Origin of the sequence: Dysgonomonas sp. 216, from assembly GCF_010501065.1 — a bacterium.
Lineage (GTDB): Bacteria > Bacteroidota > Bacteroidia > Bacteroidales > Dysgonomonadaceae > QVMM01.
The window spans coordinates 1-115,343 of the sequence record NZ_QVMM01000005.1 but is presented as its reverse complement, the minus strand read 5'-3'; the positions used below and the strand labels follow the sequence as shown (position 1 = coordinate 115,343).

General features: G+C 37.9%; 96 protein-coding genes (1 of these 96 running past the window's edge). 49 read left to right on the top strand and 47 right to left on the bottom strand.

Features of this window, described 5'->3' with window-relative positions; translation table 11 throughout:
- The 6 genes in view from ilvD to ilvC are tightly spaced (at most 41 nt apart) and all read left to right on the top strand, a layout consistent with a single transcriptional unit that may run on beyond the window.
- A protein-coding gene (gene ilvD / locus D0T53_RS04720; protein ID WP_163265642.1) for a dihydroxy-acid dehydratase crosses the window boundary here: on the top strand, nucleotides 1–321 show its end. The gene continues 1,509 nt to the left of window position 1, outside the view; only the last 321 of its 1,830 coding nucleotides appear in the window; its start codon lies off the left edge, out of view; it ends in the stop codon at nucleotides 319–321.
- Between the two features lie 11 nt (nucleotides 322–332).
- Nucleotides 333–1,301 carry a glycosyltransferase family 8 protein gene (locus D0T53_RS04715; protein ID WP_163265589.1) on the top strand — a complete coding sequence of 323 codons (969 nt, stop codon included), beginning with the start codon at nucleotides 333–335 and terminating at the stop codon, nucleotides 1,299–1,301.
- Between the two features lie 28 nt (nucleotides 1,302–1,329).
- Complete coding sequence (gene ilvB / locus D0T53_RS04710) at nucleotides 1,330–3,030, top strand: biosynthetic-type acetolactate synthase large subunit (RefSeq protein ID WP_163265587.1); 1,701 nt, start codon at nucleotides 1,330–1,332, stop codon at nucleotides 3,028–3,030.
- Nucleotides 3,031–3,043: 13 nt separating this feature from the next.
- Nucleotides 3,044–3,598: an acetolactate synthase small subunit gene (ilvN, locus tag D0T53_RS04705; protein WP_163265585.1), complete on the top strand. Its 555-nt coding sequence runs from the start codon at nucleotides 3,044–3,046 to the stop codon at nucleotides 3,596–3,598.
- A gap of 25 nt (nucleotides 3,599–3,623) precedes the next feature.
- On the top strand, nucleotides 3,624–4,361 hold the full coding sequence (locus D0T53_RS04700; protein WP_163265584.1) for an acyl-[acyl-carrier-protein] thioesterase: 738 nt from the start codon (nucleotides 3,624–3,626) through the stop codon (nucleotides 4,359–4,361).
- A gap of 41 nt (nucleotides 4,362–4,402) precedes the next feature.
- Nucleotides 4,403–5,449: a ketol-acid reductoisomerase gene (gene ilvC / locus D0T53_RS04695; protein ID WP_163265582.1), complete on the top strand. Its 1,047-nt coding sequence runs from the start codon at nucleotides 4,403–4,405 to the stop codon at nucleotides 5,447–5,449.
- Between the two features lie 233 nt (nucleotides 5,450–5,682).
- On the opposite strand, the gene D0T53_RS04690 is transcribed toward ilvC, so the two are convergent.
- The 8 genes from D0T53_RS04690 to D0T53_RS04655 form a co-directional block, all read right to left on the bottom strand.
- A complete protein-coding gene (locus D0T53_RS04690) occupies nucleotides 5,683–8,154 on the bottom strand; it encodes a bifunctional UDP-N-acetylmuramoyl-tripeptide:D-alanyl-D-alanine ligase/alanine racemase (protein ID WP_163265580.1) in 2,472 nt (823 codons plus the stop codon).
- The gene (locus tag D0T53_RS04685; protein ID WP_163265578.1) at nucleotides 8,151–9,143 is read right to left on the bottom strand and encodes a GSCFA domain-containing protein; all 993 of its coding nucleotides are present in this window, start codon (nucleotides 9,141–9,143) and stop codon (nucleotides 8,151–8,153) included. Before D0T53_RS04685 ends, D0T53_RS04690 begins: the two co-directional genes overlap by 4 nt.
- 93 nt (nucleotides 9,144–9,236) lie before the next feature.
- Entirely contained in the window at nucleotides 9,237–10,007 is a 771-nt protein-coding gene (locus D0T53_RS04680) for an META domain-containing protein (protein WP_163265576.1), read from the bottom strand.
- Between the two features lie 28 nt (nucleotides 10,008–10,035).
- Nucleotides 10,036–10,833, bottom strand: coding sequence for an META domain-containing protein (locus D0T53_RS04675; RefSeq protein ID WP_163265574.1), 798 nt, complete (start codon nucleotides 10,831–10,833; stop codon nucleotides 10,036–10,038).
- Between the two features lie 22 nt (nucleotides 10,834–10,855).
- Entirely contained in the window at nucleotides 10,856–11,632 is a 777-nt protein-coding gene (locus tag D0T53_RS04670; protein WP_163265572.1) for an amidohydrolase, read from the bottom strand.
- A 3-nt stretch (nucleotides 11,633–11,635) separates the two neighbouring features.
- Nucleotides 11,636–12,187, bottom strand: coding sequence for a 1-acyl-sn-glycerol-3-phosphate acyltransferase (locus D0T53_RS04665; protein ID WP_163265570.1), 552 nt, complete (start codon nucleotides 12,185–12,187; stop codon nucleotides 11,636–11,638).
- A gap of 318 nt (nucleotides 12,188–12,505) precedes the next feature.
- Nucleotides 12,506–12,874 carry a DMT family protein gene (locus tag D0T53_RS04660; RefSeq protein ID WP_163265568.1) on the bottom strand — a complete coding sequence of 123 codons (369 nt, stop codon included), beginning with the start codon at nucleotides 12,872–12,874 and terminating at the stop codon, nucleotides 12,506–12,508.
- Between the two features lie 94 nt (nucleotides 12,875–12,968).
- On the bottom strand, nucleotides 12,969–14,015 hold the full coding sequence (locus D0T53_RS04655) for an outer membrane beta-barrel protein (protein ID WP_163265567.1): 1,047 nt from the start codon (nucleotides 14,013–14,015) through the stop codon (nucleotides 12,969–12,971).
- 223 nt (nucleotides 14,016–14,238) lie between these two features.
- Between D0T53_RS04655 and D0T53_RS04650 the strand changes: the two genes are divergently transcribed.
- A complete protein-coding gene (locus D0T53_RS04650) occupies nucleotides 14,239–15,198 on the top strand; it encodes a DUF2156 domain-containing protein (RefSeq protein WP_163265565.1) in 960 nt (319 codons plus the stop codon).
- A gap of 252 nt (nucleotides 15,199–15,450) precedes the next feature.
- Here D0T53_RS04650 and D0T53_RS04645 read toward each other — a convergent pair whose 3' ends face one another.
- Complete coding sequence (locus D0T53_RS04645; protein WP_163265563.1) at nucleotides 15,451–16,332, bottom strand: AraC family transcriptional regulator; 882 nt, start codon at nucleotides 16,330–16,332, stop codon at nucleotides 15,451–15,453.
- A 201-nt stretch (nucleotides 16,333–16,533) separates the two neighbouring features.
- Here D0T53_RS04645 and D0T53_RS04640 point away from each other — a divergent pair, with 201 nt between their 5' ends.
- A complete protein-coding gene (locus D0T53_RS04640) occupies nucleotides 16,534–17,367 on the top strand; it encodes a phosphatidate cytidylyltransferase (RefSeq protein ID WP_163265640.1) in 834 nt (277 codons plus the stop codon).
- Here the strand turns inward: D0T53_RS04640 and D0T53_RS04635 are convergent.
- The 4 genes from D0T53_RS04635 to D0T53_RS04620 all read right to left on the bottom strand — a co-directional run bounded on the left by D0T53_RS04635 (nucleotide 17,364) and on the right by D0T53_RS04620 (nucleotide 22,064).
- Nucleotides 17,364–18,245, bottom strand: coding sequence for an AraC family transcriptional regulator (locus tag D0T53_RS04635; protein WP_163265561.1), 882 nt, complete (start codon nucleotides 18,243–18,245; stop codon nucleotides 17,364–17,366). The two genes, D0T53_RS04640 and D0T53_RS04635, sit on opposite strands and share 4 nt — an antisense overlap.
- Before the next feature lie 46 nt (nucleotides 18,246–18,291).
- Nucleotides 18,292–19,770: a cysteine--tRNA ligase gene (cysS, locus tag D0T53_RS04630; RefSeq protein WP_163265559.1), complete on the bottom strand. Its 1,479-nt coding sequence runs from the start codon at nucleotides 19,768–19,770 to the stop codon at nucleotides 18,292–18,294.
- 133 nt (nucleotides 19,771–19,903) lie between these two features.
- Nucleotides 19,904–21,478 carry an Rne/Rng family ribonuclease gene (locus D0T53_RS04625; protein ID WP_163265557.1) on the bottom strand — a complete coding sequence of 525 codons (1,575 nt, stop codon included), beginning with the start codon at nucleotides 21,476–21,478 and terminating at the stop codon, nucleotides 19,904–19,906.
- Between the two features lie 310 nt (nucleotides 21,479–21,788).
- Nucleotides 21,789–22,064, bottom strand: a complete 276-nt coding sequence (locus D0T53_RS04620) for an HU family DNA-binding protein (RefSeq protein ID WP_163265555.1) — start codon at nucleotides 22,062–22,064, stop codon at nucleotides 21,789–21,791.
- Nucleotides 22,065–22,311: 247 nt separating this feature from the next.
- Here D0T53_RS04620 and mutY point away from each other — a divergent pair, with 247 nt between their 5' ends.
- The 6 genes from mutY (at nucleotide 22,312) to trxA (ending at nucleotide 30,078) form a co-directional block, all read left to right on the top strand.
- Nucleotides 22,312–23,361, top strand: a complete 1,050-nt coding sequence (gene mutY, locus D0T53_RS04615; RefSeq protein ID WP_163265553.1) for an A/G-specific adenine glycosylase — start codon at nucleotides 22,312–22,314, stop codon at nucleotides 23,359–23,361.
- A gap of 44 nt (nucleotides 23,362–23,405) precedes the next feature.
- Complete coding sequence (locus D0T53_RS04610; RefSeq protein WP_163265552.1) at nucleotides 23,406–23,885, top strand: low molecular weight protein-tyrosine-phosphatase; 480 nt, start codon at nucleotides 23,406–23,408, stop codon at nucleotides 23,883–23,885.
- 20 nt (nucleotides 23,886–23,905) lie between these two features.
- A complete protein-coding gene (locus D0T53_RS04605) occupies nucleotides 23,906–24,853 on the top strand; it encodes a nitronate monooxygenase family protein (RefSeq protein WP_185152971.1) in 948 nt (315 codons plus the stop codon).
- Complete coding sequence (locus D0T53_RS04600; RefSeq protein WP_163265550.1) at nucleotides 24,853–25,683, top strand: MBL fold metallo-hydrolase; 831 nt, start codon at nucleotides 24,853–24,855, stop codon at nucleotides 25,681–25,683. Before D0T53_RS04605 ends, D0T53_RS04600 begins: the two co-directional genes overlap by 1 nt.
- A 174-nt stretch (nucleotides 25,684–25,857) precedes the next feature.
- Nucleotides 25,858–29,598 carry a DNA polymerase III subunit alpha gene (dnaE, locus tag D0T53_RS04595; RefSeq protein WP_163265548.1) on the top strand — a complete coding sequence of 1,247 codons (3,741 nt, stop codon included), beginning with the start codon at nucleotides 25,858–25,860 and terminating at the stop codon, nucleotides 29,596–29,598.
- A gap of 162 nt (nucleotides 29,599–29,760) precedes the next feature.
- The gene (gene trxA / locus D0T53_RS04590) at nucleotides 29,761–30,078 is read left to right on the top strand and encodes a thioredoxin (RefSeq protein WP_163265546.1); all 318 of its coding nucleotides are present in this window, start codon (nucleotides 29,761–29,763) and stop codon (nucleotides 30,076–30,078) included.
- Nucleotides 30,079–30,154: 76 nt separating this feature from the next.
- On the opposite strand, the gene D0T53_RS04585 is transcribed toward trxA, so the two are convergent.
- A complete protein-coding gene (locus D0T53_RS04585) occupies nucleotides 30,155–30,754 on the bottom strand; it encodes an outer membrane beta-barrel protein (protein ID WP_163265544.1) in 600 nt (199 codons plus the stop codon).
- A 174-nt stretch (nucleotides 30,755–30,928) separates the two neighbouring features.
- Nucleotides 30,929–32,170 carry a pitrilysin family protein gene (locus D0T53_RS04580; RefSeq protein ID WP_255489390.1) on the bottom strand — a complete coding sequence of 414 codons (1,242 nt, stop codon included), beginning with the start codon at nucleotides 32,168–32,170 and terminating at the stop codon, nucleotides 30,929–30,931.
- 256 nt (nucleotides 32,171–32,426) lie between these two features.
- On the opposite strand from D0T53_RS04580, the gene D0T53_RS04575 reads away from it, so the two are divergent.
- The 14 genes from D0T53_RS04575 to D0T53_RS04510 all read left to right on the top strand — a co-directional run bounded on the left by D0T53_RS04575 (nucleotide 32,427) and on the right by D0T53_RS04510 (nucleotide 50,233).
- A complete protein-coding gene (locus D0T53_RS04575) occupies nucleotides 32,427–33,410 on the top strand; it encodes a WG repeat-containing protein (protein ID WP_163265542.1) in 984 nt (327 codons plus the stop codon).
- 39 nt (nucleotides 33,411–33,449) lie between these two features.
- Nucleotides 33,450–33,821, top strand: coding sequence for an arsenate reductase family protein (locus D0T53_RS04570; protein WP_163265540.1), 372 nt, complete (start codon nucleotides 33,450–33,452; stop codon nucleotides 33,819–33,821).
- Between the two features lie 80 nt (nucleotides 33,822–33,901).
- Complete coding sequence (locus tag D0T53_RS04565) at nucleotides 33,902–38,326, top strand: translocation/assembly module TamB domain-containing protein (RefSeq protein ID WP_163265538.1); 4,425 nt, start codon at nucleotides 33,902–33,904, stop codon at nucleotides 38,324–38,326.
- 4 nt (nucleotides 38,327–38,330) lie between these two features.
- Complete coding sequence (locus tag D0T53_RS04560) at nucleotides 38,331–39,017, top strand: ABC transporter ATP-binding protein (RefSeq protein ID WP_163265536.1); 687 nt, start codon at nucleotides 38,331–38,333, stop codon at nucleotides 39,015–39,017.
- Complete coding sequence (gene pdxB / locus D0T53_RS04555; protein ID WP_163265534.1) at nucleotides 39,014–40,141, top strand: 4-phosphoerythronate dehydrogenase PdxB; 1,128 nt, start codon at nucleotides 39,014–39,016, stop codon at nucleotides 40,139–40,141. The genes D0T53_RS04560 and pdxB overlap by 4 nt, the downstream gene beginning before the upstream one ends.
- A complete protein-coding gene (locus D0T53_RS04550) occupies nucleotides 40,138–42,399 on the top strand; it encodes a BamA/TamA family outer membrane protein (RefSeq protein WP_163265532.1) in 2,262 nt (753 codons plus the stop codon). Before pdxB ends, D0T53_RS04550 begins: the two co-directional genes overlap by 4 nt.
- 26 nt (nucleotides 42,400–42,425) lie before the next feature.
- Entirely contained in the window at nucleotides 42,426–43,283 is an 858-nt protein-coding gene (locus D0T53_RS04545) for a patatin family protein (RefSeq protein WP_163265530.1), read from the top strand.
- A gap of 58 nt (nucleotides 43,284–43,341) precedes the next feature.
- Nucleotides 43,342–43,794, top strand: a complete 453-nt coding sequence (locus D0T53_RS04540) for a hypothetical protein (protein ID WP_163265528.1) — start codon at nucleotides 43,342–43,344, stop codon at nucleotides 43,792–43,794.
- A gap of 85 nt (nucleotides 43,795–43,879) precedes the next feature.
- Nucleotides 43,880–46,084 (top strand): TonB-dependent receptor, encoded by a 2,205-nt coding sequence (locus D0T53_RS04535; protein ID WP_163265526.1) that lies wholly within the window; start codon nucleotides 43,880–43,882, stop codon nucleotides 46,082–46,084.
- An 8-nt stretch (nucleotides 46,085–46,092) separates the two neighbouring features.
- Nucleotides 46,093–46,632, top strand: a complete 540-nt coding sequence (locus tag D0T53_RS04530) for an STM3941 family protein (RefSeq protein ID WP_163265524.1) — start codon at nucleotides 46,093–46,095, stop codon at nucleotides 46,630–46,632.
- Nucleotides 46,633–46,751: 119 nt separating this feature from the next.
- On the top strand, nucleotides 46,752–47,084 hold the full coding sequence (locus D0T53_RS04525) for a heavy-metal-associated domain-containing protein (protein ID WP_163265522.1): 333 nt from the start codon (nucleotides 46,752–46,754) through the stop codon (nucleotides 47,082–47,084).
- A gap of 189 nt (nucleotides 47,085–47,273) precedes the next feature.
- Nucleotides 47,274–48,335: a glycosyltransferase family 10 domain-containing protein gene (locus D0T53_RS04520; protein ID WP_163265520.1), complete on the top strand. Its 1,062-nt coding sequence runs from the start codon at nucleotides 47,274–47,276 to the stop codon at nucleotides 48,333–48,335.
- Nucleotides 48,336–48,339: 4 nt separating this feature from the next.
- Entirely contained in the window at nucleotides 48,340–49,137 is a 798-nt protein-coding gene (locus D0T53_RS04515; RefSeq protein ID WP_163265518.1) for a lipopolysaccharide kinase InaA family protein, read from the top strand.
- 31 nt (nucleotides 49,138–49,168) lie between these two features.
- Nucleotides 49,169–50,233 (top strand): glycosyltransferase family 9 protein, encoded by a 1,065-nt coding sequence (locus D0T53_RS04510; protein ID WP_163265516.1) that lies wholly within the window; start codon nucleotides 49,169–49,171, stop codon nucleotides 50,231–50,233.
- On the opposite strand, the gene D0T53_RS04505 is transcribed toward D0T53_RS04510, so the two are convergent.
- The 6 genes from D0T53_RS04505 to D0T53_RS04480 form a co-directional block, all read right to left on the bottom strand.
- On the bottom strand, nucleotides 50,219–51,271 hold the full coding sequence (locus tag D0T53_RS04505) for a CDP-glycerol glycerophosphotransferase family protein (protein ID WP_163265514.1): 1,053 nt from the start codon (nucleotides 51,269–51,271) through the stop codon (nucleotides 50,219–50,221). The genes D0T53_RS04510 and D0T53_RS04505 overlap by 15 nt on opposite strands.
- A 12-nt stretch (nucleotides 51,272–51,283) precedes the next feature.
- On the bottom strand, nucleotides 51,284–53,404 hold the full coding sequence (locus D0T53_RS04500; protein WP_163265512.1) for a cation:proton antiporter: 2,121 nt from the start codon (nucleotides 53,402–53,404) through the stop codon (nucleotides 51,284–51,286).
- Between the two features lie 110 nt (nucleotides 53,405–53,514).
- Complete coding sequence (locus D0T53_RS04495; RefSeq protein ID WP_370457786.1) at nucleotides 53,515–55,032, bottom strand: DUF4301 family protein; 1,518 nt, start codon at nucleotides 55,030–55,032, stop codon at nucleotides 53,515–53,517.
- A gap of 139 nt (nucleotides 55,033–55,171) precedes the next feature.
- Nucleotides 55,172–55,483, bottom strand: coding sequence for a hypothetical protein (locus D0T53_RS04490; RefSeq protein WP_163265508.1), 312 nt, complete (start codon nucleotides 55,481–55,483; stop codon nucleotides 55,172–55,174).
- 91 nt (nucleotides 55,484–55,574) lie between these two features.
- On the bottom strand, nucleotides 55,575–56,153 hold the full coding sequence (locus tag D0T53_RS04485; RefSeq protein ID WP_163265506.1) for a hypothetical protein: 579 nt from the start codon (nucleotides 56,151–56,153) through the stop codon (nucleotides 55,575–55,577).
- Nucleotides 56,154–56,335: 182 nt separating this feature from the next.
- A complete protein-coding gene (locus tag D0T53_RS04480; RefSeq protein WP_163265504.1) occupies nucleotides 56,336–59,296 on the bottom strand; it encodes a PEP/pyruvate-binding domain-containing protein in 2,961 nt (986 codons plus the stop codon).
- A gap of 295 nt (nucleotides 59,297–59,591) precedes the next feature.
- Between D0T53_RS04480 and D0T53_RS04475 the strand changes: the two genes are divergently transcribed.
- Both D0T53_RS04475 and prmC read left to right on the top strand, forming a co-directional pair.
- Nucleotides 59,592–60,254 carry a DUF2461 domain-containing protein gene (locus tag D0T53_RS04475; RefSeq protein WP_163265502.1) on the top strand — a complete coding sequence of 221 codons (663 nt, stop codon included), beginning with the start codon at nucleotides 59,592–59,594 and terminating at the stop codon, nucleotides 60,252–60,254.
- 21 nt (nucleotides 60,255–60,275) lie between these two features.
- On the top strand, nucleotides 60,276–61,118 hold the full coding sequence (gene prmC / locus D0T53_RS04470; RefSeq protein WP_163265500.1) for a peptide chain release factor N(5)-glutamine methyltransferase: 843 nt from the start codon (nucleotides 60,276–60,278) through the stop codon (nucleotides 61,116–61,118).
- A 70-nt stretch (nucleotides 61,119–61,188) separates the two neighbouring features.
- On the opposite strand, the gene D0T53_RS04465 is transcribed toward prmC, so the two are convergent.
- Together D0T53_RS04465 and D0T53_RS04460 are read right to left on the bottom strand one after the other, a co-directional pair.
- Nucleotides 61,189–61,743 carry an outer membrane beta-barrel protein gene (locus D0T53_RS04465; RefSeq protein WP_163265499.1) on the bottom strand — a complete coding sequence of 185 codons (555 nt, stop codon included), beginning with the start codon at nucleotides 61,741–61,743 and terminating at the stop codon, nucleotides 61,189–61,191.
- Nucleotides 61,744–62,059: 316 nt separating this feature from the next.
- Entirely contained in the window at nucleotides 62,060–63,520 is a 1,461-nt protein-coding gene (locus D0T53_RS04460; RefSeq protein WP_163265498.1) for a tryptophanase, read from the bottom strand.
- 280 nt (nucleotides 63,521–63,800) lie between these two features.
- Here D0T53_RS04460 and D0T53_RS04455 point away from each other — a divergent pair, with 280 nt between their 5' ends.
- From D0T53_RS04455 to D0T53_RS04430, 6 genes are all read left to right on the top strand, one after another.
- On the top strand, nucleotides 63,801–64,427 hold the full coding sequence (locus D0T53_RS04455; protein ID WP_163265496.1) for a TetR/AcrR family transcriptional regulator: 627 nt from the start codon (nucleotides 63,801–63,803) through the stop codon (nucleotides 64,425–64,427).
- Nucleotides 64,428–64,519: 92 nt separating this feature from the next.
- Nucleotides 64,520–64,822: a hypothetical protein gene (locus tag D0T53_RS04450; RefSeq protein WP_163265494.1), complete on the top strand. Its 303-nt coding sequence runs from the start codon at nucleotides 64,520–64,522 to the stop codon at nucleotides 64,820–64,822.
- Between the two features lie 345 nt (nucleotides 64,823–65,167).
- Nucleotides 65,168–66,553, top strand: a complete 1,386-nt coding sequence (locus D0T53_RS04445; protein ID WP_163265492.1) for a TolC family protein — start codon at nucleotides 65,168–65,170, stop codon at nucleotides 66,551–66,553.
- Nucleotides 66,554–66,600: 47 nt separating this feature from the next.
- Nucleotides 66,601–67,587, top strand: a complete 987-nt coding sequence (locus D0T53_RS04440) for an HlyD family secretion protein (protein ID WP_163265490.1) — start codon at nucleotides 66,601–66,603, stop codon at nucleotides 67,585–67,587.
- Nucleotides 67,588–67,597: 10 nt separating this feature from the next.
- Nucleotides 67,598–68,764 carry an ABC transporter permease gene (locus tag D0T53_RS04435; RefSeq protein ID WP_163265488.1) on the top strand — a complete coding sequence of 389 codons (1,167 nt, stop codon included), beginning with the start codon at nucleotides 67,598–67,600 and terminating at the stop codon, nucleotides 68,762–68,764.
- Nucleotides 68,761–69,972: an ABC transporter permease gene (locus D0T53_RS04430; RefSeq protein WP_163265486.1), complete on the top strand. Its 1,212-nt coding sequence runs from the start codon at nucleotides 68,761–68,763 to the stop codon at nucleotides 69,970–69,972. Before D0T53_RS04435 ends, D0T53_RS04430 begins: the two co-directional genes overlap by 4 nt.
- Before the next feature lie 114 nt (nucleotides 69,973–70,086).
- On the opposite strand, the gene D0T53_RS04425 is transcribed toward D0T53_RS04430, so the two are convergent.
- The 14 genes from D0T53_RS04425 to D0T53_RS04360 are packed head-to-tail and all read right to left on the bottom strand — an operon-like array spanning nucleotide 70,087 to nucleotide 85,926.
- Nucleotides 70,087–70,536, bottom strand: coding sequence for a GatB/YqeY domain-containing protein (locus D0T53_RS04425; RefSeq protein ID WP_163265484.1), 450 nt, complete (start codon nucleotides 70,534–70,536; stop codon nucleotides 70,087–70,089).
- 27 nt (nucleotides 70,537–70,563) lie between these two features.
- Nucleotides 70,564–71,865, bottom strand: a complete 1,302-nt coding sequence (gene ftsZ, locus D0T53_RS04420; RefSeq protein ID WP_163265482.1) for a cell division protein FtsZ — start codon at nucleotides 71,863–71,865, stop codon at nucleotides 70,564–70,566.
- Nucleotides 71,866–71,894: 29 nt separating this feature from the next.
- Nucleotides 71,895–73,292, bottom strand: coding sequence for a cell division protein FtsA (ftsA, locus tag D0T53_RS04415; protein WP_163265481.1), 1,398 nt, complete (start codon nucleotides 73,290–73,292; stop codon nucleotides 71,895–71,897).
- 43 nt (nucleotides 73,293–73,335) lie between these two features.
- Nucleotides 73,336–74,067: a cell division protein FtsQ/DivIB gene (locus D0T53_RS04410; protein WP_163265479.1), complete on the bottom strand. Its 732-nt coding sequence runs from the start codon at nucleotides 74,065–74,067 to the stop codon at nucleotides 73,336–73,338.
- The gene (murC, locus tag D0T53_RS04405; RefSeq protein WP_163265477.1) at nucleotides 74,064–75,440 is read right to left on the bottom strand and encodes a UDP-N-acetylmuramate--L-alanine ligase; all 1,377 of its coding nucleotides are present in this window, start codon (nucleotides 75,438–75,440) and stop codon (nucleotides 74,064–74,066) included. The genes D0T53_RS04410 and murC overlap by 4 nt, the downstream gene beginning before the upstream one ends.
- A 6-nt stretch (nucleotides 75,441–75,446) precedes the next feature.
- Nucleotides 75,447–76,565, bottom strand: coding sequence for an undecaprenyldiphospho-muramoylpentapeptide beta-N-acetylglucosaminyltransferase (gene murG, locus D0T53_RS04400; RefSeq protein WP_163265475.1), 1,119 nt, complete (start codon nucleotides 76,563–76,565; stop codon nucleotides 75,447–75,449).
- A gap of 16 nt (nucleotides 76,566–76,581) precedes the next feature.
- Nucleotides 76,582–77,805, bottom strand: coding sequence for an FtsW/RodA/SpoVE family cell cycle protein (locus D0T53_RS04395; protein WP_163265473.1), 1,224 nt, complete (start codon nucleotides 77,803–77,805; stop codon nucleotides 76,582–76,584).
- Between the two features lie 15 nt (nucleotides 77,806–77,820).
- Entirely contained in the window at nucleotides 77,821–79,152 is a 1,332-nt protein-coding gene (gene murD / locus D0T53_RS04390) for a UDP-N-acetylmuramoyl-L-alanine--D-glutamate ligase (RefSeq protein ID WP_163265471.1), read from the bottom strand.
- Nucleotides 79,153–79,165: 13 nt separating this feature from the next.
- A complete protein-coding gene (gene mraY / locus D0T53_RS04385; protein WP_163265469.1) occupies nucleotides 79,166–80,428 on the bottom strand; it encodes a phospho-N-acetylmuramoyl-pentapeptide-transferase in 1,263 nt (420 codons plus the stop codon).
- A 12-nt stretch (nucleotides 80,429–80,440) separates the two neighbouring features.
- Entirely contained in the window at nucleotides 80,441–81,895 is a 1,455-nt protein-coding gene (locus tag D0T53_RS04380) for a UDP-N-acetylmuramoyl-L-alanyl-D-glutamate--2,6-diaminopimelate ligase (protein ID WP_163265467.1), read from the bottom strand.
- Nucleotides 81,896–81,918: 23 nt separating this feature from the next.
- Nucleotides 81,919–84,201, bottom strand: coding sequence for a penicillin-binding protein (locus D0T53_RS04375; protein WP_163265465.1), 2,283 nt, complete (start codon nucleotides 84,199–84,201; stop codon nucleotides 81,919–81,921).
- 12 nt (nucleotides 84,202–84,213) lie between these two features.
- Nucleotides 84,214–84,546: an FtsL-like putative cell division protein gene (locus D0T53_RS04370; RefSeq protein WP_163265463.1), complete on the bottom strand. Its 333-nt coding sequence runs from the start codon at nucleotides 84,544–84,546 to the stop codon at nucleotides 84,214–84,216.
- A 10-nt stretch (nucleotides 84,547–84,556) separates the two neighbouring features.
- Nucleotides 84,557–85,480, bottom strand: a complete 924-nt coding sequence (gene rsmH, locus D0T53_RS04365) for a 16S rRNA (cytosine(1402)-N(4))-methyltransferase RsmH (protein ID WP_163265461.1) — start codon at nucleotides 85,478–85,480, stop codon at nucleotides 84,557–84,559.
- Nucleotides 85,477–85,926: a division/cell wall cluster transcriptional repressor MraZ gene (locus D0T53_RS04360; protein WP_185152974.1), complete on the bottom strand. Its 450-nt coding sequence runs from the start codon at nucleotides 85,924–85,926 to the stop codon at nucleotides 85,477–85,479. The genes rsmH and D0T53_RS04360 overlap by 4 nt, the downstream gene beginning before the upstream one ends.
- Before the next feature lie 907 nt (nucleotides 85,927–86,833).
- Between D0T53_RS04360 and D0T53_RS04355 the strand changes: the two genes are divergently transcribed.
- The 3 genes from D0T53_RS04355 (at nucleotide 86,834) to D0T53_RS04345 (ending at nucleotide 90,063) form a co-directional block, all read left to right on the top strand.
- A complete protein-coding gene (locus tag D0T53_RS04355) occupies nucleotides 86,834–88,009 on the top strand; it encodes a hypothetical protein (RefSeq protein ID WP_163265457.1) in 1,176 nt (391 codons plus the stop codon).
- Between the two features lie 149 nt (nucleotides 88,010–88,158).
- The gene (locus tag D0T53_RS04350; RefSeq protein WP_163265455.1) at nucleotides 88,159–88,983 is read left to right on the top strand and encodes a 1-acyl-sn-glycerol-3-phosphate acyltransferase; all 825 of its coding nucleotides are present in this window, start codon (nucleotides 88,159–88,161) and stop codon (nucleotides 88,981–88,983) included.
- Nucleotides 88,984–89,049: 66 nt separating this feature from the next.
- Nucleotides 89,050–90,063 (top strand): GNAT family N-acetyltransferase, encoded by a 1,014-nt coding sequence (locus D0T53_RS04345; RefSeq protein WP_163265453.1) that lies wholly within the window; start codon nucleotides 89,050–89,052, stop codon nucleotides 90,061–90,063.
- 81 nt (nucleotides 90,064–90,144) lie between these two features.
- Here D0T53_RS04345 and D0T53_RS04340 read toward each other — a convergent pair whose 3' ends face one another.
- The 4 genes from D0T53_RS04340 to surE form a co-directional block, all read right to left on the bottom strand.
- Nucleotides 90,145–91,410: a 3-deoxy-D-manno-octulosonic acid transferase gene (locus D0T53_RS04340; RefSeq protein WP_163265451.1), complete on the bottom strand. Its 1,266-nt coding sequence runs from the start codon at nucleotides 91,408–91,410 to the stop codon at nucleotides 90,145–90,147.
- 6 nt (nucleotides 91,411–91,416) lie between these two features.
- Entirely contained in the window at nucleotides 91,417–92,934 is a 1,518-nt protein-coding gene (gene gltX, locus D0T53_RS04335) for a glutamate--tRNA ligase (RefSeq protein ID WP_163265449.1), read from the bottom strand.
- A 169-nt stretch (nucleotides 92,935–93,103) separates the two neighbouring features.
- Nucleotides 93,104–94,243 carry a lipid-A-disaccharide synthase gene (gene lpxB / locus D0T53_RS04330; protein WP_163265447.1) on the bottom strand — a complete coding sequence of 380 codons (1,140 nt, stop codon included), beginning with the start codon at nucleotides 94,241–94,243 and terminating at the stop codon, nucleotides 93,104–93,106.
- A gap of 4 nt (nucleotides 94,244–94,247) precedes the next feature.
- Nucleotides 94,248–95,018 carry a 5'/3'-nucleotidase SurE gene (surE, locus tag D0T53_RS04325; RefSeq protein ID WP_163265445.1) on the bottom strand — a complete coding sequence of 257 codons (771 nt, stop codon included), beginning with the start codon at nucleotides 95,016–95,018 and terminating at the stop codon, nucleotides 94,248–94,250.
- A gap of 203 nt (nucleotides 95,019–95,221) precedes the next feature.
- Here surE and D0T53_RS04320 point away from each other — a divergent pair, with 203 nt between their 5' ends.
- The 7 genes from D0T53_RS04320 (at nucleotide 95,222) to D0T53_RS04290 (ending at nucleotide 106,305) form a co-directional block, all read left to right on the top strand.
- Nucleotides 95,222–96,880 (top strand): alkaline phosphatase, encoded by a 1,659-nt coding sequence (locus tag D0T53_RS04320; RefSeq protein ID WP_163265634.1) that lies wholly within the window; start codon nucleotides 95,222–95,224, stop codon nucleotides 96,878–96,880.
- A gap of 85 nt (nucleotides 96,881–96,965) precedes the next feature.
- A protein-coding gene (prfB, locus tag D0T53_RS04315) for a peptide chain release factor 2 (RefSeq protein WP_163265443.1) occupies nucleotides 96,966–98,079 on the top strand; the annotation gives its coding sequence in 2 pieces (ribosomal slippage) (nucleotides 96,966–97,028 and nucleotides 97,030–98,079; 1,113 coding nt in all).
- 86 nt (nucleotides 98,080–98,165) lie between these two features.
- Nucleotides 98,166–99,848: a glycogen/starch synthase gene (locus tag D0T53_RS04310; protein ID WP_163265441.1), complete on the top strand. Its 1,683-nt coding sequence runs from the start codon at nucleotides 98,166–98,168 to the stop codon at nucleotides 99,846–99,848.
- A 60-nt stretch (nucleotides 99,849–99,908) separates the two neighbouring features.
- The gene (gene glgP / locus D0T53_RS04305; RefSeq protein ID WP_163265439.1) at nucleotides 99,909–102,479 is read left to right on the top strand and encodes an alpha-glucan family phosphorylase; all 2,571 of its coding nucleotides are present in this window, start codon (nucleotides 99,909–99,911) and stop codon (nucleotides 102,477–102,479) included.
- Nucleotides 102,480–102,831: 352 nt separating this feature from the next.
- Nucleotides 102,832–104,631: a histidine kinase gene (locus D0T53_RS04300; protein ID WP_221411493.1), complete on the top strand. Its 1,800-nt coding sequence runs from the start codon at nucleotides 102,832–102,834 to the stop codon at nucleotides 104,629–104,631.
- A gap of 2 nt (nucleotides 104,632–104,633) precedes the next feature.
- A complete protein-coding gene (locus tag D0T53_RS04295; protein WP_221411492.1) occupies nucleotides 104,634–105,383 on the top strand; it encodes a LytTR family DNA-binding domain-containing protein in 750 nt (249 codons plus the stop codon).
- 37 nt (nucleotides 105,384–105,420) lie between these two features.
- Complete coding sequence (locus D0T53_RS04290; protein WP_163265437.1) at nucleotides 105,421–106,305, top strand: DMT family transporter; 885 nt, start codon at nucleotides 105,421–105,423, stop codon at nucleotides 106,303–106,305.
- Here the strand turns inward: D0T53_RS04290 and folK are convergent.
- From folK to D0T53_RS04260, 6 genes are read right to left on the bottom strand one after another with little or no spacing between them, the layout of a single operon-like run.
- Complete coding sequence (gene folK / locus D0T53_RS04285; protein WP_163265435.1) at nucleotides 106,302–106,799, bottom strand: 2-amino-4-hydroxy-6-hydroxymethyldihydropteridine diphosphokinase; 498 nt, start codon at nucleotides 106,797–106,799, stop codon at nucleotides 106,302–106,304. The two genes, D0T53_RS04290 and folK, sit on opposite strands and share 4 nt — an antisense overlap.
- Before the next feature lie 3 nt (nucleotides 106,800–106,802).
- Entirely contained in the window at nucleotides 106,803–107,852 is a 1,050-nt protein-coding gene (gene queA / locus D0T53_RS04280) for a tRNA preQ1(34) S-adenosylmethionine ribosyltransferase-isomerase QueA (RefSeq protein WP_163265433.1), read from the bottom strand.
- Between the two features lie 23 nt (nucleotides 107,853–107,875).
- Nucleotides 107,876–108,571, bottom strand: coding sequence for a tRNA pseudouridine(55) synthase TruB (gene truB / locus D0T53_RS04275; RefSeq protein ID WP_163265431.1), 696 nt, complete (start codon nucleotides 108,569–108,571; stop codon nucleotides 107,876–107,878).
- A gap of 43 nt (nucleotides 108,572–108,614) precedes the next feature.
- Nucleotides 108,615–109,409 (bottom strand): undecaprenyl-diphosphate phosphatase, encoded by a 795-nt coding sequence (locus tag D0T53_RS04270; protein WP_163265429.1) that lies wholly within the window; start codon nucleotides 109,407–109,409, stop codon nucleotides 108,615–108,617.
- Between the two features lie 3 nt (nucleotides 109,410–109,412).
- The gene (locus tag D0T53_RS04265) at nucleotides 109,413–109,670 is read right to left on the bottom strand and encodes a DUF3098 domain-containing protein (protein WP_163265428.1); all 258 of its coding nucleotides are present in this window, start codon (nucleotides 109,668–109,670) and stop codon (nucleotides 109,413–109,415) included.
- 2 nt (nucleotides 109,671–109,672) lie between these two features.
- Nucleotides 109,673–110,551 (bottom strand): ABC transporter permease, encoded by an 879-nt coding sequence (locus D0T53_RS04260; protein ID WP_163265426.1) that lies wholly within the window; start codon nucleotides 110,549–110,551, stop codon nucleotides 109,673–109,675.
- A 283-nt stretch (nucleotides 110,552–110,834) separates the two neighbouring features.
- Between D0T53_RS04260 and D0T53_RS04255 the strand changes: the two genes are divergently transcribed.
- The 3 genes from D0T53_RS04255 (at nucleotide 110,835) to ahcY (ending at nucleotide 115,204) form a co-directional block, all read left to right on the top strand.
- Nucleotides 110,835–112,826 (top strand): Ig-like domain-containing protein, encoded by a 1,992-nt coding sequence (locus D0T53_RS04255; RefSeq protein WP_163265424.1) that lies wholly within the window; start codon nucleotides 110,835–110,837, stop codon nucleotides 112,824–112,826.
- A 27-nt stretch (nucleotides 112,827–112,853) separates the two neighbouring features.
- Nucleotides 112,854–113,699: a DUF3108 domain-containing protein gene (locus D0T53_RS04250; RefSeq protein WP_163265422.1), complete on the top strand. Its 846-nt coding sequence runs from the start codon at nucleotides 112,854–112,856 to the stop codon at nucleotides 113,697–113,699.
- A gap of 86 nt (nucleotides 113,700–113,785) precedes the next feature.
- Nucleotides 113,786–115,204, top strand: a complete 1,419-nt coding sequence (gene ahcY, locus D0T53_RS04245) for an adenosylhomocysteinase (RefSeq protein ID WP_163265420.1) — start codon at nucleotides 113,786–113,788, stop codon at nucleotides 115,202–115,204.
- Nucleotides 115,205–115,343 lie beyond the last annotated feature (139 nt).

Below are 115,343 nucleotides of genomic sequence, written 5' to 3'. Positions count from 1 at the left end.
AAAGAATGTGCGTTAATAACCGATGGACGTTTCTCGGGAGGTACGTCGGGGTTATCAATCGGTCATATATCGCCCGAAGCTGCGGCCGGAGGTGCAATTGGTTTGGTGCACGATGGTGATGTTATCGAAATAGATATACCCAATCGCTCTATTAATGTAAAACTATCGGACGCAGAACTTGCAGATAGACGAAAGGACGAATTGTCAAAAGGTAAATCTGCGTTTACACCGGATAGAGACCGCACTGTATCTAAAGCATTGAAAGCTTATGCAAGTATGGTTAGTTCGGCAGATAAAGGTGGTGTAAGAATAATCGAATAAAAAATAGATATATGAATATAGCCCTTTGTACAGACAATAATTATGTTATGCCTTGTGGCATAACTATAATATCGCTGTTGGAGAATAACCGAGATAATAAGATCGTTCTTCACATTGTAGGTATGGGGTTAAGCGATTATTCGAAGGGCAAGCTTTCAGATATTATTGCTCAATATAAAAATGCTTCAGTGTTTTTTTACGAAATGGATGAGGATTTCCTTAAGCCTTATGGCTTTCTGTTAGGGAATTCTAAATATTTAAGTTTTGCAACTTATATCAGGCTTTTTTTAGGGGATTTACTTCCGGCTGATGTCAAAAAGGTATTATATCTTGATAGTGATATTATTATTGCTAAAAATTTAATAGAATTATGGAATACCGATATAACAGGGTATTCAGTAGCAGGTATACCTGATTTAGGAGCTTTTGATCCTCACGTATTCGAAACGCTTGGTTATCCCTCTAAATTTGAGTATGTCAATGCAGGCGTATTACTTATAAACCTAAGTTATTGGCGTGAAAAAAATCTGATAAAAGTGTTTTTGGAGTTTTATAAAAATAAATATAGTAAACTGACGATGAACGATCAGGATATAATAAACGGAACTCTGTATGATTCGAAATTACTTTTACCTATAAAATTTAATGTGATAGATTTCTACTATTTGACGAAAAAAAGGAATGTATATCAATATCAGGATGATATTAATGAAGCAATAGAGGACCCTGTTATTATTCATTTTAATTCAATCAATAAACCTTGGCTTCGTTTGTCTCTGCATCCTTTGACAAACGAATTTCTCAAATATAAAAAAATGTCTCCTTGGGCGAAGGTTCCATTGGCTTGGACTAATATAACACGAAAACAAAAAATACGTTACTATAAAAGAAAGTTGTTATACGCTTTAAAACTGAAGGAGCATAAATTTATACATCTACAGAAAGATGCAGAAAGTCAGAAATATATTATTATCAAATAAATAGTGCTCTGTAAAAAACATAAGAACAATGAATAAAGATATTACCGGAAGTGAAGCTTTAATAAGATCATTGATAAACGAAGGCGTTGATACAATCTTCGGGTATCCCGGCGGAGCTATAATGCCCGTATTCGACAGTTTGTACGATTTTAAAGATGAAATGAATCATGTTCTTGTTCGTCACGAACAAGGGGCTACCCATGCCGCTCAGGGATATGCTCGTGTGTCGGGAAAAGTGGGTGTTGCGCTCGTTACGTCAGGTCCGGGAGCGACAAATACCATAACAGGTATTGCCGATGCAATGATTGATAGTACACCAATAGTTGTTATTACAGGGCAAGTGGCATCTTCATTGTTAGGTAGCGATGCCTTTCAGGAAGCTGATGTTGTAGGAATATCTCAGCCTGTAACCAAATGGGCTTACCAAATACGTCGTCCCGAAGATATTGCTTGGGCTGTATCAAGAGCTTTTTACATTGCTTCAACAGGGCGTCCGGGACCGGTGGTTTTGGATATAACTAAGGATGCACAATTTGGGAAGGTTACTAATTTTATATATCAAAAAACCAATTATATACGGAGTTATCAGCCTAAGCCCGAGGTGAAAAGAGAGGAGTTAGAGGGAGCGGCTCAGTTGATAAACGAGGCAAAGAAGCCATTTGCTCTTGTCGGGCAAGGTGTTATATTGAGCGGAGCCGAGACCGAATTAATGAGTTTCTTAGAAAAAGCTGATATTCCGGCTGCATCTACAGTGTTAGGGTTGTCGGCTATGCCTTCAGATTATCCGTTAAATAAAGGGCTTTTAGGCATGCACGGAAATATAGGACCTAACATGAAAACCAATGAGTGCGACGTGCTTATAGCTATTGGTATGCGTTTTGACGATCGTGTAACGGGCGATTTGAGTACTTATGCAAAACAAGCAAAGATTATTCATTTCGATATTGATGCTTCTGAAATAAACAAGAATGTACCCGTTACAGTGAAAGTACTTGGCGATGCAAAAGAAACCTTAACAGAGGTAACAAAACTTCTGAAGCCACAAAAGCATACCGAATGGATTGAGAGCTTTAAGCCGCATGAAGAAAAAGAGTATAGCATTGTTGTTAAGAAAGAACTTTATCCTCAATCGGGTAGCTTAAAGATGGGGGAAGTTATAAACAAAGTATCGGAAGCAACAGGACACGATGCTATTATGGTAACCGATGTAGGGCAGAACCAGATGATGAGTGTACGCTATTGTCAATATAAACAAAGCCGTAGTATGGTAACTTCCGGAGGGCTTGGTACAATGGGTTTTGGACTTCCTGCTGCTATTGGAGCAAAATTCGGAATGCCCGATCGCACAGTTTGCCTTTTTACCGGAGATGGAGGTATTCAGATGACAATACAGGAACTGGGAACGATTATGCAGTATGGCACAGATGTAAAAATCATTATACTGAATAACCACTATCTTGGAAATGTGCGTCAGTGGCAAGATATGTTTTTCAATAAACGTTATTCTGAAACAAAACTGATTAACCCTGATTTTGGGAAGATAGCAGAGGCTTATGGATTGAAGTCGAGGAAAGTAATCGAACGTGGCGATTTAGATGCTGCTATTGACGAAATGCTATCGTATAAAGGAACTTATATTTTGGACGTTGAAATAGAACACGAAGGTATGGTATATCCGATGGTGCCTGCAGGTGCTCCGATAACTAATATTTTATTAGGAAACGAATAAAAGAGAAAAATTTATGGAAGGTAAAACATTATATACGGTAACTATTTTCTCCGAAAATACGGTTGGTTTGCTAGGGCAGGTAACCACAGTTTTTATCCGTCGCCAGATAAATATCGAAACATTATCGGTATCACCATCAGCTCTTAAGGGAATCCACAAATTTACGATTACTGTTTGGAGCGATAGGGAGACTATCGAGAAGGTAGTAAAACAAATAGATAAACGTGTGGATGTTCTTAAGTCGTACTTCAATGTCGATGACGAACTTATTCATCAGGAAATAGCATTGTATAAATTGTCGACTCCGGAGTTCCTGAAAATGGGATCGGTAGAAGCACTTATCCGTAAACATAATGCACAGATTCTTGATATTAACGAAAGTTGGGTCGTGATTCAAAAAACAGGGCATTATGCCGAAACGCAAACGCTTTTTGACGAGTTGAGCAAATCTATCGGTGTGTTGCAATTTATAAGGTCGGGACGTATCGCTATAAATAAATCGAAGATAGAAAGGTTAAGTGATATGCTTAAAAGTTTGGAAGGTAAGCGAAAATCGGTAGATTTGTAACCTAAAACCTTATAAAGTATACATTATGTTACAAAAAGTAGGGACATATAATTTTTTTATCGATGCATATCTGAGCGATTTCAGGGGAAAAGCTACTTTGCCGATGATTGGCGGTTTTATGCTTCAAGCAGCAACAAAACATGCCGAAGAACGTGGTTTCGGTTATTCGGCTATGGCGAGCCGGAGCCGTGTATGGGTACTTTCGCGTATGGCTATCGAGATATTTGAATACCCTAAAAACGATACTGTTTTGGTGCTTAATACATGGGTTGCCGATGTTAACAAACTATTTACGGAGCGTTGTTTTTCGTTTGAGGACGAAAGCGGGAAGGAGATTGGCTTTGCCCGTTCAATATGGGCCTCGATAGACATGGAAACCCGTCGTCCTACAAATGTATTGGAGTTGAAAGGCCTAATCGATTATGTGAATAAAGAGAAAGTATGTCCTATCGAAGGGCTGAAAAAGATACTTCCGGTGAAAGATATAGACCCTATCGATACCTTTATTGTAAAATATAGCGATGTTGACATAAACAAGCATCTTAACAGCATGAAATATATCGAGCATTTTGTCGATTTGTTTGATATAGATATGTTCAAAGAGAAAGAAATACAGCGGTTTGAGATAAACTATGTATCGGAAGCACTTTACGGATCGTCTATCGATTTAATAAAGAGGGCAGATCAGGATGATAGTGTATTTACGTTGGAAATGAAATTTGGTGAAACAGTAGTAAGCTCATCAAGAGTTACTTGGAAATAAATATTGATTACGAATATAAATTCTTAAAAATTCAGATTAAAATGGCAGAAATGAACTTTGGCGGTGTAGTAGAAAACGTTGTTACCCGTGAAGAATTTCCATTGGAAAAAGCAAGAGAAGTATTAAAGAACGAAACTATTGCTGTAATAGGTTACGGAGTACAAGGTCCCGGACAAGCTCTTAACCTACGCGATAACGGTTTTAATGTTATTGTAGGACAAAGAAAAGGTGGTAAAACATGGGAAAAAGCTATCGCTGACGGATGGGTACCGGGCGAAACTTTGTTCGATATAGAAGAAGCTGCAGAAAAAGGTACTATCATTCAATATCTTTTGTCTGATGCTGCTCAAATTGAAGTATGGCCACGCCTTAAACCTTATTTAACAGCAGGTAAAGCTCTGTATTTCTCTCACGGATTTGGCATCACTTATAAAGAGCGCACAGGAATTGTTCCTCCTGCCGATGTTGATGTTATTCTTGTTGCACCTAAAGGTTCGGGAACAAGCCTTCGCCGTATGTTCCTTGAAGGACGTGGTTTGAACTCAAGCTACGCTATTTTCCAAGATGCTACAGGTAAAGCAAAAGAACGTGTTGTTGCTTTAGGTATTGGTGTTGGTTCAGGATATTTGTTCGAAACCAATTTCAAACGTGAGGTTTACTCAGACCTTACAGGCGAGCGTGGTACACTTATGGGTGCTATTCAAGGTATTCTTTTGGCTCAGTACGAGGTGTTGCGCGAAAACGGACACTCGCCATCGGAAGCTTTTAACGAAACAGTTGAAGAGCTTACCCAGTCGTTGATGCCTTTATTCGCAGAAAACGGTATGGATTGGATGTATGCAAACTGTTCGACTACAGCTCAACGCGGAGCTTTAGACTGGATGGGGCCATTCCACGACGCAACTAAACCTGTATTCGCAAAATTGTATGCAGAAGTTGCTTCAGGTAACGAGGCTCAACGTTCTATCGATACTAACTCAAAACCTGACTATCGCGAAAAACTTGAAGAAGAACTTAAAGCCCTTCGCGAAAGTGAAATGTGGCGTGCAGGTGCAGTTGTTCGTAAACTTCGTCCGGAAAACAACTAATAATATTTTATTTCATAAGATAGGGGGAATTTGCTTTGCAGGTTTCCCTTATTTTTTTGCTGTGTACTAATTCTATTTATGTAGAATTAATATGCTTCTTTGAGTGGCTGAGGTGAAGAATATTTCAAAACCTGACATACCTGACAAAAAACAATATTTTCTGACAGTCAGAAGTTATTTGCTATTTACTTACCCCGATCTATCTTATATATAGATAAAAATATTTAATACTTTTACTCTTTATAATAAATGCGTTTTACCCGAGAAGATACCGATGTCAGAATTTCGTAAGGTATAGTGCCGGCTGCTTTTGCCAGATCGAGTAACGATGGTTCTTCTCCGAAGATTATAACAGAATCTCCTTCCTTTGCATCTATACCTGTTACATCTATCATGCTCAAGTCCATGCATACATTCCCTATAATTGGGGCCAATTTTCCATTAATCAATACCTGCCCCACTTTATTTCCAAATTGGCGGCTCAATCCATCAGCATATCCGATACGGATAGTTGCTATTCGGGCATCGTGGTCGAGTGTTCCTTTACGTCCGTAACCAACTGTTTCGCCTAGCGGAACATCTTTAATTTGTAGTATCGCGGCTTTTAATGTACATACATTTTGTAATCCTTTCAAACCGCTGGCACTAACACCATATAAGCTTATACCCAAGCGCACAATATCCATTTGCTCTTCAGGGAAACGCTCTATCCCTGCCGAATTCAAAATGTGATGATATAACGGATATCCGCAACCTGCCTCCAGCTGTTTTGCTATTTCTTTAAAGGTACTTATCTGTTCATGAGTAAATTCGTCAAAATCCCAACTTTCGCTAGCTGCCAGATGCGAAAAAACCGACTGCGCACGCAATCCTCGTTGCGAATTTAAAATACTTGTCAGTTTTTCTATATCTTTTCCGGCAAAGCCTAAACGATGCATTCCCGTATCAATTTTCAAATGAATCGGGTAATCAGTGATTCCGCGCCTTTGAGATTCCCTGATAAATGCGTCCAATATTCTGAAATTATAAACTTCGGGTTCGAGTTTATAATCGAATAGTTCGTCAAACCCATTAACTTCAGGATTCAGTACAATTATCGGAAGCTTTATTCCTTCCTTACGCAAAACAACGCCTTCCTCGGCTATTGCCACAGCTAAATAATCGCATTTGTGATGCTGTAAGGTTTTTGCGATTTCTGATGCGCCCGAACCATATCCATCTGCTTTAACCATGCAAATCATTTTAGTTTCGGGCTTTAATCTCGACCGGTAAAAATTAAAATTATGGACTATCGCATCCAAATTAATTTCGAGTACTGTTTCGTGTGTTTTCTGTTCGAGCAAAGTATTTATACGTTCGAATTCGAACCAACGCGAACCTTTCAGTAAAACTATTTCGTTATGAAACTGATATAACTCTCCCGAATTAATAAACTCGTCCGTCGATAAATAGAATTTACTTTCGATATTTTTAAAAGCCTCTCCGCACATAGAAATATCAGGACCAATGCCAATAATACGGTTTACCTCTTTTTGCTGCACCATATCTGCAACCTTTGCATATAAAGCTTTGGTTTGTGAACCCGATTGCAGAATATCGGAAAGTATAAGGGTTTTCTTCAATCCCGAAGCTGCCGAACGCTGAACAAGAAAGTCAAGCGCGATCTTCAACGAATTTATATCCGAGTTGTACGAATCGTTTATTATTACTGTATTATATTTACCTTGCCTCACATCTAAGCGCATAGCAACAGGTTCTAATGTCAGCATTCGCTCCTTAACTATCTCGATAGGAGCATGCAGATACAGGGCTACTGCCATAGCTGCTGTCGCATTTTCGATAGAGGCTTCATCCGAATATGGGATTTCTATCGAAAAATCAATACTCAGAAAAGAATATCTTATCGTACTCGAATTTCCCGTTTTCTTCACATCTATAATCTGTAAGGGGCTTGTTTCGGACGGAGTACGCGACCATGTGAATTTTTTATGCGATAAGCATGCTTCTTCCACACATTCGTCTATCAGACGGTCGTTCTCCTTACAGATAAGTATATCGCTATTCCTGAATAATTCAAGCTTTTCGAGGCACTTTTGTTTCAGGTTTTTGAAGTTTTCCTGATGGGCATCCCCAATATTTGTAATCACTCCGATAGTGGGGCTGATAATCGGCTCAAGATTCGACATCTCGTTAGGCATTGAGATTCCGGCCTCAAATAGTCCGATCTCTGTATCGGAATCGAGCTGCCAGACCGACAATGGAACGCCAATCTGCGAATTATAACTTCGGGGCGATCTCACAACATTAAATACAGAATGAATCATCTGATAAATCCATTCTTTCACTATTGTCTTTCCGTTGCTTCCGGTTATGCCTATTACGGGTATATCGAAACGTTTTCGGTGATATATAGCCAACTTTTGCAATGCCGATAAAGTATCCTTTACCACAATAAAATTAGCATCGGTATATGTGTCCCACTGTGGCAATTTTTTTTGCACAACAAAATTACGCACTTGCAGTTTATAAAGCTCAGCTACAAATTTATGCCCGTCGTTATTCTTTGTTTGAATTGCAAAAAACAACGTTTCTTTAGGATAAAATAAGTTACGGCTATCTGTTAGCAGGTGAGCTATCTTATAATTTGAAAGGATCTCGGATTTACAGCCCAGAACCTTAGCTATTTCGGTTATTGTATAAGTCATTTCTCAGTGTATAGTTGTTTCAATAGGCTTTCTTTTTCCAATTCACAACTAAAGTAAGAATATTTCTGCTGAAATGTATCGAGCTTTAACAAAGTTTGCCTTAAAAATTCCTTATGTTCTTTGCTCTCTGCATTTATTGGTCTGTGCTCTAAAGCTTGTTTTATAATATTCCACTGTTTCATAACATCCTCGGTATGAGCATCGAAAAAGGATTGACGGAAAGCTCCCCAAATATAAGTTACTGCTGTATTATTAGGATGTGTCATATCTTCGGCATAAAAACGATAGTCGCGTAAGTCGTCCAGCATCAATTCGTAAGAAGGGAAATAGAAAATGTCGTCAAATTTTTCCTGAAGTTCGTCTATAGCCAATAACAAAACAGACTTACTTAACTGATTATCGTGCGCACCATCCTTCCAGTGGCGGATAGGGCTAACAGTAAACAAAAAACGCAGAGAAGGATTCTGTTTTCTCAAGTTATCTATTAATGCAGACCACTCTTTTACTATATCTTCGACTCTTGCCCTGTATCGGTCGAAATTACGGGCAGGCAATTTATGACAGTTCGAAACAACTTCGCCCGAAGCTACTTCCCGAAACACATACGAAGTACCGAAAGTAATTATCAGCAAATCACTTTTCAGCACATCATCGGCAGCTTTCTGTAAGGACGCATTAATAAGCCGTAAACTATCTTCAGCTTTGGGTTTTGAGTAGTTGCCATGATGCAAGAAGCTGTGGTATAGCTCATTGTGATTGAATAAGTTCGAATGTTCAAACTCTTTATCCTCCAGTAAACGGCTTATAGCCTTGGCTATTGATAATGGATTATAAAGTATCCCGAAGGGATTCACATTGACATCGAATTTATTTAATGTGAGTAAGGTTCCAATGTTTTCGGCAAAACACGACCCGAATAACATCATTTTTGTATTATAACTTATCCGCAACAAGGATGGCGATATATCTATTTTTGTCCTGAATTCCATAAATATCAAAGTTATAATTTTATATCTGTATATAAAATAAAAATGCGCAAACATAATGTTCGCGCATTTTCCATATCAGATTTTACTCCGTTGTTATTCTTTTATAAATCTTAGAAGCTCGGCTCCATCGTTTCTGAGTGTTAGCATGTTATCTTCAACCTCGATACTTGCCGGTGTTGCTATTAATTTCAGAAATTTAGCTTCGCCTTCCATATTAGGACAAGCCATACGTGTAGAAACGGGTACCGACACAGTCAGCATTCCATCCTTAAGAGTGAATGGCGCATTATAACGGTTACAACCTGCTGTCCCGAATACTTTGCTATCTAAAGCATCGAATTCTATTGTTGGAAGTTTGTCTCCAAAGGCAATATTAGATGATGCTCCCTGCATCGACATTAATTTCCATACACCGGCTAAATCGGCAACAGTAAGAGGTTTTGCTTTTGTAAACACCATTACTTGTTTTCCGTTCTGAGTAAATATAAGCTTATCTCCATTTAACGATAATTCGGATTTTGCTCCTAAAAACTTATGGAATTGCGACTCCTGATTTGCTTGTATACACATCATCATTGTAGATGCCAGATTAGGAGCTGTAAATACATTTCCATCAAGGCTATACATTCCACTGTACCCATTACAACCACCATTTCCGTTAATGCGTTTTCCGGCGGTATCGAAAATTATTGTTGGATTTTTTCCGGCAAAAACACTTTTTACTGCTTGTCCGTCAAATGTTTCCAACATCCATTTACCTTCAAGATTATCTGCTTGCATTGTTTTTTTTGTTTTACAGCTTTGTGCTCCAAATGCTATGCCCAACACGATGAACAACAGCATCGATTTTTTTACTAGTTTCATATTCGTTATATATTTGTATAATAAATTATTAATTTACTTTTTCGAATTCCAATACCGCTGCGCCTTTTTTCATTAAAAGCAAAGTGTTATTGTCCGGCATCGACAATTCCGATGTGTCGGCTATATTTTTCAAATATTTATATTCGCCCTCCATATCGGGACAGGCCATTTGTGTTGCAAAAACAGGCTCGACTATCAGCAAATTATCTGACACTCTGAATTTAGACCCATATCTGTTGCATCCTGCATTTCCCCCAATAATACTATCGGAAGGTTCTATCATAAGTGTAGGGATTTTTGGCTCACTGCTACTAAATATTGCTGAGGCCTGAACTCCTTCCATTGTTTTCAGCATCCAGTTTCCGGCTAATTGCTCAACAGAAACCGGGCCTTTTTTAGCAACGGGCGATTTTCCTTTTTCAAAAATCAGCGATACTGCTTCGTTTTCGATATTAGTTATCGCCAAAACACTATCTTCAACAGATACTATTCCTGATTTAATCCTCTCAAAAAAATCCTGTTCCGGAATATCTCCAAAACAAAGCATTCGGGTACTGACAATATTAGGTGCCGAAATTATATTTTTATCCAGAGTAAACACTCCTGAATAAGAGTTGCAACCTCCTGTTCCCGATATATTCATTTCTTTAAAATCGAACAGCACTGTAGGTAATGCTCCGGTAAATACAATTTTAGCATCGTTGCCATCTATCGATTTAAGCACCCAAAAACCCTCAATTTGTGAAGGGTCAACAGTCTTCGACGATTGCTGGCAACCTTGCAGCCCTATAAGTATTACAAAAACAATAAACAATATCTTCTTCATAAGAAAGTATTTATATTATTACTCAATATTTTATATCGAACGAGTCAGCATCTTTCCATACCGGAAATTTTGCTCTGAAATCGTCAAGTTTTTCTTTCGATATCTCAACTATTTCTACAGCCTCAATACCATTACTTACGTTTGTTATGGGTTTTCCCTTTGCATCTATAACTGCCGAACGGCCATCGTAAACCAAGTTAAGCCCATCTTTTCCTACACGATTTACTCCGCATACATATGCCATATTTTCTATAGCCCGTGCTACAAGTAACGAACTCCATACCGCCGCTCTCGACGCAGGCCAGTTAGCCACATATATTAACAGATCGTATTCGTTATTCACATTACGTGCCCACACAGGGAAACGCAAATCGTAACATACAAGTAAACAAATTTTGAACCCTTTATGTTCGACAATCAACCGTTTCTTTCCATTAGAAAAATATTTAGGTTCGTCTCCCATTCTAAACAGATGTCGTTTATTATAAAAACGTTGCGTATTTGCTGTTATAAAAAATCCCCGGTTGTAAAAATTGCCGTTCTCGGTAGCTATAAAACTACCACATATAGCTACATCAAAACGTTTAGCCCAATCTGATACGTGTTGCATTGTGTTGCCCGAGTTTTCTTCGGACAATTTGGCACTGTTCATCGAAAATCCGGTAGTGAACATTTCGGGCAGAACAACCAAATCGGCTTGTCCTGCAATGTTTGAGATAAAAGTCTCAACTTTATCGAGATTTGCTTTTTTATCTTCCCAAACAATATCGAACTGAACAATTGCAACCCTAAGATTCATAACTTAATTATTGTCGCCCATCGTAAACTTTTCGGGGTGTTTTCCTTCCACGTCCTTGTAATAAGCCTGTATATGGGCAATATCTGCATCTGCATCGCCTGTAGGCGCAAAAACAGCCCGAAAATCGACAGTCTTTTTACCGTAATCAAGAATTACGATAACAATAGGTACATTTGCCGCCAAAGCTATGTAATAGAACCCCTTCTTCCATTCGCTATTTTTTTTTCGCGTCCCCTCTGGTGTTATCGCTAATTGAAAACAATTACGATTAGCGAATTGTTCAACCATTTGGTCTGTTAATGCTGTTTTTCTGTTTCTGTCGACAGGTATTCCGCCCAATGCATTAAATATTATGTTCATCGGGAAGAAAAACCAACTTTTTTTTATCAAAAAACAGGCTTTACGCCCCATTGCCGAATAAACAAGTTTACCTAAAAACAAATCCCAGTTACTGGTATGAGGGGCGACACATATTACACATTTATCGGGAAAATCTGTAATACCTTCTATTTTCCAACCGATTTTTCTTAGTATGAACGACGATATTTTTTTCACTTATTTCTTTTTATGAAAAAGAACCTTCTTTTTGTAAACAAAATAAGGTTCTTCCGGTAAATAATCGACCGCAAAGATAACTTTTTTATTCGGGTAGAATTGTTTAAAATACTCAAGAAAACACAAAGCAGTTAAGTTGTCAAAAAAGGTCTGCTAAACAAACAGACGGAAGATGTGGCGTAGAGATTACGGGGAGGGTAGATTTTAAAATGTTTTTTCTGTTTCTGCTAATATTCACTTTTCGGAAAAATACGGAATAACGCTTAATCGAATATCTATATTCAGGAAACAGCTGAGATTTTAAATAAACCTGTTATATTACTTTCTGAATACCAGATAAACAGCTGCAATTAAAAACATAAAAGCCAATATGTGATTCCATTTAAAAGCTTCATTTTTGAATACAAGTGTGCTGAATATGACAAAAACAACAAGTGTTATAACTTCTTGTATTATTTTCAGCTGAACAAGCGAGAAAGGTCCTCCGTTTCCTGCATATCCTAAACGGTTTGCCGGTACCTGAAAACAATATTCGAAAAAAGCAATTGCCCAACTAAAAACAATAACGCCAATGAGTGGAAGCGACGCAAACCATGAGAAATCTTTCATTTTCAGATGGCCATACCAAGCTATTGTCATAAAAACATTTGATGCTATCAGCAACAAAATAGTATAAAGGCTCGACATATATTTATTAGTGATTAAAGTTGCGCAAAAGTATAACAAATTATTAGAGCCTGTTTATATTTTACTCACTAAATAAATGAAAAGACTTTAAGGCTCATTTGATATAATATCGCATTCCTATTCCTAATTGAATTCGACCGAGACCTTCCTTGTTGTCCTTGTCCAGATCTATTGTTTTTTTGTGCCCATTGTCATTTACATTTAGGGTAGATAAAATGCCGGAATGAGAAGACAGACTAATTCCTATTCCCCAGTTTTCGGCTAATTTGTGTTCTACTCCGACCCTCGATTCGAAACCAACCGTGCTTCCGGTTACTTTAAGGAAATCGCGATCGAGTTTCGACTCGGAAGAATAACCAAGATAACCTATTCCTAAACTAATATTGAAAATCCATTTCTGATTCTGCGAAAACCTCATCAAAAAAGCCGGCCCTATGTAGGTAATTCTGTCGTTAAACTTTATAGTTCCGGAGTTGCCGCTGTCGTTGTGTTCTCCATAAGCGCTGGTCGACGACGAATAGTTTGAGTTAGATATTCCTAAGCCGAAATTATCGTTAATGTAATAATTTGCCGAAATATCCCATACAAACCCCGATTTTAGATCGTCAACAATCTGTTTCTCATCTCTACCCAAGCCATCAGCCGTTTTTGCCGTTCTCCATCCGTATCCGACGTTAGCCGACAAATTAAATTTTGGAAGTAGTCTTTCGTTTTTGGTTTTGTATAAAGAATCTATAATTGCATTTTCGCTCATATATCTTCTTTCGTTTGCAGCAATGTCTTTATCCGAAAAATCGGAAACATTCAGTACCGTAGCAGTCATTTGGTGGCACGAACTCCCCCAAATAGACGGTTTGGTGTGTTTTGTTACTATTATAGTGTTGCCTCCTGCTTTGCGGGCTTCGTCCTTGATTTTGTTTATTACCGTCAGCGAATCGCAATTAGTCGACACTCCGCTATCCGATATACGCACTTGTCCTATTTCTTCAGCTTTAGCAGGTATTCTCTGAGCAAAAAGTACTTCAATTGGAGCGTCGGGTTGTAACGACGGATAAGGTTTAATAATGGTTGTAGTTATCTTGGGTGCACAACTAGCAAACAAGCATAAGATGGGTATTAACACTAATGTCAGTTTTTTCATAGTATAGGTGTTGGTTTTGTATGTTAATTTTTTGCAAATATACCATTATTATAAATTTGTGCTACTAAATCGACAGCTATTTTTACCTACAACTTACTGCAAATACAATCAAATTAACGATATTTTTTTTAATATTAACCTGTGTTTATCGAACAAAACAATCTGTTTCCGAGTTTATTCAGTAATAGGTAAGTAAAAGCCGGAACAATCAAACAAGAATAAAATGAAATACAATAATACATCTGAAACAAACGATTGCGGATGTTTAACTGCTGAAGAAGATCTCTGTTTCAGAAGTGTCTCTCTTTCTGCGTTAGAAGATATACGCACATATTTTAATCAACAAAATTATCGGACTTGCGACTTTTCGATAGGAGGGCTATATATGTGGGCTCGCTATTTTAAATATGAATATGCGATTTTCGAAAACACACTGTTTATAAAAGGGGTGTCTGAGATAAACCCCGACGAAATAGCCTTTTCGATGCCTATCGGGCAACTTCGTGTACAAAAGTCGATGTGTTTATTGAAAAATTATTGCGATCGGCACAATCTGGATCTTATACTGTCGGCTGTACCCGAAAACGCAATAAAGGATCTGCCTCGCGATATTAGATTTACCTCTGTGAAATTAGAAAACTGGTCGGATTATTTGTATGGTATACAAGACTTATCTACACTGAGAGGAAAAAAGTACAACAAGAAAAGAAATCATGTCAATAAATTTTCACAACTATATCCCGGATACATTTATTCCCGAATAGAAGAATCGGATATAGAAGATATTCTTTCTTTCTTAGAGAAATATAATGAAGAGAATGAAAACAATAATCCTCTTTTTATAAATGAGACTCAGATGACCGAATATGTATTAAGGAATTATGACAAATTCGATTTTATAGGATCTTTCATTGTTATTGATAATAAAATTGCAGGATTTACTGTCGGGGAGATTATAAACGACACATTGTATGTTCATATCGAAAAAGCCGATAAAAGTATAAATGGAGTATACGAAATGTTGAATATGAGATTTACTGCCGATGTAATCGAAAAATATCCGGATATTATTTATGTAAACAGAGAGGAAGATGTGGGCGATAAAGGGCTACGCAAATCTAAATTGTCATATCATCCTAAATTCATACTTAACAAATATAACCTAATATTTGAAGCTGTATAATAAAGTGTGTTTCTGGAAAAATAAGAATAAATATATACCTAAAAAAATAAGGAAAGTCCCGCGCATCACTGCGCAGACATTCCTCCCTTAACACAAACTTTACAAAACTAGAATTGGTATATATTGGTTTTCGCAAGTTGCGAAAATAACAATATTCTTTTATTTGAACCTCATTTAACATAAATGTGATTCTTTATGTATGCAAAGTTAGCACTTTTTCTTAAAATCAAATTATAAAAAACGACCAAATAATTACACATTCTTTCCTTTATGCGCATTTCTTGTGTCTTCCTTCTTTTTTCTTATCTTTCCGGGGGTAAGCCCATATTGCTTTTTGCAAAACTCGATAAAATGAGGAATAGACGAGAAATGATACTCATCCGTTATTTCCTTGAACGTTTTTTCGGTCGAATGCAATTCTGTCAAAACCCTATCTGCTTTGTATTGGCTCAGCCATCGGTAAGGAGACTCGTTAAAGCTACGAGTAAACTTTTTGATAAATCCGGAAGTGCTGTAATTTACTATTTGAGCCAGCTCGGCTACATTTTTAACCTTTAGGCAATTTTCGAGTACTAACTTTTTAAAATAAACATCTTCTTTACCCAAAATAGGATATAAAAACCGGGCTAATAATTCTTTCGAATAATATGCCCTGAATATATAAAACAATTCTTCTCTTTTTATTTCGTAAAGATGAGCACAATTAACCCCATCCTTAATATAGGCCTCTAATAATTCGACGAATAACTTCATCTGATTATTAAAAGTCAGGGCGCACATGTTTTTATCGGAAGGTTCGTCGTAAAACGGATATAATTGTGTCATCGAAAAACTGGCGCACATCTGAACCTGCACACCCAGTCTGAGTGTCAGAAAACGGGAATTTGTTTTTGCTTTAGCCTTAAAAATGCAGTTTATAGGTATAAGAATAATCTTTTGTCCGGAGAGTGATTCATTTTCGAATCCATCAAACGATACAGATATTTCTCCTTCTATTAAAAACAGGAATACGCTCTCCCCAAAAACTTCCCGTTCAAAAGCTTCTCCTTTTTCTAACTGATGATTAAGAATTGGAGGACGATTTTTTTGATAATGAATGCACGACAGGTGCTCTTCTTTATATAATAAGCTCATAGTTTCTGAAGATATATACCTTCTACAAAGGTAATAAATATAAGGCTCTCATGGCGACTAATATGATTTTAGTTTGCCAACTGCTAAAAATGCGAAGTAAATTTAGCAAAAAAAGAGCAGAATTGCATATTTTCATTACATTTGCCAATAATTAAATATTGAACTTTGTTCTGTATTTTATCTTCGAATCCAAAAAAAACTATTGTGAAGAATCTGATAACGCGCATACTGACAGGCATAGTTTTTGTCGCAGTTCTTTTAGGGAGCATATTATATAACCAATACACATTTGCTATTGTGTTAGGTACAATCCAGATACTTGCTTTAATAGAGTTTTACGGGCTATTAAGCAATAATGCAGGAGTAAAAACAAGCAAATACCTAAACATAGTCGGTGGTTTTCTGCTCTTTGCCGGAGCTTTTCTTTATTTTTCGGGAGTAGAATCTTCGCTGATAGTTGTTGTTCCCTACATTCTTTACCTGTTGATATTATTTGCCTCCGAACTGTATTTAAAACGTGCTAACCCGTTAGAATCGCTGGCGTATTCACTTTTGGGACAAATATATGTAGCTTTGCCCTATGCGCTACTCAGTTATATGGCTTTCGGGTACGAGTCCGGTGTTTATCACTCTGTTTACATTTTAGGGCTGTTTTTGTTTATCTGGGTAAACGACTCATTTGCATATCTGTTTGGTGTAACATTGGGTAAGCATCGAATGTTTGAACGTATATCGCCCAAAAAGTCGTGGGAAGGTTTTATAGGTGGAGCCGTTTCTGCCATTATTGCCTCTGTTATATTTGGGCACTACTTTACGGGCTTAAGCTTATGCCAGTGGATAGGATATGCCTCTGTTGTTGTTGCAGCCGGAACTTTAGGCGACCTCATAGAGTCGTTGTTTAAAAGGACTATTAAAGTAAAAGATTCGGGTAAAATGTTACCGGGACATGGCGGAGTGCTCGACCGCTTCGACAGTATGATATTCGCAATACCGGCCTTATTTGTTTATTTAGAAGCAGTAAAATTCTTCTCTTAACTATTCTTATAGGCTAAAGGTGTAATCCCTATATGCTTTTTAAAGAAACGCCCAAAAAACGAGGGATTAGGGAAATTCAACTCTTCCGAGACTTGCAGAATAGTCAAATTAGTAGTCTTTAGCATGTATTTTGCCGATGCCATAAGGGCCTCGTTTATCCAAGCAAAAGCTGTGCGTCCTGTCACTTCTTTCAACACAGTTGATAAATACTTGGGAGTTATGCACATTTTATCGGCATAAAACTGTAAGCTTTTCTCCTGCTTATTATGATGAAGCAGCAACTTAAAAAAGCTTGACACCAATTCTTGCTGTCTTGATTCAATCGACGGTTTTTTATCTTCAAATTCGTCTTTCATCCGGCTATAGTACAACCCGCCTATTTCCGACAATAGCGCATATAACAATGCCTTTGCCATATCCTGCCTGTATGGATGATCGTTACGATTGTAATGTTTCACAACAAAGGAAAAGAATTCCGATAGATTTTCGCTTTCGGTTTCAGTGAGTTTTAAGCACGGCTGCCTTACCATGCTTCTGGATAGGTCTAAATTTGGGCGGGCGAAGTAATCGCCAAGAAAATCGACAGAAAAAAGCAGAAAATCGAGCTCCATGTCATCGCTGCAACTTAATAGTTCTGTCACAAAGTGTGGAAGAATAACGATAATAGTATTTTCATCCACATCGTATTCCATAAAATTCACTTTTGTTCGTCCTTTCCCTTTTCGGCAAAATATAAAAGCGATTCCATCAAAAACAATAGGATGCTCAATTGAAAGTAACGGCACGGTTATTGGCTCGTCCGAAATAACAAAGTTCCGCATAGCAAAAGGAGAAAATTCTTTTGACAAGTCTCCAACCTGTATCTTTTTCAGCTCCATAACTTTACGAAATATTTTTTATAAAACCAGTTTCTCTAACTTAGGCCTACTTTGTTAAACGCCATTCGGTTCCGCTCTTTCCGTCTTTAATTTCGAAGCCTATTTTAGCTAATTCATCTCTTATCTTGTCAGATGTAGCCCAGTCCTTGTTGGCTTTAGCCTGCGCGCGAAAATCCAGTAGCATATCAACGGCTTTTGAAAAAGCTTCGTAAGCATTGTTGTTTCCGCTAACACTTTCGTCCTTCATTCCTAATATGTCGTACAGGAATGTGTTAAACAACTTTTTCAGTTCTGTTATATCATCTGCTGTCAACAATAGCTTTCCGTCAAGTGCCGAATTTATAATTGTTGCTGCTTCAAATAAATGAGATATAACAACAGCAGTATTCAAATCGTCGTTCATGGCTTCGTAGCATCTTTGGTGCAGACTTTTTACATCTGCCAACGACGAATTGCCCAAGACTATCTTGTCGATTTTCGAATAAGCTTCAAGCAAACGGCTAAAGCCTTTTTCCGAAGCCTGCAAAGCTTCGTTGCTAAAATCTACAGTACTGCGGTAATGTGCCTGTAATATAAAGAAACGAATAGTCATTGGCGAATAGGCCTGCGTTAACGACGGATGGTTTCCTGTAAAAAACTCCTCGAGCGTAATAAAATTACCGAGAGATTTTCCCATCTTTTGCCCGTTTACGGTAATCATATTGTTATGCATCCAGTATTTTACAGCCTGATGCTTTTGAGATGCTGTATTTTGTGCTATTTCGCATTCGTGATGCGGAAACATTAAGTCCAGACCTCCACCATGTATATCAAACTCCGATCCTAAATATTTTATACTCATGGATGAACATTCGATATGCCAACCCGGAAATCCATCGCTCCAAGGCGACGGCCATCTCATTATGTGTTCGGGGGAAGCTTTTTTCCATAAAGCAAAATCAAGACTGCAATGCTTTTCGTTCTGTCCGTCAAGTTCGCGTGTGGTATTCAGTAAATCTTCGATATTGCGATGCGACAAAATTCCATAGTTGTAATCTTTGTTGTATTTACGCACATCGAAATATACCGATCCTTGGCTTTCGTAAGCATATCCGTTGTTCAATATTTCTTTTATTGTAGCAACCTGTTCGATAATATGCCCCGAAGCCGAAGGCTCTATCGATGGTGGCAAAACATTTAGTGCCTCCATTGCCTTACGATAACGCACTGTGTAATATTGTACAACTTCCATTGGTTCAAGCTGTTCGAGCCTTGCTTTCTTCGATACTTTATCTTCTCCTTCATCAGCATCATTCTCCAAATGGCCTACATCTGTTATGTTGCGCACATAACGCACTTTATAACCCAGATGAGATAGGTAACGGAATAGTAAATCGAAAGTTATTGCCGGACGTGTGTGTCCCAAATGTGGGTCGCCATAAACGGTAGGTCCACAAACATACATTCCTACACGTGGTGCATGCAACGGTTCGAACAATTCTTTCTGACGGGTTAGAGTATTGTAAATAAAAAGCTTCTGATCCATTTTTCTTATGCTTTATTCTTTCATTAACAGAATTGCAAAAATAAGAATAAATAAAATGTATCGGTACTAAATACTCTATAAAAAAGGAGAAGGAACCTTATACGGGTTCCTTCCTCAATGCGTTTGCTTAAATTTATTTAAGCTCAATTTCCTGCTTCAGGTCAATTTCTTCTTTGTTCTGATCGTAAAAATGATATTCTAAAAAAGCGAGGCTCTGATTGGGTATTATTTTCATACTCATTGTGTAGCGCCACTTCCATTTCCATTTCAACGAAAGAAATCCCTGATTAATAAATGCTGCAATATAAGGATGTACATGCAGGGTGAATTTCTTCACATTCAGTTTGTTTACTAGGTAGCTAATTTTATGTTGTAAGCTATCGGTGAATAAAATCGACGGCTTAATTTCTCCCTTGCCAAAACAGGTAGGGCAAGTTTCGGTTGTGTTAATTTCCATTTCGGGCCTTACCCGTTGTCTGGTTATTTGCATTAGCCCGAATTTGCTCAATGGCAGAATGTTATGTTTGGCTCTGTCGTTGGCCATCAATTCCTGCATTTTTGCAACTAATTTGCTTCGGTGCTCGCCATCGGTCATGTCAATGAAATCGATAACAATAATTCCACCCATATCCCTAAGCCTTAGCTGGCGGGCTATTTCTTCGGCCGCAGCAGAGTTTACTTCCCATGCATTATTCTCCTGTCCTTGCTGCTGAGCTTTTGTTCGGTTGCCGCTATTCACATCGACAACATGCAGAGCCTCTGTGTGCTCTATGATAAGATAGGCTCCATTCCGAAAAGTCACGGTTTTGCCAAAAAGTGCCTTAATTTGCTTCGTTACAGCAAAATTATCGAAAATAGGCAGCTCTCCCGAATACATTTTCACAATGTCTTTTTTATCAGGAGCTATAAGTGTTATGTAATCTTTTACTTGGTTGTAAATGTCTTTGTCATTTACATGTATTTCCTGAAAAGAAGGATTAAATACATCGCGTAAAAGAGCTACTATACGTGCCGTCTCTTCGTATACCAATACAGGCAACTTGTTCTTTTGTATTTTTGGCAGGTTGTCTTCCCAGCGTTTCACAAGCACTTTTAGTTCCGAATCTAGTTCGGCAACTTTCTTCCCTTCGGCAACAGTTCTCACTATAACGCCAAAGTTTTTAGGTTTTATGCTCTGGATCAACTGCCTCAAACGTGCACGCTCTTCTTTTGAGGTTATTTTTTGAGAAACCGACACCTTGTTATTAAATGGTATCAGTACCAAAAAACGTCCGGCAAAAGATAGTTCGGAGGTTAATCGGGGGCCTTTAGTCGATATTGGTTCTTTTGCTACCTGAACCAAAATTTCCTGTCCCACCTTCAATACATCTGTAATGCTTCCATCTTTGTCGATGTCGGCATCCATTTGTGTTTTAGATATTTGAGGAAACTTTTTTTTGTCGGCTAAAGCCTGTTTATAAAATTTATCTACCGAGTTAAACTGAGGACCTAAGTCCAAATAGTGAAGAAAAGCGTCCTTCTTGTACCCTATATCAATAAAAGCAGCATTCAGGCCAGGCATAAGCTTTTTTACTTTGCCGGCATAAATACTACCAACTGTAAAAGAGACATCTCTTGCTTCCTTTTGCAGCTCTACGAGTTTTTTATCCTCCAGAACAGCAATCGAAACCTCTTTAGGTTGGGCATCAATAATTAGTTCGCTAGTCATAATTTACTATCATTCAATCTTTCTCTTCACAATTAAAACCCTTTGGTGATGGGTTTGTTCAAATAAACAAAAGAACAAACCTAAAATCTGCAAGATATATTTAAGTTTGTTCTTCAATCTCTTCATAATTATAAGATTAAGAATGTCCGTTTAGAAGCCTTTTGACAGACTCCTAAACTTCTGCCTTAAAACTTATTTTTTCTTTTTATGACGATTCTTTCTAAGTCTTTTTTTTCTCTTGTGAGTTGACATTTTATGTCTTTTCCTTTTTTTACCGCTTGGCATAATATAATGTTTTACAGTTAATAATTTATTTTTTTACCTGGTTTACAAATGTTTTAGCAGGCTTGAAAGCCGGGATGTTGTGTTCCGGTATGATTATAGTTGTATTTTTTGATATATTGCGAGCTGTTTTTTGTGCTCTTTTTTTAACAATAAAGCTACCGAAACCTCTTAAGTATACATTCTCTTCGTTGCTCAACGACGTTTTAACAACTTCCATAAAAGATTCTACTGCGTTAAGTACTGTAGCTTTGTCGATACCGGTATTCTTCGCGATCTCGTTTACAATATCTGCCTTTGTCATTTCTCTATTTTATTTAAATTGGTTGATTATTACTAATTTTTTGGACTGCAAATATATAGCTTTTTTATTTACCTTTGAAAAATAAATTGTCATTTTTGCTGAAAATCCTGCTTTTTTTCAAAAAGCGCACTAAAACAGTCATTAAACAGTTAATATACTTAATAAAAAGGCTTTAGATTCTTTTTTTTTGAGGGTGATAATTTTTGTTGTTATCTTCGAAATTACATTTTAATACAGCATTGCAACAATGAAAAATTCCATTATAAGCTCAAATCTTATAAAATGGTACAACAATAACAAGCGTCTTTTGCCTTGGCGGGAAGCGACGCAGCCATACTCTATCTGGATATCAGAGGTTATACTGCAGCAAACAAGGGTAGATCAAGGGCTCGGCTATTACAACAGGTTTATAAAACGTTTCCCCGATATTCAAACATTGGCCGAAAGTAGCGAAGATGAAGTATTAAAACTGTGGCAGGGGTTAGGTTATTATAGCAGAGCCCGCAATTTGCATTATGCGGCAAAAGATGTAATGAGCCGCTTTGACGGGATATTTCCCAAGCAATATAAGGATGTGTTGTCGCTTAAAGGTATTGGCGAATATACTGCATCTGCTATCATGTCTATATCATACAATCAGCCTTATGCCGTGGTAGACGGAAATGTATTCAGAGTGCTATCCCGATTATTTGCAGTAGACACTCCCATAGATACAACAAAGGGAAAAAAGCTTTTCTCGGAATTGGCTCAAGAGCTTATCGATCGCAAAGATCCGGGTACATATAATCAGGCAATAATGGAACTGGGCGCATTGCAATGTGTGCCAATGAATCCGGATTGTAATAAATGCCCGTTAGCAGAACAGTGTTTGGCATTCGCTTCGGGCAATACCAAAGCATTTCCCGTAAAGCAAGGAAAAACAAAAGTAAGTAATCGTTATTTTAATTATTTCGACGTTTCCGACAAACAATACACTTATATAAGGCAGCGAAAAGGTGACGATATATGGAAGAATCTGTACGAACTACCTCTTATTGAAACTTCAACCGAGTGTAATATTGAAGAACTATTGTTAAGTAACCAATTAATAAAGCTATTAGGTAGTAGTATTCAATTAAAATTTGTTAGACAAATAAAACATGTGCTATCGCATCGTATTATATATGCTAATTTTTATAAAGCGGAAGCTCCCGATAACAGTCTGTCAGAGAACGGGTATACTAAAATACTACTGCCCGAACTGCAAAATTATGCTATTTCGCGCCTGACGCATAAGTATATTGAGGATTGTAAATAACATTCGGATTTTGTACTTTTAAGCTTTCAAAAAACAATTTCATTATGGATAAATATAAAATTCTCTTTGTCTGTCTGGGAAACATATGCCGTTCGCCTGCCGCCGAAGGAATTATGAAAGAGTTTGTTTATAAAGAGAAACTGCAAAATAAAATAGAAGTAGATTCGGCTGGAACATCGGGTTGGCACAATGGAGAACTACCCGATAAAAGAATGCGCGCTCACGGAGCTAAAAGAGGATATAATTTTAACAGCCTGTCGCGAAAGTTTACCCAAAACGATTTCGATAAATTCGATATCATTCTGGCAATGGACGACAGTAATTATGGCAATATAATGCGATTAAGCCTCGATTTGGAATCGCAAGGTAAGGTTTTTCGCATGGTCGATTTTTTACAGAAACTGAAACACGACCATATCCCCGATCCTTATTATTCAGGAGCAGAGGGCTTCGAACTTGTTCTCGACTTATTAGAGGATGCTTGTGAGGGTCTTCTCGAACATATTAAAAGTAGAATCAAATAAATAGCATAAAAAAAACAGTAATGGAAAATAGAATAACATCTTTGTTCGGCATAAAATACCCGATTATTTCGGGCGGAATGGTTTGGTGTAGTGGCTGGCGGCTGGCTTCTGCTGTTAGCAATGCCGGAGGTTTAGGGCTGCTTGGCGCAGGCTCTATGTACCCCGAAGTTCTGCGCGAACACATCCGTAAGTGTAAAGAGGCTACAAACAAGCCGTTTGGAGTAAATGTGCCACTTATGTATCCGAATGTTGAAGAAATAATGGATATTATTATATCGGAAGGCGTAAAAGTTGTTTTCACTTCGGCCGGAAATCCAAAAACATGGACGAAAAAACTTCAGGAAAACGGTATAATTGTAGCACATGTAGTTTCTAGTTCGAAATTTGCCCTAAAATGTCAGGAAGCCGGAGTGAACGCTGTTGTTGCCGAAGGATTTGAAGCCGGAGGTCATAACGGACGGGAGGAAACCTCTACGATGGTGCTTATCCCTCAAGTAAAACAAAGCCTCGAAATTCCATTGATTGCCGCCGGAGGTATCGCCACCGGAGGTGCCATGCTTGCCGCTTTTGCGTTAGGTGCCGAAGGTGTTCAGGTTGGGTCGCGCTTTGCTCTGACACAGGAGAGTTCTGCATCAAAAGAATTTAAAGAAATATGCATCGAGCTTAAAGAAGGCGACACCGTTCTTTCGCTAAAAAAAGTTAGCCCCACACGGTTGGTTAAAAACCAGTTCTATCAACAAGTGCAAGAGGCCGAAGATCGTGGCGCTACAGGCGACGAATTACGTGAGATACTAGGTCGGGGGCGTTCGAAGAAGGGGATATTTGAAGGAAACCTTGTTGACGGAGAATTGGAAATAGGACAAGTATCGTCTTTAATAACAACAATACCGACTGTATCAGAAGTGATAGAAGACATGATTGAGGATTTTAATAAAGGAGTAGAAAAGATAAGCAAGCTGTCTTTCTGATGCAATACGAACTGTTTCCGATGGAGAAACCCAAATACAAATTACTGAGTTTGTCGAGTGGTAGCAATGGCAATTGCTACTACCTCGGTACCTCGGAATACGGAATACTTATCGATGCCGGAATTGGTAGCCGCACAATAAGAAAATACCTTCGGGAATATGGTATTGCGCTGGAAACCATTGTTGCAGTATTAATCACACATGACCATGCCGACCACATGAAGTCGGTAAGTTACTTTGGCACCAAAATGAGCATTCCCGTTTATGCAACCTCTTCGGTTCACGACGGGATAGCACGTAGTCGTTACTGCGAAGAAAGATTATATGGGTCGAGGCGGGAAATAGAAAAAGACATACCCTTCAGCATCAAAGATATTCGGATTACCGCGTTTGATGTGCCTCACGATAGCATCGAGAACGTAGGTTATCACATAGAAATAAACGGACAAACAATTGTTTTGGCTACCGATGTGGGACGAATCACTGAAAAAATAACTCACTACGCAAGCAAAGCAAACCATCTGATTATTGAAGCCAATTACGACGAAGCGATGCTTCAGGCAGGAAGTTATCCCTATTATCTTAAGCAACGAATAGTATCGGGGTCGGGACACTTAAGCAACCGCCTGACCGGCGAGTTTCTTGCCGATATTTTCTGTAACAATCTTAACGAGATATGGCTCTGCCACCTCAGTAAAGATAATAATCTGCCCGAAATTGCTTTCAAAACTGTAGAAGAGAAGCTTTGCGACAAAGGTATAATAGTGGGCGAACACGTAGTTCTCAGGACATTGCAACGCGGAAAACCTTCGGGAGTTAAAGAGTTTTGAATGTAGCTAAAACAAACGCCCCTTTCGGTTTTTCATACAAATCAACCAATCGGTCTTTTCACACACATTTCTGTCTGTGTTGAAAACTTTAATATCTTTTTATCTGTTCAACTATTTAATTATAGTTATCTTTAAAATCCCTAATAAAACGACAGAGAGAAAGGTTTATATCATATGCAACCATTTGTTCATTTACATGTCCACTCGCAGTATTCGCTGCTCGATGGGCAAGCCAGCATACCGAAAATAGTAGACAAGGCAAAGGCCGATGGCATGAGAGCTGTTGCTTTAACCGACCATGGTTCTATGTTCGGCATAAAAGAATTCGTTAACTACATAAATAAAAAAAACGCACCTGTAAACGCCGATATTAAGGATATAAAAAAAGCAATATCCGAAGCGCAAAAAAACGGCGATCAAGCTCAGACAGAAGAATTATCGAAAACCTTACAAGAAAAAGAATCTAAAATATTTAAGCCTATAATTGGCTGCGAATGTTATGTCGCCCGCCGTACCCGTCAGTCAAAAGAAGGGAAACAGGATATGAGCGGATACCATCTTCTGGTTCTTGCAAAAAACAAACAAGGATATAAAAACCTTATTAAGATGGTTTCGCAATCGTGGACAGAAGGCTTTTATATGCGTCCCCGTATAGATAAAGAGCTGCTGGAAAAATATCACGAAGGGCTGATTGTTGCTTCGGCATGTTTAGGAGGAGAAATACCTAAAAGAATAACAGCCGGAGAAACGGAGGAAGCCGAAAAGGCGGTAATGTGGTTTAAAGATTTGTTCGGAGATGATTTTTACCTCGAAATGCAGCGTCACAAGGCCTCTCGCCCCGATGCAAACACCGAAGCTTACCCCTTGCAGGAACGTGTAAATAAAGAACTTGTCAGGTTGAGCGAAAAATTCGGGGTAAAGCTAATAGCCACAAACGATGTTCACTTTGTTGATGAATCTGACGCCGATGCTCACGACAGGCTTATCTGTTTAAGTACAGGCAAGGACTTCGACGATCCGAAAAGGATGATGTATACAAAGCAAGAATGGCTAAAAACTACAGCCGAGATGAATCAGCTTTTTAGCGATATGCCTCAAGCTCTTGCTACAACAAATGAAATAGCTGATAAAATTGAGATATATTCTATCGACTCAGGTCCTTTAATGCCATTTTTCGATATTGATCCATCGTTTGGGACGGAAGAGCAATATAAAGCAAAATACAGCGAAGCTGATCTTATCGAAGAATTTACCGAAGATACTTATAAGCGTTTAGGAGGCTACAATAAAGTTATCCGTATTAAACTCGAAGCCGACTATCTCGAACACCTCACAATGATTGGTGCGGTAAAACGCTACGGAGAAGACATGAACGCAGATACTAAAGAACGCCTTAGTTTTGAACTCGATACAATGAAAAAGATGGGATTTCCCGGTTATTTTCTCATTGTTCAGGATTTTATTACTGCTGCACGTGGTATGGGTGTTGCCGTAGGTCCCGGAAGGGGGTCGGCTGCCGGGTCGGCTGTGGCTTACTGTCTTGGAATCACTGATATAGACCCTATAAAGTACGATTTGCTGTTCGAGCGTTTTCTTAACCCCGATCGTATATCGATGCCTGATATCGATGTGGACTTTGATGATGACGGACGAGGAGAAGTGCTGCGCTGGGTTACCGAAAAATATGGACAGGAACGAGTTGCCCATATAATAACCTATGGTACAATGGCAACAAAATCGGCAATCAAAGATGTTGCCCGTGTTCAGAAATTGCCACTTGCCGAATCGAACAGGTTGGCCAAACTTGTGCCGGATAAAATACCCGACAAAAAGAAAGTTACACTGAGGGATGCTATCGAATATGTTCCTGAGTTGAAAGAGGCAATGAACAGCCACGACAAGGTTATGACCGATACCTTGAAGTATGCCCAAATGCTTGAAGGAAACGTTCGTAACACCGGAGTGCATGCTTGTGGTGTGATTATCGGGCAGCAAGCAATATCCGACATCGTGCCTGTAAGTACGGCAGAAGATAAGGAGTCGGGAGAGACTATACTTGTAACGCAATACGAAGGTTCGGTTATCGAAGAAACGGGGTTGATAAAAATGGACTTCTTAGGCTTGAAAACCCTATCGATTATCAAAGAAGCCCTTGAGAATATTTATCATACTACCGGCGAACGAATAAATATTGACACAATTTCGCTCGAAGACGAAAAAACCTACGAATTATATAGCTTAGGAAAAACTACCGGAACATTCCAGTTCGAGTCTGCCGGTATGCAAAAATACCTGAAGGAACTTCAACCTACCAAGTTTGAAGACCTTATTGCCATGAATGCCCTTTACCGTCCGGGGCCAATGGATTATATTCCATCGTTTATTGCCCGCAAACATGGCAGGGAAGAGATTGTTTACGATATCCCCATTATGGAACGGTATCTGGACGATACTTATGGCATTACAGTGTATCAGGAACAGGTCATGCTTTTATCGAGACTATTAGCCGATTTTACCCGCGGACAATCCGACGAGTTACGTAAAGCTATGGGTAAAAAGCTCATCGACAAGATGAATGCCCTAAAAGAAAAATTCTTATCGGGGGGGAAAGCGAACGGACACGATGAAAAAATACTAAATAAAATTTGGGGCGACTGGGAAAAGTTCGCATCGTATGCTTTTAATAAATCGCATGCAACATGTTATTCGTGGGTTGCTTATCAAACAGCGTGGCTAAAAGCCAATTACCCTTCGGAATACATGGCTGCAGTACTGTCGCGAAACTTGTCGAATATTACCGAAATCACAAAATTCATGGACGAGTGTAAAGCCATGGAGATTAACGTGTTGGGGCCCGATGTAAACGAGTCGTTCCTCAAATTCTCGGTAAATAAGGCGGGCGATATACGCTTTGGACTTGCTGCAATCAAAGGCGTGGGCGAAGGCGCCGTAAACAATATTGTAGAAGAACGAAATGCAAACGGACCCTTCAAGGATATATTTGACTTTGTCGAACGTATAAATCTAACATCGTGCAATAAGAAAAATATAGAAGGTCTGGCTTTGGCCGGAGCATTTGACAACTTCGTGGAAATTAGTCGCGAACAGTTTTTTGCTATAAGTGTAAAAGGCGAAACCTTTATTGATATGCTTATTCGTTACGGCAATAAATATCAGGCCGATAAATCGCAGGCTACGAACTCGCTATTTGGGGACGACACATTTTTCGATATTGCCCGCCCTGATATTCCTCAGGCCGAAAAGTGGTCTGATCTGGAACGCCTAGGTAAAGAACGCGAACTTATAGGTATATACCTGTCTGCTCATCCTCTTGACGAATATACAATTATACTAAAATATGTATGTAATATTTCGGTTACCGAGCTGGAGGATAAAGAAGCGCATCAGAACAAGGAAATAAATTTTGGCGGACTAGTATCGGATATAAGGGAAGGAATTACCAAAAGAGGGCATCCTTACATGATAATAAAGGTTGAAGACTTTAATGGCAGCGGAGAGGTTGCATTGTTTGGCGACGATTATATTAACTTCGGACGTTATGGACGCAAAGGGCTATATATATATGTAAAAGGAAGAATACAACCACGAAAATTCGACCAAACCCAATTCGAATTAAAAATAAATTCGATAAGTCTTTTACCCGACGTAAAAGATCAATTGGTTGAAAAAATAACCATTGCATTACCTTTGCACGATTTAAATGCCCAAATGATAGACGAGTTGTCTACCTTATTGAAAGGTACGGAAGGTAATACCCTTCTCTATTTTGATGTTGTAGACGGAGAACGAAATATGAAGATCGAGTTATTTGCCCGAAGCTTGAAAATAAATGTACATAAAGATTTGATCGACTATCTGGAAGGTAACGATAGTATAGTATTTAAAGTTAATTAGCGTTGTCGAACTTTATAAACAACACAATTGTTATATTTTAGCAAAGGTAATGACCGGCTAAAACTATTGTTGTTTTGCATATCAAATTGTTTGATTATTTTTGCGTACAAATTTAGAACTGAAGAATAATTATATATAAAGAAATAGAGAGGAAATTACATTATGGCACTTGAAATTACAGATGCAACTTTTGAAGAACTATTGAAATCGGACAAGCCTGTTGTTATTGATTTTTGGGCAGAATGGTGTGGTCCATGCCGTATGATAGGCCCTATCATCGAAGAATTGGCTAACGAATATGCCGACAAAGTTACAATTGGGAAAGTAGATGTTGATAATAATGACGACATTACTTCGAAGTATGGTATACGCAATATACCTACAATTTTATTTATCAAAAACGGAGAAGTGGTAGATAAACAAGTTGGGGCAGCCCAAAAATCGGCATTAGTAGAAAAAATTAATAATTTATTGAAGTAAGTTATTAATCAGATAGTATCAAATAAAAAAGGTGTACTTACTGTACACCTTTTTGTTTGTATAATAGCATTATGCCTTAAAAAACGAAGCTTGCTCCAAAAAGACAGTTGTTAAGATCGAAGTCAAAACCAAATTCATTGATTTTAAGATCATTGCCTACTTTTGGTGATAGCTTTGTATTTTGGTATCCTAAGAAACCAAATTTGGCAGTTAAAACAACTTTGTCCGAAACATTCAAAGCTATACCTGGTCTAAATCCAACATCAAATATCGTAGCCTTCAAATCTGTATCTTTATTTTTTGCTTGAGAAAACCCAACACCTCCGTCAACAAAGATACCACCAATACTTCCTTTTAAAACAGAATAACGTACAAATGGATTAATAACAAACCCTTGCACTTTACCTTGGATTTCTTCACTAGCTAAGAGGTCTTCTATATCTACTTCTGTTTGTTGGAAGCCAACAACTATACCAACTCCAATTTTATCATTAACCACGTAACCAAATTCTGGTAAAATTTTATAGTTCAGATAATCTTCATCAAATTCACCAACTTTTACACTTGTAGAAGAAAGACCTACTGAACCACCAACCCACATTTTACCTGGTTCTAATGCCGAAGCTGTAGTAACAACACCTAGAGATAGTGCTAGAGCGAATAAAATTTTTTTCATAAGTTTAAAATTTAATTAATAATTAAGTAATTAATCGGGGGTAAAAATAATAAGTATTATTATAATATCAATGGCTACTAGCAAGAAAATAAGGCGTTTGCGATACAAGTGAACGATAGTTCATTGTGTCGCAATGTTTTGCGGAAAGGTTAAAATTACCTAATGCTCGTTTTTTTACTTATAGATTAAATAAAATAATCGATCTTCATCCAATATCTCATTGGCAACTTCCTGTAGATCGGCTGCCGATATCGACTCTATTTTTCTTCCAGTTTCAGCTAAGCTGTCAAAATGATTGTAGTGCATAAAGCTTTTGCCCAAAACCAACGATAAATTTTCATGATTATCCGTCGAAATCCCTATTTGCCCTATCAATTGTCTTTTTGCCGCAACAAGTTGGGACGTACTTAGTTTACTATCCCTCAACTTCTTCAACTCGCTATATACAAGTTTTAGACATTTATCGACATTCTGTTTGTCAGAGCCAAAATAGATAGACATAAAACCCGTATCGGTATACGATGTTACGCTCGACTCTACATTATAAACATAACCCCGTTTTTCCCTAAGCGATATATTAAGGCGGCTATTCATACCCGGACCACCTAATATATTATTGAGCAGAGATAACGTTTTCCTCTTTTTATCGTGCAGATTATACGACCGACTACCAATAAGCACATGCGCCTGTGTTGTATCTTTTTCTACAATCTGTTTCACTATAGGAGCATTGATCGGTATAACCCTATTACTGGTGTGCTCTGAGGTATGTAAATGCGACAAATATTTTTCGGCAAGCCTTACTATCTTCTTAAAATTGGTTTGCCCCAACGAGAAAAACACAATATTATCGAACTTATAATTTTGCGCAACAAAACGTTTTGCTTTATTCGAATCGAAAGTATTCAGAGAAGCCGCATCTCCCAATATATTATGCCCTAATTGAGAGCCGTTAAAAATAAGATTTTCAAAATCATCAAAAATCAATTCCGAGGGGCTGTCTTCATACGAATTTATTTCGTCCAGAATAACATCAATTTCTTTTTCTATTTCACTTTCGGGAAACTCCGAATTAAAAGTAAGATCGGTAAGCAATTCGAAAGCACGTTCGAAATGCGGCTCAAGAAAAACCGAATAAATAGCAGTTTCTTCTTTGTTGGTGTAAGCATTCAATTCTCCGCCAACAGCTTCCATCCTGTTTATAATATGGTACGAACGCCGTTTTTTTGTGCCTTTAAAAAGCATATGTTCAACAAAATGAGCCATACCGTGCTCACTCGGTAGTTCGTCTCTTGTGCCTGTATTGATAAAAAATCCACAGTACGAAACATTTGTCAATAACGGTTTATGAATAATTCGCAAACCGTTTTTTAGTGTATATGATTGATAATCGGACATTCGTATAACTATTTGCATGAAAAACGAGGTTCCCCTTTGCCGGTAAATACAAAACAGTGAAATTGCAGCTGTAGGTATTCATTGCAACAAACCTCATTTGGAACACAAAGATAAACAAAGAATTGGCTTAATGCCGCTCTAAATCAAATGCAACACTTTGTTTCCTACATAACAAGAATTTTTAACTTCATTGAACCACAAAAAACTATTAACTTTGAATCTTTAAAACAGACATCATATTATAGACTTAACATAAAGCTTCTTGCAAAAATCAATGAAAAGAAACATTATTCTTGTTATAACATCTCTTTTAGTATTATCGTTACACGCTCAGACGACTGTTGTATTTGAAAAAAACGAAAAATTCGGGCTCAAAGTTAACGATAAGGTAGTACTAAAACCATCGTTCGATTATATGCATCCGTTAAAAGACGGCTTTTTTCTTGCTGAAAAAGATAAGAAAATAGGAGTGGTTTCGAAAAACGGAAAAACTATTCTACCTATCGAGTACGAAGACATACAGCTATTTGGCGACGATCATTTCAAGGTTATGAAAAACGGCTTATGGGGGGTTGTTAATGTCTTTAACGGTGTCCTTCTTCCGGCCGAACACAGTTCATTAAAGCAATTAACTTCCTTTTTGTGGGAAACTGTTGGTATAAACGGAAAAAGAGGGCTTTTCTCGAAATTCGGGCAAACGGTTTCTTCGGTATCCGATTGCGATGAGATTATCCCCATAACAGATAATCTTCTGCTAGTGAGATCGGGACGTAAAATGGGAGTTATCGACGACATGGGAAACACTCTTATACCTGCCTACTTCGAAAAACTGGAGCAGCTGCCTTTCGATAATCTGTATAAAGTTGTGAGAGAGGGTAAAATAGGGGTTATGGATATTTCGGGGCACACCATTGCAGAACCATTGTATGACGAATTAGACTGTTCGAATAAGCGATATATGGTTTTGAAAAGAGCCGGAAAATTAGGTTTCATAATAAATAATAAATGTATACCTGCCGACTATGATAAAATAGTTTTCGCTCAGGACGATCTGGGGGTTATTGCTGTGAAAAAAGGAAACCTAAATGGTTTTGTCACTATATACGGTTTAGTTATTCCTCCTATCTACGATAATATCAGTCGGTTCTCGCCTCGTGGGCATGCGTTTGTTGAGAAAAGGGGAAAACTTATGTTTGTCGACCTAAATGGCAAAGAACATACTTTACAGGAAGTTGGAGGAAACGGAGCTCGCCGCTAAATTGCAGATAATAAGAAATTATTCAAAATAACTAAAAAGATGGAAAATATCTTATTCTTACAATACCCCAAATGCGGAACATGCCAAAAAGCAGCCAAATGGTTATCGAATAATAATGTGAATGTTGTTGTGCGCGATATAACCACCAAAAACCCAACCGTTGCCGAGTTAACCGATTGGATAACAAGAAGCGGCAAACCCATAAATAAATTTTTCAATACATCGGGCAGAATATATAAAGAACAAAATTTAAAAGATGTTGTGAAAACAGCATCACCCGAAGAGCTGATTAAACTATTATCTACCAATGGCATGTTGGTAAAACGCCCCATAGTGGTTAGCGATAAGTTTGTTCTGGTTGGTTTCGATGAATCCGAATGGGCTGAAAGTTTGTCTCAATCTCGTTTTTAATAACTTTTGGGTAAACTTTTCTTAACTTGCAATTGTTATGTAAAAAGTTACTAAAACGGCGAAGAACAAACGTTCTGTACATGGAAGAAGAAAAAGGTATACAGAAACCGGAAAAGCGAAGTGAAAAAAGATATTATAAGACGATATTAAAAGTATTGTCTTTTATCGTTTTAGGTGTCATTGGGCTGTTCTTTTTATTGTATATATTACTACTCATTCCGCCAGTACAACACAAAGTTATAGATTTTGCCATATCGCAGCTAAAACCCATTGTTAATACCGAGGTATCTGTCGACAAAGCCCGCCTCAAATTATTCAACACCGTTAGCTTGCAGGGTGTCTATATCGAAGATCAGCGAAAAGATACGCTGGCTTACATCGGGAGTTTGGATGTAAATATCAATGTATTAAAGTTGCTAGGTAATAAACTGCAAATAAATTCGATCGATCTGGATAACGCTGTTGTAAACGTTTATCAGGATTCGGTTAACGCACCGTTCAGTTTTCAGTTTTTAATTGATGCTTTTGCCAGTAGCGACACTACGGCTCAGGATTCGGACAATCCGATGAAGATATCAATAGAAAACATCGAGCTAAAAAACGTTAGGTTAAACTATGATATCCTTTCCGAACCCGAAACACCTCATGTATTTAATTCTTCTCATATTTCTGTCAGAGATTTTAACACGCAATTGAGCCTGAGTTCTATCGATCCGCTAAATCTTGATGTAACTATAAAATTCTTATCGCTAGCTGAAAAATCGGGTGCTAAGATCGACAATTTAGAAGGAGTTGTTCTGTCGAAAAACGGAATGTTTTGGAGTAAAAAATTCACACTTACTCTTCCCGAATCAACACTTGATATTACCAACTTCGAATTCAACATATTCAAACAATCATTTCAAGCCGATATAAATTCCGAAATATCAAAAAACGACGTTGTTTATTTTGTTCCCAATCTGAAATACCTCAGAAACAAATTAGAACTGAAATCTTCTGTTTCGGGTAAATTACCTGCGATTTCGTTGGATAATTTAGAAATGAAATATGGAGAAGAAACATCCGTTCAGCTAAAAGCGTCTATTGCCGATTATTCCAACTACGGAGAAAACCAAATGAGTCTTGATATTGACAAATTCAAGATCACATCTGTCGCTATAACCGATTTTGCCCGTATTGGCGACTCAACTTTTGTCGCCCCCGAAGCATTAGATGCAGCTCAAGACGTTCGGCTAAAGGGAAATTTAAACGGGAAATTAAGCCGAATGAACATTGATGCCGAAGCATGGACAAATATCGGATCGGTACAATTAGCTGCTACAGCTTCGACTGACACAACATTTGAAGACATAAAAGGCGAAGCGCATATACAAACCCATAATTTTAATCTGGAGCCTATTGTAGGTACAGAAGCGGGATTGAAGCAATTAAGCATGCACTCAAATATAATACTCTTATCCTCTAAAAATTTAGGAGTAAAGGTTCAGGGTGTAATAGAAAATTTGCAATATAAACAGGATGAACTCCGGAACATCAGGTTTAACGCCGAATATTCGCCCTCGAAAACAGGCGGATGGGTAAACGCAAACCTGCCTATGGGTAAAATAGACGGAAAAGCGTGGATGATTCAGGGTAGAAACAAGGATATAGAATTCGACATAAATATCAGAGATTTGCTTGTCGATTATTTTTACAACAACCCAATGTGGGAAAACCCTAAACTGAACGTATCGTTAAAAGGAAATTTCAAAGGAGCCGACATCAGCCATCTTTCGGGTACTGCTTTAGTCGACAGCTTATGGCTGAGGGGCGATAACTTGAACTTTGTTCCGGGCCAGTTTCGCCTGCAATCGGGAAATAACGATACGGGTAAACGGTTTATAAACTTATCATCATCTTTTCTCGATGCAAGTATTCTGGGCGATTATTATCTGGAAGAGCTTCCTGCCGAGTTAACCAATATAATGAGCACTTATCTTCCTTCATTTTTCGCAGAAAATAAACGGCTAAAAAAATATAAGAATAAATTTGATATTGCAGTAACAATAAAGAACACCGAAAACTTAAGCAAAATATTCGATCTGCCGGCAACAATTATTACTCCGGCAACAATAACCTCAACTGTAAACACAGTTGATAAACGCATAAACCTAAGTGCCGATATTCCTCTTATCAGGTTTAACAATATGGAAGTACAGAATACCCGCATAGGCTTATATAATACCGACACAAATTTAGGGTTCGACGCATCGCTCAGGTTGCCGCAAGACACATCGGCTATGGATTTAGCTCTGGATATTGATGTGAAGTCCGATACTATAAAAACCCTGATGTCGGCTGTCAATAAGGGTTCGGAAGTGTCTTTGGATGGCAAATTTAATGCGCATGCTCATTTCAGGGAAGAAGGTAATGAGTTAGTTTCTTATTTGAAAATTTTGCCCACAAACGTAAATGTCGGTAAATTTCCGTTGGCCATACTACCTGCCGAAATAGAAAACAAAGGAAACCGAACCCAAATATCGGGGGTAGGACTGGCATTAAACAACAAGAAGTATTTCGCCATAGACGGGGTTGTCTCAGATAATAAGGAAGATACTGTAGGCATATATTTCGATCATTCTCAAATAGGCGACATTCTTACAGCTTTTAATATAAACAATATAAGTGCCGAATTAAATGGGGAAGTATTTCTCACTAATGTTCTCGGACCCCCCGAACTATATACAAAAGATTTGGCTCTTGCCGATATGATAATTTTTGGCGACACACTGGGAACTTTAAATCTCGAAAGCAATTGGAATAATACACAGCAAGCAATAAACTTCGATGCACAGCTTGTCAACAAATTATCCAACAGCCGTATAAACGGACATGTATGCACGGTAAAAGATTCGATAAATATGAATGTTGATATAGACAGGTTCTCGCTCAATTGGATTGAACCTTTTATGGCCGGAGTGCTTAACGACTTGTCGGGTAGCATAAGTAGTAAAATGAATATAAACGGAAGTATTGCGGCTCCTAAAGCTTCGGGATGGCTGGGTTTTAACGACACACATATCGGTATCGACTACACAAATGTAAACTACCACATATCGGATACAATAGCAGTGAACCCCACCCAAATAGGATTTGATAACCTGACTTTGTTCGACGAGAATAACAATAAAGCAACTGTACAGGCTGTAATTTCTCACAATAACTTTAAGGATATAAATTATACCCTGAATATGAAAATAAAGAATTTGCTGTTGCTTAATACTCCCAACCGCACCGACAGCTTGTTCTATGGCAGATTGTCGGCTAGTGGCGATGTAGAAGTAAAAGGAAATGCTGATAATATAGATGTAAAACTAAAAAACATAACAAACGGCAGAAATTCAAAAATGAATATTGTAATTCCTCAGGTTTCGTCTGCCTCAACATATCAGAGTATTGTTTATATAAATACTCCGGCCGAAGATTCATCGGCTATTATAACAATGCCAGCTAAAATGGAAACGTCCTTACCTTTAAAATTAGATATGGATGTAAAAGTAACTCCGGGACTTTCGTTAAGTGTGCTTCTCGACCCCATAACAGGCGATGCCTTACAAATGGAAGGTAGGGGGCAAATAAATTTCTCTTACGATTTACAAGCCGACAAGATGCAGGCTTTTGGCGATTATATAATTGAGGAGGGAACCGTAAAACTACGATTACAGAATATCAAAACACTAAATTTTAATATACGCGAAGGCAGTAAAGTCACAATGGCGGGCGACCCGATGCGATCGACTTTCAATATCACGGCATACCAAAGGGTAAGAGCAAGCCTGAATACACTGGATCCCAGTTTCGAGAACAACCGCATATACGTCGATTGTGAGTTGGGCATTAGAGGTAATATGCAGAAAATGGAATTAACCTACAATGTTACATTACCCGATTCGAACGACGATATACGGCAGAAAGTAAATAGTATAATAAACACCGATCAGGAAAGAATAAAACAATTTGCATACCTTTTAGCCACCGGATCTTTTTATCCGACGAACAATTCGGGAGGAAATGGCAACATGGTTACAGGCCTTTGGACAAGTGTTGCTTCCGGAGCATTATCGAAAGGGCTCGATTCATTGTTAGGAGGCATATTAGGTCGGCAGTTTCAGGTAGGGACAGAAATATCGTCGGAAGACGGATCGTTCTCGAATGTCGATATGCGGGTAAATGTTTCGACTCGTCTGTTTGACGATAAATTGAAATTAAATACTAATTTAGGGTATCGTACCGATCAGACAACAACCGACGAAAATCAGTTTGTGGGCGACTTCGATGTTGAGTACGAATTGACTCGAACCGTGCAATTGAAGGCTTTTAATCGTACAAACGACCGTATATACAAACAGGCGGAAACCACACAGGGCATAGGTATTGTATATACGAAAGAAGCTAAAAAATTGAAAGACCTATTTAGGTCTACCAAAAGAAAAAGAAACAAAGATCAGACTAAACAAAAAGATTAAGGCTTTGATTAAAGTTAAAAACATATCGAAAAAATACGGACAGATACAAGCTATCGAAAATATAAGCTTCGATCTGGGTGACGGGGAAATTGTAGGCTTGCTCGGGCCAAATGGAGCAGGAAAATCTACTACAATGAAAATCGTCACGGGTGTATTATCCCCCGACTCGGGAAGCGTAAACGTATTAGGCTTTGATATAAGCCAAAACCCGATAAAGGCAAAACAACGGTTAGGCTACTTATCGGAAGACAATCCGCTACCTTCCGAAATGTACGTACGCGAATATTTGGAGTATGTTGCAGGTGTATATAAAACCCCGAATATAAAAGACAAAGTTAGTAGCTGTATTGAACAGTTTGGATTAAAAAACGAATATAAAAAGAAAATACAGGCACTATCGAAAGGGAACAGGCAAAAGCTTGGTTTGGCGCAAAGCCTTATCCACAATCCCGATTTTCTTGTACTGGACGAACCCACAAGTGCACTCGATCCGGGTCAGCAGGAAGAGATTCAGGAAATAATAAAAAATCTGGCAAAATCGAAAACGGTATTGCTGTCAACACATCTGTTGCACGAAATACGAAACATAGCCTCTCGTATTCTGATAATAAATAACGGACAATTAGTTGCCGACGAAAAAACTGAAAATATAAACTCGGTAACAGATTTATACCATAGTGTAGTAAAATGAAAATAGTTGCAGATAAAAATATTCCTTATTTGAAAGGCATTGCCGAAATTTTCGGCGATGTAACATATATATCCGGCAGCGATATGTCGCAAAACACACTGAAAGAAGCCGACACGATTATTGTTCGTACTGTTACATATCTGGATAAAGATGTACTGGAAAATACAAACGTTAAACTTATATGTACAGCTACAATTGGTTTCGATCATATAGATACTGTTTATTGTGCCGAAAATGGAATCAGGTGGTATAATGCCCCCGGCTGTAATTCGGGATCGGTAATGCAATATATAGTATCGTCATTGTTTGTTATAGCCGAAAAAAAAGGGATAAACCTGAAAGAAAAAACAATTGGTATAGTGGGGGTCGGAAATGTAGGAAAAAAAGTAGCCCGCGCTTGTAGTCTGTTAGGTATGAGGGTTTTATTAAACGATCCCCCAAGACAAGAAACAGAGCAAAGCAATGAGTTTGTCGATATTGAAACAATAAAAAAAGAAGCCGATATTATAACATTTCACACTCCCCTGACAAAAGAAGGCAGATACAAAACCCTTCATCTTGCCGATGATGATTTTTTTAATACGCTAACTAAAAAACCGATAATAATTAATTCGGCAAGAGGAGGAATAATAGACACCAATGCTATAAAGCATGCCATAAAAGCAGAAAAAATATCGGGAGCCATAATTGATTGCTGGGAGAAAGAGCCCAATATAGATACGGAATATATGCATATGGTTGATATTGCGACACCCCATATTGCAGGTTATTCGGCCGATGGCAAAGCAAACGCAACCCGTATATCGCTCGAAAATCTGGCTCATTTCTGGAACTTACCCACTAAAGGTATTGATAAGGTAACTCCCCCCGAAATTGACAATTCATCTATAGATTTACGAGGAGTAGCTCCGGTAGAACAGGTTTCGTATGCAGCATTAAAAACATACAACCCGTTAGCCGACCAAACAAAATTATTAGCCAACCCGTCTGCTTTTTCGACATTGAGAGGAGAATATCCCATTCGGCGTGAGTACAACGCATATACGTTGGAAAATGCTGATAAAACATCGGAAAATGTATTATCCGAATTAGGATTTAAGAATGTCAGATTAAATAAGGAATGAAAAATGCCATATACATATTACTTGTAATTGTACTTGCATCGTGTAGTACATCAAAAAATATACCTGAAGGAAGATATCTTTTAGACAAGTATACTATAAAGTCTGACAATAAAAAAATTGATGTTGCCTATCTCGAAGATTATGTTCGCCAAACACCAAACTCTTCGCTGCCATTATTAGGGAAAGTGAGGTTGAAAATATATAATATGGCCGGACAGGACACAAGCAAATGGCTTACCCGCGTAGTAAGAAAATTAGGGAAAGAACCCGTGTTATATAGTGCAAGCCAAACTAATATTTCGGCAAACCAAATACAAAAAGAATTATCGAATCAGGGATATTTAAATGCACAAGTAGACACCCTGTTAAGGACTAAAGACAAAAAAATAGAAGTAACATATCAGATACAGAGTGGCACTCCTTACACCATACGAAAATACGAATACACAATAGACAATCAGGGGCTTGCCAGGATCCTGAACCGTACAAAGAGAATATCTCAGGTTAAAACAGGCGAGTTGTTCGATCAGGAATTACTCGAAACCGAAAGGGAACGCCAAAGCAATATACTGCGCAATGTGGGATATGAATCTTTCTCGAAAGAAAATCTATACTTCCGTGCCGACACAACGCTCAATTCGCATCAGGTAGATTTATTCCTTACCCTGCGCGAAACGCCTGATAGTTTGGCTTTCAGCCGTTTCAAATTCAGAAACATTACAATACTGAGTGGGTATGATGTGACGAACAACGAAAACGATAAATATTTTGCCAATCCCGATACTATAATAACAGACGGAATTACAATCGTAAGAGGCAGTAACAATTTCCTGCGGACTTCTACGTTATTACGCAACAATTATATCCGCCCCGACAAATACTATTCCGATTATGCGGGTTCACGTACGTTTAGTGCATTCAATGGCATTGGCATTATCAGGCAAACCAATATAAACTATACCGAAGTGCCAACTTCTGACAGTATTCAATTTATAGATGCCAGAATCACTTTGGCTCCGGGCAATATACACTGGTTTCAGGCAGGATTGGAAGGAACAAACTCGGCCGGAGATATAGGGGTAGCACCTAGTGTTGCATACCAGCACCGAAACCTGTTTAACGGAGCCGAAATATTTACAGTGAAGTTGAGAGGTGCTTACGAATTTATCACAGGAACGGATAACACCGACTTGTTAGGGCAAAATTATTATGAATATGGTATAGAAACAAGCCTGTCGTTTCCGCAGTTTCTTTTTCCATGGTTAAAGAAGTCGTGGCGGGAACAACCTTCGGCAAGTACGCAGTTTAGTGTAGGGTTAACAAACCAGCATCGTCCCGAATATACACGCCAGTTTTTTAACGGAAAAATTACGTACCGATGGTCTTCGAGTCGTAACCGGCTGAATCACACCATCAATCTAATAGATATAAACTATATCCGGATGCCTTGGACTTCTACGGCTTTCAATAATTACCTGACTACCGACATTTTGAAAGAAACTTATAAAGACCAGCTTATTGCACGCACAGGCTATAATATTACTTTTACTAAAAGCAGTGGATTCAGGTTTCCTAAAAACAGCTATACCATCCGTGCCTCTGTCGAAACTGCAGGGTGGTTGCCTTCACTTGTAGCAACAATGAATGGAGCTACTAAAAATAATGAAGGGCAAAAAGAAATTGTGGGGGTAGCTTATGCCGATTACATAAAGGGGACTTTCAGCTTTTCCCACACCCGAACCTTCGACCGTAAACAATCGTTTGCTTACAATGTAGCTTTGGGCGTTGCCAACCCGTATGGTAACTCTAATATATTACCTTACGAACAACGCTTTTTCTCGGGTGGAGCTAATAGCGTAAGAGGATGGAGCACACGCACTTTAGGCCCCGGAATATATAACGATACGGCAAGCTTTATAAATCAGGCGGGAGATATAAAACTGGATCTGAATATTGAATACCGTTATAAAATGACTTCCCTTTTCGAAATAGCAGGCTTTGTTGATGCAGGTAATATCTGGACAATAAAGAACTACGAAGGACAAAAAGGGGGGCTGTTTAAATTTAACGAATTCTATAAAGAAATCGCCGCATCGTATGGAGCAGGGCTGCGTGTCGATCTGGGATTTCTACTTTTGCGATTAGATACGGGCATGAAAGCTTACGATCCGGCAAGAGACGAAGGCGACAGGTTTATAATGTTCAAGCCGCGTTTACGAAATATGGCTTGGCATTTTGCAATAGGATATCCGTTCTAAGCAAAAGCTTTTTGCTATTTTTGTGTATGCAAGAATTAAAAACAAAATACGGCTTAGTTCTCGAGGGTGGAGGCATGCGGGGAGTGTTTACCTGCGGGGTACTCGATTTTCTTATGGATAACAATCTGTACTTTCCATATACTATTGGTGTTTCGGCCGGAGCTTGCAATGGCTTATCGTATATGTCGCGACAAAGAGGAAGAGCCAAGTTCAGTAATATCGATTTGCTGGAAAAACATCGTTATATAGGCTTGAAGCACTTTATTCGCAAGCGGAATATTATGGATTTCGATTTACTATTCCGTGAATTCCCCGAAAGCATCATCCCATACGATTACGATACCTACTTTTCGAATAACAACCGTTTCGAGATGGTTACAACCAATTGTCTCACGGGAGAAGCCGAATACTTTGAAGAAAAGACCGACAAAAACCGATTGCTGGATATAGTACGGGCATCGAGCAGTCTGCCTGTTATGTGCCCGATAGCTTATGTTGACAATGTACCGATGCTCGATGGCGGTATATGCGACTCGATACCCGTCGAGCGGGCTATAGATAACGGATACAAGCAAAATGTTGTTGTACTTACCCGTAACCGGGGGTACAGAAAGGAAAAGAAAGATATAAAAATTCCGTCATTCGTTTACCGAAAGTATCCTGCCATACGTGAAGCCCTCGGTAAAAGAAATGCCCTGTATAATGCTCAACTCGATTTGGTTGAACAGCTGGAAGACGAAGGCAAGGTTATAGTTATACGCCCCGTTGCACCCGTAACGGTAGACCGCATAGAAAAAGACATACAAAAGCTGAACAACCTATACCAGCACGGATATGAGTGTGCAAATAATCGTTTTAAAGAAATACAATCGGTATTGCAATAGGCTAAAAAAATATAAATTGAATATTTTTCGAATAAAAGAAAATATCTTTGTACTTGCAATGAAAAATTATGTAACAAAAATAATAGCCATATTCCTTGCCTCGGTTATATCCATAACCGGAGTGGAGGCTGTTGTTGCAAATTTTTGTTGCGATAATTGTATCACTCTTTATCACTTGGGCGAAACATGCCCCAAACACAATACAGAGATAAAGAAGCAACATTCATGCTGTAGCTCCCATAACGAGGATATCGAAACTACTGAGTGTATTGATAATCATGCCGACGACAATTGTTGCTCTATCGAACGGATTTCTATCGATTTAGACTCTGTTCATTTCAAACATCAGTTAAATTCACCATTTACATCAATCATTTCATCTTGGATAATAACAGATATTCAGGTTTTCGACAGGCTTTATACAACTAAAGTTCATTCGTACCCCGAAGATCCTCCCGAATTATTTACCCCCCGTACATATCTGGCTTTTATCCGTACATTAATTATTTGATTAATGGTTATACTGCTATGTCTTGCGATATAGTACAGGCTTTTGTGCCTTTATTTGTATAAATCATTATTTAAATAATTAGAAAATGAAATCTTTAAGAATAATAATATTTCTCGTAACATTTCCCTTATTACTACATGCCGAAAAGTATGTGAAGGGTTACGTATACGACAACGAAAGCAAACCCGTTATAGGTGCACAAGTGCATTGGGAGAATAAACAACAAGGAGTTGTATCGGACGATAAAGGCTTTTTTGAAATAGAACAAGCCGAAGGCGAGCATATGCTATGTGTAAACTACATTGGTTTTGAACACCAAACCGTGCACATACATAACAGCAACGAGATACAAAAAATAACCCTGAAAGAGAATACCCAGCTGGACGAAATTGTAATTACCAAGTCGGTTCCCGGGCGCATACATGGCAGGCAGGAATTATTGCAGACCGAAAAAATAGGAATAAAAGAGCTTAGCAGGGCAGCATGTTGTAATCTGTCCGAAAGTTTTGAGACCAATCCGTCTGTCGACATATCGTATAGCGATGCGGTTACAGGTGCTAAACAAATACAATTACTAGGGCTTTCGGGCACTTATGTGCAAATGCTGACCGAAAATTATCCGAATATGCGGGGAACAGCCGGTATATACGGTATGGATTATATCCCCGGCCCGTGGATGGAAAGTATTCAGGTATCGAAAGGTGCAGCATCTGTGAAAAACGGTTATGAATCTATAACAGGGCAAATAAACATAGAATACAAAAAACCTAAAACGGCCGATCCGTTAAGCCTCAATATATTTGCAAGCGATGCAGGCAGATATGAAGGTAATGCCGATGGCGCGATAGAAATAAACGACAAGTTATCGACAGGCTTATTTGTTCATTATTCGAACGAAATGCAGTCGCATGACGATAATGATGACACATTTCTGGATGCTCCTAAAAAGCACCAGTTCAATATAATGAATCGTTGGCACTATCAGACCGACAACTTTATCTCACAATCGGGTATAAAGGTATTGAACGATGAACGTTTCAGCGGACAAACACGCCATACAATAGGAGATGCAACGTATACTCCGTACGAGATAGACCTGAAAACCAACAGGGGCGAAATATTCTCTAAAAACGGATTCATCATCAATCCCGATAAAAATGAAAGCGTGGCACTTATTACGTCAGGGTCTTATCACGATTTGAAATCGAAATATGCTCAGGATAAATTAAACGTTTATCAGACCAACTTATATGCTTCGCTTATGTACGAACGTAATTTTGGAGATAGCCACAAACTGAGTAGCGGCTTAAGTATCAATTGGGATAAATATACGCAGAGCATAGATATTGCCCGTCTGAATCGGGGGAATCAGCCCGACAAAGAAACTGTATCGGGCGGTTATATGGAATATACATTTATGCCGACCGAAAAACTTACCCTACTTGCCGGAATAAGAGCCGACTATAGTTCGTTACACAATTGGTTTATAACTCCCCGTTTACATGCCAAATACGATATAGCTCCGTGGTGGACTTTACGTGCTTCGGCTGGGAAAGGTTATCGTACAGTATTTGCTCTGCCCGAAAACGGATACCTGCTTGCCAGTAGCCGTAAAATAAATATCGAAAACAACTTGAAACAAGAGAGCGCATGGAATTACGGTATCAGTGCGAATTTTTATATACCTATCGGTAACGAAGAGTTGGCTGTAACCGGAGAATGGTACTATTCCGACTTCTCGAATCAGGCGGTTATTGATATAGACTCGAACCCACACGAAGTTTCGATATACAACCTGAAAGGAAACTCGTATGCCAATAGTTTCCAGATAGAGGCATCGTACCCGCTATTCAGAGGATTTACTTTAATGGGTGCTTATCGTTGGACTGAAGCTAAAACCAATTATAACGGAACCGTTATGCGGAAGCCTTTAGTAAGCAGATACAAAGCACTGGCTACAGCCTCGTACGAAACACCTCTGCGTAAATGGCAATTTGATGTTACAGCGCAGTTTAACGGAGGAGGGCGAATGCCTGCCCCCGACGAAACTAACCCGTTATGGAGCAATCAATTTAAATCGTATACAGTATTAAATGCCCAGATAACAAAGTTTTTTCGTGATTGGAGCATATATATAGGAGCTGAAAATATTGGCGATTTTAAACAAAAGAACCCTATAATATCTGCCGATAATCCTTATAGCCCCGATTTTGATGCCACCATGGTTTGGGGGCCAACTATGGGACGCAAGTTTTATGCAGGAATACGATATAATATTAGTAAATTATAAAACTAAAAATGGAGAGGATAGAAATATATTCGAGTAAGAAAAAGAGCCTGTTATTATTTATAGGTTCGTTTATCTTTGTAGTAGCAGGACTTTTTCTACTGTTAAATGCTGATAATGTTGCAAGCGGCAGATATAGTAACCCTATATACATAAAAATAATAGCAACTATATCGGTGCTGTTTTTCGGATTCGGAATGTATGTTGCAGTAAAACGATTAATTAAAGCCAGGCTAACTCTTGTTATCGACGAAACAGGTATAGATGTAAATCCTGAAAAACCGATGTCTGCCAAAATTGAATGGGAAAATCTGGACGGCTTTTCGGAAATAAAAATACAGGGTACAAAGCTTATACTGATACATGTAAACAATTCGGATTATTGGATCGAGAACGAAAAAAATAAACTGCGGAAAAAGATGATGAGTTTTAATATAAGAAGTTATGGCACACCATTCAGCCTGTCAGCAAATTCGATGCAAATAAATCATACCGAGTTGATGAACTTGTTAGATGAAAGTTTGAAACAGAACAAAAATAAAACATTGTAAAAAAGAGTCAGGTATGTCAGGTTTTCGAAAAAACACATATTACAGGATATTATAAACAGGATGTAATTCTAGTAAGATAGGATGCAAAAACAATTAAACACATAAATATTGATATAATTATGAAAACAAAAATTTTAACATTGGTTGCTGTGCTTTTAGTAGCATTCGGATCAGCACTATCGGCACAGAATAAAAAGAAAAAGAATGATAAACAGGAAGTAACATTCGAAGTATCGATGACTTGTGAGAATTGCAAAAAACGTATCGAAAAGAATATTGCCTTCGAAAAAGGTGTTACCGACCTGAAAGTGGATTTACCTGAAAAAACCGTAACAATTGAATATAAAGAAAATAAAACCGACTCGGTAAAACTCCGGAAAGCAATAGAAAAACTAGGCTACGAGGTTTCGGCATATAATATAAAGAAAGACGACAAGCAGGAAGGCAATTAAAATGCAATTTATGTAAGGTTTGTAAGGTTTTTCTAAAAATGTGTTCTGCATTGCCCTAAAAGAGCTTTGTTATTCTAGTTTAGTAGGATATGTTATTTTGTTGAGGATTAAATACGGTAAGGTTTCTTAAGTTAAGAAATTACTTTTTACCTTTGAGTTTTGAATACTCATATTTATCAACCAATAAGGATGACAAAAAAAACTGAACCTTTTAAGGTTAAATTAACCCCTTATCGAAATAACCTTGGGCATATTATGCTTAGGCAGACTCAAGGAGGAAAAGGACTATCTTCGGACGGGCGTTATCGTTTTTATATAGATGAGGAGATAGAAGACCCCGATTTTTGGGTAGTACAGGGAAAAGGCATACGGCATGCCGAAAGTTGTCAGGTTTCACCTCAGAATACAATTTTGCTAAGTACCGAGCCTCGTTCTGTTTTAGTATATCCTCAGGCATACATTCGTCAGTTTGGCATGGTATGCACATGTCAGGAAAAAACTAAGCATCCTAATGTTGTAATGGCTCCGCCTGTTTTGCCTTGGTTTGTCGGTTACAAACAATCTTCCGGCGGAAAGTGTACGTATTCGCTCGATTATGATATTCTGAGCAATTCTCCTGCTCCCCCCAAAACTAAACTTATATCGGTAATAACAAGTGATAAGGCTTTTACAAAAGGGCATTTGGACCGTATCAGATTTGTAGAAAAACTAAAATTACATTATGGAGATCAGATAGATATCTTTGGGCGGGGGATAAACGATTTTGACGATAAATGGGATGTGTTGGCTCCCTATAAGTATCATATATCTATCGAAAATTCATCACAACCATATTATTGGACTGAAAAGATTTCGGATTGTTTTCTTGCCGAAACCTTCCCGCTTTATTACGGATGTACAAACCTGTCAGATTATTTTGCCGAAGATTCCTTTTTGTCAATCGATATTCACAACTTCGAACAATCGGTGCAGGTTATAGATTATGCTATAAATAACGATGTATACGAACAACGCAGGGTTCAACTCAATCATTGTAAACAACAGGTTTTAGGAGAGTATAATATGTTTAACTATATCGCAGGCTTGTGCGACAGGCTAAACCCCTCGTTACCGAAACAGCTAGTTACATTAGAGCCTTGTCGTTCGATGCAAAATTGGCATAATTTTTATAACTATACTATTGCCCGTAACTTGTTCAAATGGGAGCAAAAGATAAAAGGTATATTTGCACCTTCACCCTTAAATAAGTGATAGTATGGGAAAGATAAGGATAGAAATAAATCCCGAATATAAAACTAACAATGCTGTTTTGCAGTTTGTGGATGGTTTACCTGTGTCTTTCGTTAATGGTGGAGTTGTTTTGTATGACAAAAGAAATGTTATAAAACGTTTTGAACTTGATGCAAACAACGATGTATTGAAAGAAACAATTGTAAAGCGTTATAAGAAGCCGAACATTGTGCAACGCATATCGTATAGTTTTTTTAGAGAAAGTAAGGCAAAGCGAGCTTTTAATAATGCAACCAAACTTAGAAATAATGGAATAAATACACCTGTCGAAATAGCTTATGTTGAGCATTGGCAATGCGGGCTTTTTTGTTACGGCTATTACATATCGGGCAGCGACAATGCTCTGCCTATACGTGAAAGATTGGTAGGGTTGAAAGATTTTGATAAGGTTATGGCTGCAGATTTTGCCGCATTTGCCGCAAATCTTCATGAAAAAGGAATATTGCATCACGACCTTAATTCGACAAATGTATTATATCATCCTGTTAATAATGGACACTATGAATTTTCGGTAATAGATATTAACCGTATGGACTTTTGGCAGGAAGAGACTATCCCCAAAGAGATTTGCTTTGATAACCTTACCCGTTTTACCGGGCGCATGGATTTATACGAGTATGTACTTCGCCAATATGTGAAGGTTAGGGCTTGGGATCAATCGCTTGTAAAGGAGGCTGTAGATATAAAGATGAGGCACGACGAACAATGGCGAAAGCGAAAGGCGTTTTTACGGAAATTGAAATTCTGGAAGAAAAAGAAATAGAGAAAAAACGGAATTAAAACACAACATAAATATGGAAATTGAGAGAATCTTGGTTATAAGGTTTCGTAGGGTAGGAGATGCAATATTGTCGTCGGCTTTATGCTCATCTCTGCGTAAAACTTTTCCAAATGCCGAAATTCACTATGTTCTGAACGAAGAGATTGCTCCGTTATTTGAGGGGCACCCCGATATTGATAAAATTATTACATTCAGTAAAAAAGAAATGTCGGGTCTTTTTACTTATCTTAAAAAGGTGCGCTCGACAATGAAAACCGGGAAATATGATATTATTATCGATACCCGGGCTACTGTAAAAACAATGTTCTTTCTGCCGTTTTCTTTACGAACGAAATACCGTATCGGTAGGAAAAAGGAGTATAATATGTTTGCTCATAATTATAGGGTATATAACTACCCGAACGGAACCCGTAGCCTTTTGCATCTGACACTCGATTTACTTGACCCGTTAAACGCGGATTTTAATGTGGTTAAAGATGTAAATTTCAGGATATACGTAACAGACAAAGAAAAAGAGACCTTTGCCCGCTATATGGAGAGCGAAGGTATAGATCATTCAAAACCTGTTATTATATGTGCTATAGCCACCCGCTTAGAGCATAAAATGTGGGATAAGGATAAAATGTTGACTGTGCTGAACCGTATTCAAGAGAAATATCCCGAAGCACAATTGATTTTTAATTATGGAGGAGAACGGGAGAAGGCTTTGGTTAGCGAAATTTACGAGGCTTTAGGAAAGCCCAAAAACGTTTTTATTAATATCGAAGCAAAAACATTGAGGGAGCTGCCGGCAATGATGAAAAACGCCGATTTCTTTTTCGGGATAGAAGGTGGTCCTCGTCATATGGCACAAGCTACTCAGCTTCCGGCATTTGCTATATATCCGCCGGGAATTAATATGGTAGACTGGCTTCCCAATCCGTCAGAGAGTAATCAGGGGATATCGCTTATGGAAATAAAACCGGAAGCTGTAAATGACGATACTTTGACATTCGAACAGAAGTATGCGTTTTATGATGTGGAAACAATTTGGAGCAGGCTTGATAAAATGTTGGAAAGATTTTTATCTATTAAGTGAATAGCGGGGACCGAATGGAAAATAGTGAACTTTTTTACGAAGTTTCAGCTTACGTAACAGGTTTAGAGGTTTCTTTTTAATTTTCCCTTTATAGTTTTTATCAAAGTAATCAACAGCATCTAAAATGCGGGCTGACGATTTTCCGTCCTTAAACGGATGCACTTTATTCATAAAACTATCAATGTTATTCATTAATTGGTCGGGATACGACATCGCTGTTTCAATTGCGTTCTCTAACATTGAGGGTTCTTCAATATTAATCAGATGATTTGCAGGAAAGGTATTTCTTAAAGTTACAGCCGGTTTTCGTAACCATAAAAATTCATATATAACAGATGATGTATCGCTAAGCATCATGTCGGCTTCCTTGAATAAGGCAAGTTTATCTTCAGTTTCAGAAAAAACTGCATTTTCGTATGTTGCCGATAATTGTTTGTATTTATCAATTGTTTCTTTATCCATTTTGGGATGGAACGAGAATATCCATTTCCAATTGCGGGTTTTTATAAGCTCTTCTATCTTATCGTATAAAATATCTGCCGAATTCAACTTCTTTGTAAACGTAGGAGCATATAAAATAACTCTTCGCTCCGATGCCGGTTTGGGCGATAATGGTTTTAAGTAGTCAAGTTTGCTCCAGCCTGTATGAACAACTTTAAAAAATTTCAGTTGATTCTCAAGTTCTTCGAACTTTGGCATAAACATACTGCTTGTTACGCAATACAAGTCAAAAAAGCCTCTGATACGGTAGTGGTCGCCATAGTCGGTACGTTTATAATAAAGTCCATGAAATACTTCAACTTTTATACCCGGAAAGAAATCGTATACATAATTGCCGGGAACAAAAACTGCAGTCGGGTTATACTCCATCACTTCCTTTATGGTTGTTAACTGCTTTTCGTTTTCCCGCAAATATACGGGCGAAGAGTCTTCGATAAACCATGCAACATCATCTCCTCTGCTCCATATTTCGTCTTGTATAGGGCGCAGAATAGAATATGCATACGAATGGGCAACAAAAAGCAAGTATCGTTTCATAAATAAGCTTTTTTACTTTTTGAATATGTTTTGTATCTTTTTCGAAAAATTTGTAAGTCTGGTATAATCAAGCGATGGATTCAGCCTGTCGAATCCAAGGTCGCTTTCGGCATCTTCAATCGTCTGTATCGGATATACAAGTATGAAGTTGTTGTGTTTGAAAAAGTTATCCAAATATGCCGGTATTTGTTCCATCATAGGTGTATATGAATGTTCATTTTTTCTGCTCATCACAAAAATAAGATTATCATCGGCTTTTATGTCATTGGCCAGTATCGGAAAATTACTCCAGTCATGGAACTCATGAAATTCAGCGTATAATGGATATTTTTCCTGCAACACTTTCAAAAACGGGATAGTTTCGGCAGGTGCATAAAAAATCATCTTTGTCTTTCCGTTAAGCCCGATATTCCAAACCTTAGTCAGCCAAAAAGAAAAGCCAATCTCTTTGTCTGCGTTTTGAGGGATAAAAACTAAATGGCGTTTAACGGTTGCTAAAGGTTGAAATCCCCGATATATAAATACTGTGGTATGATTGCATTTTGTTAAAAGATTTTCCGTTACCATCCCCAGAAAAGAGTCGGAAATGTCTTTTTTCTGATGCAGGCCAAGCACAAGATCGGTTATCTTATGTTCTTTTACCACGCCTGTAATAGCATTAGGTATATCAATATCGTAACGGACTAATCCTGTAACTTGATTGTCGGCCGAAGCTGCTATATCTGTTGCGTTCTCTATTATTTTCTGTGCTTTTTTCTCACTTACTTCATTAATCTCGGTAGTGTTGCTTATGATGTTTAAGGCATACAGATTGTTCTTCGACTTAGAGTTTTTAAGCACCATGCTTAGGCGGGTTAGCCTTGTTGCCATTTCCGGATTATTGACAGGAATGAGAAACTTTTCTTCGTTAATAGAGTTGTCAGCTTCGATAACGGTAAGTTCACTTTTAGTTATATTCTGGGCGGCATTTTGTGTTGTTACAGAAGATACCGTGCATGTTACCAATATCATCAATACGGTGGCATTCAGTACCTCTTCGGTCAATAATCCGAGTTGCATACCTATAAGCACAATAGCCAAAGTTGCTGCTGCCCGCGAACTGCTTAATCCAAAAATAAGGCCTCGTTGATCGGACGAAAACTTAAACATCTTTTGAGTTAAATATGCCGCGCCATATTTACCTAATAAAGCCAAGATGGTTATTATTACAGCAATGCCTATCGAATTTGGGTGGCTTATCAAGGCATCTATATTGATAAGCATACCTACGCCGATGAGGAAGAAGGGGATGAACAAGGCATTGCCTATGAATTCTATCCTGTTCATTAAGGGCGATGTTTTAGGTATTAACCTATTCAGTGCCAGTCCGGCAAAAAATGCCCCGATAATTCCTTCTATCTTGGCATTCATAGCCAGTATGGCAGCAAAGAATACTACCGATAGGACAAATATGTATTGCAAAATATTATCGCTTATCTTTTTGAAGAAATAGCGCCCTATAATAGGGATAATGAATAATGTGATGAATAAGAAGATGGTGAAAGATACAATAAGGCGAATCCAAAAATCAGAAGAGATGTCTCCGCCTATCATTCCTGTAACGATAGATAACACTAAAAGAGCTAAGGTGTCGGTTATAACAGTTCCCCCTACAGTGACATTGACTGCGAGGTTTTTGGCTATCCCGAACTTGCTAATTATAGGATAACTGATTAATGTATGAGAGGCAAACATACTCCCTATTAAGAACGAATTTACTAATGGAAAGTCGAGAACATATATACCTGTTAAAACGCCAAGTGTAAAGGGTAATACGAATGTAAGAGATCCAAATGCCAGACTTTTAGTGCTGTTTCTCTTAAAATCGTTCAGATCCATTTCCAACCCGGCAAGGAACATAATGTATAAGAGCCCCACTGTTCCGAAAAGCTCGAAACTACTATCCCGAAGTATCAGGTTAAAGCCGTTTGGCCCGATAATCGCTCCTGCGATTATTAACCCAATCAGATGCGGTACCCTTAGTTTGTTAAGGAGTAAGGGCGTCAGTAGTATAATAACTAATATCAGCGAGAATATTAGTATGGGGTCGGTAAACGGTAACTTAAATTCTGTTATCGATAGTAATATATTCATTAAGTTATGGTGTTGTTTGTATGTTATAAATGCAATAGAACAACCTTTAGATGCACAAAATACACCTTTACTTATTCGGGATTAGTATACAACGAGGCATAACAAGTGGGCTATACTCCTTGATGCTCTTTCCTGAGTAAGTCGTTTACAACTTTTACCGGATTAAATGTTTCGATTGGAACTTCTACAAATATAGTGTTCCAGTCAGACATAGCTCCGTTCCACAATCCGGGAAGTTCCAGAGCCTTAAGTTCGCGTCCGCTCTTAGATTTGAACGAGATAAAGCCGGTGTTTTTATCAACATATTTTCTCAAATCGAATTTATCTCCTTTGTAGTTTCGTACTCCACATACCAAATCTACCGGATTAAAATGCGTTCCTTGATTAAACATCGCTACTTTCGCAGGGTCGTTCATGTCTATTTGCGAACTCTCCAATATTTGAGGCGAGATAGTTCCGTCGCTATTTACTGTAAGGAATGGGCCTCCACCGGGTTCTCCTACATTTTTTACCATTCCGCAAACCCTTATTGGTCTGTTCAGTTTATGTTTGAGATATAAAACCAGTTCAACGTCTTCGAGCAGCTTTGTTTCAGGGTTTTTAATATTCAATGTATTTTGAACAAAGTGCAACACCTCAAGAAGCTGATCATGTGTATAATCTCCCGAGTCTATAAGTTTCATATACTCAAAAGCTTGTTGCTGAACACTGACTAACACTCCGGCCAATAGCTTTTTATATCTTGTTTCGGTTGTCTTGAAAGCGTCAGGTACCACATTGTCTATATTCTTGATGAATATGATGTCGCCATTCAAATCATTTAAGTTTTCTATAAGGGCTCCATGTCCGCCCGGACGGAACAACAACTCTCCTTTGTCTCTGAATGGTTCATTGTTTAAGTCTACAGCAATGGTATCTGTTTTAGGCTTTTGTTCGCTGAAGCTTACATTGTATTTTATTTTCAGCTTATTTTCATAATGAGCTTTCTTCTCTTCAATAAGAGTTTCAAACAACGCGTGATGTTCCGGCGAAACAGTAAAATGTATATTAACCGAATTGTTACTGTTCTTTGCATACAAAGCCCCCTCAGTAAGATGTTCTTCTACGGGAGTCCGAATTTCATCTGAATAACGATGAAATTTGAGCAAGCCTTTTGGCAAGGCTCCGTAATTTAGTCCTTGGCTAAGCAACAGGCTTCTGACAATATTCTTATATTCGCCCAAGGATATAAGTTCTGTTATGTTTTTTTCATAATTGCTTATACAAGCTGCGTTTAATTCGTCATAGAATGCAAACTTCTGAATATTATCAAAGAAAGTTAGCTCTGTTTCGTTTTGAGGCTTATTGTATGGTGCGTCTATAAACTCGAAGAGGCTTTTAAACATGCGGCTTGCAGCGCCCGAAGCGGGAACAAATTTTATGATTTGCTTGCCTGAAACAGAATAATCATCCCAGATTTTTAAATATACACTTTCGTCTTTTACTTTAGTAATTCCCTTTTCTGTTGATGCTGCAGCTATTAACTCCAGAAATGGAAATCCCGATTTAAAAAAGTTCAATTGTTCTTGTATATCCTGTTCCGAAACATTTTTCTGCTTTAATAGATTTTTGTCATTTTCATTGAAAATAGTTCCCATATCTTCCTTTTGTTTTTTTGTTTACTTATGTACAAAAATAGCGAATTAATAGGAAATAAACGACAATAGAAAAGCAAACTTGTATACTTAAAGCTTGCTTTTACATTATTTATATGGCAAAATATTCGATTTACAGCCCAGCGTTTCGAGAACCCGATTTTTTGTGCTGAAACGCAAAATAAACGCCTAAAAGTATTACGCAGATAAATATATCAGTTGATCCAAATGTGTATGATGTTAATTCTGACTTTTCTAGCGATACAGTTTCGCGATAGGGTTTGATGTTTTCTACTGTTGCTCCGCAATCTTCGTTCCGGGATGAAGCATAACTGTCACCTATTGGAAGAAAGTTTGTCGATGCCGGACTTGCATAAGTAAGAATGGGCAATAATATTAGGACTACCAACAACAAATACTTTTTTATATTTGTTAAGTTTTGCATGTGTTTGTACTTCTGTATGTATATAAATACTAAAAAAACGATTATACCAACGCAAATTTAATACCTTTTTTGAATAAAGCAAAAAAATACTCTAAAAATTTAAGTATTTGGGTTTCACTAATATAACATTTTGTTTGTCGAGGTAGTTCAAAACAATAAAATCGCCGATTTTTTTATTAGGATATAATTTGAGTATGTCGGTTTTTTTAATAGCTTTTATAAATACAGAATTCTCGGTGTTGTGACCTGATTCTGAGTGGGTTATTTCGGGTGATTCTATGCTTGCTTTTTTCCCAAGATCACTAATGAAGTGCTTGTCGTGCCTTTTGTCCGATAATGTAGACACCATATAATAATTTTTGTCTTTTTCATCGAATATTTGTGCTAAACAAAGCTTAAAGGTGCCATCTTTTTTAAACATTGATGTTTGAAAATGCTTTTTGGTCGCTTTTAGCCAAATAGCCCCCAGTAGTAATAATACAACAAAAGGTATAGCTTGTAGTGTTATCAGGCTATCTATATTCAGTAAATATAATAATCCCAGAAGCGCTACAAATAGTAATGCCGAGGGAGGGTAGATAGCTGGTTTTTTGAACCAGAACATTTTTGGTATACTCGCTTTTCTGAATTTCGGATCTTTTTCCAGTTTACTTAAATCTGATGCTCTCATAAATATATCGTGAACTTTTTGCAAAAGAAGTAATTCTTTTTTTATTTGTATGTCTCTTGTTTTTATCGATTATGTATTATTCTACATAAAAAACATTTTTTTACTTAAGGTTATGTTATTGTTTATTTATTAGCTAAGTAAAAAAAGTATTCTTCTCATAACTATAGATAAATGAGGGCATCTTATTCTGGTTTCAGGACTACACCCTGCTTCTTTTTTCCGTTTATTTTAATTACTATTGGCTTACTGAAGCGTATATGGCGCAAATATTTTGTTTCTTGTACTACCTCTTGTTTGTTTAAGTATTCTTCGTCGAAAGTTCCGTCATTTTTGAGATAGGAATTTATTGTAAAATAGCCTACTCCAAACGATGTGAGATTCTGGAAGAAATGTGTTCCCTGACTAGGTTCGATACGGTAATTTTCTAATCCCGATTCAACTAACAAGCGGGCATTACTTATATGGGGCCATTTTACCGGTATTCCCAGCCATGTGTCGCTACTACCCCAACGTCCGGGACCAACCAAAACATATCCTTTACCTGTGTCGGAGAATTGTTTATTCAGCTTTTCTATATCATAGGCAACCAATTGGTTGGTTGATGCCGAAAACCCTTCTGTTTTTACATAAATAATATCGTACACATCGTCAATAACTCCGTTTCCTAAGGCATTAACAGATGTTAGTATGGTATCCTTGGGTTCGATGAGCGAGAGGTCTTCGTTCATCACTTCCTTATTTTGTACAATAGGACGTATTTGCAGTAAATAGAATGCACCTTCCTCTTTGTTTTTTATGTTTGCTGCAAATTCTATCTCAATAGCACGTCCCATTTCTTCCTGTCCTATTTTTAAACACATTTGTAATACTTCGGCTAAAGGAAATAAATCGTGCTGTAAGATATTCGCAAATGAGATAATTTTGCGTCCACCCGGATAAAACCCTTCGTTTATAACCTGGTCGTAAGGATCGTATGTTGATGATATATATCGTATCGAATCGTCTTCTTCTGCGTCTTTTAGGTTGAGATCGAGCAAGTTAAAAGAATCGTTTATGGAGAATTCGCTGTTAATGTCATTTAAATCCAAAGCATAAAATTTGCGCTGGGTTTCTCTTAGGGCAAAATCCAGAGTGCTTAATTGTAGAATATTTCGGGGATGGTGGGGCGAAAAACGCAACGTAACACCTCCATCAACAATATATTTACCTAAGCCTAAGGCCATGTTAACAATACCTTCTTCTGTTTTTTCATCTCCTATTGGGTAAAAGTTAAGAGAACGTGCAACACCCGATATTGTTGGATAAAAATGTGTGCCATATTTGCTACCAACTACTTCCTGCAAAACAATAGCCATTTTTTCCTGATCGATAAGGTTTTGTGTTGCAGTCATATAGGCTTTACTATCGGCGTAGAATACAGATGCATATACAGCCTTTATAGCATCGTTCAGCAAGCGTAACATTTCGGTTTTATCGTCCAGATCGGGAATCATATAGGTTGAATATACTCCGGCAAATGGTTGATAATAAGAGTCTTCAAGTAGGCTGGATGAACGTATGGCTAAAGGGCTTTTTGTGGCTTCGAAAAAAGTAAGAAAGTCTTCGTTCAGATGTTCGGGCAGTTCGGCTTTGAGGAAATGTTTTAGTATTTCTTCGTCCGGACTGTCGGAAAGAGCAATGGGATAAAGATTGTTACTTTCCATAAATACATCGAAAATATCAGTACAAAGAACTACTGTTTTAGGGATAATAACAGGGAACGAAGTACTTTCATTTAATTCCATGTGGGTTTTCACAAGGTTTCCCATAAATGCAAGTCCACGGCCTTTTCCACCCAACGAACCTTTTCCGATGCGGGCAAAATTGGAAAATTCGTCGAACCTTTCTTTCTCGAAAACAGCAATAACTCCCGAATTTTTCATTTTTCGGTAAGCAACAATGTTGGCTTTTATTATTTTGCGGGCAATATCGAGGTCGAAATCGTCAACATCAATCTTTTTCAAAGCTTCGGCTATTGGGAATAATGCCCGCGAATAGAGGAAGCGCGAAAAATGATTGTGCGACATATGATATCTTAACGACTTGTCGGGGATATCCATTATTGTTTTTTGCAGATCTTTCAGATTCCTGATTCTGAATAGTTCTTCTCTGGTATCAGGGTCTATTATAATAAAGTCGCCAAACCCAAATTTATCCATTATGGCTTTTCTTAGGTCAAGAGGATAGCTTTTTGAATTTTTATCAATAAATATTGAGTTGAGCTTTTCGGCGTAAATTTTATTCTCTTTTTCGGACGAGTTAAACAGTACCGGCAGATATTTATCTTGCTGTTTTATCCATTTTGCCAGTTCGTATCCCGCAAGTTTTTCCTTTACTCCATTATGGTTAAAGCTCATATCGGTAACAACCCCAAGCATGTTCTTTTTATATTTCGAGTATATTTCTGCGGCTTCTTCGTAAGTGCGCGCCATCATTATTTTAGGACGTCCACGCATGCGCAGCATTGTCTGGTGCTCGTTCAATGCTTCTTTCGAAAACTCTTTCGATTCTTCGAGTATGATTTTGAACAGAGAAGGCAATGCCGCCGAATAAAACCTAACAGAGTCTTCGACCAATAATATTATTTGCACACCAACCGACTCGGTGTCGTGCTCTACATTCATCGAGTCTTCAATCAGTTTTATTATAGCCAGAAGCAGATTTGAATTACCGAGCCAGCTGAATACATAATCGGCAAACGACATGTCTTCGGTTGATAATCGTTTCGATACTTCTTTAGCAAACGGAGTAAGTACTACCATCGGAATTTCACCAAAACGATATTTAATGTTTCGTGCCGGAGCAAAAATATCGTCATCGTCCATGTTGGGCATGTATATAATCAGTTCATAGTGATTTTCCTGAAGTTTTTCGAAAGCTTCTTCTTCGCTCGACACCTGTGTGAAGCGTGGAGCGTAACGTAGGTTTAGCGAAGTGTATTCGTCAAATATTTGTTCATCAACACGGCCATCGTCTTCCAGAATAAAAATGTCATATTTTGTTGCTATAAGCAGGATGTTGTATATCCTCTTTGTCATTAAATCGGCAAATGAGGTATCTTTAAATTGAAAATGTTTTATATCGGAAATCTGGCTGTTTGGCATAACTTGGGTTGTTAAAAATATATGACAACAAACTTACATAAAAAAACTGTTTTGGAATAAGGCGTATCTCATAAATTTATATATGGAAGTTCCGAAACTCGTCTGTGTTGTAATTTATTCTATCTTGGTAGGATTATACCTGTGCTCTGTTAGTCTATATCTCACAATTTTTGTAAAACCTGACAGGCTTTATAAAATGCAAGTGCGGGAGAATAGTGTAAGTGATATTTAATTTTATCTTTGCAGAATTACGGGAAATACAACAAATTAAATAGAACAGATTGAATATACTGACATGTTACAAAACGAGACGCTGAATTTCATTAGGGATTTAAAGGAAAACAATAATCGAGAATGGTTTGCCGAGAATAAAAACCGTTACCAACAAGCCCGGGCCGATTTCGAAATATTGGTGGCTCAGGTAATACAAGGGCTTGGAACTATAGACCCGCAGATAAAACACCTTGATCCGAAAAAATGTATATTCAGAATTTATCGCGATGTTCGTTTCTCGTCAGATAAATCACCCTATAAAACACACTTTGGTGCTGTTTTTCATCAACAAGGGCTCGATAAAACTTCGGGTTATTATTTGCATGTTTCGCCTGGCGAAAGTTTTGTGTCGAGCGGTCATTATATGCTTATGCCCGATCAGCTGAAGAAAATAAGGAAAGGAATATATGAGGACTTTGAAATGTTTAGTGAGATTCTGAACGAAAAACATTTTAAAGAAGAATTTGGGGATTTGTTTAAAGATGACGATATGCTTAAACGTGTGCCCAATGGCTTTGATAAGGATCATCCGGCTGCGGAATATATGAAACTGAAACATTTTTATGTTGTGAAAGATATTCCGGAAAAAAAGTTACACGAAAAAGAATTACTTGCTTATGTATTAGATGCGTATAAAAAGATGCGACCAATGAGCGAGTTCTTAAATGATTTACTGTTGGATTAATTATAATTGCTGAATAATAAAATGCAATCGGTTATAAATGATATAAAAAAAACACTGTCAGGAGTTTACTCCGAAGGCGAGGTAAACACGTTTATCCGTCTTATAGTCGAAAATGTTACAGGTAAACCATATCCGATTGCTCTTTTGGAAAAGCATCAGGTATGGGGGCGGGATAAAAAAGATTGGGTAAATAATGTGCTTTGGCGTTTGAGCAATAATGAACCTATACAGTATATATTGGGTAAAACTGAGTTTTTCGGGCTAAACTTTTTGGTAAACAAGCATGTGCTTATTCCTCGTCCTGAGACTGAAGAACTTATTGAGCTTATTCTGAATGATAATAAAGCAAGCGGGAATCTTCGTGTGCTGGATATTGGTACAGGAAGTGGTTGTATTGCTGTTTCTCTAAAAGTGAATCAAACAGGAAGTGTTGTTGAAGCGTGGGACATTTCGGTGCAAGCTTTGGATGTAGCGAAGCAAAATGCACAGGGCAATGACGCGGATGTGTTGTTTAAACAAGTGGATGTTTTAGGCGCATATCCTAAAACACAGCAATATGATGTTATAGTTAGTAATCCTCCATATGTACTTGATTCGGAGAGGTTTCAGATGGATGATAATGTTCTCTCTTACGAACCTCAATTAGCTCTTTTTGTGCCTGACGATGATGCTTTGCTGTTTTATCAACGTATTGCCGATGTTGCAGAAGATTTATTGAATACAGGAGGTGTGCTCTATTTCGAGATAAACGCGAAGAAAGGCTCAGAGACGGTTCTTATGTTGAAAGAGAAGGGTTTTTCTCAGGTTAAGTTGTTTAAAGACTTATCGGGGAATGATAGGATGGTAAGAGCAGTAAAACTGTAAGCAGAAAAAATGGCCGCTTCTCCCGAAGCAGCCATTTATCACCTTTAGAAAAAACTGGAATTAAAACACTTTAGAAAATGATGTTTATACCTAAGCGAACTTGGCTGAGGTCAAAGTCAAAACCATAAGTGTTTGTTTTTTTACCGCCGTCTTTCTCGTAAATGTATCCTAAAAAGCCATATTGTCCGGTAAGGGATACATTATCGGCAACATTAATTGCTACCCCTGGTCTGAATCCGACTTCGAGTTCGTGCGATTTGGTATCAAATAATTTGTTTTTGCTGTATGTGTATCCAACACCTCCATCAACAAACAAACCGCCAATGTTTCCTCTGAGAAATGAATAGCGTGCAAACGGATTTATCTTAAAACCGTCTTTCTTTTGTTTTTTACCCTCTGCAAGGTCTTCTTTGTGAAAATATCCTAATTTGATACCTATGCCTAAATTATCGTATAACATGTAACCTACTTCGGGTACAATGTTGTAGTTTGTAAGTGTGGGGCCATCTTTTTCGTCGCTCGACATAATTCCAACACTTCCTCCTGTCCAAATTTTACCAGTTTGAGCACTTACCATTGTTGTTAATCCACAAACCAAAGCCAGAGTAAAAATCATCTTTTTCATAACCTAAAACTTTTTAATTCAATAAAACTAATCTTCTTACTATAATAAAGAGCTCTTTTAATTATGATCACGTGACAAAGGTCTGACTTTCCTTAATGTCAAAAAAGCTCCATATTTCTGCAAAAATGTCCTAATGTTCGTATTTGTTTAATCTTGTTGAAAATTTGCTTCGAAAAAAGCTCCGACGTGTTGTGTGTTCTGTTCTATTCTTCTTATTTTTCAAATTAGGTGCTGTTAACCTATATAAAAAATCCTCCTAACGAGTAAAACTCGGTCAGGAGGATTCATGTATAATAAATAACTACTTAACTGCTTATTACAAACTATCGCCAAAATCTTCGTAGAATTTCTCCATAAGTCTTTTTGGCCAATCATCGACGGGTTCGAGTCCACCCATGAAGAACCTAAGTACCGGAGGCTCGTATACAAATTTCAGTCCGCCTATTAAATGTCGGTTGTCATATAACCATGTCATGCGGTCTTCTACATATTTAATTTGCGACAAGGTAAATACTCTGCGTGGAATAGCTAAGCGCAGGAGTTCCATATCGGCATAGGTTTCGTTTCCGTATTCATCTCTTTGGTTCGAAATAGAACCGCGCTCCATTCCTCTGATTCCGGATATAAGAAAGAATGCCGCAGCCAAAGATCCGGCAGGATACTGAGTTTGAGGTATGTGAGCACAAATTTCCATTGCATTAACATGACAGCCCAAAACTCCTGCGGGAGTAACTACAGGAATACCTTTTGTTTCGAATGCATTTACAAGATATTCGATAAACCGTGGGCTTTGGCATATCATTGTTTCGTCAAGTGTTTCATATAAACCAACAGCAATTGCTTCTATTTCGCGTACCGACATTCCTCCATAAGTAAGGAATCCTTCGAATAAGGGAATTAACGGTTCAAGTTCTTTGAATACTTTATGGTCGTTTGTACATATACCTCCTCCTCGCGAAGAGCTTAGTTTACGAGCCGAGAAGTATACTATGTCGGCCAAATCGGTCATTGTGAGAATAACTTCGGCCATAGTTGAGTTCTTGAACTCTTCTTCGCGTTGTTTTACCAACCATGCATTTTCGCCTAGCAAGCTGGCATCAAGAATTAACCGGATGTTATATTTGTCGGCAATTGCGCGTACACCTCGTAGGTTTTCTATCGAAAAAGGTTGTCCGCCTATCAGATTAGTCGAAGCCTCCATCCTTATATAAGGTATATTCGAAACACCGTGTTTCTGAATACACTCTTCCAGCTTTTCGAGGTTCATATTTCCTTTAAAGGGATGCTTGCTGTTTATTATATAAGCTTCATCATATAGCAACTCCTCTATTCTTCCTCCATACTGTGTTATATGGGCCATTGAGGTGGTAAAATGATAATTCATCGGAACAGTACTTCCCTTACGCACAAAAGCATTTGATATAATGTTTTCGGCAGCACGTCCCTGGTGTACAGGCAAAAGATATTTTTTGCCAAGTACATCTTCTACAGCTTTTTGATATCTTACAAAACTTTGCGAACCGGCATAAGCATCGTCGGCTATCATCATGGCTCCTAACTGGCGATCGCTCATCGCATTTGTGCCACTATCGGTAAGCATATCAAGGAAAACATCTTTAGTATCGAGCCTGAATGTATTAAATCCTGCTTCGTAAAGAGCTTCGAGCCTTCGTTCAATGGGAACAAGATGTAATTTTTGTACAATCCGAACTTTATGTAGTTCTAAAGGAATGTCTTCTCCTTTGTAGAATTTGATTTTTGCAGAATTATCGGCCATGGTTTAAAGTTATCTTTAAATGAGTTTGAAATAGTATTTTATCTGTATTGCAAAATAAGGCGCAATATAGAAATAAATATTCAAAAGTCAATATAATATGGGGTAAATATAGCTTTTTGCATCGAAAGTTGAGGGGTATTCTGTTCTTTTGTCAAAAAAGGAAGAATAAGGCTTTTATCTAAAATAAAATTGTTAACATTATTTAGTTTTTTAATGTTTTGTTGTTCGCTTTTTTATGTTCATATTTGCATTGTGAACAATCGTTCATTTTTTGTTTGATATGAAGTATAGCAGGGAGTATATATTAAGGCGTGCATTTGATGTTTTTATGGATAAGGGATACGATAGTACCTCCATATCTGTATTGCAAATAGAATTGAATATGTCGCGTGGAGCTATGTACCGATATTTCAAAAACAAAGAAGACTTGTTTACTTCGGTAATTGACCAATACTTTTTTAAGGTTTTTAATCGTTTTGCTCAAAGTTTGGATGAAGGGACAGCGGTTTCTGATTATATCGAGATTCTTAGACGTAAACAGAAGCCATTTATAATGGCCTTAACTAAATCCGGTATTACTCAAACTTCATTTCTTAATTATACTGCGCTTGCCATTCAGGCAGCAAAGCATTATCCTGATTTCCTGAAACGGCTGCAAGAGCTCGATCGCAGAATATTAAATAATTGGCGTAATGCACTGAGAGAGAGTATAGCTATTGGAGAGATAAAAGAGGATGTTAATATTGATGTTATGAGTCGAATCTTTTCCAGAGTAAGTACAAATGAATCGGTAGAAAATGATTTGGATTATGCTTTGGATGCTACAGCATTTGCCGAGAAGGTTCTGTTGAATGTAAAGATGAAAGATGAGATCATGAATTATTTATTTAATCTGATAAAAAAGTAATTTTTTTGTTAAAAAAATGAACAGTTGTTCACTTATGAGTGTTGAAATAGAGTTAGGTAAATAGATTGTTTAAATATTAGGATTGGACGACCATGAAAAAGAAAGTAGCGATATTAACACAAAAAGGAAGCTTGAGCAGAGATATACAAACCGATACTAAGGTGAATATATTCGATATTGAAAATGAAGAGGTTAGTGGGGTTGAGCAAATTGTTTTAGAGAATACAAGTAATAATTATTTTTCGTTGCTGATGGCCTTGAAAAAAGTAAGCATGGTGTATGTCGATTCGATAAATAGCGATTTAAAGAATATTCTTTTAAAAATAGGTATTACAACTAAATGTAAAGAAGATATAATTAACGATAAATTTATCAACGGATTTATCTTCGATTAAGTACAGGATTTATATAGATACAGGTTAGGTTTTAATTTATAAGGTAAAAAAGTGTTTTTAGGTTAGTTAAAGTATTGTTCTATTAAAATAGAACTAAGGATTATTTAGGTTATCAGTATTAGTGTTCCGGATGTTGATTCAAAGCCAGAAAAGGTGAGTCTGCATCCGGATTTTCTTTTTTATATAAGCCTAAAACCTTTTTCTTTTTAGGTTGTTAAATCTCTAAGGAGGTTGGTTATGCAAGTATTTGCCTTGTTTTTCCGGATCTTATTATAAGTTTTCAAAAATGTGATTATTTTTGCATTAGTTTACTAGACAACTAATTTTCTTTTAAAGACAAAATATATGAAGAAAAAGGTTTCTTTCCTGTTTTTCTCAGTTCTGCTGTCGATGGGAGTTTATTCCCAGCGATTTTTGACATTGGAGGATTGCCGGAATTTGGCAATAGAAAATAATAAAGCTCTGAAATTGGCAACAGAGCAAGAAAGGGTTGCTTATTATCAGAAAAAAGATGCACTTACTAAATACTTCCCCGATATATCGTTTCAGGGTGCATATTTGCGAAACGAAAAGAATTTGCAGTTAGTACCTTCATCGTTCACTGTACCCCAATTACCAACAATTCCGGGTGTAACATGGCCGATACCTCCCGGAACGGAAGTTCCTATGCCCGATGCAATTAGAAGTATAGGAGAAATTGATATTAAAAATATATGGGTAGGAGGTTTTAGTTTAACTCAGCCTCTGTTTATGGGTGGAAAAATTATAGCATACAACGATATAGAAAGTTATGCCGAAGAATTGGCAAAGTCTCAGAAAGATACTAAACTAAAAGATGTAATAGTTGAGACTGATAATGCTTATTGGCAAGTGGTTTCGTTGGCTACCAAAAAAGAGTTAGCCGATTCTTATGTCGATCTGTTGAAAAAAATGGAACGCGATATAACCCTGATGGAAAATGAAGGGGTTGCAACAAAGGCCGATGTGTTATCGGTAAATGTAAAGTTAAACGAGGCAGAGGTAACCCAAACAAAGGTTGAGAATGGTTTAAGTTTAAGCAAAATGCTGTTAAATCAGATTTGTGGTTTGGATATACAAGAAAAAATCAGCCTTAGAGATGAAAATATTAAAAACCTGAGTATTGATAGCGAAGACTCTTCGCTTCCTAATATAGAAGAAGCGATTGAAGGCCGAAGTGAAATAAAGAGTCTTGAATTAGCTCGAAAAATGTATAAGAAAAAAGAGAATATAGCATTCTCCGAGTTTTTGCCTCAAGTGGCTTTTACTGCTAATTATCTATGGACTAATCCCAGTGCATTCAATGGTTTGGAGAAGAAATTCGGAGGGATGTGGAATGTTGGAGTGGTTGTGAAAGTCCCGCTAAACTTTGTATCCAGCTCGTCGAAACTTAATGTAGCCAAGGCTCAAACCAATATGATGGGATATCAATTAGACGAAGCAAAAGAAAAAATAGAATTACAAATTAACCAATCGGCATACAAACTGAATGAGGCAAATAAAAAGCTGATAATGACCGAAAAGAATATGGAAAAAGCAGACGAGAACCTTCGTTATGCCAATGCAGGCTTCGAAGAAGGTGTTATTCCTGCATCCGATGCTTTGGCGGCTCATACAGCATGGATATCAGCACACTCGGAGTTTATAGATGCTCAAATAGATGTGAAACTTTGTAAAGTATATTTAGACAAAGCGTTGGGGCGTAATTTTTAATCATATTCAGATAGAAATAAATAGAACTAAAAATACATTCGATAAAAATGGAAACAACAAATAAGAAAACAGGATCGAAACTTATACCTATACTTGCATTTATACTGTTTATAGTATTGGTGGCATTTTACGGCTTCTTTTTCCTTGGGCACGACGATAATATAATACAAGGTGAAGCCGAGATAACCGAAGTACGTATATCGAGTAAAGTGCCGGGACGTATATCCCGATATTTTGTAGAAGAAGGAGACAAAGTGAAAAAAGGCGATACGCTTGCCGTGCTTAGTGCTCCGGATATCGAAGCTAAATTATCGCAGGCTACAGCTGCTGAGCAAGGTGCTGCTGCGCAAAATCAGAAGGCGATTAAAGGTGCACGGGCTGAGCAGATACAAGGTGCATACGAGATGTGGCAAAAGGCTATAGCCGGAGTGGATATCGCAAAAAAATCGTACGACCGGGTGCAACGCTTATATGATCAGGGTGTTATGACTGCTCAGAAGCGAGACGAAGCCGATGCAAACTATAAAGCGATGGTTGCTACCGAGAAGGCGGCTAAATCTCAGTACGATATGGCTAAAAACGGAGCAGAACTTGAAGATAAAATGGCGGCAGAGGCATTGTTGGAAAGAGCAAAAGGGGCAGTTGCCGAAGTTGGTTCTTATGTGAATGAAACTTATTTGATATCGCCTGTTGATGGAGAAGTCTCAGAAAAGTTTCCGAACGAAGGAGAGCTTGTTGGGTCGGGGGCACCGGTAATGAATGTTATGAAAACTTCTGACAAATGGGCTACATTTAATGTGCGCGAAGATCGGTTGTCGGGATTTGCGATAGATAAAAAAATTAAAGCGTTTGTTCCGGCTCTTGATAAAGAAGTGGAACTTAATGTGTATTATATTAAAGATTTGGGCTCTTATGCGGCGTGGAAGTCTACTAAAACAACAGGAAGCTATGACCGTAAAACATTTGAGGTGAGAGCCAGATTTACATCGGAGATTCCTGAAGTAAGACCCGGAATGTCACTTATAATTAAATAAGAAAATAGCGATGGCAGAAACCGGTATATGGGCAATTGTAAAACGGGAGTGGTTTCGTATTTCTACTTCTAAAATATGTATATGGGGCATAATTGTTGTTCCTCTGCTTATACTCATTGTCCTTATTCCGATGATGAATGAGGGATTGCCCACAAAAATACCTATTGCCGTTGTCGATATGGATAATACTACAACTTCGCGTCAGCTTATTCGTCAACTTGACGCTTTTCCGAAAACGGATATAAAGTTTAAGAGTCTATCTTTTCAGGAGGCCAGACAGCGAATGGAAAGGGCGGAGGTATATGCTGTACTTACCATTCCCCGCGAATTTTCGAAAAAAGCTATTTCCGGCAATCGTCCCAAACTGGTGTTTTATACTAATAATGCGTTTCTGATTTCAGGCTCTTTATTGTTTCAGGATTTAAAAACAATATCGGTACTGGCTTCGGCATCCGTTGGCTTACAGATGGCAGAAGCACAGGGGTATAGCGAAGGGCAAATTATGCCAGTTCTTCAACCAATAGCTGTAGAAGCACATCCTTTGGGTAATCCGTGGCTGAACTATTCGGTATATTTAAACAATACAATACTGCCCGGTATATTGCAACTATTGATATTAATGTTTACTATTTCGGCGTTAGGTTCGGAAGTAAAAGCAGGAACAGGACGTAAGCTTATGCAAATGGGCGATGGTTCGATTATTAAAGTAGTTGCCGGAAAGTTGTTACCTTATACGGTTATATTTTTTGTGATAGCTCTATTGTTTATGTCGGTTTTATACTATTATAACGGGTTTCCGCTGCATTCGGGTTTTTTGCCTATGGGTATTAATTATTTGTTTCTTATAATAAGCGCACAGGGTTTAGGGCTTATATTGTTAGGCATATTTAAAAATTATCGTTTAGCATTAAGTATTGCCAGCCTGTGGGGTATGGTCGCTTTTTCTATATCAGGCTTTTCGTTTCCTGTGTTGGGAATGGATTCGTGGTTGCAAGCGTTAAGTTATCTTTTTCCTTTAAGGCATTTCTTTCTGATTTATGTAGATCAGGCTCTGAATGGAATACCTGTCGGGTATTCGGCTTTTCATTATGCGGCCTTGTTAGGTTTTATGGCTGTTGCTTTCCTGTTTTATCCGCGGGTAAAGAAGTTTTTAACCGATAATGTATACGAAGGATGAGGGAATCAATTATCGACATATATCATGTGTGTATTAACGAGTTTAAAGTCGTATTTCGCGATCCGGCTGTAATCTTGTTATTCTTTATTGTACCATTGTCATATCCGCTTTTGTATAGCCTAATATATAACAATGAGGTGGTTCATGAAGCGAAGTTGGTTGTTGTTGACGGCTCGCATTCATCGTTGTCGCGCGAGTTTATCCGTAAGGTAGATGCTACGGGCGATGTTAAAGTCGTAGGAGTAGCAGCCGACATGGAAGAAGCACAGGAAGCCATGAGGCGGAAAGAAGTTTACGGCATACTTTATATTCCTTCCGACTTTTCGAAAAATATCAATACAGTGCAACAAACACAGGTAATGGTATATTCCGATATGAGCAGCCTGTTGTTCTACAAATCGTTCCTCTTGTCGGCAACGGAAGTTTCGCTCGATATGGGAGCAAATATAAGGGTTGCCGAAATGGGATATAGTACGCAAAATCAGGATGAGTCGACAATGCAGGCTATTGATTACGAATGGGTACCTTTTTATAATACACAAAACGGTTTTGCCAGTTTTCTTGTGCCGGCAATACTTATTCTTGTATTGCAACAAACACTGGTTTTGGGAATCGGAACGATAGTAGGTACACATAACGATAAGAAACGCTTTGCGATGGCCTCGTTCAGTAATGTGAATCGTAATATAAGGTCGGTAAACTTAACTATTGGTAAGGCAATGTGTTATTCAACACTTTACCTTGTTATATCGGTTTGGGTATTACGGGTTGTTCCTTATTTATTCAGGTTTCCACAGATAGGCGACCCGTTAACTATTCTGGCATTTCTAATACCTTATCTTTTGGCGGCGACCTTTTTTGCTATGACAATATCATATTTCTCGTCACAACGTGAGTTTATAATGCTCCTGTTTGTTTTTACAAGTATTCCATTTTTATTTATTTCCGGGATATCATGGCCTTGGACTGCTATTCCCGAACCACTGAAGGCGATAGGATATATGATTCCGTCTACACCGGCAATACATGCTTTTGTAAAAGTGAATACTATGGGTGCTACTCTGGCCGATATTAAAACCGAGTTTATAACACTTTGGATACATGCCGTTATTTACTGTGTTTTTGCGACTTTAATGTATAAGTGGTGGATTTCTAATTATGATCCGGCTTATACACGCCTAAAAAAGAATCAACCAGCCGATTTATAAAATATTGTAGTTCCCAATTTACCTATTGAAGTTTTGTACCTTGTATGTAGATAAAAGAATCCCCTGTAAACCAACGGTTTTCAGGGGATGACTTATAAGGTAATGAAAATATATTTAGCTTAACAGTTTTTTCACTGTATCGGAAATTGCTTTTCCGTTTGTAACTCCTGCAAGAGCTTTTGTTGCCACACCCATAACTTTTCCCATATCGGCGGGAGTGCTGGCGCCAACCTGAGCCATAATTTCTTTCAGTTTGGCTTCAAGTTCATCTTGAGTAAGCTGTTTAGGTAAATAAACCTCTAATACTCCAACTTCGGCAAGTTCGTTTTCTGCCAAATCGGGGCGCCCTTGTGAAGAATAAATTCCAGCACTTTCGCGGCGTTGTTTTACCATCTTTTGTAATATTGCAATAGCTGTTTCGTCGGATAACTCCCCATCCGAGTTTTTCGCTGTTTTAGCTTCGATAAATTCTTTTTTTACTCCGCGTAAAGCTTCAAGTTTTACTTTATCTTTAGCTAGCATTGCTGCTTTTATGTCTGCGCTGACTTTCTCAAATAAGCTCATATGTTGTTATTGTTTTATTGATTTGTTTTATTCTTCAAATAAATTTCCTGTCGATTTTTTAGAATTGCTCTGGTAGTCGTGTGGATTAAAGTTTTCTCCACGTTTCATCATTGGAGTTTTCTCTAAAGCTTCAATAACTTTGTCGTCATCCAAATCGTCTTCCGACAAAATGTAAGGCTTAGGTGTAAAGAATGTGGGAAGGCTCATTTCCTTCATGTTTTCTTTGCCGTAATGCTCTTCTATCATTGCGTTTATACGACGCTTTTCATCTTCTTCTCTATGCAGGCGTTCTTCTTCCTGTCTGGCTTCTTCTTCCGTAAGATCGTCAAGCAAGCTGTCGTCAATACCCGGAATACTCGACATCCCGAATCCGGTGGCAAGCAGGGTTATTTTTATTTTGTCGTCTTTCAGTCCTTCTTCGGTTGCTGTTCCCCAAATTACTTCAACTTCGTTTCCAAATAGCTTCATGAAATCCGACACGGCAGCCATTTCTTCCACGATAAGAGGTTTTTCGCCCGAATAAATATTGAATAATATTTTTTTTGCGGCAAACACGTCGTTGTTGTTTAACAAAGGAGAATGTAATGCATTCTTAATGGCATCTTCCACACGGTTGTCTCCATCTCCGTAGCCGCTACTCATAATTGCTACACCTCCGTCTTTCAGTATGGTTTTAACATCGGCAAAGTCGAGGTTTATATGTCCGTGAACTGTTATTATTTCGGCAATACCTTTTGCTGCAATGGTAAGTGTGTCGTCGGCTTTTGCAAAAGCGTTCGGGATTGTAAGGTCGGCATAAATATCAATTAGTCTTTCGTTGTTTATAACCAAAAGTGCATCAACATTTTTTGCTATTTCTTCAACACCTTTCAGTGCCTGAATAATCTTTTTTCTGCCTTCGAAAACAAAAGGTATAGTTACAATTCCCACTGTAAGTATATCCATCTCTTTGGCTATGCGTGCAACAACAGGTGCGGCACCTGTTCCGGTACCACCTCCCATACCGGCAGTTATAAATACCATTTTAGTTCCGTCGCCAAGTAATTGCTGAATATCTTCTTTGCTTTCTTCGGCTGCGGCTTTGGCTATTTCGGGGCGGTTGCCGGCACCTAACCCTTCGGTGGTGCGCTTGCCTAGTTGAACCTTTGTATGCACAGGCGATTGTTCCAATGCCTGATTGTCGGTGTTGCACAATGCAAAAGATACATCGTGAATACCCTGATTATACATGTGATTGACGGCATTACCTCCACCTCCGCCAACACCTATCACTTTGATAAGCTGGCTCGTTTTTCGTGGAAACTGGAATTCTAAGATATCGTCGTTCATAATTCGTTGCTATTTTTCAGATTCAACTTTTATTTTTCTTCTTTAAACATGGCATCACCTATTTTGTGGATCTTGCCGAAAAAACCGAAGAGGGTTCTCTGTCCATCAGGTTTTTGCCCTGTTTTAGTGTCGTCTTCAACTTCTTCTTCCTCTTTTGATACTTCAGGCTCTTTAGCTTTAGCTACTTCAACCTGCGGTGGTTGCTGCACCTTGTTTTGTTCGGGCATTTGCTGGTGATGCTGGTTTATTGGCTGAGGTACCTCTTCCACAGGTTCGGGCTCTTGAACGATCTCTATCTTTTCGCAATTTTCTGTTGCAAATAACATAGAGCCAAGACACTGCGAATACGATGGTTTCTGAAGCAGTTCTATGGCATTATTAATGTATAGGCGTTTCACTGAACCTTCTTTTACGGTTACTTTTGCTTTGTCGGCAAAATATTCGTTCAGGCCTGTCATTTGAGAAGCTCCTCCGGTAATAATTATTCCGGCTTCGAGTTTTCCTGTATAGCCCGATACTTCTATTTGGTTGAGAATATTCATTAATATCTCGTCTTGTCTATACTGAATTATTTTATTGAGTTCACGTACATCTACATCGTTGCTATGCTGAATGCCGGATGTGTCGGTCGCTTTTTTCTTCCCTACACGTCCGTATTTTATTTTATAGCTTTCGGCCTGTTCTTCCGTAAAATCAAGCGATTGTATATCTTTTGTAATGGTTTTACCACCTAAAGGTATAACCGACATATATCGCAATAGCCCGTCTTTATAAATGGATACGGTTGTTGTACCACCACCAAAATCGACTAATGCACAGCCTTTATTTTTATCTTCTTCATCGAGCAGAATGGCTCCCGTTGCTACTGCTCCGACTATGAATCCGGCTATATTCGTCTGATTTTTAATAGCTATGCATCGCTGTAAATTGACTTTAATATTGGGGCGCCCTGTTATAAGTTGGAATGCAATTTCTATTTTGTTCGCAATCTTTCCGATTGGATCGTCAACAAGTTGATCGTCCAGATATTTTTCGGGGGCGATAGCTCCATAGTTTGTCAGCAAAGGTATTGTATGCGACTTGGCTTGCATTTCAAGTTTATCTATCATCGCAAAAGTAACTTCTGTGTCACTTTCAAAAAAGCGGCTTTCGATGTGCTTTACAGAGCGTAACGACATGCCCGCAATAGAAACATATACTTTTCCTATTTTTTTGCCAACTTTATTTTCGAGCAGGTTGAGTAGTTTTTTTACTCTGCCTGCGGCTTCGTCTATATTGTAAACGATTCCGTGCTTAATGCATGAATCGCTGGGTACAGATTCTGAAGCAAGGATTGATATAACGCCTTGCTCGTTACGACGACCGAGAAGCCCTACTATATTAGAGCTACCCATATCTATACATGCTATAAATCCTGTTTGTTCCATAATTCCTTTATTATATTGAGGGCAGATTACAAAGTTATACAAATCAACGCTTTGTACCGATAACTTGTTTATTATATTTTAGATTAATTGCGGAATAACGATCCCAACCTGTTTCGGAGAGGCCTTTTTCGTAAAATAGTTTTAATTTATCGAATTTCTCTTCGTAACCTTCAAGTTTGCCAAAAAGAATTTCTTGCCGACCTATTCGGGGGACAAGCTTTACTTCTTCGTTGGGTAAAACAACTATCTGTTCGATGAGATTATCCCAAAAAGTATTTTCTGACAAAAAATAAGCAAAGTTAAGAAGTTCCTCTTTTGCAAATTTTTCGCTTATTGCTCCTGTGGCCAAAGGTAAATCGGCTGTGAATACTTTCGACAAGGGTACTTTTTCTCCGTCATTATCTATATAGTAACTTTCGCCTGAATTATTGATTATTCGTAAAACCGGTTTACGGTTTATAATCTCGGCTCTAACTCCTCCGTCTCCGGTAACGAAAACTTTGGCTGTTTTTATCAGTTTGTTTTCGAGTATTGCTTGCTCTATCTGGTATGTGTTTATATCTTTAATATTTACGCCAAAAGGGTTCAGCCCTTTTTGGGTTATTTCTTTCTCTATCTCGGCAACATCTACAAGGTTTTGTCCTTTATTATCGACCGAAACAACTTCGAATTGCGAACATAACTGCGATTTAGGTTGCGATTCGAAAAAGAATGCGGCGAAAATCAAATATCCCGCCAATATACATGCTGCTATGATAATTAAAGCTTTCTTCATTTTTTCGTTTTTTCAATCAGTACATCTTTTATCTGACCGAGCATCTGGTCAATATCGCCGGCACCGATAGTTAGCAACACTTCTATGTCGTTTTTTTGTTTTAATAACCCGATGAGTTCGTCTTTTTTGCAAAGAGTTTTCAGGCATGTAACATTATCGAATATAATTTGGGATGTAATACCCTCGATCGGCTTTTCCCGTGCCGGATATATATCAAGCAGAATAAGTTCGTCCAGCAACGAAAGGCTTTCGGCAAATTCTTTAGCAAAGTCCTTTGTTCGACTGTATAAATGCGGTTGAAATATGCCTGTAACCTTTTTGGGGGCATATAATTCTTTAACCGATTTTATACTAGCTTCCAACTCTTGCGGATGGTGGGCATAGTCGTCGATAAGAACAATTGAATCGGATTTAAACAGAATGTCAAAACGCCTTTTTGCGCCACCAAATGTAGCCATTGATGTGCGAAGTTCTTCGGCTGTTGTTCCATTAAGCCAGGCTAAAGCCATTGCTCCTATTGCATTTTCGATATTAATTTTAACAGGAACTCCTAACTCTATATTTTTTATGACTTCTTTAGGAGTAACAAAATCAAACCTGATTTCTCCATTCCCGATCTTTACATTCTCAGCTCTGAAATCACCTTTTTCGATAGAGTAGGTGTATATTTTTACAGTCCGGTCGGTTTTTGGTGCAAGTTTTATATTGTGTTTTACGACTAAAGCACCGTCAGGCTGTATCAGAGAGGTAAAATGCTCAAAACTTTTTAAATACTCTTCTTCTGTTCCGTAAATATCCAAATGGTCGGGGTCAACCGATGTTATCAGTGCCATATATGGATGAAGCCAATGAAAAGAACGATCGTATTCGTCAGCTTCGATTACCGTAAAATCGCTTTTTTCGTCGAGCAAAAGATTTGTTCCGTAATTTTTGAGTATGCCGCCTAAAAATGCATTAACACCCAGATGCGATTGTTTCAATATATGGGCAAGCATGCTCGACGTGGTTGTTTTCCCGTGGGTGCCTGCACAACAAAGAGCTTTACTCGATTTTGTTATTTCGCCTAATACCTGTGCTCTTTTCTGCAATGTAAACTCTTGTCCCCTGAAATAATTAAGTTCGGCACTGTCGGCTGGCATTGCGGGTGTATAAACTATAAGTGTGGTTTCTTTATTTTTAAAGCTATCGGGAATTAAATCAATATTATCCGTATAGTGAATGTTACACCCTTCTTTTTCAAGGTTTTGTGTGAGCTGAGTCTCGGTTCGGTCGTATCCTGCCACCTTTTTACCTTTCGATAAAAAATAGCGTGCAAGATTACTCATCCCGATTCCTCCTATACCAAGGAAATATATCGATTTTAATTCTTTCATTATAACTTATATTTTCTTCATTTTTTTCATCACTAATTTCATAATTTCATCAGCAATGCGATCGGCAGAGTCTCTTTGAGCTAGTTTTGAAATGTTTATCGATAGCTCTGCTAATTTACTTTCATCTTTTATCAACTCTAGTGCTTTGCTTATAAGCGTGCTTTCTGCTTCTTTATCGTGTACTAGTATCGCTGCGTTTTTATTGACTAATGCCATCGCATTTTTAGTCTGATGATCTTCGGCAACGTTTGGCGAAGGTACAAGTATGGTAGGTTTTCCCAACAAGCTAAGTTCGGAAATAGAACTTGCTCCGGCGCGCGAGATTACAAGATCGGCAGCTTTGTAAGCTAAATCCATACGATCGAGGAAAGGATAAAGATGTATACGAGCAGTTCCTTCTCTGTTTGGTAGTTCCAGATATAGTTCGGAAAAATACAAACTGCCTGCTTGCCAGATTATCTGAACATCAGAATCGCCGATTTCTTTTAATGAACTTTGTACACTTCTGTTTATTGTTAGTGCCCCTAAGCTACCTCCTATAATAAGAATGGTTTTTAAATTAGGGTCGAGCTGAAAAAACTCGATAGCTTCGTCTTTCGAAACGTCGTCGAGCAGGGTTTGCCTACAGGGATTACCAGTGAGTATTATTTTGTCGGCAGGAAAGAACTTTTCCATGCCTTCGTATGCTACACAAATTTTCGAAGCTTTTTTTGCCAGAAGTTTATTGGTAACTCCGGGATATGAGTTTTGTTCTTGTATTAAGGTAGGTATTCCCATAGATGTAGCAACCCGCAATAACGGACCGCTAGCATATCCACCTACGCCGATTGCAATATGAGGTTTGAAATCTTTTAATACCTTTCGTGCTATTCTCAGACTTTTCAATAGTTTTAATAATACCGAAAAATTTTTTAATAGAGATCTTCTGTTGAACCCAGAGACAGGTAAGCCTATTATTTCGTATCCGGCAGCAGGAACACGGCTCATCTCCATACGCTTCTCTGCTCCTACAAATAGAATTTCAGTTGCAGGGTTTTCCTTTTTCAGTGCATCTGCGATGGCTATAGCCGGAAATATATGACCTCCTGTGCCTCCGCCGCTGATAATAACTCTTAATTTTTCCATTTCTAGGTAATTTTAATTAATCGAACTGAACGTTAGCTACACTCTCGTCGGCATTTTCATGTTCTTCTTCAAAGTTAGAGCATGCAAGCATTATGCCAAAACAGATGGATGTAACTAATATGGATGTACCACCTCTGCTTATTAAAGGCAACGGTTGTCCTGTAACAGGAAAGAGGCTTACTGCTACTCCCATATTGATTAAAGCTTGTATTGTTATCATAAGTGCTATCCCCAGTAGCAAATATTTCGGAAAATTTTTCTTGCATTTTCGAGCCAGCATTCCGGCCCTTATCATTAATGCAACATACAGTAAAAGCACAGCTATTCCGCCCAAAAAACCCATTTCTTCGAGGATAACAGCAAATATAAAATCGGAAAAAGCCTGAGGCAATACATCACGAACGCTTCCGCTTCCGGGTAGCGATACTATTCCGCCGTTGGCTATGGCTGCTTTTGAATATATAACCTGACGCTCGTCGTCGGGTATTTGCGACATTCGTGTAATAATAACTTCTTCTTTGTCGGCCGATGGTTCCATAAAACGTTCGATACGGGCTTTCCATGTCGCGAACCGTTTTAGGGGGTTGTTGTCCTCCATCTGATCGGGGAGTAATTGCAACAAGCCAAATACTGCCGCACCCAATGCTGCACAAATTAAAACTACAGCCATTAGTCGTTTCCACGATATTTGTCCCAAATACATCATCAATAATGCAATAAAGCCAATCATTAAGGCTGTGGAAAGGTTCTGGCTTATAATAAGTACACAAGGTAATGCTGTGCCGATAATGATGGTATAAAACATAGCTTTTTCATTCTCCTTATTTGTGCGGCTGAGAAAAAAGGCAACAAAGCCAACAACGGCTAGTTTGGCGAGTTCGGAGGGTTGAAATTTTACCCCACCAAGAAACGATGCCCAACGTTGTGCCCCGTTTACTTCCTCGCCCCATATCATTACGAATATTAGTAAGATGCAGGCTACGGGAAGTAGCAATATAAGTGACGAAAATATGCGGGTAGGAACTCGTTGTAATATCATAACAGCCATAAATCCGGCAATGATAAACAGAGCGTGATATAATACAGGCCCCCAATGACTGGCTTTGCCATATATTAACTGGCTCGAGGCGCTAAACACTTCGAGTAGTGATATGGCACATAGGGCTATATATATTCCCCAGATAGTTTTATCACCTTTGAATATTCTGCTGAAAAAATCGGTAATTACATTACTTTCCATCTGTAACGTATTGTTTTATAATTGTCTTACACAGTCTTTAAACTGATTTCCACGATCTTCGTAATTTTTAAATAAATCGAAACTTGCGCAACATGGCGAAAGCAAAACTGTATCGCCATCGTTTGCTGCTTCGTATGCTTTGTTTACGGCATCCTTAATCGAATTTGTATCGATTATATTTTCGATTTTTCCATCAAAAAAACGATGTAGTTTGCTGTTATCTACTCCCATAAATACAAGCGTATGAACTTTATTCATAACCAATTCTTCTATTTCGGTATAATCGTTTCCTTTGTCGGTGCCGCCCAGTATGAGCACAACTTTGGTTTTGATACTTTGTAAGGCATACCAACAAGAGTTTACATTGGTGGCTTTCGAATCGTTTATAAATTCGATACCTCTTACTTTAGCAACTTTTTCCAACCGGTGTTCAACGCCTTTGAAATCGGATAGGGATGCGCGCAGGCTATCGTCCGAAATATCTAATAATTTTGCTGTCAGGCCGGCTGCTAACGAGTTATAAAGATTATGTGTACCTGTAAGTGCTAATAAATCTTGTTCCATTGTAAAAACAGATTTTGGGGTGTTTATAATTATTGTCCCGTTTTCAGTATATGCCGATATCGGTTGTACCTTATTTTCGGCAAAAGCATATAGTTGAGACGATATTTTTAATTTTTCTATTTCGTGGGTTATATGTGTATCCTCTACCCAATATATAAAGGCATCATCTTTTGTTTGGTTACGGGTTATACGCATTTTAGCATCCACGTATTTTTGCATATTGTGGTCGTACCTGTCCATGTGGTCAGGTGTGATATTCAATAGTATAGCTATATCGGCTTTAAAATCATACATGTTTTCGAGCTGGAAACTACTTAGCTCAAGAACATAGTAGTCGAAATTTTCTTCGGCTACCTGACGGGCAAAGCTTTTGCCGATGTTTCCGCCGAGTCCGACATTTAAACCTGCCGACTTCATTATATGATAGATAAGGCTGGTGGTGGTAGTTTTTCCGTTGCTGCCCGTAATGCATATCTTTTTTGCATTGGTGTATTTTCCGGCAAATTCTATTTCCGATATAACAGGTATATTTTTTGCTATTGCTTTTGCAACCAATGGAGCATAGTTAGGTATGCCCGGACTTTTTATAATTTGTGCAGCCGACAATATAACATCTTCGCTATGACCATTTTCCTCGAAAGGTATTTCGTGTGCCTGAAGTTCAGCAATGTATTTGTCTTGTAATTTTCCATTGTCGGACAAAAACACATCAAAACCTTTGGTTTTAGCTAATATAGCTGAACCAACACCACTTTCTCCGCCTCCGAGTATTATTGTTTTCATAACTGTTTTTTGTTTACCTCATTTTTAAAGTTGCCAATGTTAGTGCTGCTAAAATTATGCCAATAAGCCAAAAGCGAACTACTATCTTCGATTCGGGTATTGGAATTATTGGTTTTTGTATACGCGCTACTATTCCGGCATTTCCTGCTTTCTGAAAATGATGGTGTAGAGGGGTCATTTTAAAAATACGTTTTCCCTCACCATATTTCTTTTTGGTGAATTTGAAGTAAAACACCTGAATCATAACCGATAAGCTTTCAACAAAAAATACTCCACATAAAATAGGTAATAATAATTCTTTATGTATGAGTATTGCAAATACCCCGATTATACCTCCGAGTGTTAGACTACCCGTGTCGCCCATAAATACCTGTGCCGGGAAAGAGTTGTACCAAAGAAATCCGACAGTGGCTCCGATAAATGCGGAGGCAAAAACCACCAACTCTTCGCTCCCCGGTATAAACATAATATTGAGGTAGGCAGCAAACTCTACGTGCCCCGATACGTATGCAAGAATACCGAGGGTGACACCTATTACGGCCGAACTTCCGGCCGCAAGTCCGTCCAGCCCATCGGTCAGATTTGCTCCATTCGATACTGCTGTTATAATAAATATTGCAACAAGGACAAATAAAATCCATGCGGCAGGTTCGGCATAGTCGCCAAGAAACGAAACAAACCACTCGTAATCGAGGTTATTGTTCTTTACAAAAGGAATTGTTGTTTGAGTCGATTTTACACCTTCTGCCTGAAATGTAACTTTTTCGATGATGTTATCCGAATTACGGAATTCGGTATTTTCCCTGACAATAACATCAGGGCTAAGATATAGTGTAAGCCCTACTATCAAGCCTAATCCTATCTGTGCAATAATTTTGAAACGTCCATGTAATCCTTCCTTGTCTTTTTTGAAGACTTTTATGTAGTCGTCGAGAAAACCTAACGAGCCAAGCCATACTGTTGTGATTATCATCAGTATGATATATATATTAGCTAGTTTTGCAAGCAAAAGAACGGGTATGAGAATAGCAATTATTATAATAATTCCTCCCATTGTAGGAGTTCCCTTTTTGTTCATTTGCCCTTCCAAACCTAAATCGCGGACAAGCTCGCCTATCTGAAGAATTTGTAAACGGTTTATTATTTTACGTCCGATAAGCGTAGATACAAGCAATGATAATATCAGTGCCATTGCCGAACGGAATGATACATATCTGAACATCCCGGCTCCGGGAAGGTCTAATTGGTCTAGATAATCGAATAAATAGTATAACATTGCAAAAACGGTTTAGGCTTCAAATATTTTGCTTACAATCTCTTTGTCATCGAAGTGATGTTTTACACCTTTCACTTCCTGATAGTCTTCGTGACCTTTGCCTGCTATAAGTATAACATCGCCTTCCTTAGCTAACATACAGGCTGTTTTTATGGCTTGTGCACGATCTACTATTAGTAATGTTTTTTGTAGCTGAGCGGTATCTAATCCATCAGCCATATCGTTTATAATTGCTTCGGGTTCTTCGAAGCGGGGATTGTCTGATGTGAGAATTACCTGATCGCTTAATTTTACAGCTTCGCGAGCCATAATCGGCCGCTTTGTTTTATCCCTGTTCCCTCCGCAACCAACTACTGTTATAACACGTCCGCTACCTTCCAGTACCTCGTGTATAGCCTCCAGTACGTTAGTTAGGGCATCGGGTGTATGTGCATAATCGACAATAGCCGTATAGCTTTGCTTGGTGTTTCTCACTGTTTCGAAACGACCCGATACCGGACGCAAGGTGCTAAGTACCACCAGTATTTCGGAAGCCTCCTGCCCAAGCAAAGAGGCGGCTCCGTACACTGCTAACAGATTGTAGACATTGAATACACCAACAAAGTGAACTTCAACATCCTTGCCGTTGATTTCGATAGAAGTTCCATCAAAATGCTTTTCAATGATGCGTGCTTTAAAATCGGCTAAAGCTTTTACCGAGTAGGTATACTTTTTAGCTTTAGTATTTTGCAGCATTACCAATCCATTTTTGTCGTCTAAGTTTGTAAGGGCGAATGCCGTTTCGGGAAGATTATCGAAGAAAGCTTTTTTTGCTTTCAGATATTCTTCCATAGTTTTATGATAATCAAGATGATCCTGAGTTAAATTGGTAAAAATCCCACCCGTGAATTTCAATCCGCTGATACGTTTCTGGTGTATTGCATGCGAACTTACCTCCATAAATGCGTAATCGCAACCAGCGGCCACCATTTTAGCAAGCATCTCGTTGAGGCTTATGGGGTCGGGGGTGGTGTGTGTTGCCGAGTATTTATCGTCGTTCACATAGTTTGCAACAGTCGACAATAATCCCGTTCCATATCCTAAACGACGGAACATATTGTAAAGAACTGTTGCTGTGGTAGTTTTTCCGTTGGTTCCGGTAACACCCACAAGCTTCAGCTTCGATGATGGGTCGCCATACCACTTTGTCGCCATTTTCCCTATTGCATCGGCTGAATCTTTTACCTTTATATAAGTAAGGTCCGAATTTGGAGTTTCAATATCTTCTTCGTGAATAATAACTTTGGCCCCCGATTCTATTGCGTTATTTATGTACTGATGTCCGTCAACCTGTACGCCTTTTAGAGCTACAAAAACAAAACCATCTGCCGATTTGCGAGAGTCGGAGGTTATACCAGTAACAGTAACATCTTTGTTGCCATGTGTTTCTGCTATATCTATACCCGATAATAATTCTTGTAATTTCATACCCTAATTATTATATATTTAACTTATTTATTTTCTAAAACAATTTCAATCTGACTTCCGGGAACTATTCTTGTCCCGTTCTGAATAGACTGGCTTACAACCTTGCCCCATCCCCTTATTTGCACTTTTAATCCAGCATTTTCGAGAGTGTATAGGGCGTCACGAGCACCAAATCCAATAACGTTTGGTACTAAATCTTTTATAATAGTACTTTCGTCCAGTTTTATTTTGTCTTTTTCTTTCGATTCTTTTATCATTGATGTACTGCTTAACGATGAGCCATCGAACGGAAGTTTCAGGTATTCGAGTACATTTTTCGTTTTCTGGAATGAACCGCCTTTTACTTCTGGAGCAGTGGTCGCTGTAATACCTTCTTTTGCTTTTATATCGGAAGGGCTAAGCATTACGTTTCTTATATAAACATTTTCGGCAATATTTTTAAACACGGCTCCGGCAGTTCTTGCACTAGCTGCAGGTTCGCGAGGTTTTATAATTCCCACCATGCATGTATATTTAGGTTTATCGGCAGGGAAATAACCGCAAAACGATACATAGTGTTCTTTATTGGTATACGCTCCGTTTTTCGTAAGCTGCGCAGTGCCTGTTTTTCCTGCAATTTGAAACAAATCCGATTTTACGGCTTTTCCGGTACCTTCGTTAATCACACCAACCAGCATGTCGTGCAGTTCGGCTAAAGTTCTGTCCGAACATAGTTTTGGATTTATAACTTCAGCTTCTATTTCGTTTTCTACTTTTCCGTTTTTCAGAATATCCTTAACAAGGAAGGGTTTGATCATTTTTCCATGATTGGCTATTCCGTTGTAAAACATCAGTATGTAGATTGGTGCAATTTGGGTTTCGTATCCGTATGATATCCATGGTAACGAAAGATCAGACCAAACCGGATTGCGTTCGTTTTTGCTGTTTCGGGGATGCTTTATTATCGACGACCCCTCTTTTCCTTGTAGGGGCATATCCCATGTAAGCTTCTTTGTGACACCTAGTTCGTACAAACGTTCGATATACTTTTCGGGGTGTGATGCATATCCTTTAAGAACACTTCTGGCTACAACAATATTCGACGATTTATGCATTCCTTCGGCTACACTTAAATAACCATAATTTGCCCCAACTCTGTAGTTATGGTCATACAGTTTCTTTTTCAATCTACCAGTGGTGTATTCGAACACTCCATCGCCAACGTAAAACGAGTCGCGTGGTGTTACAGCTCCATCTTCGAGTGCAACCATCATCGAGAGAGTTTTAAATGTCGAACCCGGATCGGCCATGTATGAAAACACATGAGGTTTGCGTTCGGAGTAAATGCCAGCCCCGATTCTGTCGAGGTTGGAAATTCCTTTTATTTCGCCCGTTTCGGTTTCCATAATAATGGCATAACCAGCCTGGGCCTCATATTCCGACAGGGTCGAATACAATGCTTTCTCGGTAATGTCCTGAATGTCTACATCGAGCGTAACGCGTATATCTTTACCTTCTATTGCAGGTACAATTACTTTGTCTATCGATTTTTTAGCAATACGGTGCACATCCTTTAAGCCCGAAACACCTCTCAGTATCGAATCGTATCGTAATTCTAGACCGCTTGAACCACGTGCCCATTTTTTTACTTTCACAACAGAATCTCTAATGATAAGAGTATCGTTTGCTACTTGTAGCGATCCTATAGTTCGACGAGCTATATTCTTAAAAGGATAGTCGCGGCTTATTCGTAATTCCTGAGTTAGTCCTCCTCCTTTTTTCTTGAAATATTCAATACTCTTAAGCTGTTGTAATTCAAGATAATTTATGTCGCGGGAAAATAAACGTACACTACGGCTTTTTGTTTTTTTTCTCCCTCCTTTTTTCAGTTTTTTATTATAGGCAATTTCGTTTCGGCTCAAATTCCAGCCGTCCATAAATAACTTACGGTATTGGGTCGCTGTTTTCTCGGGAAAAAGTTTTGCCAACTCAGGGAACATCCTTTTTCCATACTCGGCGATCGTATCTTTATGCAATCCTTCAGCCATAAAGTCGATACGTACTGTATATATAGGCTTGTTAATAGCAAGAGGACGTCCGTCGTAAGCGTATATATTACCTCTGTCGGGGATTACTCTGCTTTCTTCGGCTACGACTTTTACAATACGCTCAATTTCGGCCCATTTATCCCTTTCAACAAACATTATTTTCACAATGTTAGCAATAATGAATATGAAAATGAAAGACATGCCAATAACTAAGAAGGCGTATCGGTTTAAGATCGTCTTCCCTGTTTTATTGTCTTGATTTTCCGTATTATTTGCCATAGCAGGATATTCTTATTTTTCGAGTTTTATTTTGGGTTCTTTGGATATTTTTAAATTTAATCCGTTTCTTTCTACCAGAGCTTCTACTTGCGATTGTCGTCCAATACCTATAAGGTCTGTAGATATAACCTGCGATTTATATCTCGCATTGGTCAGGTCTTTTTTTAGAGATTCAATTTCCGATATTTTAGAAATACATGTAAATCTGTTGCTTATATATGCTGCAGCTATAACGAATGCAATGAGCAGGAATAACTTGTTTTTTGCGAAAAAATCCGATGTAAGGATGCTTCCGCTTAAAACTTGCATTATGTTTTGTCCGGCTTTCTTTACTTTGTTATTCATCTTCTTTCTATTAAAGCTTTTCGGCAATTCTTAACTTAGCGCTTCTCGATCGAGGATTTATTACTAGCTCCTCTTCCGATGGTATAATAACCTTATTGTTTACTAACTTAAATGGTGTATTTAAGTTTCCGTAGAAATCCTTATCTGCCTTACCTTCGAAGTTTCCTGTTTTAAAGAAATTTTTAACAAGTCGGTCTTCGAGCGAATGGTAAGTTATAACAACTAAACGGCCTTTAGGTTTCAGTATATCTAATGCTTGTGTCAGCATTTCTTTTAAAGCCTCCATTTCTTCGTTTACTTCGATGCGAAGAGCCTGAAATGCCTGAGCCAGTATTTTTTTCTCTTTGGCTTTACCTGTAAAAGGTTCTAGGACTTCTAATAGATCGCTTACTGTTTTGAAACTTTTCGTTTTCCTGCGATTGACGATGGATGCTGCAATTCTTCTCGATTGTTTGATCTCTCCATACAGATAAAGAACGTCGGCAAGTCTTTCTTCCTGATATTCATTCAGAATTTTAGCAGCGGTTTTGCTGTGCTTGCTATTCATGCGCATATCGAGCAAACTTTCTTCAAAACGAAAGGAGAAGCCTCTGTTCGAATCGTCAAAGTGGTGTGACGAAACACCTAAGTCTGCTAATATCGCATCCGCGGAGTCTTCATCGTAATAACGCATGAAATTTTTTAAGTAACGGAAATTGCTTCTCACGAAAGTGAACTTTGCATCTTCGGGTAAATTGTCAATGGCATCCATGTCTTGATCAAACCCGTAAAGATGTCCGTTGTTTCCTAGTCTCGAAAGTATTTCACGAGAATGTCCCCCTCCTCCAAATGTAACATCTATGCATACCGATTCGGGAGTGATATTCATGCCATCTACACTCTCTCTGAGTAGCACCGGTACGTGATAACCATCGGCAGTTACAATACTTTTCATATATTTTCGCTCATCAAACGCTGTATTTCCAGCCCAAAATCTTCTGGTGCAACTAATGTTTTATTCAGTTCACCTTTTGCCCATAATTCGATTGTGTTATCGACTCCTAGAAATGTTACCTCCGATTCTATGTCTGCTAACTGTAAACAACGTTTAGGTATGAGTATGCGCCCATTAGAGTCGAGTTCGAGGTGTTCGGCGTCGACTACAAACTGACGGAATATACTCTGTTGAGTTTTGTCCCAACGGCTTAGCCGTGAACGTAATTTTGCAACTTCTTCTTCCCAAACAATCAGAGGGTATAATACCAAGCAGTTCTGAAATATGTCTTTACGCAATACGAGCTCGGTTTGCCCGGAAGCTAAAAGTAATTTACGGAACGAAGCAGGCACGAAAACACGGGCTTTCGCATCTATTTTAGCTTCAATATTTCCGAGAAATTGCATCATATTACACTTGACCTAATGTATTAGTTTGTAAAGATATGAAAATAATCCACTTTGCCCCACTTTTCTCCACTAAACTTTTTCAACAAGTTATTAACAGGGTTTGTAAGCCGGAGATAGGGGGAGTGAAGGAATTCCGATTTTATTGAAATGAAGTTAAATAATTAACGGCTAAATTTGGACAAAAGACTAGTATGTTATAATTTTATCGTTTTATTGAATAAATATTTTATTTTTTAATAACTATGGTTATTTTCCAAAGAGTAAATTTGGGTTTTCACCTTTTATTTCTTAGTGTTTTATGTTGCTTGTTATAATATCGTGGATTGTTATAACATTCACATTCTTTTCCTTTGGTCATTTATTTATCTCATTGTACAATAAATTTAGCAAGGCTAACGAAAATTATGGCATATTGGATACAATTGTGCTAGGGCTATGTTTTCTATCTGTTATACTGCCCTTATGTTCGTTATTTGTACCATCGAATCATTATTTACTGCTGTTTTATATTTTGATATGTAGTGTGTACTGGTTCTTTAATAAGGATAAAGCACAAGATGTATTTTTGTATGTAAAATCTATTTTTGCATCATACAATAAAGTAGAGGTATTCATTTTTGTTATTGCCATTCTTATTGTTTTTTTATGTTCGTTATACTCTCCTAATAATTTTGATTCATCGTATTATCATCGACAAAATATTTTATGGAATGAAAACTTCAGGGTAATTCCCGGGCTTGGTAATTTAGAAGACAGGTATGGTTTTAACTCTAACTATCTGTTGTTTGAAGCGCTCTTTAGTTTTCGTATTATTTTTGGGCATGCAATATATACTATGCAAATACTATTTTTTCTGTATTTTTTGTGCTGGACTTTAAATCGCTTATTCAAAACCCGATATAAAATGATATATCTGGTATTGTTTTTTGTTTTAATTGCATTTTATGAGTTGCAAAGGCGTTTTATGACCGATTCGGATATTGATATATTTGCCAGTATTGTTTTGCTATTTTACATTGTTAAAGTCTTTTTAGGTTCGAAAAGTTTAACCCGACAATTACTTTTTGTATGCTCTGTTCCTATAATTCTGCTTACTTTTAAGCTGTCGTATGCTGAGTTTTTTCTTTCGTCTTTATATTTCTTCTTTTATTGCTTTAGGAGAAAACAAAATAAACAACTCTTTTTTATTTTTATATGTTCGTGTGCTATTGTAGTTTTTTGGTGCATTCGGAATATAATAATTACCGGATACCTTGTTTATCCTTTTCCGGCTATCGACTTGTTTGACTTTGATTGGAAAATGCCAATATCGACAGTTATTATACAAAAAACATATATATATGAGTGGGCAAAGCATCTGTTTTTCAATATAAATCCAATATTTGATTTGCTCGCTTTTAAGAATCCCAGTGAGTTTAGAAATTCCGTATTTTGTTATATGTTGATTTTGAGTTTGTTGTCGGTTTTGCTGATTTCGTATCACATTGTGAAGAAGAAGATAAACAAACATGTTTGTGCAGTATATTTTGCTTTGTATATAGGTCTGATTGTAGCATTAATATTAGCACCTGATATACGCTTTCTTAAAGGTTATATATTTTGTGGGTTGTTTATAGTGTGTATATATAGTTTACCTGCATACATGGATAAGATTCGGCTTCCTGTAAAGAGAATTATTGTTTTTCTTGCTCTAATATTGTGTTTAATAAACGAAGTAAATAATCTAAATGTTCTAAAAACAACCAATCCCTTTCTTAGTTGTAACGAAAGAATTTTAAATATTCTCGCTCATCCAATGAAGCCTATATACCCTGTTGAATATGATGATTATAATTTGAACGGCACAATAGTTTATATAACAAGAGATGAAGAAAACAGGACTTTTGATAAATTTCCGTCGGTATACGACAAAGGTCTGCCTTTCGAGTCTTTTAGAAATAATAAAATACAAGATATTAGAACAATAGAATTGCGAGGAGCAACTTTTCAGGATGGGTTTAGAACAAAACCAGAGTATATAGAAATACTTGATAATAATGTGGAGAAGACTGTCTTAGATCTGACAAGTAGATATAAATAGTGATTTATATAAATTTGAATTCTAAGATAATTAGTATAGGTTTAAGGGCTTTTCTTTTTTTTTGAGTGACAACAGGTTTTGCATTTTAATCAGTAAATGCTTTTCTCCAAAAATCTTATCTTTGTATTTCTGTCGTTAAGAATGTGCTTATGCAAAAAAATAATTTAGAGCTTTTAGATCTTGATAAGGTTCTGAAAAATAAAGCTCCCCGAATCTATAAAAAAATACCTAAGTTTTTACTCTCTTGGCTCAAGAGGAAAATACATCAAGATGAGCTGAACGAAATACTTACCATTTATGCCGACAAAGATGGGGTGGATTTTATGGAGGCTGTTGTTGGTTACTTTAATCTTGCTCTTGATATAAGGGGCTTGGATGAATTGGATAAGAGCGGAAGGTATATTTTTGCATCAAATCATCCACTTGGAGGATTAGATGGTATTTGCTTGTCAGCCGTAATAGGCGAAAAGTTTGATAAAAAGATTAGGTATCCAGTTAATGATCTGTTGCTCAATATTCCTAACCTTCGTTCCATATTTGTTCCAATCAATAAATTCGGATCGCAATCGAAAAATGCAGCTTCGGATATAAACGAAGCTTTTGCGTCCGAAAATCAAATAATAACTTTTCCTGCGGGATTATGTTCCCGTAAAATAGAAGGTAAAATCTGTGATTTGGAATGGAAAAAGATGTTCGTACAAAAAGCCGTCGAAACTCGACGTGACGTAATTCCTGTTTATTTTGAGGCGGCTAATTCAAAATTCTTTTATAGATTTGCAAACATTAGGAAAAAGCTAGGGGTAAAATTCAATATAGAGTTGATCTTTTTGCCCGACGAAATGTTTAAATGTAAAGGTAGCACATTTACTATCACTTTTGGAAAGCCTATAAAATGGGAGGTTTTTGATAAGTCGAAAACTCTGGCGCAATGGGCTGAATATGTGAAAAATGAAGCTTATTTGTTGAAGGGGTAATTGTGAAAATAGACCTTTTTATTTTATAGTATTGCTTTGTGCTAAAGCAATTTATACATTTGAGATATGGAAAATATTATTCCTCCGATAGAGAAAAAATTACTAAAGGCAGAATTAACAAAAGATAAATTTCTGCGAAAAACCAATAAGGCAGATAATGAGATTTATATTATAACTCATCATAATGCTCCTAATGTTATGCTAGAAATAGGTCGGCTGAGGGAGATTGCTTTTCGTTTTTATGGAGGAGGAACCGGGCTTGCATCGGATATTGATGAATATGATACGATGGATAATCCATACAAACAGTTGGTTGTATGGAACCCTGAAGCAGAAGAAATTTTAGGAGGGTATCGTTTTATTTGTGGTCCTGATATTAAGTTTGATGAAAAAGGTGAACCCATTTTGGCAACATCTCATTTGTTTCATTTCTCAAAAAAATTCAATGAAGAATACCTTCCTTATACTTTCGAGTTAGGACGCTCGTTTGTTTCTCTTGATTACCAGTCTACACGGTCGGGATCGAAAGGCATATTTGTTTTGGATAATTTATGGGATGGCTTAGGGGCTCTTTCTGTGGCCGATCCGTCGATGAAATATTTTTTTGGGAAAGTGACCATGTTCGATACTTACGATTCGCAGGCGAGGGATATGATATTATATTTTATGCAAAAGCATTTTCCCGATCCCGAAAGATTAATATGGCCCAAACATGCTGTGAAAATAAATACGACGGAGGCTAAGCTTGCTAAGCTGTTTTCGGAGGACGATTTAAAAAGCGATTATAAAATTCTTAATGGAGCAGTGCGTAAGCGCGGTATAAATATTCCGCCATTGGTAAATGCATATATGGGGTTGTCACCCCAGATGAAGGTGTTTGGTACTGCTGTTAACGATGGTTTTGGCAATGTCGAAGAAACAGGTATTCTTATCAATGTAGATGAGATTCTTGAAGAAAAGAAAATACGACATATTGAATCGTATTTGAAAGATAAACCATCGAAACGATTTCTTAGCCGATTGCGACAAATGATTAACTGGAATTGGCGGTCTAATGTTGTGAAGATGAAAAAGAAATGAGAATAACAAACTAGTTCGATTAGTCTTTATTTAAGCGCTTTCTGTCCCCTTTCTTTCTTGTTTAGGTCCTTTATTATACTATTATTGTGTAATAGACTGTATTTCGGGAGTTAGTATATCCATAACTTTGCTTACGACACCCGAATTGGATTTAACGTATTCTCCCGCAAAATTTCCTGCCGAAGTAAGCATTTTCGGATATTGTAAGAACTCTTCCATAAGGCCGCGAAACGAACTTTCATCTTGTATAGGATAACCTCCTCCTGCAACGATCAATTCGTTGGCCTCTCTGAATTTTTTGAAATTTGGACCAAATATAACAGGAATGTTATATACTGCAGCTTCTAATACATTGTGTATACCGGCTCCAAATCCACCTCCAATATAAGCAATGTCTCCATAACGATATATCGAGGAAAGTTTACCTATGCTGTCGATTATCAGGCAGTCGAAATTACCCGCATCTATTGTCGGGTTGTTTTCCAGTTGCGAGTATCGGATAAGTGGGCGTTTAACAAGCCCCTCAATATAATTTAAATGAGATTCGTGTATCTCGTGAGGTGCTATTATTAATTTAGTTTCGCTGCTGTTATTGAAGAATGAGATGAAAATATCTTCGTCTTTAGGCCACGAGCTACCAGCTACTAATACCTTCGGTTTGTTTTCGGAGTTTTCTGACACAAAACTCTCAATTAAAGGAAGTTCTTTTGCTTGTTGCTTTATTTTATTAACTCTGTCGAAACGGGTGTCTCCACAAACTGTAACGTTGTTTATGCCAATATTAGCAAGCAATTTCTGCGAGTTTTCGTCTTGGACGCAAATGCATTTGTAGTATTTTAATATGTTTCTGGAGCCTTGCCCATACCATTTGAAAAATAACTGATCGGGGCGAAATATGGCCGATACCATGTAAACAGGAATATTTCGTTTATATAATTGATTTACATAGTTAAACCAGAATTCGTATTTTATAAAAATAGCCATAGCCGGATTGGCTAACTTAATGAATTTTTTCACATTCCTTTTTCTGTCGAAAGGCAAGTAGCATACGGTGTCGGCTAGTTCGTAGTTTTTTCTTACTTCGTATCCCGAAGGCGAAAAGAAAGTAAGTAATATTTTAAATTGTGGATATTGTTTCTTTATACGTTCAATTAAAGGACGTCCCTGTTCGAATTCGCCTAAAGAAGCTGCGTGTATCCAGATATATTTGGCATTAATGTCGATCTCGCGTTGTAATTTTTTGTAAACCTCCTTATGCCCTTGTGTCATAAGTCGGGCTTTTTTATGGAATAGAGATGCCAAGCGTACAGCAAGTGCATATAAACTTATAGCCAGATTATATATCATGATGTCTTACTTCGATATGTTTTGTATGGCTGTTTCCAGTCTTTTAATTGTCTCTTCTTTTCCTATTGCGGCTGTAATATCGAACATGTGAGGGCCTTTAGATTCACCTACAACGGCAAGTCTGAATGCATTCATTATGTTTCCTAAATGATACTCTTTCGATTCTATCCACGATTTGACTACCTCTTCCTGATTGTGAGACGAAAAATCGTTGATATTTTGCAATACGGAAATAAGTTCGGTAAGTTGCGAAGGAGTTTCTTCTTTCCAGCGTTTTTTTACAGTCTTTTCGTCGTATGTTTCAGGTGCTTTAAAAAAGAAAGCCGATTGATCCCATAATTCTTTTACAAACGATACTCTTTCTTTAACCAAGCCTACTATTTTCTCTACATATTCAGCTGTCGACTCTATTCCTTTTTCTTTTAATATGGGAATAAAAAGAGCGGCTATCTCTGCATTGCTTTTCTTTTGAATATATTGATGGTTGAACCACTTTGCTTTTTCGTAATCGAATTTAGCTCCACTTTTGCTACATTTTTCTAAAGAAAAGAGCTTAATAAGATCATCCATTATTAATATTTCTTCGTCGTTCCCTGGATTCCAGCCTAGTAGGGCAAGGAAGTTTACAACAGCCTCTGGCAGATAGCCGCTTTCGCGGTATCCTGATGAGATTTCACCCGATTTTGGGTCGTGCCATTCAAGTGGGAATACAGGAAAGCCGAGCCTGTCTCCGTCGCGTTTGCTTAGTTTTCCATTTCCTTCCGGTTTTAGCAATAGCGGTAGATGTGCGAATCCGGGCATGGTTTCTTCCCAGTCAAAAGCTCTGTATAACAAAACGTGTAGTGGTGCAGAGGGTAACCATTCTTCGCCACGTATAACATGAGTAACTTCCATCAAATGATCGTCAACGATGTTGGCAAGATGGTAAGTTGGTAAATTATCGGCCGATTTATAAAGAACTTTATCATCTAGTATCGAAGAGTTAATTTTTACTTCGCCACGGATAATGTCGTTTACAATCACATCTTGTCCCGGTTCTATTTTAAACCTTACAACATATTGTTCTCTATTATTTATTAACGAATCGGTTTCTTCTTTACTCAATGTTAAAGAATTTCGCATTTGAAGACGTGTCGAAGCATCGTATTGAAAGTTTGCGATTTCGTTTCTTTTTGCTTCAAGTTCGGCAGGCGTGTCGAATGCAAAATAAGCGTTCCCGTTTTCAAGAAGCATGTCGACATACTTTTTGTAAATATCTTTACGTTCCGATTGACGATAAGGGCCATAGTTTCCTCCGTTGTGTACACCTTCATCAAATTCGAGCCCTAACCATGTTAAAGCTTCTATTATGTACTCTTCGGCACCGGGAACAAACCGTTGCGAGTCAGTATCTTCGATCCGAAGTATAAAATCTCCATTGTGCTGTTTGGCGAACAGGTAGTTGTATAAAGCTGTTCTAACTCCTCCTATGTGTAAAGGCCCCGTAGGACTGGGGGCAAAACGTACTCTGACTTTTTTATTCATGGAATCCCGAATAATATTAAGCAATACAATATAGTCAGGTTATAGTAATTATATCTGACCTTAAAAGGCTGCAAAATTACAAAAAAAACCTAAAGGATTTGTTCAATGTGGGTCAAAATATTATATAAATGTAGATTGTTGTATTTCAGAATAATACAATAAGGAGCTTTTACTTGTTTTTATTCATGCTATTTACAATAACCTCAGCGGCACGTGCCGAGGCTCCGGGGTGCCCTAGTATGTTTATAACTTCATCATATCCACTAAGCATGTTGTTGCGGTATATTGCATTATTCAAAATCATGCTAAGCTCGGAGTGAATGTTTGAGAAGGAGAAAAACTTGGCAAATAATTCTTGTACGACAGTTTTGTCGGCAATAAGGTTTACCAACGATATATATTTAGTTGTGAGTATGTGTTTATATACCCAATATACAATTTTAGGGATTGGCGTTTTATAACATACTACCTGAGGCACTCTGAATAAGGCTGTTTCGAGTGTCGCTGTACCGGAAGTAACGAGCGCAGCCTCGGAATATTTAAGTAAGCGATAAGTTTGTCCAAATATTATTTTTGAATCGGTTGTCAGATATTGGTTGTAATATTCGGGCGATATTCCGGGTGCACCGGCAATAACGGCCTGATAATCGGGGAATCTGGCAACAACATCAAGCATTGTAGGCAGATTGTCTTTTATTTCCTGCTTTCGACTTCCTGCTAAAAGTGCAATAATTGGTTTCTCGGATAAATTGTTGTTTTCTCTGAATTGACTAATAGAGTCTTCTTTATTCCTTTCGTTAAAATCGGCGACCGCATCAACGGTTGGGTTGCCTACATAATCGACTGCGTAATTGTGCTTTTTGAAAAAATCGACTTCGAACGGGAGAATGCAAAGCATTTTATCCACATACTTCTTGAACGACTTAACCCTGTATTCTTTCCATGCCCAAACTTTAGGCGATATGTAATAATAAACGGGTATATTGGTGTTCAGTTTTATGTATTTAGCTATTTTCAGGTTGAATCCGGGGTAGTCAATAAGGATAACAACATCGGGCTTATACTCAAGGATGCTTTGCTGACACATCTTCATGTTGCGGAGAATTGTTCTCAGATTCAGCAAAACAGGGATAAAACCCATGTAGGCCAGCTCGCGGTAATGCTTTATAAGCTGTCCGCCCTGAGCTTGCATAAGGTCGCCGCCGAAAAAACGAAATTCGGCATCTTTATCCTGCTCTTTTAATGCAGTCATTAGGTTTGACGCATGTAGGTCGCCCGAGGCTTCGCCCGCGACAAGAAAATATTTCATATTGTTATTTTATGTTTTCCCAATTTTTCATTTGGGTTATATATTCGCGGGCAGTCATGTCTACTCTTATAGGAACTATCGATATATAATTGTTTGCTAAAGCCCATTCGTCGGTTTCGGTGTCGCTCGGGGCGTCGTCTTTAAAATGTCCGGTAAGCCAGTAAACATCTTTTTTTTGTCCGTCTTGCGATTTTGCGAATTCTTCGATCCATTGTCCTGTTGCTTGTTTGCAAACTTTGACTCCTTTAACTTCGCCAAGCGGTATGTTTACATTTAAACAAACTCCGGCTGGTAACCCATTCTTTATAACATCGGTGCTTAGCTCCTTTATTATATTACTTGCGTTCGAAAAATCGGCATTCGGACTATGATCCAATAGAGAAAATCCTATAGATGGAACTTTAAATATGCACCCTTCGATAGCGGCACCCATTGTTCCTGAGTAAAGAACACATATTGAAGCGTTTGACCCGTGATTGATCCCCGATACGATAAGGTCGGGCTTGCGTCCTATTACCTCGCTTATCCCTAATTTTATGCAGTCGACAGGTGTTCCTGTGCACGAATATATTTTAATGTCCTTTTCTTTGTTTTCGTCAATTAGTTGAAAACGAATAGGGTGTATGCTTGTTATTGCGCTAGACATGCCTGAGCGTGGACCATCGGGGGCTACTACAATAATTTCGCCTAATCCTACAAGATTCTCAATCAGGGCGTTTATTCCCTTTGCTTGATATCCGTCGTCGTTGGTAACAAGGATAAGAGGTTTTTCCATTATACTTATCGTTTAGCAATTATAATTAATATTGAAAGACGTGGCAAAGATAGCAGATTTAAGCTAAGTTCTGAAATTTTAGGACAAAGTGAGAATGTTGTAATTTCGAAAAACTTCTTAGTGTAGTATAAAAAATGAGAGGCAGTATTTCTTTCCCATTTTTATATAAACTACCTTTGACAAAAGGTAGAAAAATTTTAATGATGAAAAGAAATATATCCCTGCTTTGTTTGCTTTTTTTGATGTTGGCAGTGCCTGTTGTGTATGCTCAGAATTACAGAAAAGAGATAAAGCCTGTAAAGAATGTGATTTTGATGATTCCCGACGGAACATCTATAGGGGTTGTATCGGCAGCCCGATGGTATAATTATTATAAAGGGTTGGGCGATAACCTTAATATAGACCCATATATATGCGGAACGGTAAAAACTTTTTCATCGAATGCTCCAATCGGGGATTCAGCACCAACAACATCGTGTTATATGACAGGTGTTCCTCAACAAACAGGGAATGTGTCGATATATCCGCCAGCCGACCCGAATAAAGATATTTATCCGGTCGATCCACAGATGGCTTACCAGCCGTTAGTGACTATACTTGAGGCTGCAAAAATGCAGAAAAATAAAGCAACAGGGCTTGTGGTAACAGTCGAGTTCCCGCATGCTACACCAGCCGATTGTGCTGCACATCATTATAATAGGGGAGCGTATAAATATTTAGCGCCCCAGATGGCTTACAATAACCTGAATGTTGTTTTTGGTGGAGGCAATTCGATTATAACTGACGATATAAAACGACATTTTGCTAATAATGGAACACGTTTAATTCAAAATGATATTGATGAGTTTAAGCAAATTACTCCGGTGCAAGATGAAAAAGTATGGGCATTATTTGCCGAAAAGGAACTTCCGTACGATGTAGACCGCGATCCGGCAAAGATTCCGTCTTTATCCGAAATGACAGAAAAAGCTCTAGAGGTGCTCTCTGCTAATGAAAATGGTTTCTTTCTGATGGTTGAAGGGAGTAAGGTGGATTGGGCCGCACATAGCAACGATGCTGTTGGTTGCATTACCGAGTATTTAGCTTTCGATAAGGCGGTAGGTGTAGCCCTCGATTTTGCAAAAAAAGATGGGGAAACTGCAATTATTATTTTACCCGATCATGGAAATAGTGGATTTACCATAGGAAGAGCAGGTTTAAATCGTTACGATAAAGCTTCTTTGGAGGACTTGTTTGGAAATGTGACTAAGTTTAAGCGAACAGCTGAGGGATTAGAGCGTATTTTGTTGAAAGAAAAGCCTGATAACTTCAAATCTGTTTTTAAAGAAAATACAGGAATTGAGATAACAAAAGAAGAATTGAACAAACTTTTAAGTTCGAAAAACTATAAAGAAGCCGATTATATGAAAAAATCGGAGAGCGAAAATATGGTACGTACAATAGTCAGTATCCTGAATAGTCGAACTTATTTTGGTTTTACATCGGGAGGGCATACCGGAGAAGAGGTTTTTCTTGCAGCTTATCATCCACAGGGCGATATCCCTTTGGGCATGAATACGAATATAGACATAAATCGATATTTATTTAGTGTACTGGGTTTGCAAACAGATTTGGCAGATATGACAAAACAAGTGTTTGCTAAACATACTGATGTTTTTGCAGGATTAAAATGTAAGGTAAGCAACGAACATGATTTTCCTGTGTTGACAGTGAAAAAAGACAACGAAATATTAAAAATTCCTGCATATAAATCGGTAGCATATTTGAACGAAGTACCCTTCGATGTGGGTTCGGTAGTTGTATATATTGATAAAACAAAGACTTTTTACTTGCCTGCTAATTTAATTGAGAAATTAAAATAAGTCAGAATGTAATTGTTATGTACTTAACATTCAAAGGAAAATTGTTACCTTTGCGACTTCCTTTTTAACTAAAAACTCGATAATTATGATTACAATAGACCAACTCAAAGATGTGTTGGAGCGCGAGTCGGCGCTGAGGGGGTACCTTTGACGTCGATGCCAAGATAATTCAATTAGAAGAAGAAGAGCTAAGAACTCAGGCACCCGAATTTTGGAATGATAATAAGGTTGCCGAAGAACAAATGAAGAAAATTCGCGAACTAAAATCGTGGATAAACGGTTATAATGAAGTGAAATCGGCTTGTGAAGAGTTGCAGCTGGCATTCGACTTTCAGAAAGAGGGTATTACATCCGAAGATGAGGTTGATGAAGCTTATAAAGTAGCCGTAGTGAAGGTCGAAAATCTGGAACTGAAGAATATGCTTCGCCGCGAAGAGGATAAACTGGGAGCAGTTCTTAAAATAAATAGTGGAGCCGGAGGCACAGAAGGACAAGACTGGGCTTCGATGCTTTTCAGAATGTATCAGCGATGGGCCGAAGCTAAAGGTTATAAAGTAACAGTTACTAACTGGCTTGATGGAGATGAAGCCGGTATAAAAACAGCTACCTTGCAGGTTGAAGGCGAATTTGCCTATGGTTATCTGAAATCCGAAAACGGTGTACATCGTTTGGTAAGAGTTTCGCCTTATAACGCTCAAGGCAAACGCATGACTTCGTTTGCATCGGTGTTTGTTGTTCCATTAGTTGACGATTCGATAGAAATCGAAATAAATCAGGCCAATTTAACTTGGGATACTTTTCGCTCGAGTGGGGCGGGAGGTCAGAACGTAAATAAAGTCGAAACCGGAGTACGTTTACATTATAAATATAAAGACTCGGAAACCGGAGAAGAAAGTGAAATAGTTATTGAAAATACCGAAAGCCGTTCGCAGTTCGGTAATAAAGATAATGCTTTGCGTTTGCTTAAATCGCAACTTTATGAAATGGAGTTGGAGAAAAGAAGGCGCGAGCAAGTGAAAATTGAAGCGGGAAAAAAGAAAATAGAGTGGGGATCGCAAATTCGCAGTTATGTTTTCGACGACCGCAGGGTGAAAGACCATCGTACCAATTATCAGACATCTGATGTACAAGGAGTGATGGATGGTGATATTGATGAGTTCATCAAATCCTATTTAATGGAATTTGGCGACGAGGCTTAACAGCCTTATAATTGCTATATGAGAACCCCGAAAACAATGAGGGTTACATGTACTAAGAACTATATAAAGAAATATTTAGAATAAATATGGCTGATAAAACAACCATTAATAACGATAATATGACTCCTGATTATGTGTTCGAAACAAGCTGGGAAGTTTGTAATAAAGTAGGAGGAATATATACTGTACTTTCGTCAAAAGCAAAGACTATGCTCGAAGTATATAACGGCAATGTTATGTTTATCGGGCCCGATGTGTGGAAAGATTCGGAAAGCCTTTGGTTTATTGAAGACAAAAAATTACTTACCAAGTGGAAGAAACATGCCATAGCAATAGATGGGCTTAAAATAAGGGTTGGTTATTGGGACGTTCCCGGAAGGCCTATTGCAGTACTTGTCGATTTTCAGCAATTTTTTCCACATAAAGACGAGATATATGCCGATATGTGGGGGCAATTCGGGGTCGATTCGTTACATGCTTACGGCGATTACGACGAGTCGTGTATGTTTGCCTATGCTACAGGGCGGGTTATTGAGAGCTACTATAAATATCATAAACTTTCGGATAAAAATGTTATCGCTCATTTTAACGAGTGGATGCTGGGCATGGGAGCGTTGTATATAAAAGATAAATTGCCTCAGATAGCAACTGTATTTACAACTCATGCTACTTCTATCGGGCGTTCTATTGCCGGAAACAACAAGCCTTTATACAATTATTTATCGGCTTATAATGGCGACCAGATGGCTCGTGAACTAAATATGGAAGCTAAACATTCGGTTGAAAAACGGACGGCACTTGAGGTAGATTGTTTCACAACAGTGAGTGAAATAACAGCTCGCGAGTGTAAACAATTGCTTGAGCGTGATCCGGAAGTTACACCAAACGGATTTGAAAAAGATTTTGTACCCACAGGGCGCGAATATACAAGTAAACGTAATCTCGCCCGAAAGAAAATGATTGATGTTGCCGAGAAACTTTTGGGAAAAAGTATCGACACCGATGCACTACTGATAGCAACAAGCGGAAGATACGAATACAAGAATAAAGGTATAGATGTGTTTATTGATGCAATGAACAGATTGAACCATATAAAACAACTGAACAAAGATGTTGTGGCTTTTGTTATGGTTCCGGCTTGGGTCGACAAAGCTCGTCCGGAATTAAAACAACGGATACAAGGAAAAAAGATGGTTGATACACCTCTTGATATGCCATATATAACGCATTGGTTACACAATATGGAACATGATATGGTTCTGAATCAGATAAGGTTTTTAGGGTTGGATCATGTTGCTACAAACAAAGTGAATGTAATATTTGTCCCTTCGTATCTGAATGGTACCGACGGAATATTTAATATGACATATTACGATCTGCTTATAGGCTTGGATGCAACAGTTTTTCCTTCTTATTACGAACCTTGGGGCTACACTCCGCACGAAAGTATTGCGTTTTCGGTACCTAGCATAACAACTTCGCTTTCGGGGTTTGGCATGTGGGTGCTAAGCATGGGCGATGAAAGAGGAATGCACGACGGAGGAGAGGTTATCCGTCGCGATGATTATAATTTTATAGAGGTTTCGGAAGAAATATGCAATATGATTTTTGAAATGGCAACCCGAAGCAACGAGCAAATAAAAAGTATAAAGAAAAAAGCTGCCAAACGAGCATCTCTTGCCGACTGGAAGCATTTTTTCCATTACTACGAAGAGGCATACAGTAAAGCACTTGTAAGTGCCCGTACTCGTATGGATAATAATAAATAGATGCTAAAGTGTATTTTACACTCCAAAGTATAAAAACAAGATGAACTAAATTATTTAATTATGAAGATCAAAACAAGCTACAGTAATCATCCGTCATGGAAAGAAGTTCACACCCAGGTGAGGTTGAATAAAGAACTAGTACCTTTGGAGAAGCTTGCGAGAAACTTATGGTGGGTTTGGAATTTGGAGGCTACCGACCTCTTTGCCGAACTTGATCCGCAATTATGGAAAGAAACAGGTCATAATCCGGTTACGTTATTGCAAACGCTGAGTTATGCCCGCACTGAGGAGATTTTGAAAGATAAGACATTGATGGCTAAAGTAAAGTCGTTATGTGCTAAATTTGATAAATATATGTCGGTTAAACCCGATAAAAAGAAACCATCTGTTGCATATTTTAGTATGGAGTATGGGTTTACCCATGTCCTTAAAATTTATTCGGGAGGTTTAGGGGTTTTAGCCGGAGACTACTTGAAAGAAGCGAGCGATAGCCATGTTGATTTAGCGGGAGTAGGTTTCTTGTACCGTTATGGTTATTTCACTCAGCGTATTTCGCCCGATGGACAACAAGAGGCGTTTTACGAAGCTCAGAATTTTAATGAGTTGCCTATCGAGCAAGTAATGGAAGAAGATGGTAATCCCATGATATTGGCTGTGCCTTATCATGATAGAGATGTTTATGCTCATGTTTGGAGGGTAAATGTTGGGCGTGTGCCATTATATCTTCTTGATACAGATCTTGATATGAATAGCGAGTATGATCGTCCTATCACGTACCAATTATATGGTGGCGACTGGGAAAATCGAATGAAGCAGGAATATCTATTAGGTATCGGAGGTATATTGTTGCTTAATAAATTAGGTATTAAGAAAGAAGTATACCATTGTAACGAAGGGCATGCCGCATTTATAAATGTACAACGTTTGCTTGATCTTATCGAAAAAGAAGGTCTGACATTTAATCAAGCGTTGGAGATTGTTCGTGCCTCAGGTCTTTATACAGTGCATACACCTGTTCCTGCAGGACACGATTATTTCGACGAAGGCTTGCTTGGTAAATATATGGGGCATTTCCCAGAGCGTTTGGGTATTTCGTGGAACGAGTTTGTAGACATGGGACGCGAGAATCCGGGTTCGAATGAAAAGTTCAGCATGAGTGCTTTTGCGTTGAACACTTGTCAGGAAGCTAACGGTGTGAGTCTTTTGCACGGAATTGTTTCTCGTAATATGTTCCACTCTATGTGGAAAGGTTACTTCCCCGAAGAATTGCATGTGGGGCACGTTACAAATGGAGTACACTTGCCAACGTGGACTTCGCGCGAATGTAAGGCATTGTATGAAAAAACTTTTGACGAGACTTTCTACGAAGATCAGTCAAACGAAGATATCTGGAAAAAGATATACGATGTACCCGATCAGGAAATCTGGAATCTGCGTCTTAAATTAAAAAGACGTTTGATCGATTATGTTCAGGAGCAGATGCGTGAAGGTTGGGTTAAAAATCAAACTAATCCGAAAAGTATTCTGAATGTGATTGATAAAATTAATCCGGATGCTTTATTGGTTGGTTTTGGTCGCCGTTTTGCAACTTATAAAAGGGCACATTTGTTGTTTACCGATTTGGAGCGTTTGTCTCGTTTAGTAAATAACGAAAAATTCCCGATTCAATTTATCTTTACAGGTAAAGCTCACCCTGCCGATGGTGCAGGACAAGGGTTAATAAAACATATTATCGAAATATCGCGTCGTCCTGAGTTTTTAGGAAAGATTATATTCCTTGAAAATTACGATATGCGTTTAGCAAAACGTTTGGTTTCGGGTGTCGATATTTGGTTAAATACACCAACACGTCCGCTCGAAGCTTCGGGAACATCGGGCGAGAAGGCCGAAATGAACGGTGTGCTTAACTTTTCGGTTCTTGATGGATGGTGGTACGAAGGTTATCGCGAAGAGGCCGGATGGGCATTGACCGATAAACGTACTTACACAAATCAGGCATATCAGGACGAGTTGGATGCGGCAATTATCTATTCTACGTTTGAGAATAAGATACTTCCTCTTTATTATGCACGTAATTCGAAAGGATATTCGCCCGAATGGATACAATATGTTAAGAATTCGATAGCGAAGATAGCGCCTCATTATACAACAAAACGTATGATTGACGACTATATTAATAACTTCTATACTAAACAGGCAGCACGTTCTGAAAAAATATCGGCAGATAATTATGCCAAGGCAAAAGAAATTGCAGCGTGGAAGGAAGATATGGCTTCGAAATGGGATAATTTTACTGTAGTATCGATGAAAGCTAATGGTGAAGATATGCCTCAATCTATGATTAGCCAGTTGGAGGGTGAGAGTGTGATTCTTGAGATTGTACTTGACAAAAAAGATATGGTTGGCGATTTAGGTATAGACTATGTGGTTGTAGATACCGATGCAGACAACAATACTAAGTTATTGCAAACTATTCCGTTCCAGTTGTCAAAAACCGAAGGATCGAAACTTTACTTTACACTGAAAGAGCCAACAACTCTCATCGGTACACATAAGTATGCCTTTAGGGTTTATCCATCTAATAAGGATTTGCCTCATCGTATGGATTTTGCTTATGTGCGTTGGATTTAAGACAAAATTGTTCTTTTATATATAGAAAAAGGTGCTTCATTTGAGGCACCTTTTTTATTAAAAGGGTAAAACTTCTTTTTCACATGGTAAAACATAGTGCTATTGAATAGAAAAAATATTTACTTTACAATGTGCTTTTATATTATGGCTTTATCTGTATATTAAGAGTTGCAGGAAAGCAGTTTATAGTTATTAATAAACAATAAATCCGAAAATAGAAAAAGTTGTCAGGTCTGTCAGGTTTTTTATTTAGTATGTGTTATAGGATGTTGTGAGTGGTGCGAAATTCTATGTTGATAGAATATGTGCTTGCAAAATGAAATAAGATATACTTTAACTATTTATTAAAATAATGAGGTTTATATTTTTTCTGTCATTGTTGGTTTTGTCAGGAGGCCTTATCGCTCAGCATAAGTCGTCCGTAAAAATTATGCCTAAAAAAAATGCAGCGGTTGAGGTTACAAAATCGTTGGAAGAAGGGGCTTCTGATGAAAAACTTGCCATCGATTACGAAAACTTGGCCAAAGAACAAACCGGAAAAGGTGAACTGAAAAAAGCCGAAGAAAATTATGCTAAAGCCCGTAGCTTATATGTAAAATTGAAAAATACAGAAAAAGTTGCTCTCATCGATAGGGAGTTGGCTAAGCTTAAGGAGTTACAGAATAACATTGATGAAGCCATAGTTAAATATCAATCGGCTGCGCGTCTGTCGAAAAGCAAGGTGCAACAATCTCTCAATACAAACGATGCTGGTCGTTTAGCAAATATATCGAACCCCGAAGCGCGTTCAAATCTGATACAACAAAAAATAGATATACTGGAGTCCACTCCGCTTAAAGAAGATAAAGTTGAGGCATTCCAACAAATGGCAGAGGTTAAACTCGAATTGAAGGATACGAAAGCTGCTGTCGAAAATTTAGAGAGTGCTTTGGATTTTGTAAAGGATAAACCCGAAGAGGCTATAAAGATAAACAGGGATATTGCAAAAGCTTATGCATCGGATAATCAGATTGAAAAGGCAATAGAAATAAATGAAAAGCTGGTGGAAAAGGCCGAAGTGGTAAAAAACCCGAAAGTTAAAGTTGAACAATTGCAGAACTTGTCGAATGTTTATTTCGAAGGCAAGGATACAACAAAAGGGCTTACATCGCTTAAGCAGGCTTACAATCTGGCATTGAGAGAAGGGCAGACTTTTGAGGCAAGGAATAGTCTTGAAATACTAGCCAATTATTATAAAAGGGAAAAACAATCGCAAGAAGTAATTGCTCTGTATTCTTCGTTTATCGATACGCTGGAGGCTGTTATAAAAGCCGATACATCGTTAATTGACACAAAGCTATATCAGATAACTGAAGAAAAAATAGCCCAATTGGAGAAAGAACGGGCATTGAAAGATCAGCTTATTGAGAAGAAGAACCGGTTTAATTACGTTCTGATAGGTTCAATAATATTAATACTTACATGTTCTTTTTTTATTGTAAGGGCGTGGTATCTTGTTCGTAAGAGAAATAAAAAGATTGCATTGCAATCGCTCCGGCGCGAAATGAATCCTCACTTTATATTTAATAGCCTGAATAGTGTAAATCAGTTTATAGCGCAGAATAACGAGTTGGAGGCAAATAAATATCTGTCGTCGTATTCTAAATTAATGCGCAACATTATGGAAAACTCCAATAAGGATTTTGTACCGCTTTCGCTCGAAATGAATCAGATGCAGGAGTACCTTGAACTGGAGCATATTCGTTTTAATGATAAGTTTGATTTTGAAATTTATGTCGAAGACTCTATTGATAGCGATACGCTTTATGTGCCTAATATGATAATACAGCCACAACTCGAAAATGCAATATGGCACGGATTGCGCTATAAAGAGAGTAAGGGCGTTCTGAAACTAGAGGTTAAACAAAGTAATGATTATTTGTATATTACCATAGAAGATGATGGAATAGGTTTGACGAAAAGTGCCGAACTGAAAACCAAACATCAGAAAGCTCATAAATCGAGAGGTGTAAATAATACCCGCGAGCGGATAGAGCTATTGAATAGTTTATATAAAAGTAGAATTATTCTGAGTATAGAGGAAAAAACAAATGGAGCGACAGGCGTTATTGTAACTATTAGTTTTCCGTTAGATTTATATAAAAACAGATAGTAATGTTGCAGAAAATAAAGAGTGTTATAGTTGAAGACGAACATGCGGCCCGGGAAGCATTAAAAAGTTATCTTATTAAGTATTGTCCGCAAATAGAAGTGATTGGCGAAGCACATAATAGTAAAGATGCAATTTCGGTGTTGCATGAACTTCAGCCACAGCTTGTGTTTTTGGACGTTGAGATGCCTTTTGGTAATGCTTTTGATGTGCTGGATGGGTGTAAAGATCTTTATTTCGAAACTATATTTGTTACAGCTTTTTCCGAATACTCGTTGCAAGCATTAAATCAGAGTGCTGCTTATTATCTGCTTAAACCTGTTGGAATAGAAGAACTTATTCTTGCAGTGACAAAAGTGCAGCAACACATTCTTAAAAACGAAATATTCAACCGCAATAAAATAATTGTAGATAACTTTAAAGAACCTCAGCCTGAAAAGCAACAAGTTATTTTGCCTACTCTCGAAGGTTTTGAGGTGGTTAAAATAGAAGATATTATCCGTTTGCAAGGTAATGGAAACTTTACGGATATTTACCTGAAAAATAAGACCAAGAAAATGGTGTGCCGTTTTCTTAAACATTTCGCCGAAATATTACCTTACCCTTTTCTCAGGGTGCATAAGTCGCACATTATAAATGTCAGTTGTGTTAGATCATATCATAAAGGTTCGGGCGGTTATGTTGTACTTGAAGATGGAACAGAGATAGAGGTGTCGCCAAGCTATAAAGAGGCTTTTTTGCAGGTTTTTAAATGAAAAATGAATTACATTTGCATACTGAAACAAATGTGAGATGAAACAAGCACTTATTAAGCTGCACTTGTCGGTAATAATAGCCAGCTTTACGGGTATTTTTGGTAAACTAATAGCTTTGCACGAAGGTCTTTTGGTATGGTATAGGCTGCTGATTACTTCCGTTGTTTTTTTTATGGTATTGTGGATAACCAAACGTTTTCGCAGAATTGGAGGCAAAGAATTGTTGAAAATAATGGGAGTCGGTTGCATTCTTTCGGCTCACTGGTTCTTTTTTTATGGGAGTATAAAGGCCTCGAACGTAGCGATAGGGGTAGTCTGTTTCTCGCTTACAGGATTTTTTACGGCCATACTTGAACCTATAATAAATCGGCATCGTTTTTCGGTAAAAGAACTGCTTTTCAGTGTTATAGGGGTTTTGGGTATTCTGCTTATTTTCCATTTCGACACCCGTTACCGTTTAGGTATTACATTGGGAGCAATATCTTCGACATTGGCTGCTATATTTATTATTTGTAATAAACATGTAACTGCAAACAGACCTGCAACTTCGGTTTTGTTTTATGAAATAATAGGAGGATTGGTATTTGTAAGCTTACTTCTGCCTGTTTATATCTATTTCTTCCCCCCCGAAAAGTTGATACCCGATGTTTATGACTGGACTTATTTATTCCTACTTGCAACTATTTGTACTGTCGGTTTATATATACTTCAAATTCAGGCATTACGATTTGTTTCGCCCTTTACTGTGAACCTGACTTATAATCTCGAGCCTGTTTATAGTATTATTTTGGCTATGATATTGTTTAGTGAAGCGAAAGAGCTCGACTTGTCGTTTTATGTAGGTTTAGGGCTGATTATATTCTCGGTATTCCTCCAGATGTGGAGTATTACACGAAAAAAGGAGCGCACAGTGATGTCTTAATCGGAAGATTTTTCTTTCAGTTTATCTTTCAATTGTCCAATAGTTTTATTAGCGAGTGGATGTTTTACATCGGTTGCTATTTCTGCAAGCGGAAACAAAACAAAATCCCTTTGGTGCAAATAAGGGTGGGGTAGGGTTAACTCTTTTGTGTTTATAATAAGATTATCGTACATCAGCAGATCGATGTCGATAATTCTGTCGGAGTGTTTGTTATTTACCGATTTTTTAGTCCGGCCCATTATCTTTTCTATCTCTTGCGATATGTGTAAAACTTCGAAAGGAGTATGTGATGTTATAACACAGCATGCCCCATTAAGAAACATATTGTCGGAGGTAAATCCTACAGGCTTGGTAGTATAAAACGACGATAGGGAAATTACTTCCCCTATTTGTTCGTTTATATAGTTTACTGCATGTTGTATGTTTTTCTGTTTGTCTCCAAGATTAGTACCCAATCCCAGATAAACACAGTGCAGATTGTTCGTCTCGGTCATCTTTTAGATAATCAGCATTGCATCGCCATAAGTGCCGAATTTATATCCTTCTTTTACGGCAAGTTCGTAAGCATCCATAATAAGGTCGTATCCGCCAAATGCCGAAGTCATCATCAGTAATGTCGACTGAGGTAAATGGAAGTTAGTAATCATTCTATTAGCAACATTGAAGTCGTAAGGCGGAAATATGAATTTGTTTGTCCATCCTTCGCTTGGCTTTAATTTGCCGTCGGTACTAACAATAGTTTCGATAGCTCTCATTACAGATGTGCCAACAGCGCAGATATTAGCACCTTTTTCTTTTGCTTTATTTACAATATCGGCAGCCTCGGGAGTGATAAGCATTTGCTCCGAATCCATTTTGTGCTTAGTAAGGTCTTCTACATCAATATCGCGGTAATTGCCAAGTCCCGAATGTAAGGTAATATACGAAAAGTCTATGCCTTTTATTTCCATTCGTTTAAGTAACTCGCGGCTAAAATGCAGGGCAGCAGCCGGAGCAACAACAGCCCCTTCGTTTTTCGCAAATATTGTTTGGTAGCGTTCTTTGTCTTCTTCTTCTTCTTCGCGTCCCAGATATTTAGGTATTGGAGTTTCTCCTAAACTGTATAAAGTCGATTTAAACTCTTCGGCAGGTCCGTCGTAAAGGAAGCGCAGAGTCCGTCCGCGCGAAGTCGTATTATCTATAACTTCAGCAACCATCGAGTCGTTTTCTCCAAAGTATAGCTTGTTCCCAATGCGTATTTTACGTGCAGGATCTACCAGAACATCCCAAAGGTGCAATTCTTCATTCAGTTCACGAAGCAGAAATACCTCAATTTTTGCTCCTGTTTTTTCTTTATTGCCATATAAACGTGCCGGAAATACTTTTGTGTCGTTGAAAACAAAAACATCCTTATTTTCAAAGTACTCGAGAACATCTTTAAATACTTTATGTTCTATATCTCCTGTTTTACGGTTTATTACCATCAGACGCGACTCATCCCTGTTTTTAGCCGGATATTTAGCTATCAGGTCGTCAGGTAAATTAAATTTAAATTGGGATAGTTTCATATACTTTTATATTTCGAATTTTATTATTTTGTTATTTCAATTTTTTCGAGAAAAGCATCCATTTCCTCGGCTTCGATACATTTATCGAGGGTGGTTTCGCCAACACGAGTCCTGATTAATCCGGTTAAATGTCCCCCCGAATTTAAAGCTAAGCCAATATCGCGAGCCAAAGCCCTGATGTATGTACCTTTACTACAAACAACACGAACTTTAATTTCGGGCATCGAATATTCTAATAGCTCAATTTCGTCTATAACAAGCAATTTGGCTTTTAGCTCTACTTCTTGCCCCGAGCGTGCTAAATCGTAAGCTCGTTTTCCATTAACCTTGCATGCCGAATATGCAGGTGGAACTTGTTTTATTTCTCCTATAAATTGCTGTAGCGTATTTTCAACAAGCTCTTCGTTGATGTGTTCTACCGGATATGTTTGATCTACTTCGGTTTCCAGATCGAACGAGGGTGTGGTTTCGCCCAGTTTTATAGTTGCTATATATTCCTTTGTCTGATATTGAAACGATTCTATTAGTTTGGTCTTTTTTCCTGTACATACAATCATAACCCCAGTGGCCAAAGGATCGAGTGTGCCGGCATGCCCAACTTTAAGTTTCTTTATTTTCAGCTTTTGGCAAACCTTAGCGCGGAAGCGTCTGATAATATCGAACGAAGTCCAGTGCAGAGGTTTGTTTATATATATAATTTCGCCTTCTACGAAATCCATGTCTAATTTATAGTTCGTGAATTTAATTTTTCGATTATCTTTTTTAAAGTATGGCTAGCTGATGTCCTGTTAATAACAAGATAAGTATAATGGAACCAACAATTATGCGATACCATCCGAACATTTTAAAACCATATTTCGAAATAAAGCCAATAAAGAACTTTATAGCAAGCATTGCTACTATAAAAGCTACTACATTACCTAAGATTAAAGTACCTATATTGTCGGTTAAAATATTTATTCCATCAGGTTCTAAAAATAGCTTTAATAGTTTATAACCTGTAGCGGCAGCCATAGTTGGAACAGCAAGGAAAAACGAAAACTCGGCTGCGTTTTTACGGGTTAATCCTTGTGCCATTCCCCCAAAAATTGTAGCCATCGACCGCGATACGCCCGGAATCATGGCAATACATTGGAAGAACCCAATAACCAGAGCATTTTTATTTGATATATCTTGGTCTTGTTTAGGTTTGTCGAACCATTTGTCCATGAATAACATAACAACCCCTCCAAGTATTAGCATAATAGAAACTACCATAACACTTTCGAGGAGTTCGTCTATATAATCGTTTAAAAGGAATCCGAAAATAGCAGCAGGAATAAATCCGATGAAGAGTTTTTGATAAAAAGTCCAGGATTGAAGGAATCGTTTCCAATAAAGTACTAATACCGAAAGAATAGCGCCAAATTGTATGGCTACGGTAAATGTTTTAACAAAAGGTGTGCTTTCGACCCCTAATAAACTTTGTGTAATAATCATGTGCCCGGTAGAAGAAACCGGTAAAAATTCGGTTAAGCCTTCAATAATGGCAATGATGATTGTTTCGAAAATACTCATTCTTTATTTATCTTTAATATTGGTTGTGCTATCCGTTTTTTTAGATGGATACAAAATTCCGGCAATCATTAACAAAAAGCCAAAGAAACAGGTGATGGGAGCTATAACTATCCGTTTAGTACTGAAAATAGATGGCTCGAAACCTCCTTCGATTGTTGTTGCAGGGCCCGTCATCAGAATGAAGCCGAAAATAATTATTGCAACCGAAACGGCACAAATGATGTAGTTTTTTTTGCCAAAAGCAAAGTTTTGTTTATCCATAATTATATATGATAAAGATTATTTGTTTTCATTTTCAGATATTTATTGACAGCTACAAAAGTTGCCGAATAAGTTAGTAGTATACCCAATACTATAACTACACCGAAAATAATAAGAAGATCTTTCATCTCAACAAGGCTGCGAAATTCGGGATATTCTATAATAAATGTATATACTATAATAGTGATGAAAATATTTGCCAAAAAAGCAGCTATTATGCCGCAAAGTACAGTTTGTTGTAAAAATGGTTTTCTTATAAATGCATTTGTGGCTCCAACCAATTGCATGGTGTTTATTGTAAACCGTTTAGAGTATATGTTGAGCCTTATTGTATTACGGATGAGTGTAAACGAGATAAACATTAATATCAGAGCCAAAACTAAGGTTAACGTACCTATTTTTGCCAAATTTGAATTTACCAAATCAAGATCTTCCTGGCTGTAGATGATGCTTTTGAAAGTATTTTTACTTTTTAAATCTTTCTCAATCAATTTAACACTATCGGTATTGGCATATTCTGCTTTTAGTTTTATTTCGAAGCAACTGGAAGCCGGATTGTATCCTAATACTTCTTCCGGATCACGCCCTAAGTCCTGAATAAGTTGTTGTTTAATTTCTTCTTTATCTATGAATAAAACTTCTTTTGCATATCTGCTGGATTGTATCTGCTGTTGTAATGCAGCCGTTTGCTTTTCGGTCATCGTACTGGGTATTTCAACCGATACAGTCATGTTTTCTTTAACATACGAAGTGATACCTTGCCCCATTAAGGCAACTAGCGCCGTAAGTCCTAATAAAAGTAACACTAACGAAATGCTGGCAGTTGTAGTCATTCCTGCACCAAAAAAAGAAGACGAACCGCCCTGCCTCTTATTTGACATATTATTCTGCTTAATTCTCTTATTGCAAATGCATGGGCACTATAACCCTAAATTTGATGCAAAGTAACAAAATAAAAATTGTTAATAAGATGTTTTTGTTTTTTTTAAGGAATAATATCTTCAGCTTTGTTGTTTTACATAATAGAAGGGTGTATTACCTTTAAATGCTAAATGCTGATGAAGAGGTAGTAGATTAAATTGTAGGTATTTAAGGCTTTTTCTATTTTATACGGATTATTATATGTAAAAACGTTGTACTTTTGTGCTTTTAACATTGTAAAATATGATCGGAAGCCGATTTTTAATCTCTTTGAGGAAATTCAGAATAGTTTTTGTTGTTTTTGTAGTCTTGGCTATAACTTTTTCGTGTGCGAATATGGCTTCGCCCGGAGGGGGAGATTATGACTGGGACCCGCCCAAAGTTATAGGAAGCACACCTCTTCAGGGGGCCGTTAATTGGCAGGATAGAAAAATTGAGATTGTTTTTAATGAATTAGTTAAATTGGAAAGTCCGTTGGAAAAGGTTATAGTTACTCCTCCGCAACAGAAGACGCCGATAATACAAGCAATAAATAATAAAGTAAAAGTAGAGATCAGAGATACACTTATTCTTAATACAACATACGTGATTGATTTTACCGATGCTGTTGTTGATAATAATGAAGGAAACGTTTTCGAAAATTTTGCTTTTACGTTTTCAACCGGAGACAGGTTAGATTCGCTTGCAATATCGGGAAAGGTGCTTGCGGCGAATAATCTTGAGCCAGTGAAGGGAATGGTTGTTGGCTTACACTCTAACTTGGATGACACAGCTTTTACAAATATGAAATTTGAGCGGATATCGCGAACAAACGAAAGAGGTGAATTTATTATAAGAGGTGTTGCTGCGGGAAATTACCGGATATATGCATTGGACGATACCAACAGGGATTATATGTACGACAATCCGGGTGAAACAATCGCGTTTTTCGATTCTATATTAGTGCCTTCGCACGAACAGGCTTTTCGAACAGATACAGTATATAAAGAGATTAGGGGTAATAGCAAAGAGCTAGAGATAGATACTATTCTAACAATACCATACACTCGTTTTACTCCCGATAATATAATGTTGAGGTCTTTTAATTCGGGGTTTAAACGTCAGTATTTGCAAAAGGTTGAACGTCCGAATCCTGACGAATTAAAATTGTTTTTTGGATCAGCAACAGAAATGCCTCGGATAACACCTCTAAATTTTGAGGCGGGTGCCGATTGGGCTTTATTAGAACGTAATGCAACAAACGATACTCTTCAGTTTTGGATATTGGATCCGGAAATTATAAAGATGGATACGTTAACTATGCAGGTTGCATATTATAAAACCGATTCGCTAAATCTTCCTGTTATGACAGTAGATACAGTTAATTTCATGAACAGGCGTAAACGGACACAGGAAAAAGATGATAAAAAGAAGAAAGATAAAGATAAAGAACCCGAGATTGAATTTTTTAAACAGACGATAGATATTAAAAGTGTGGCGAACGTATATGATGCTATTAATATTGTATTTGATAAGCCTGTAAAGGATTCGTTAGAAGGAAAGATATATTTGCAACGAATGAAAGACTCGGTTTATGTGAATGAAGAAATCGGGCCAATTGTACAAGATTCACTTAATCCTCGTCGTTATACAATAAGGCATAAATGGCGGCCGGGCGATACATATTTACTGAGTGCCGATTCGGCTTCAATATTCAATTATGACGGATTGTGGAATAATAAAATAGAAGTTAAGTTTAAAGTGAAAAATATTGAGGATTATGGTAAACTTTATATTAAATTGCAAGGACTGAGTACTGATACACCGACTTTTGTCGAACTATTAAGTAAATCCGATTCGCCTGTCCGAAAAGCAATTGTGAGGAATGGTGGTGTTGGTTTTGCGAACCTCAATCCCGGTGTTTATTATGCCCGCCTGATTATAGATGACAATGGAAACGGCAAATGGGATACGGGAGATTATTATACCAAGCGTCAGCCGGAAACCGTGTTTTATTATAATGGATTCTTTGATATAAAGGCAAATTGGGAAATAACTGAAGATTGGGATATCAGGTATTTACAGCCCGACAAGCAAAAACCATTGGAGATAACTAAAAATAAGCCTAAGGATAAAGATTCGAAACGTAAAGACCGAGAAAATAGAGAGAAACAAAGTCGGGGGCAAAACAATCAAAGTTCCTCAAGTTCCAATTTAGGAGGTCTTTCCGGCGGAATGCAATCTGTTAGGCGATAGCTACAAAACTTTAAAGATAGAATTGTTATGGTTAAGATTTTTTTTTCAAGAGCATTATTGTCGCTGTTTTTCTTAGTGGCAGGTATTCAGTACGGCTTTTCGCAGTGTGAAATCGATAATATATATTTTAACGCCGGCGAGGCTCTTACTTACGATCTTCATATGAAGTTCGGAATATCGACAAAGGCGGGGACCGGTACTCTGAATGTTAAAAATGTAACATATGCAGGCAATGATGCCTACAAAATGTCCTTAACTACTAATTCGCAAGGGTTTGCCCGTAAAATATTCAAGTTGGATGATACCCTTTCGTGTGTAATGAGTAAAGACCTTGTTCCTTTAGCTTTTATGAAAGATGCTCACGAAGGAGATGATTATACTCGCGAACGGGTTGGTTATGCGTATTCGGGCGATGGGTCTGTAAAAGTAAAAGCTGTACGTTACAAAAATGGAGGATTTAGATTTGACGAGACTATTCAGTTTAATAATTGCGCATACGATATGCTCAGTATAGTTTATTTTGCCCGTACCCTCGACTATTCGAATATGAAGAAAGGCAATAAAAAACGGGTTGATTTTATATCGGGAAAGAAAAAATTGAAAATGGAAATAGTTCATGATGGAACAGAGAAACAGAAAGACAGTAATGGTAAAAAACATAATTGTATAAAGTTGGTGCTGAAAATATCGGATAATGCTTTCGATAATGAAGAAGAGGCAATGAAAGTTTATATAACCAATGACGCAAATCGCTTGCCAATCAGAATAGATTCAAAATTGAAAGTCGGTTCAACCCGTGCTGTTTTAAAAAGTTATAAGGGAAATAAATATCCGCTTGGTACATCTATCGAATCTGTTAAATCACAGCTTTAGATGGTTCTATATGCAGGCTTTTCTGTATAATGACTAATAATTCTTATCTTTGCACTAATTTTAATAAAACTATATAAACAACTTTTATGTCAAAACAATTGTTACCAGACCTGCCGTATTTAGTCGCAGATATTTCGCTTGCCGATTTTGGAAGAAAAGAAATTGAAATCGCTGAGCATGAAATGCCCGGATTGATGGCACTTCGTAAAAAATATGGTTCTACAAAACCATTAAAAGGTGCTCGCATAATGGGTTCGTTACACATGACTGTTCAAACAGCAGTGTTAATCGAAACATTGAAAGAGTTAGGAGCTGATATCCGCTGGGTAAGTTGTAATATATTTTCGACACAAGATCATGCAGCCGCAGCTATTGCCGCAGCAGGAATTCCCGTGTTTGCATGGAAAGGCGAAACATTGGAAGAGTATTGGTGGTGTACTGAACAAGCACTTCGTTTTCCCGGAGGAAAAGGCCCGAATCTGATAGTTGATGATGGTGGTGATGCTACTCTTCTTATCCATATGGGATATAAAGCCGAAGAAAATCCTGAAACAATTAATCGTAAAGGAGGAAATCACGAAGAACAAGTTATTCTTGATACACTGAAACGTATTTTAGGAGAAGATAATCAGCGTTGGCATCGTTTAGTTAAGGACTGGAAAGGCGTTTCGGAAGAGACTACTACAGGAGTTCATCGTTTGTATCAGATGATGGAGAGAGGCGAGCTTCTGGTGCCGGCTATAAATGTAAACGATTCGGTTACAAAATCGAAATTCGATAATCTTTATGGTTGTCGCGAATCGTTAGCCGATGGTATTAAGCGTGCTACAGATGTAATGATTGCAGGAAAGGTTGCTGTTGTTGCCGGTTATGGCGATGTAGGTAAAGGTTGTGCTCATTCATTGAAATCGTACGGAGCTCGCGTGATTGTTACCGAAATAGATCCTATTTGTGCGCTACAAGCTGCAATGGAAGGCTTTGAAGTTACAACAATGGAAGAAGCAGTAAAAGAAGGTAATATTTTTGTTACTACAACAGGTAATAAAGATATCATTACCATTCAGCATATGGAGGCAATGAAAGATCAGGCTATTGTTTGTAACATCGGTCACTTTGATAATGAGATACAAGTAGATGCCTTAGTAAACTTTGCGGGAATTAAACATACGAACATTAAACCTCAGGTCGACAAATATACATTCCCTAAAGGAAATTCTATATTCTTGTTGGCTGAAGGACGTTTAGTTAACCTTGGCTGTGCTACGGGACATCCTTCGTTTGTGATGAGTAACTCGTTCACTAATCAAACTTTGGCTCAGATAGAGCTTTGGGAAAAAGATTATGGTGTAAATGTATATCGTTTGCCAAAACAATTGGACGAAGAGGTTGCCCGTTTACACTTGGAGCAAATTGGAGTAAAGCTTACAAAACTAACAAAAGAGCAAGCCGACTATTTAGGAGTTCCGGCAGAAGGTCCTTTCAAACCCGAACATTACAGGTACTAATATACTTGTGTTAATATAAAAAAGAAGGTATCTGATTTAATCGGATACCTTCTTTTGTGTAAAAGGGGTGTCCCGTCCTAATATAGGTTGACACAAAAAAAGTCACCTTATGAAAGATTTACAACCAACATCATTAAAA

What these genes read in the sequence shown, in the direction of transcription:
- D0T53_RS04350 (WP_163265455.1), top strand. Translation starts at nt 88,159, where the DNA reads ATGCAAAAAAATAATTTAGAGCTTTTAGATCTTGATAAGGTTCTGAAA.
- D0T53_RS04485 (WP_163265506.1), bottom strand. Translation starts at nt 56,153, where the DNA reads ATGAGAGCATCAGATTTAAGTAAACTGGAAAAAGATCCGAAATTCAGA.
- D0T53_RS04440 (WP_163265490.1), top strand. Translation starts at nt 66,601, where the DNA reads ATGGAAACAACAAATAAGAAAACAGGATCGAAACTTATACCTATACTT.
- D0T53_RS04600 (WP_163265550.1), top strand. Translation starts at nt 24,853, where the DNA reads ATGCAATACGAACTGTTTCCGATGGAGAAACCCAAATACAAATTACTG.
- D0T53_RS04650 (WP_163265565.1), top strand. Translation starts at nt 14,239, where the DNA reads ATGAAATACAATAATACATCTGAAACAAACGATTGCGGATGTTTAACT.
- D0T53_RS04255 (WP_163265424.1), top strand. Translation starts at nt 110,835, where the DNA reads ATGATCGGAAGCCGATTTTTAATCTCTTTGAGGAAATTCAGAATAGTT.
- trxA (WP_163265546.1), top strand. Translation starts at nt 29,761, where the DNA reads ATGGCACTTGAAATTACAGATGCAACTTTTGAAGAACTATTGAAATCG.
- D0T53_RS04645 (WP_163265563.1), bottom strand. Translation starts at nt 16,332, where the DNA reads ATGAGCTTATTATATAAAGAAGAGCACCTGTCGTGCATTCATTATCAA.
- lpxB (WP_163265447.1), bottom strand. Translation starts at nt 94,243, where the DNA reads ATGAAATATTTTCTTGTCGCGGGCGAAGCCTCGGGCGACCTACATGCG.
- D0T53_RS04635 (WP_163265561.1), bottom strand. Translation starts at nt 18,245, where the DNA reads ATGGAGCTGAAAAAGATACAGGTTGGAGACTTGTCAAAAGAATTTTCT.
- D0T53_RS04605 (WP_185152971.1), top strand. Translation starts at nt 23,906, where the DNA reads ATGGAAAATAGAATAACATCTTTGTTCGGCATAAAATACCCGATTATT.
- mutY (WP_163265553.1), top strand. Translation starts at nt 22,312, where the DNA reads ATGAAAAATTCCATTATAAGCTCAAATCTTATAAAATGGTACAACAAT.
- D0T53_RS04260 (WP_163265426.1), bottom strand. Translation starts at nt 110,551, where the DNA reads ATGTCAAATAAGAGGCAGGGCGGTTCGTCTTCTTTTTTTGGTGCAGGA.
- cysS (WP_163265559.1), bottom strand. Translation starts at nt 19,770, where the DNA reads ATGGATCAGAAGCTTTTTATTTACAATACTCTAACCCGTCAGAAAGAA.
- D0T53_RS04490 (WP_163265508.1), bottom strand. Translation starts at nt 55,483, where the DNA reads ATGCAAAACTTAACAAATATAAAAAAGTATTTGTTGTTGGTAGTCCTA.
- D0T53_RS04445 (WP_163265492.1), top strand. Translation starts at nt 65,168, where the DNA reads ATGAAGAAAAAGGTTTCTTTCCTGTTTTTCTCAGTTCTGCTGTCGATG.
- D0T53_RS04355 (WP_163265457.1), top strand. Translation starts at nt 86,834, where the DNA reads ATGATATATCTGGTATTGTTTTTTGTTTTAATTGCATTTTATGAGTTG.
- ilvN (WP_163265585.1), top strand. Translation starts at nt 3,044, where the DNA reads ATGGAAGGTAAAACATTATATACGGTAACTATTTTCTCCGAAAATACG.
- D0T53_RS04460 (WP_163265498.1), bottom strand. Translation starts at nt 63,520, where the DNA reads ATGGCCGATAATTCTGCAAAAATCAAATTCTACAAAGGAGAAGACATT.
- D0T53_RS04290 (WP_163265437.1), top strand. Translation starts at nt 105,421, where the DNA reads ATGAAACAAGCACTTATTAAGCTGCACTTGTCGGTAATAATAGCCAGC.
- murD (WP_163265471.1), bottom strand. Translation starts at nt 79,152, where the DNA reads ATGAAAACAATAATACTCGGAGGCGGAGAAAGTGGTGTTGGTTCAGCT.
- ilvB (WP_163265587.1), top strand. Translation starts at nt 1,330, where the DNA reads ATGAATAAAGATATTACCGGAAGTGAAGCTTTAATAAGATCATTGATA.
- glgP (WP_163265439.1), top strand. Translation starts at nt 99,909, where the DNA reads ATGAAGATCAAAACAAGCTACAGTAATCATCCGTCATGGAAAGAAGTT.
- surE (WP_163265445.1), bottom strand. Translation starts at nt 95,018, where the DNA reads ATGGAAAAACCTCTTATCCTTGTTACCAACGACGACGGATATCAAGCA.
- D0T53_RS04395 (WP_163265473.1), bottom strand. Translation starts at nt 77,805, where the DNA reads ATGGAAAGTAATGTAATTACCGATTTTTTCAGCAGAATATTCAAAGGT.
- D0T53_RS04375 (WP_163265465.1), bottom strand. Translation starts at nt 84,201, where the DNA reads ATGGCAAATAATACGGAAAATCAAGACAATAAAACAGGGAAGACGATC.
- D0T53_RS04520 (WP_163265520.1), top strand. Translation starts at nt 47,274, where the DNA reads ATGACAAAAAAAACTGAACCTTTTAAGGTTAAATTAACCCCTTATCGA.
- gltX (WP_163265449.1), bottom strand. Translation starts at nt 92,934, where the DNA reads ATGAATAAAAAAGTCAGAGTACGTTTTGCCCCCAGTCCTACGGGGCCT.
- D0T53_RS04370 (WP_163265463.1), bottom strand. Translation starts at nt 84,546, where the DNA reads ATGAATAACAAAGTAAAGAAAGCCGGACAAAACATAATGCAAGTTTTA.
- D0T53_RS04320 (WP_163265634.1), top strand. Translation starts at nt 95,222, where the DNA reads ATGAAAAGAAATATATCCCTGCTTTGTTTGCTTTTTTTGATGTTGGCA.
- D0T53_RS04680 (WP_163265576.1), bottom strand. Translation starts at nt 10,007, where the DNA reads ATGAAACTAGTAAAAAAATCGATGCTGTTGTTCATCGTGTTGGGCATA.
- D0T53_RS04540 (WP_163265528.1), top strand. Translation starts at nt 43,342, where the DNA reads ATGAAAAATTATGTAACAAAAATAATAGCCATATTCCTTGCCTCGGTT.
- dnaE (WP_163265548.1), top strand. Translation starts at nt 25,858, where the DNA reads ATGCAACCATTTGTTCATTTACATGTCCACTCGCAGTATTCGCTGCTC.
- ilvC (WP_163265582.1), top strand. Translation starts at nt 4,403, where the DNA reads ATGGCAGAAATGAACTTTGGCGGTGTAGTAGAAAACGTTGTTACCCGT.
- D0T53_RS04565 (WP_163265538.1), top strand. Translation starts at nt 33,902, where the DNA reads ATGGAAGAAGAAAAAGGTATACAGAAACCGGAAAAGCGAAGTGAAAAA.
- D0T53_RS04510 (WP_163265516.1), top strand. Translation starts at nt 49,169, where the DNA reads ATGGAAATTGAGAGAATCTTGGTTATAAGGTTTCGTAGGGTAGGAGAT.
- D0T53_RS04340 (WP_163265451.1), bottom strand. Translation starts at nt 91,410, where the DNA reads ATGATATATAATCTGGCTATAAGTTTATATGCACTTGCTGTACGCTTG.
- D0T53_RS04545 (WP_163265530.1), top strand. Translation starts at nt 42,426, where the DNA reads ATGCAAGAATTAAAAACAAAATACGGCTTAGTTCTCGAGGGTGGAGGC.
- truB (WP_163265431.1), bottom strand. Translation starts at nt 108,571, where the DNA reads ATGGATTTCGTAGAAGGCGAAATTATATATATAAACAAACCTCTGCAC.
- D0T53_RS04310 (WP_163265441.1), top strand. Translation starts at nt 98,166, where the DNA reads ATGGCTGATAAAACAACCATTAATAACGATAATATGACTCCTGATTAT.
- D0T53_RS04345 (WP_163265453.1), top strand. Translation starts at nt 89,050, where the DNA reads ATGGAAAATATTATTCCTCCGATAGAGAAAAAATTACTAAAGGCAGAA.
- D0T53_RS04450 (WP_163265494.1), top strand. Translation starts at nt 64,520, where the DNA reads ATGAAAAAGAAAGTAGCGATATTAACACAAAAAGGAAGCTTGAGCAGA.
- D0T53_RS04700 (WP_163265584.1), top strand. Translation starts at nt 3,624, where the DNA reads ATGTTACAAAAAGTAGGGACATATAATTTTTTTATCGATGCATATCTG.
- D0T53_RS04515 (WP_163265518.1), top strand. Translation starts at nt 48,340, where the DNA reads ATGGGAAAGATAAGGATAGAAATAAATCCCGAATATAAAACTAACAAT.
- D0T53_RS04525 (WP_163265522.1), top strand. Translation starts at nt 46,752, where the DNA reads ATGAAAACAAAAATTTTAACATTGGTTGCTGTGCTTTTAGTAGCATTC.
- D0T53_RS04380 (WP_163265467.1), bottom strand. Translation starts at nt 81,895, where the DNA reads ATGAAATTACAAGAATTATTATCGGGTATAGATATAGCAGAAACACAT.
- D0T53_RS04670 (WP_163265572.1), bottom strand. Translation starts at nt 11,632, where the DNA reads ATGAATCTTAGGGTTGCAATTGTTCAGTTCGATATTGTTTGGGAAGAT.
- D0T53_RS04360 (WP_185152974.1), bottom strand. Translation starts at nt 85,926, where the DNA reads ATGCAATTTCTCGGAAATATTGAAGCTAAAATAGATGCGAAAGCCCGT.
- D0T53_RS04575 (WP_163265542.1), top strand. Translation starts at nt 32,427, where the DNA reads ATGAAAAGAAACATTATTCTTGTTATAACATCTCTTTTAGTATTATCG.
- ftsA (WP_163265481.1), bottom strand. Translation starts at nt 73,292, where the DNA reads ATGGAACAAACAGGATTTATAGCATGTATAGATATGGGTAGCTCTAAT.
- D0T53_RS04685 (WP_163265578.1), bottom strand. Translation starts at nt 9,143, where the DNA reads ATGGAATTCAGGACAAAAATAGATATATCGCCATCCTTGTTGCGGATA.
- mraY (WP_163265469.1), bottom strand. Translation starts at nt 80,428, where the DNA reads ATGTTATACTATTTATTCGATTATCTAGACCAATTAGACCTTCCCGGA.
- D0T53_RS04550 (WP_163265532.1), top strand. Translation starts at nt 40,138, where the DNA reads ATGAAAAATGCCATATACATATTACTTGTAATTGTACTTGCATCGTGT.
- D0T53_RS04675 (WP_163265574.1), bottom strand. Translation starts at nt 10,833, where the DNA reads ATGAAGAAGATATTGTTTATTGTTTTTGTAATACTTATAGGGCTGCAA.
- D0T53_RS04250 (WP_163265422.1), top strand. Translation starts at nt 112,854, where the DNA reads ATGGTTAAGATTTTTTTTTCAAGAGCATTATTGTCGCTGTTTTTCTTA.
- queA (WP_163265433.1), bottom strand. Translation starts at nt 107,852, where the DNA reads ATGAAACTATCCCAATTTAAATTTAATTTACCTGACGACCTGATAGCT.
- D0T53_RS04425 (WP_163265484.1), bottom strand. Translation starts at nt 70,536, where the DNA reads ATGAGCTTATTTGAGAAAGTCAGCGCAGACATAAAAGCAGCAATGCTA.
- D0T53_RS04300 (WP_221411493.1), top strand. Translation starts at nt 102,832, where the DNA reads ATGAGGTTTATATTTTTTCTGTCATTGTTGGTTTTGTCAGGAGGCCTT.
- prmC (WP_163265500.1), top strand. Translation starts at nt 60,276, where the DNA reads ATGCAATCGGTTATAAATGATATAAAAAAAACACTGTCAGGAGTTTAC.
- D0T53_RS04435 (WP_163265488.1), top strand. Translation starts at nt 67,598, where the DNA reads ATGGCAGAAACCGGTATATGGGCAATTGTAAAACGGGAGTGGTTTCGT.
- folK (WP_163265435.1), bottom strand. Translation starts at nt 106,799, where the DNA reads ATGACCGAGACGAACAATCTGCACTGTGTTTATCTGGGATTGGGTACT.
- D0T53_RS04690 (WP_163265580.1), bottom strand. Translation starts at nt 8,154, where the DNA reads ATGACTTATACAATAACCGAAATAGCTAAGGTTCTGGGCTGTAAATCC.
- D0T53_RS04620 (WP_163265555.1), bottom strand. Translation starts at nt 22,064, where the DNA reads ATGACAAAGGCAGATATTGTAAACGAGATCGCGAAGAATACCGGTATC.
- D0T53_RS04585 (WP_163265544.1), bottom strand. Translation starts at nt 30,754, where the DNA reads ATGAAAAAAATTTTATTCGCTCTAGCACTATCTCTAGGTGTTGTTACT.
- D0T53_RS04715 (WP_163265589.1), top strand. Translation starts at nt 333, where the DNA reads ATGAATATAGCCCTTTGTACAGACAATAATTATGTTATGCCTTGTGGC.
- D0T53_RS04465 (WP_163265499.1), bottom strand. Translation starts at nt 61,743, where the DNA reads ATGAAAAAGATGATTTTTACTCTGGCTTTGGTTTGTGGATTAACAACA.
- D0T53_RS04265 (WP_163265428.1), bottom strand. Translation starts at nt 109,670, where the DNA reads ATGGATAAACAAAACTTTGCTTTTGGCAAAAAAAACTACATCATTTGT.
- D0T53_RS04580 (WP_255489390.1), bottom strand. Translation starts at nt 32,170, where the DNA reads ATGCAAATAGTTATACGAATGTCCGATTATCAATCATATACACTAAAA.
- rsmH (WP_163265461.1), bottom strand. Translation starts at nt 85,480, where the DNA reads ATGAAAAGTATTGTAACTGCCGATGGTTATCACGTACCGGTGCTACTC.
- D0T53_RS04655 (WP_163265567.1), bottom strand. Translation starts at nt 14,015, where the DNA reads ATGAAAAAACTGACATTAGTGTTAATACCCATCTTATGCTTGTTTGCT.
- D0T53_RS04625 (WP_163265557.1), bottom strand. Translation starts at nt 21,478, where the DNA reads ATGACTAGCGAACTAATTATTGATGCCCAACCTAAAGAGGTTTCGATT.
- murG (WP_163265475.1), bottom strand. Translation starts at nt 76,565, where the DNA reads ATGGAAAAATTAAGAGTTATTATCAGCGGCGGAGGCACAGGAGGTCAT.
- murC (WP_163265477.1), bottom strand. Translation starts at nt 75,440, where the DNA reads ATGAAAGAATTAAAATCGATATATTTCCTTGGTATAGGAGGAATCGGG.
- D0T53_RS04480 (WP_163265504.1), bottom strand. Translation starts at nt 59,296, where the DNA reads ATGCCAAACAGCCAGATTTCCGATATAAAACATTTTCAATTTAAAGAT.
- pdxB (WP_163265534.1), top strand. Translation starts at nt 39,014, where the DNA reads ATGAAAATAGTTGCAGATAAAAATATTCCTTATTTGAAAGGCATTGCC.
- D0T53_RS04530 (WP_163265524.1), top strand. Translation starts at nt 46,093, where the DNA reads ATGGAGAGGATAGAAATATATTCGAGTAAGAAAAAGAGCCTGTTATTA.
- D0T53_RS04500 (WP_163265512.1), bottom strand. Translation starts at nt 53,404, where the DNA reads ATGAATATATTACTATCGATAACAGAATTTAAGTTACCGTTTACCGAC.
- D0T53_RS04270 (WP_163265429.1), bottom strand. Translation starts at nt 109,409, where the DNA reads ATGAGTATTTTCGAAACAATCATCATTGCCATTATTGAAGGCTTAACC.
- D0T53_RS04475 (WP_163265502.1), top strand. Translation starts at nt 59,592, where the DNA reads ATGTTACAAAACGAGACGCTGAATTTCATTAGGGATTTAAAGGAAAAC.
- D0T53_RS04610 (WP_163265552.1), top strand. Translation starts at nt 23,406, where the DNA reads ATGGATAAATATAAAATTCTCTTTGTCTGTCTGGGAAACATATGCCGT.
- D0T53_RS04410 (WP_163265479.1), bottom strand. Translation starts at nt 74,067, where the DNA reads ATGAAGAAAGCTTTAATTATCATAGCAGCATGTATATTGGCGGGATAT.
- D0T53_RS04455 (WP_163265496.1), top strand. Translation starts at nt 63,801, where the DNA reads ATGAAGTATAGCAGGGAGTATATATTAAGGCGTGCATTTGATGTTTTT.
- D0T53_RS04570 (WP_163265540.1), top strand. Translation starts at nt 33,450, where the DNA reads ATGGAAAATATCTTATTCTTACAATACCCCAAATGCGGAACATGCCAA.
- ahcY (WP_163265420.1), top strand. Translation starts at nt 113,786, where the DNA reads ATGTCAAAACAATTGTTACCAGACCTGCCGTATTTAGTCGCAGATATT.
- ftsZ (WP_163265482.1), bottom strand. Translation starts at nt 71,865, where the DNA reads ATGAACGACGATATCTTAGAATTCCAGTTTCCACGAAAAACGAGCCAG.
- D0T53_RS04505 (WP_163265514.1), bottom strand. Translation starts at nt 51,271, where the DNA reads ATGAAACGATACTTGCTTTTTGTTGCCCATTCGTATGCATATTCTATT.
- D0T53_RS04660 (WP_163265568.1), bottom strand. Translation starts at nt 12,874, where the DNA reads ATGTCGAGCCTTTATACTATTTTGTTGCTGATAGCATCAAATGTTTTT.
- D0T53_RS04535 (WP_163265526.1), top strand. Translation starts at nt 43,880, where the DNA reads ATGAAATCTTTAAGAATAATAATATTTCTCGTAACATTTCCCTTATTA.
- D0T53_RS04295 (WP_221411492.1), top strand. Translation starts at nt 104,634, where the DNA reads ATGTTGCAGAAAATAAAGAGTGTTATAGTTGAAGACGAACATGCGGCC.
- D0T53_RS04430 (WP_163265486.1), top strand. Translation starts at nt 68,761, where the DNA reads ATGAGGGAATCAATTATCGACATATATCATGTGTGTATTAACGAGTTT.